At 44.0% G+C, this 93662-nt stretch carries 89 protein-coding genes and 1 pseudogene; 39 read left to right on the top strand and 51 right to left on the bottom strand.

The genetic code is table 11. The features are described 5' to 3' along the window. The first annotated feature begins 396 nt into the window (after positions 1-396). The 3 genes from AB4180_RS05850 to AB4180_RS05840 all read left to right on the top strand — a co-directional run bounded on the left by AB4180_RS05850 (position 397) and on the right by AB4180_RS05840 (position 1752). Positions 397-540, top strand: a complete 144-nt coding sequence (locus tag AB4180_RS05850) for a hypothetical protein (protein WP_153189405.1) — start codon at positions 397-399, stop codon at positions 538-540. A gap of 403 nt (positions 541-943) precedes the next feature. Next, on the top strand, positions 944-1297 hold the full coding sequence (locus AB4180_RS05845) for a hypothetical protein (protein ID WP_133151480.1): 354 nt from the start codon (positions 944-946) through the stop codon (positions 1295-1297). A 17-nt stretch (positions 1298-1314) separates the two neighbouring features. Beyond that, positions 1315-1752 carry a hypothetical protein gene (locus AB4180_RS05840; RefSeq protein ID WP_102249070.1) on the top strand — a complete coding sequence of 146 codons (438 nt, stop codon included), beginning with the start codon at positions 1315-1317 and terminating at the stop codon, positions 1750-1752. A 1141-nt stretch (positions 1753-2893) separates the two neighbouring features. On the opposite strand, the gene AB4180_RS05835 is transcribed toward AB4180_RS05840, so the two are convergent. Then, a complete protein-coding gene (locus AB4180_RS05835) occupies positions 2894-3112 on the bottom strand; it encodes a hypothetical protein (protein ID WP_102249071.1) in 219 nt (72 codons plus the stop codon). 230 nt (positions 3113-3342) lie between these two features. On the opposite strand from AB4180_RS05835, the gene AB4180_RS05830 reads away from it, so the two are divergent. Together AB4180_RS05830 and AB4180_RS05825 are read left to right on the top strand one after the other, a co-directional pair. After that, positions 3343-4017 carry a hypothetical protein gene (locus AB4180_RS05830; protein WP_102249072.1) on the top strand — a complete coding sequence of 225 codons (675 nt, stop codon included), beginning with the start codon at positions 3343-3345 and terminating at the stop codon, positions 4015-4017. 351 nt (positions 4018-4368) lie between these two features. Further along, positions 4369-4506 (top strand): annotated as a pseudogene (locus tag AB4180_RS05825) (hypothetical protein); the annotation flags it as partial. A 158-nt stretch (positions 4507-4664) separates the two neighbouring features. On the opposite strand, the gene AB4180_RS05820 reads toward AB4180_RS05825, so the two are convergent. Then, on the bottom strand, positions 4665-5741 hold the full coding sequence (locus AB4180_RS05820; protein ID WP_009847379.1) for an AI-2E family transporter: 1077 nt from the start codon (positions 5739-5741) through the stop codon (positions 4665-4667). Beyond that, a complete protein-coding gene (locus AB4180_RS05815) occupies positions 5734-5973 on the bottom strand; it encodes a sulfurtransferase TusA family protein (protein ID WP_012604576.1) in 240 nt (79 codons plus the stop codon). Before AB4180_RS05815 ends, AB4180_RS05820 begins: the two co-directional genes overlap by 8 nt. Before the next feature lie 178 nt (positions 5974-6151). Here AB4180_RS05815 and AB4180_RS05810 point away from each other — a divergent pair, with 178 nt between their 5' ends. From AB4180_RS05810 to AB4180_RS05795, 4 genes are all read left to right on the top strand, one after another. After that, entirely contained in the window at positions 6152-7606 is a 1455-nt protein-coding gene (locus AB4180_RS05810; RefSeq protein WP_009847382.1) for a M48 family metallopeptidase, read from the top strand. A 123-nt stretch (positions 7607-7729) separates the two neighbouring features. Beyond that, positions 7730-8080, top strand: a complete 351-nt coding sequence (gene arsC / locus AB4180_RS05805; RefSeq protein WP_009847383.1) for an arsenate reductase (glutaredoxin) — start codon at positions 7730-7732, stop codon at positions 8078-8080. Between the two features lie 6 nt (positions 8081-8086). Continuing rightward, positions 8087-8680 (top strand): NAD(P)H:quinone oxidoreductase, encoded by a 594-nt coding sequence (wrbA, locus tag AB4180_RS05800; protein ID WP_102249074.1) that lies wholly within the window; start codon positions 8087-8089, stop codon positions 8678-8680. Further along, complete coding sequence (locus AB4180_RS05795; protein ID WP_009847385.1) at positions 8677-9114, top strand: DUF2069 domain-containing protein; 438 nt, start codon at positions 8677-8679, stop codon at positions 9112-9114. Before wrbA ends, AB4180_RS05795 begins: the two co-directional genes overlap by 4 nt. Before the next feature lie 119 nt (positions 9115-9233). Here AB4180_RS05795 and AB4180_RS05790 read toward each other — a convergent pair whose 3' ends face one another. Next, complete coding sequence (locus AB4180_RS05790; protein ID WP_102249075.1) at positions 9234-10490, bottom strand: DUF2066 domain-containing protein; 1257 nt, start codon at positions 10488-10490, stop codon at positions 9234-9236. 277 nt (positions 10491-10767) lie between these two features. Here AB4180_RS05790 and AB4180_RS05785 point away from each other — a divergent pair, with 277 nt between their 5' ends. After that, on the top strand, positions 10768-12006 hold the full coding sequence (locus AB4180_RS05785; protein WP_017100802.1) for a uracil-xanthine permease family protein: 1239 nt from the start codon (positions 10768-10770) through the stop codon (positions 12004-12006). 160 nt (positions 12007-12166) lie between these two features. Here the strand turns inward: AB4180_RS05785 and upp are convergent, their stop codons facing one another. Then, entirely contained in the window at positions 12167-12793 is a 627-nt protein-coding gene (upp, locus tag AB4180_RS05780; protein WP_009847387.1) for a uracil phosphoribosyltransferase, read from the bottom strand. A 169-nt stretch (positions 12794-12962) separates the two neighbouring features. Between upp and purM the strand changes: the two genes are divergently transcribed. Continuing rightward, positions 12963-14003, top strand: a complete 1041-nt coding sequence (gene purM, locus AB4180_RS05775) for a phosphoribosylformylglycinamidine cyclo-ligase (RefSeq protein WP_008222945.1) — start codon at positions 12963-12965, stop codon at positions 14001-14003. 132 nt (positions 14004-14135) lie between these two features. Further along, the gene (purN, locus tag AB4180_RS05770) at positions 14136-14810 is read left to right on the top strand and encodes a phosphoribosylglycinamide formyltransferase (RefSeq protein ID WP_102249076.1); all 675 of its coding nucleotides are present in this window, start codon (positions 14136-14138) and stop codon (positions 14808-14810) included. 135 nt (positions 14811-14945) lie between these two features. Here purN and AB4180_RS05765 read toward each other — a convergent pair whose 3' ends face one another. Further along, positions 14946-15791 carry a class II glutamine amidotransferase gene (locus tag AB4180_RS05765; RefSeq protein ID WP_009847389.1) on the bottom strand — a complete coding sequence of 282 codons (846 nt, stop codon included), beginning with the start codon at positions 15789-15791 and terminating at the stop codon, positions 14946-14948. Positions 15792-15858: 67 nt separating this feature from the next. After that, positions 15859-16434, bottom strand: coding sequence for a D-sedoheptulose 7-phosphate isomerase (gene lpcA / locus AB4180_RS05760; RefSeq protein WP_009847390.1), 576 nt, complete (start codon positions 16432-16434; stop codon positions 15859-15861). A gap of 328 nt (positions 16435-16762) precedes the next feature. On the opposite strand from lpcA, the gene fadE reads away from it, so the two are divergent. Beyond that, positions 16763-19228, top strand: a complete 2466-nt coding sequence (gene fadE / locus AB4180_RS05755; protein ID WP_102249077.1) for an acyl-CoA dehydrogenase FadE — start codon at positions 16763-16765, stop codon at positions 19226-19228. A 190-nt stretch (positions 19229-19418) separates the two neighbouring features. On the opposite strand, the gene AB4180_RS05750 is transcribed toward fadE, so the two are convergent. Continuing rightward, entirely contained in the window at positions 19419-20666 is a 1248-nt protein-coding gene (locus AB4180_RS05750) for a TIGR03503 family protein (RefSeq protein ID WP_102249078.1), read from the bottom strand. Between the two features lie 9 nt (positions 20667-20675). Next, entirely contained in the window at positions 20676-21443 is a 768-nt protein-coding gene (gene dnaQ, locus AB4180_RS05745) for a DNA polymerase III subunit epsilon (protein ID WP_009847393.1), read from the bottom strand. Between the two features lie 56 nt (positions 21444-21499). Here dnaQ and rnhA point away from each other — a divergent pair, with 56 nt between their 5' ends. After that, on the top strand, positions 21500-21964 hold the full coding sequence (gene rnhA, locus AB4180_RS05740) for a ribonuclease HI (RefSeq protein WP_102249079.1): 465 nt from the start codon (positions 21500-21502) through the stop codon (positions 21962-21964). A gap of 56 nt (positions 21965-22020) precedes the next feature. Here rnhA and AB4180_RS05735 read toward each other — a convergent pair whose 3' ends face one another. Further along, entirely contained in the window at positions 22021-22806 is a 786-nt protein-coding gene (locus AB4180_RS05735) for a class I SAM-dependent methyltransferase (protein ID WP_009847395.1), read from the bottom strand. Between the two features lie 53 nt (positions 22807-22859). Here AB4180_RS05735 and gloB point away from each other — a divergent pair, with 53 nt between their 5' ends. The 3 genes from gloB (at position 22860) to AB4180_RS05720 (ending at position 25943) form a co-directional block, all read left to right on the top strand. Then, positions 22860-23618 (top strand): hydroxyacylglutathione hydrolase, encoded by a 759-nt coding sequence (gloB, locus tag AB4180_RS05730; protein WP_102249080.1) that lies wholly within the window; start codon positions 22860-22862, stop codon positions 23616-23618. A gap of 70 nt (positions 23619-23688) precedes the next feature. Further along, the gene (locus AB4180_RS05725; RefSeq protein WP_102249081.1) at positions 23689-25260 is read left to right on the top strand and encodes a LysM peptidoglycan-binding domain-containing protein; all 1572 of its coding nucleotides are present in this window, start codon (positions 23689-23691) and stop codon (positions 25258-25260) included. Next, a complete protein-coding gene (locus tag AB4180_RS05720) occupies positions 25257-25943 on the top strand; it encodes a YIP1 family protein (RefSeq protein WP_009847398.1) in 687 nt (228 codons plus the stop codon). The genes AB4180_RS05725 and AB4180_RS05720 overlap by 4 nt, the downstream gene beginning before the upstream one ends. Before the next feature lie 146 nt (positions 25944-26089). Here the strand turns inward: AB4180_RS05720 and AB4180_RS05715 are convergent, their stop codons facing one another. The 21 genes from AB4180_RS05715 to rpsB all read right to left on the bottom strand — a co-directional run bounded on the left by AB4180_RS05715 (position 26090) and on the right by rpsB (position 48889). After that, complete coding sequence (locus tag AB4180_RS05715; RefSeq protein WP_102249082.1) at positions 26090-26932, bottom strand: endonuclease/exonuclease/phosphatase family protein; 843 nt, start codon at positions 26930-26932, stop codon at positions 26090-26092. 61 nt (positions 26933-26993) lie between these two features. Then, positions 26994-27332 carry a nitrogen regulatory protein P-II gene (glnB, locus tag AB4180_RS05710; protein WP_017063373.1) on the bottom strand — a complete coding sequence of 113 codons (339 nt, stop codon included), beginning with the start codon at positions 27330-27332 and terminating at the stop codon, positions 26994-26996. A 130-nt stretch (positions 27333-27462) separates the two neighbouring features. Next, the gene (locus tag AB4180_RS05705; RefSeq protein WP_102249083.1) at positions 27463-27774 is read right to left on the bottom strand and encodes a cytochrome c; all 312 of its coding nucleotides are present in this window, start codon (positions 27772-27774) and stop codon (positions 27463-27465) included. A 58-nt stretch (positions 27775-27832) separates the two neighbouring features. Then, on the bottom strand, positions 27833-29179 hold the full coding sequence (gene tilS, locus AB4180_RS05700) for a tRNA lysidine(34) synthetase TilS (protein WP_102249084.1): 1347 nt from the start codon (positions 29177-29179) through the stop codon (positions 27833-27835). Positions 29180-29310: 131 nt separating this feature from the next. Further along, a complete protein-coding gene (gene accA, locus AB4180_RS05695; RefSeq protein WP_009847403.1) occupies positions 29311-30270 on the bottom strand; it encodes an acetyl-CoA carboxylase carboxyl transferase subunit alpha in 960 nt (319 codons plus the stop codon). 45 nt (positions 30271-30315) lie between these two features. After that, on the bottom strand, positions 30316-33795 hold the full coding sequence (dnaE, locus tag AB4180_RS05690; RefSeq protein ID WP_009847404.1) for a DNA polymerase III subunit alpha: 3480 nt from the start codon (positions 33793-33795) through the stop codon (positions 30316-30318). Positions 33796-33955: 160 nt separating this feature from the next. Continuing rightward, positions 33956-34576: a ribonuclease HII gene (rnhB, locus tag AB4180_RS05685; protein ID WP_102249085.1), complete on the bottom strand. Its 621-nt coding sequence runs from the start codon at positions 34574-34576 to the stop codon at positions 33956-33958. Positions 34577-34624: 48 nt separating this feature from the next. Next, complete coding sequence (lpxB, locus tag AB4180_RS05680) at positions 34625-35821, bottom strand: lipid-A-disaccharide synthase (protein WP_102249086.1); 1197 nt, start codon at positions 35819-35821, stop codon at positions 34625-34627. 129 nt (positions 35822-35950) lie between these two features. After that, positions 35951-36739 (bottom strand): acyl-ACP--UDP-N-acetylglucosamine O-acyltransferase, encoded by a 789-nt coding sequence (gene lpxA / locus AB4180_RS05675; protein WP_009847407.1) that lies wholly within the window; start codon positions 36737-36739, stop codon positions 35951-35953. A gap of 1 nt (position 36740) precedes the next feature. Further along, positions 36741-37193 (bottom strand): 3-hydroxyacyl-ACP dehydratase FabZ, encoded by a 453-nt coding sequence (gene fabZ, locus AB4180_RS05670; RefSeq protein ID WP_009847408.1) that lies wholly within the window; start codon positions 37191-37193, stop codon positions 36741-36743. 93 nt (positions 37194-37286) lie between these two features. Further along, positions 37287-38318, bottom strand: coding sequence for a UDP-3-O-(3-hydroxymyristoyl)glucosamine N-acyltransferase (gene lpxD / locus AB4180_RS05665; RefSeq protein WP_017096814.1), 1032 nt, complete (start codon positions 38316-38318; stop codon positions 37287-37289). Between the two features lie 5 nt (positions 38319-38323). Further along, entirely contained in the window at positions 38324-38824 is a 501-nt protein-coding gene (locus tag AB4180_RS05660; RefSeq protein WP_009847410.1) for an OmpH family outer membrane protein, read from the bottom strand. 27 nt (positions 38825-38851) lie between these two features. Beyond that, the gene (gene bamA / locus AB4180_RS05655) at positions 38852-41257 is read right to left on the bottom strand and encodes an outer membrane protein assembly factor BamA (RefSeq protein WP_017096813.1); all 2406 of its coding nucleotides are present in this window, start codon (positions 41255-41257) and stop codon (positions 38852-38854) included. Between the two features lie 48 nt (positions 41258-41305). Then, entirely contained in the window at positions 41306-42664 is a 1359-nt protein-coding gene (rseP, locus tag AB4180_RS05650) for a sigma E protease regulator RseP (RefSeq protein ID WP_102249087.1), read from the bottom strand. Beyond that, a complete protein-coding gene (ispC, locus tag AB4180_RS05645) occupies positions 42661-43869 on the bottom strand; it encodes a 1-deoxy-D-xylulose-5-phosphate reductoisomerase (RefSeq protein WP_102249088.1) in 1209 nt (402 codons plus the stop codon). Before ispC ends, rseP begins: the two co-directional genes overlap by 4 nt. A 51-nt stretch (positions 43870-43920) precedes the next feature. Continuing rightward, positions 43921-44763: a phosphatidate cytidylyltransferase gene (locus AB4180_RS05640; RefSeq protein ID WP_017096810.1), complete on the bottom strand. Its 843-nt coding sequence runs from the start codon at positions 44761-44763 to the stop codon at positions 43921-43923. A 16-nt stretch (positions 44764-44779) separates the two neighbouring features. Beyond that, a complete protein-coding gene (locus AB4180_RS05635; RefSeq protein ID WP_009847415.1) occupies positions 44780-45532 on the bottom strand; it encodes an isoprenyl transferase in 753 nt (250 codons plus the stop codon). Between the two features lie 98 nt (positions 45533-45630). Then, the gene (gene frr / locus AB4180_RS05630) at positions 45631-46188 is read right to left on the bottom strand and encodes a ribosome recycling factor (RefSeq protein WP_009847417.1); all 558 of its coding nucleotides are present in this window, start codon (positions 46186-46188) and stop codon (positions 45631-45633) included. Positions 46189-46286: 98 nt separating this feature from the next. Further along, positions 46287-47018: a UMP kinase gene (gene pyrH, locus AB4180_RS05625; protein ID WP_009847418.1), complete on the bottom strand. Its 732-nt coding sequence runs from the start codon at positions 47016-47018 to the stop codon at positions 46287-46289. Between the two features lie 156 nt (positions 47019-47174). Continuing rightward, positions 47175-48020 carry a translation elongation factor Ts gene (gene tsf, locus AB4180_RS05620; protein WP_102249089.1) on the bottom strand — a complete coding sequence of 282 codons (846 nt, stop codon included), beginning with the start codon at positions 48018-48020 and terminating at the stop codon, positions 47175-47177. 137 nt (positions 48021-48157) lie between these two features. Beyond that, on the bottom strand, positions 48158-48889 hold the full coding sequence (gene rpsB, locus AB4180_RS05615) for a 30S ribosomal protein S2 (RefSeq protein ID WP_009847420.1): 732 nt from the start codon (positions 48887-48889) through the stop codon (positions 48158-48160). 457 nt (positions 48890-49346) lie between these two features. On the opposite strand from rpsB, the gene map reads away from it, so the two are divergent. The 3 genes from map to AB4180_RS05600 all read left to right on the top strand — a co-directional run bounded on the left by map (position 49347) and on the right by AB4180_RS05600 (position 53588). Next, complete coding sequence (map, locus tag AB4180_RS05610; RefSeq protein WP_012604605.1) at positions 49347-50225, top strand: type I methionyl aminopeptidase; 879 nt, start codon at positions 49347-49349, stop codon at positions 50223-50225. A 139-nt stretch (positions 50226-50364) separates the two neighbouring features. After that, entirely contained in the window at positions 50365-52986 is a 2622-nt protein-coding gene (gene glnD, locus AB4180_RS05605) for a bifunctional uridylyltransferase/uridylyl-removing protein GlnD (protein ID WP_102249090.1), read from the top strand. Between the two features lie 218 nt (positions 52987-53204). Beyond that, positions 53205-53588, top strand: coding sequence for a DUF3461 family protein (locus AB4180_RS05600; protein ID WP_004734354.1), 384 nt, complete (start codon positions 53205-53207; stop codon positions 53586-53588). A gap of 154 nt (positions 53589-53742) precedes the next feature. On the opposite strand, the gene truC is transcribed toward AB4180_RS05600, so the two are convergent. Beyond that, on the bottom strand, positions 53743-54492 hold the full coding sequence (truC, locus tag AB4180_RS05595; protein WP_029223042.1) for a tRNA pseudouridine(65) synthase TruC: 750 nt from the start codon (positions 54490-54492) through the stop codon (positions 53743-53745). Continuing rightward, a complete protein-coding gene (locus tag AB4180_RS05590) occupies positions 54492-54806 on the bottom strand; it encodes a YqcC family protein (RefSeq protein WP_102249091.1) in 315 nt (104 codons plus the stop codon). The genes truC and AB4180_RS05590 overlap by 1 nt, the downstream gene beginning before the upstream one ends. 87 nt (positions 54807-54893) lie before the next feature. Between AB4180_RS05590 and AB4180_RS05585 the strand changes: the two genes are divergently transcribed. Together AB4180_RS05585 and AB4180_RS05580 are read left to right on the top strand one after the other, a co-directional pair. Beyond that, positions 54894-55934, top strand: coding sequence for a DUF3549 family protein (locus AB4180_RS05585; protein WP_102249092.1), 1041 nt, complete (start codon positions 54894-54896; stop codon positions 55932-55934). 100 nt (positions 55935-56034) lie between these two features. Further along, a complete protein-coding gene (locus AB4180_RS05580) occupies positions 56035-56343 on the top strand; it encodes a DUF3301 domain-containing protein (RefSeq protein ID WP_017100783.1) in 309 nt (102 codons plus the stop codon). Here the strand turns inward: AB4180_RS05580 and AB4180_RS05575 are convergent. Further along, entirely contained in the window at positions 56309-56827 is a 519-nt protein-coding gene (locus AB4180_RS05575) for a GNAT family N-acetyltransferase (protein ID WP_102249093.1), read from the bottom strand. The genes AB4180_RS05580 and AB4180_RS05575 overlap by 35 nt on opposite strands. 768 nt (positions 56828-57595) lie before the next feature. On the opposite strand from AB4180_RS05575, the gene AB4180_RS05570 reads away from it, so the two are divergent. After that, the gene (locus tag AB4180_RS05570; protein ID WP_009847428.1) at positions 57596-57883 is read left to right on the top strand and encodes a hypothetical protein; all 288 of its coding nucleotides are present in this window, start codon (positions 57596-57598) and stop codon (positions 57881-57883) included. A gap of 38 nt (positions 57884-57921) precedes the next feature. Continuing rightward, positions 57922-58365, top strand: a complete 444-nt coding sequence (locus AB4180_RS05565; RefSeq protein WP_009847429.1) for a YaiI/YqxD family protein — start codon at positions 57922-57924, stop codon at positions 58363-58365. Positions 58366-58642: 277 nt separating this feature from the next. Here AB4180_RS05565 and AB4180_RS05560 read toward each other — a convergent pair whose 3' ends face one another. From AB4180_RS05560 to AB4180_RS05550, 3 genes are all read right to left on the bottom strand, one after another. Beyond that, entirely contained in the window at positions 58643-60229 is a 1587-nt protein-coding gene (locus AB4180_RS05560) for an AbgT family transporter (protein ID WP_009847430.1), read from the bottom strand. Positions 60230-60616: 387 nt separating this feature from the next. Further along, a complete protein-coding gene (ykgO, locus tag AB4180_RS05555) occupies positions 60617-60742 on the bottom strand; it encodes a type B 50S ribosomal protein L36 (protein WP_009847431.1) in 126 nt (41 codons plus the stop codon). 1 nt (position 60743) lies between these two features. Further along, positions 60744-61004 (bottom strand): type B 50S ribosomal protein L31, encoded by a 261-nt coding sequence (locus tag AB4180_RS05550; protein WP_009847432.1) that lies wholly within the window; start codon positions 61002-61004, stop codon positions 60744-60746. Positions 61005-61128: 124 nt separating this feature from the next. Here AB4180_RS05550 and tsaA point away from each other — a divergent pair, with 124 nt between their 5' ends. The 6 genes from tsaA to AB4180_RS05520 all read left to right on the top strand — a co-directional run bounded on the left by tsaA (position 61129) and on the right by AB4180_RS05520 (position 65656). Beyond that, on the top strand, positions 61129-61824 hold the full coding sequence (gene tsaA / locus AB4180_RS05545) for a tRNA (N6-threonylcarbamoyladenosine(37)-N6)-methyltransferase TrmO (RefSeq protein WP_102249094.1): 696 nt from the start codon (positions 61129-61131) through the stop codon (positions 61822-61824). Positions 61825-61925: 101 nt separating this feature from the next. Beyond that, a complete protein-coding gene (locus tag AB4180_RS05540) occupies positions 61926-63641 on the top strand; it encodes a proline--tRNA ligase (protein WP_017096804.1) in 1716 nt (571 codons plus the stop codon). 188 nt (positions 63642-63829) lie between these two features. After that, entirely contained in the window at positions 63830-64519 is a 690-nt protein-coding gene (locus AB4180_RS05535) for a tellurite resistance TerB family protein (RefSeq protein ID WP_009847435.1), read from the top strand. 187 nt (positions 64520-64706) lie between these two features. After that, positions 64707-64910, top strand: coding sequence for a YaeP family protein (locus tag AB4180_RS05530; RefSeq protein WP_009847436.1), 204 nt, complete (start codon positions 64707-64709; stop codon positions 64908-64910). Between the two features lies 1 nt (position 64911). Next, entirely contained in the window at positions 64912-65103 is a 192-nt protein-coding gene (locus tag AB4180_RS05525) for a DUF4250 domain-containing protein (protein ID WP_009847437.1), read from the top strand. Between the two features lie 226 nt (positions 65104-65329). Further along, positions 65330-65656, top strand: coding sequence for a hypothetical protein (locus AB4180_RS05520; protein WP_009847438.1), 327 nt, complete (start codon positions 65330-65332; stop codon positions 65654-65656). Between the two features lie 346 nt (positions 65657-66002). Here the strand turns inward: AB4180_RS05520 and glyA are convergent, their stop codons facing one another. Continuing rightward, entirely contained in the window at positions 66003-67253 is a 1251-nt protein-coding gene (gene glyA / locus AB4180_RS05515) for a serine hydroxymethyltransferase (RefSeq protein ID WP_009847439.1), read from the bottom strand. Between the two features lie 347 nt (positions 67254-67600). Between glyA and AB4180_RS05510 the strand changes: the two genes are divergently transcribed. Further along, complete coding sequence (locus tag AB4180_RS05510; RefSeq protein ID WP_102249095.1) at positions 67601-68203, top strand: YitT family protein; 603 nt, start codon at positions 67601-67603, stop codon at positions 68201-68203. Positions 68204-68383: 180 nt separating this feature from the next. On the opposite strand, the gene treC is transcribed toward AB4180_RS05510, so the two are convergent. The 5 genes from treC to gmhB form a co-directional block, all read right to left on the bottom strand. Next, positions 68384-70069, bottom strand: a complete 1686-nt coding sequence (gene treC / locus AB4180_RS05505; protein WP_102249096.1) for an alpha,alpha-phosphotrehalase — start codon at positions 70067-70069, stop codon at positions 68384-68386. 139 nt (positions 70070-70208) lie between these two features. After that, complete coding sequence (gene treB, locus AB4180_RS05500; RefSeq protein WP_102249097.1) at positions 70209-71633, bottom strand: PTS trehalose transporter subunit IIBC; 1425 nt, start codon at positions 71631-71633, stop codon at positions 70209-70211. A 204-nt stretch (positions 71634-71837) separates the two neighbouring features. After that, positions 71838-72782: a trehalose operon repressor TreR gene (gene treR / locus AB4180_RS05495; RefSeq protein ID WP_009847445.1), complete on the bottom strand. Its 945-nt coding sequence runs from the start codon at positions 72780-72782 to the stop codon at positions 71838-71840. A 90-nt stretch (positions 72783-72872) separates the two neighbouring features. After that, positions 72873-73214 carry an MliC family protein gene (locus tag AB4180_RS05490; protein WP_102249098.1) on the bottom strand — a complete coding sequence of 114 codons (342 nt, stop codon included), beginning with the start codon at positions 73212-73214 and terminating at the stop codon, positions 72873-72875. A gap of 63 nt (positions 73215-73277) precedes the next feature. Then, on the bottom strand, positions 73278-73829 hold the full coding sequence (gene gmhB, locus AB4180_RS05485) for a D-glycero-beta-D-manno-heptose 1,7-bisphosphate 7-phosphatase (RefSeq protein ID WP_012604624.1): 552 nt from the start codon (positions 73827-73829) through the stop codon (positions 73278-73280). 240 nt (positions 73830-74069) lie between these two features. Here gmhB and metN point away from each other — a divergent pair, with 240 nt between their 5' ends. From metN to AB4180_RS05470, 3 genes are all read left to right on the top strand, one after another. Continuing rightward, the gene (gene metN, locus AB4180_RS05480; RefSeq protein ID WP_012604625.1) at positions 74070-75104 is read left to right on the top strand and encodes a methionine ABC transporter ATP-binding protein MetN; all 1035 of its coding nucleotides are present in this window, start codon (positions 74070-74072) and stop codon (positions 75102-75104) included. Further along, on the top strand, positions 75094-75777 hold the full coding sequence (locus AB4180_RS05475) for a methionine ABC transporter permease (RefSeq protein WP_009847449.1): 684 nt from the start codon (positions 75094-75096) through the stop codon (positions 75775-75777). Before metN ends, AB4180_RS05475 begins: the two co-directional genes overlap by 11 nt. Before the next feature lie 66 nt (positions 75778-75843). Then, positions 75844-76653 (top strand): MetQ/NlpA family lipoprotein, encoded by an 810-nt coding sequence (locus tag AB4180_RS05470; protein ID WP_102249099.1) that lies wholly within the window; start codon positions 75844-75846, stop codon positions 76651-76653. Positions 76654-76770: 117 nt separating this feature from the next. On the opposite strand, the gene AB4180_RS05465 is transcribed toward AB4180_RS05470, so the two are convergent. Together AB4180_RS05465 and syd are read right to left on the bottom strand one after the other, a co-directional pair. Continuing rightward, positions 76771-77547 carry a Zn-ribbon-containing protein gene (locus tag AB4180_RS05465; RefSeq protein WP_012604630.1) on the bottom strand — a complete coding sequence of 259 codons (777 nt, stop codon included), beginning with the start codon at positions 77545-77547 and terminating at the stop codon, positions 76771-76773. 4 nt (positions 77548-77551) lie between these two features. Next, positions 77552-78097 carry a SecY-interacting protein gene (gene syd / locus AB4180_RS05460; protein ID WP_012604631.1) on the bottom strand — a complete coding sequence of 182 codons (546 nt, stop codon included), beginning with the start codon at positions 78095-78097 and terminating at the stop codon, positions 77552-77554. A gap of 131 nt (positions 78098-78228) precedes the next feature. On the opposite strand from syd, the gene queF reads away from it, so the two are divergent. The 5 genes from queF to xni all read left to right on the top strand — a co-directional run bounded on the left by queF (position 78229) and on the right by xni (position 85619). Further along, positions 78229-79074 (top strand): NADPH-dependent 7-cyano-7-deazaguanine reductase QueF, encoded by an 846-nt coding sequence (gene queF, locus AB4180_RS05455; protein WP_009847454.1) that lies wholly within the window; start codon positions 78229-78231, stop codon positions 79072-79074. A gap of 57 nt (positions 79075-79131) precedes the next feature. Further along, positions 79132-81390, top strand: a complete 2259-nt coding sequence (locus AB4180_RS05450) for a lipopolysaccharide assembly protein LapB (protein WP_102249100.1) — start codon at positions 79132-79134, stop codon at positions 81388-81390. A gap of 118 nt (positions 81391-81508) precedes the next feature. Then, complete coding sequence (locus AB4180_RS05445) at positions 81509-83074, top strand: GGDEF domain-containing protein (RefSeq protein ID WP_012604633.1); 1566 nt, start codon at positions 81509-81511, stop codon at positions 83072-83074. A 262-nt stretch (positions 83075-83336) separates the two neighbouring features. Then, entirely contained in the window at positions 83337-84704 is a 1368-nt protein-coding gene (ppnN, locus tag AB4180_RS05440; RefSeq protein WP_102249101.1) for a nucleotide 5'-monophosphate nucleosidase PpnN, read from the top strand. Between the two features lie 141 nt (positions 84705-84845). Beyond that, the gene (xni, locus tag AB4180_RS05435; RefSeq protein ID WP_102249102.1) at positions 84846-85619 is read left to right on the top strand and encodes a flap endonuclease Xni; all 774 of its coding nucleotides are present in this window, start codon (positions 84846-84848) and stop codon (positions 85617-85619) included. Positions 85620-85818: 199 nt separating this feature from the next. Here xni and AB4180_RS05430 read toward each other — a convergent pair whose 3' ends face one another. The 6 genes from AB4180_RS05430 to thiI form a co-directional block, all read right to left on the bottom strand. Next, a complete protein-coding gene (locus AB4180_RS05430) occupies positions 85819-87849 on the bottom strand; it encodes a TonB-dependent receptor (protein WP_017096795.1) in 2031 nt (676 codons plus the stop codon). 450 nt (positions 87850-88299) lie between these two features. Continuing rightward, positions 88300-89391, bottom strand: a complete 1092-nt coding sequence (rlmM, locus tag AB4180_RS05425) for a 23S rRNA (cytidine(2498)-2'-O)-methyltransferase RlmM (protein WP_029223796.1) — start codon at positions 89389-89391, stop codon at positions 88300-88302. Further along, entirely contained in the window at positions 89388-89786 is a 399-nt protein-coding gene (locus AB4180_RS05420; RefSeq protein WP_017069500.1) for a DUF423 domain-containing protein, read from the bottom strand. The genes rlmM and AB4180_RS05420 overlap by 4 nt, the downstream gene beginning before the upstream one ends. Further along, positions 89776-90399, bottom strand: coding sequence for an alpha/beta fold hydrolase (locus AB4180_RS05415; RefSeq protein WP_029223795.1), 624 nt, complete (start codon positions 90397-90399; stop codon positions 89776-89778). Before AB4180_RS05415 ends, AB4180_RS05420 begins: the two co-directional genes overlap by 11 nt. Then, a complete protein-coding gene (locus AB4180_RS05410) occupies positions 90392-91300 on the bottom strand; it encodes a transcriptional regulator GcvA (protein WP_017063339.1) in 909 nt (302 codons plus the stop codon). The genes AB4180_RS05415 and AB4180_RS05410 overlap by 8 nt, the downstream gene beginning before the upstream one ends. A 668-nt stretch (positions 91301-91968) precedes the next feature. Beyond that, on the bottom strand, positions 91969-93417 hold the full coding sequence (gene thiI, locus AB4180_RS05405) for a tRNA uracil 4-sulfurtransferase ThiI (protein WP_009847462.1): 1449 nt from the start codon (positions 93415-93417) through the stop codon (positions 91969-91971). Between the last annotated feature and the right edge of the window lie 245 nt (positions 93418-93662).

The following is a 93662-nucleotide window of genomic DNA, read 5'->3' as shown; positions in this document are numbered from 1 at the left end:
GAATCGCTTGGTGATCACACCTTGCTGATTAGGCGGCGTAACACGAAGCTGCCCCTTTATGCGTTAGACCCTTTACTCATTCATATCTTGTTAATGCGACTTTGCCTTACTAAAAGTTATCTTAAGTTGTGAACCCGAAAGTACGTGTAGTAGTTTGCGCTACATGAAGAGCTTTATACCAGTTAACTCACTTTTTGTGATTCTTAGCTTTTTTGCTTTGCAAATCAGTTGCTATTCAATTAAGTTCACCTTCAAGTGTTGGCGCGTTGTAACGAGCTTAACCATTTGAGAACGTGCCACTTTCGTACAGTCCAACAAGGAGGTTTTCACCAACTTACTGAAATTCACCCTCTGGTGATTGTGTTGGCAGCTGCCATACAAGCATCAGGAGCTAATATGGTAGAAATGTCATTTCTGTTGAGTGTCGCTATTACGTTTGACCCAACATTGACGCTACAAACCGCAACCGCATTGGTTACGTTAGTAGGCAAGGGAGCATTCGCTTACTACTGGCTGAGAAAGATTATCAAGGACGCATAATCATTTTCACTCAAGAAAACTAAATTCGCCCTTAACGGGTTCCAGTAAACACAGTTTGTGAAACTGGCTATATAAAAAATATAAACAAATTAGTAGCGGCTTATCCTCCGTGATAGTGAGTTTGCCGCTCATCCAAGAAACTACCTTCCAGCATCGATCTAGCTGTCGTGTCTAGCTCAATTCTACTCCATTGTTTGATAACCCAATAAATCAACAACCATCTAATAATAAAAAATTGACCTAGATTTTCTTATGGATTAACTAATCTAACGTCTATGGGAGAGGCCAATTTTGATGACCCATTACATTGTAAAAGTATCAACATTAGAGTTGGCTTAGCTCAGCCCTTTATATTTGTGCTAAGGTATTGAACTAGTGGGATATTACTAAATGGGGAATGGCGATGCGAACGGACAGATACAATGCGACAACCAAACATGGCAAACAGACTGCCATGGATCTCAATGGTTTTCTTGATTCTCACAAGCCTTATTTTGAAAGGGGTTTGATTCCCGATTTGGATTTCATAAGTCATCAAGCCGAAAATCACACGGGCATTGAGGTTGTGAGCGTTGATCATCATATAAATAATGAATACACATTGACCTATAGGTTTGATTGGAGCGTTTATAATGGCTGCTCTGATATGGATGAGAGTGGCACTATTGAAGCGAATATCTCGTTCACGGTACATACCGATAGAATTGAGTTTGATTTATCCGCAGTCGCATCAAGATCCACAATGGACGAGCTTTAAATAGCTAGGAGATAATCTTGCAAAATATCGATATGTTCAATCTGACGGTCTCCGAGATATTAGGTCAGTGCTACAAAAATTTTCCAAGTGAAACGGACTTTGACTATAGAAAGGTTGCTCATCAAGTATCTCAATACTATGACAAATCGGACTATCAAGAAAATTGCGCCATGCTTGAGGGTATCTGCCGAGATACCATGAGTTGGCTGCATCAGGCTGACTATCTTTGGACTAGGTTTCCTGTTCGCTCTGAACGTGCCACCATGAACGCAACTGGGATCAGGCTGTCTCCTAAAGGTCTTGAAGCCTTGAGTTCAATGCCTGACTCTTTGACGCAGAAAAAGCCTGTTGGAGACATCTTGCAAGGGGGAGTAAAAGAGACGGGGAAGATGGCTGCATTGGAGGCGGTTAAATTTATTCTCAGTGAAGGTGTAAAAATATACAGTCAACCATGACCTCTGGTGACTTCGGCTAGCTTTTCGAAAGTCATTTGTTGTCGAGTTTAAGAGTTAACAAATGACTATGACCATCGACTAATTTGAATGACCATTTTGGGATGTTTTTTGAAACTCATCTATTTCCAGAACCTTGATGACTTGAATTTTTACCCTTGGCATCTTCTGGCTCGAAAGTGCCCCAAAGTGAGCCAGAGAGGGATTGAACTCAGTTTGAAACCCTGCAACTTGCCTTACTTTTCCTCATACCTAGAGTTCCAACAATGTAGCTAAATGTTCTAATCCACAACAGACTAACCTTCAATCACACTCACGCACGAATATGTTGTTCAACCACCTCTAAGCTATTGAATAATTGAGAACTAAAGGGAAGTTTTGATTGATAACATGCCTTGAATTGGAAGCAATATGTGCTTGCACGGTTTTCAACTAGAAATTAGATTTAAACTTAATTATATGCATAATTTTCAGTTGGTTAGATAGGGTTCTTGAGATATGCTGAATACATAAATTCGAGCTGGCACGATATTAAAATGTTAGTTTGCTAAGTGCAGAAATGAGTTTTAAGGTTAAAGCTTGGTTCTGCGCTCTAGCTAAACTCCTGTTCATTCTCCGAAATTTGTCATCGAAATTATCATCTCGCGTGGGCTGCTTTCCGGCTCAGTGATTATGCGTTTCCTGTGTTTTTATCGTTTACTCGGTTCTCTTTTGTAATGATCTTTTGCGCTTCTTCTTTGGTGTTGAAATTGTGGGGTAATCGCGCACTCGGTTTTCAAGTTTTTCGTATGAATCCTTTCTTATTTGAGGTGCGTTGAACCGTAGGTTTTTAACTCATGCTGCTTCTTAGCCAAGTGCGTTTTGTTGGTGGGGTTTGAGTTTTGAACTGTTCGGTTTACTTATGCGCTCGAATTCATTAGTTTGGTAACCAATTCAACACCTTGGCACTCAGCCTTTGGCTTGGTCACAGTAGGCAAACTAACAAATTGCTCAAATGGACTTCTAACGCTTGGCAGTTTTGGTTCCAATCGGTTTTGTGTTTAAGGTGCGTTGCTTTAGATTAGGTGTTCGTTATCAGCCACTTAGCAAGGCGTTATGTAAAAGCAGGGCTCGACTGAGAGTATATCTCAGCCGGGCTATCTAACTAGTCATCCTTCTCAGGGTGAGTCAGGATTAATTTATAGTCTTCATCGATTTCGACTTTTTTGTAATGTTCGAAATGTTCAGGAAGAACGTCCAGTACTTTTTCTATGCGTGCTTCTTCTGGCAAGCGGTAAGTGGTAACAGTTAGTCCTGCTCGATAGTCATCTGTAATTGCTAGCTTGATGCTATCTAGCATGTCTTTCAGGTCTTGGTTATCCATGATTTGGAGTACTCCTTTGAGTGTACAGTGTATGATTTTTTGAATGGTATAATGTTAGGCTATATTTAGCAATGTGCTGTTTTACATAACAAATTTTTCAAGAGAGATTCGCAATGCGTGGCATTTTTTCTATGCGTTGATTTAGGTGTCTAAGGTGGTATGCGGTGGCATTGGTATTGCGTTACTCACCCCTTAACAAGGTGTTATATGCTAGAAAGGAATCGGAGATTATGTCTAACAAAAAGAAGTATAGAAAACTGTTTGAAGCAGGAAACCCAGACTCACCTAAACTCAAAGCTGCATTTGAGCAAGTGTCAGACATACGTAAGTTTGAAATAGAATTATACTGGAAACGAGCAACGTATTTTTGGGCTTTAATTGCTGTCGCATTTGCTGGTTACTTTGCGGTACTAGGAGCTGAGTTTATAGAGCATAAATATTTTCTATCTATGGTTATTGCAAGTATAGGGATAGTATTCACATATGCGTGGCACCTTGCGAACAGAGGAAGTAAGTACTGGCAAGAGAACTGGGAAAATCATATGGATTTCCTTGAGGATGAAATTACAGGACCTTTATATAAAACGTTACTTGAAAGACCTGACCTCGACACGTTTGTTGAAAGGCATATATTGGGACCTAAGAGTATATCTGTCTCGAAAATTAACCAATGGGTTAGTGTTTACGTTTTAGCCTCTTGGTTTGTTCTCCAACTATTCTCAACCTATAAGTCACTAATGCCTTATGAACTATGCGACAACAAAATAATAGTTACGGTACACATCGTTATTTGGGTCATGACTTTCGTTGGTATGTATCTAGTTTGTGGAAAAGCAGATACTCACAAAGAAAAACAAACACCAAATATGAGGAGTAGAAAAGTAGGCATCAACGATCGCATATAACAAGCATTTAAGGTTTCAAGATACTTTTTCTAATCAGGCAGAAGCTTGTTAGTGCAATAGTTCTAGCACGTTTTTGTCCAAAAGTGAGTTACAGGTGTGATCACCAAGCGTGTGATCACCAAGCGATTCTGTCATATATACTAGTGGCTCCACGTCATAGCTTGCCTAAGATTTTTATGACAGGCTTCACTTGGAAAATCGGTAAATAGAGCCAAATTTACAAAAAATTATGACAACTGCTATATTTGTAGTTGAGCAAGAGAAATTTTTAACCTAACCCACTATTAAAGAAAGATTTTTAATAAAATTGTCAAAGTTGTCGTCTTAGATTATTTCCAAGGGTAATTCGATATGGGCAAAGTGTACGATGGTCTGCACCGTATTAGCTTTCTAATTGATGAAGAAGGTCAGATTGAACACGTCTTCAACAAGTTCAAAACCAAGACTCACCACGAAGTGGTTTTAGATTACTTCAACCCAGAAACTTAATGTCGATTTTAGTGAGTTGATTCTCTAAATTCGCACCTAGCGAATCTTAATACGCTACTCACTACTAAGCCAAATGCAAAAAGGCCGAATATCATGGATATTCGGCCTTTTTGTACTTATTAAAATTGATAGCGCGTTCAAATTGATAGCGCGTTCAATTACGATTGATGTTCGGGATCATCATCGAGAGCATGGCTCGGTAAGGCATTCCAAACCGCTTTCACCAACGTGGCTAGAGGGATCGCAAAGAACACGCCCCAGAACCCCCACAGTCCGCCAAACACCAACACCGCTACAATAATCGCTACTGGGTGTAGGTTCACTGCTTCAGAGAACAGAACAGGAACGAGCACGTTACCATCTAACGCTTGGATAATACCGTAAGCGAGAAGCAACCAATAAAACTGAGGTTCTAAGCCCCACTGGAACAGGCCAACAATCGCGACTGGAACGGTCACAGCCGCCGCGCCGATATAAGGAATCAATACCGAGAAGCCGACCGCGACAGCCAGCAGTGCTGAATAACGTAAATCCAGAATCGCAAAGGTTACGTAGCTGACACCACCGACGATCAAAATCTCAAGCACCTTACCGCGAATGTAATTTGAGATTTGTTGGTTCATCTCTACCCAAACCTTGGTCGCTAGACGACGGTTCTTAGGCAGAACACCACTAGCCATACTGATCATCTCTTCTTTGTCTTTCAAAAGGAAGAAAATCAGCAGCGGCACAAGAATCAGGTAAACCGCAAGCGTCGCCAAACTAACAAGAGAAGCTAAAGAGCCCTTCACAACGCTTTCGCCAAAGCCTAATGCTTTGTTTTTCGCATTAGACACAATCGATTCAACGATCTGCAGGTTTGCTAGTTCAGGGTAACGCTCAGGAATGGTTGCGATGAACTTCTGTAAGCCACCATACATGCTTGGAATATCATTGATAAGGTTACCTACCTGTTCCCAAATCGTTGGTACTAGACCAAACAGCGCAAGTAACATCACGCTAAAGAACATTAAAATCACCAACATCACTGATGGGGTTCTTGGAACACCGAGTCTTTGAAGTTGAGTAACCGGCCACTCAAGCAGATAAGCCAAAACAATAGCCACCAAAAGTGGGGCAATGAGGTGACCAAAGAAGTAGATCGTAATAAAGCCGAAGAGAATGATGGCAACCAAGCTGACAGCATGGGGATCAGAGAAACGTCGTTTATACCAACGATTGACCATTTCAAGCATTTGACTGCAATTCCTTTTTAGTGACGAGGAGATGATGGTAATTAGAGCAAACCTCTACGATGACGTCATAGGCTTGCTTTGACAAAAAAGTAACAATATCTTTCATCGAGCTGTTATCAGAGACATAAATTGACAATGATTGCCCTACTTCTAACTTTACACTGTGACGCTTGGCTAATAATAGTGCCATTGGACAGCGCTCTTGGCGTAAATCTAGAATATTAGGTGTCATTCTTTAGCTCGATGCTTATTATAAGGGTCGTATTGTAATCTGTTTTTGAAAACGCGCCATCATTCATTCATCTTCCTTCATGATAGCGCACGCACTTGGTAAAGGTTACATCAGATAGAGAACCAATTTGCATTGCACTTGTCTTACTGTCAGAAGAAACGGAGTATTACTGACTAATATGTTTAAACGCGCTCGCTCAATTGCTTGCTTATGCATCGCAGCTACATTAAGCACTCCAACGTTGGCAAATACCAATGGTTTGGAGCTACCCGATATCGGCACCGCGGCAGGCGGCACACTCACTATCGACCAAGAACTTATCTATGGTGATGCTTACATGCGCATCATCAGAAGCAGCCAGCCTATCGTAAACGACCCGGTTCTAAACCAATACATTGACACGCTTGGCCATCGCCTTGTCGCGAACGCGAATGATGTAAAGACACCTTTCCAGTTCTTTATGATCCGTGACCGAAATATCAACGCTTTTGCTTTTTTTGGTGGTTATGTTGCTTTGCACTCAGGTTTGTTCTTGCATGCACAGTCTGAAAGTGAACTCGCTTCCGTATTGGCGCACGAAATCGCGCACGTTACTCAGCGTCACTTAGCACGTAGTATGGAAGATCAAGCACGCCGCTCTCCTGCAACCATCGCAGCACTGGCCGCTTCTGTATTATTAGCGATTGCAGCACCAGAAGCCGGTATCGCAGCCATCACTGCAACAACTGCTGGTAACATGCAAAGCCAAATAAACTACACCCGAAGTAATGAAAAAGAAGCCGACCGCTTTGGCATCAACACGCTTGCAAAAGCAGGGTTCGATGTAAACGCTATGCCACGTTTCTTTGGCCGCTTAGCTGATGAATACCGCTATGCAAGCACACCGCCACCAATGCTATTAACTCACCCGTTGCCTGAAGACCGAATCACAGATTCACGCGCTCGTGCTCGTAGCTATACCCCACTAAAACTGGCTCCGTCATTGGATTACCATTTAGCAAGAGCCCGTATTGTTGCGCGCTATGCTGGTATCAATAATGATGCAGCTCTTGATTGGTTTGAGCGAAAGCTGAAGAAAGCCCCCAAAGCCTTGGTTCCATCATTAGAGTATGGACAAGCACTAGTTTACCTAGATTCAAAAAAACTAGATAAAGCAGAACCGATTCTGACCAAGCTGATGAATAGCGACCCAACCAACTTGTTCTATCTAGATGCTATTTCAGATCTGCACATTGAACAGAAAAAGCCTGAGATTGCGATTAAAGAACTTAAGTCAGCACTTGAGCGTCAACCAAACAACTCAGTTCTAACCATAAACTACGCCAATGCACTGATCGAAAATGAAGACCTACAGGAAGCCGTTCGCGTGTTGCAACGTTACACGCACGATAACCCGAACGACACCAATGGGTGGTACCTGCTTTCAAAGGCAAATACAAACCTTGGCAACAGCGATGAAGAACTGTCTGCTAGGGCAGAGATTTTGGCACTGCAAGCCAACTGGAACAAAGCGATTCAGTACTACACGCAGGCGAGCCAAATCGCAGAACTAGGCAGCCTAAAACAAGCACGTTATGACGCTCGAATTGATCAACTAATGATACAGCGCGAACGCTTCTTATCGTTGCAATAAGTATAATGACTGGTAGCGAAAATCGTTGCCAAAATACAAAGAAAGCTCAACGTTACACAATAAGAAGCCACTCAGTTGGCTTCGACTGAACGATTAAATCAAAAATAATAATGAGGAAGAACCATGTCTGTCGTGATTTATCATAACCCACGCTGCTCAAAGAGCCGTCAAACTCTCGAACTGCTTGAAGCAAACGGCGTACAACCAGAGGTGATCAAATACCTAGATGCGCCTTTGACTGTTGAACAGCTGAAAGTGCTTTTCACTCAGCTTGGTTTTGAGAGTGTTCGCGACATGATGCGTACCAAAGAAGCGGATTACAAAGAAGCGAACCTTGGTGACGCATCAGTGACTGATGAAGATCTTTTCGCTGCAATGGCAACGAATCCAAAACTGTTTGAACGTCCAGTGGTTGTCGCGAACAACAAAGCAAAAATTGGTCGTCCACCAGAACAAGTACTAGAGATTCTGTAATCCAATATGAGCATCAACATTCTTGTTCTCTACTATAGTCGACACGGCAACACCCAAGCGCTAGCAAGGCAAATCGCTCGAGGGGTGGAATCCATCCCGAACTGCGAAGCCATGCTAAGAACGGTGAACAACGTGTATACGGTAGAAGAGCAGCCGGATTCGCGCTATCAACCAACAGATCCTATTGCGACCTTACAAGATCTCCGTTCTTGCGATGGTTTAGCACTCGGCAGCCCAGTATGGTTTGGCAATATGGCTGGGCCAATGAAGCACTTTTGGGATAGCACTACATCGTTATGGATTAATGGCGATCTCATCGATAAACCAGCTTGTGTATTTACTTCCTCTTCATCACTACATGGTGGTCAAGAGACGACACAGCAAAGCATGATGCTGCCTCTACTTCATCATGGCATGTTAGTCGTGGGCATCCCCTATTCAGAACCTGCGCTGCACACCACTCAAACCGGTGGCACACCTTACGGTGCAAGCAGCACTGGAGAGAGCGCTTCATTAAGCAAAGAAGAAATTGAGTTGGCGAAAAGCCTAGGCAAACGCGTAGCGCGCATCGCTATTAACCAGAAGGGAATGCCTCAATGATGTATATGTCAGAGAGACCGATGTCTCCCAAAACCAAGCTATTTCGCTACCTTGCTTTAACGGGCAATTTGTCGCTTTTATTCTGGGTGGTTGCTTGGCAGATGACACTTTCACCGCACCCTCACCTCAGTAATGTAACACTGGCGATTGCTTGGGCTATACCGCTGTTACTACCATTACCGGGAATATTATCGGGCAAACCTTATACGCATGCTTGGGCGAATTTCGTCTTAATGCTCTACTTCCTACACGCGTTAACTATTATGTATGTAGACGGTGGAGAGCGCTTGTTAGCCGCTGTAGAACTGCTTTTGACGACTCTAGGCTTCGCAGGCAATATATTATTTACCCGTTTTAGAGCCAAAGAGTTAGGCATCAAGTTGAAGCGCCTTTCCGAAGTAGAAAAGAAAGAGAAAGCTAAGTTTGAACAATAATATTGGTTCGATGCTCTAGATCTGACATGACAACAGATAAACAAAAAGCCCTGCGAGATTTCTCTTGCAGGGCTTTTTTCATGATTTCATATCGATCTGTCTGTCATGTCGGTAGACGATTACGAGCGAACCCATTCGTATACCAAGCTTGGCTTAGCGTTTACTGGCGCTGTGACTGGTAGCGCTTCCTCATCAGATTCACCTAGCGTCACCTCAGCATTTGTTAGCTCAGCATCTGTAGATAACTCACTGCCTTTAATCACTTGAACGCTTGGCGTAGTTTCATTGCCCATCGCATCAGTAACAACAGCAGAGTCATCGCCTACAGACATAATGTTATCTTGCGCTTCAAATTCTGGGCTCACTTCAGGTTCGATATAAGACTCTTCAACCTTCGCGACTTGGCGAATGCTTTCAACTTCTTGTTCAAACTCTTGTTGGGTCGATAACAAATGAATTCGGAACGTCACTTCATTGTTTTGAATTTGTAGAATATCTAAGCTTGCCACCGAGTTTAGACGCTTCAGTGCATTCTCCAATTGGAAGAAGTCTTGAGCATTATTCAAACTGATAAACTGAGTTAAAATCGACTCTGATGATTCACTTGCTACAACAACAGCACTTTTGCCTGCGTAGTAGTTACTGATTTGATCAACCAATTTCTTAGAAGTCGTCGCACTGTTACCCGATACCGAACCACTTACCGGTGATGTTGGTGCGCTCGTCAGCTGGTTTGGTTTTTGATCATACAAAGTCCAGCGTAATCCAGAAGACTGTGCCTTAATCACCAAAACAGCATCAACAGGGTAACGTTGACTCGCGTTGCCAATCGGTGTGACAAAGCTGCCCCACAAATCCGAGGTGGCCACTCCCGTAACATCATCAAAATCACCAACAGGAAACATCAAAGGCAAACCGCGCTCTTTTGCATTGGCTTGTAAGCCTACAGCTAACAGTGAGTTGGAGTGTTCCCAGACAATGTTCTTGTCGTAGTTACTCTCTTCTACCAGCCAAACAAGAATATTTGAGCGAGTATCAGGCCAATACGGTAATTGCGCTTGAGTCAGTAGTGAACGAATTTGAGCACCGTTAAAACGCATACGCAATGTTGATTGGTCATTGCTTTCGCCAAAACTCATTTGAGACATGTACTGCGCACTCTTACGCATCGCCTTTTGAATCGTCTCATTCGACGCGACATCAGTTTGGCCAGTCGCACGTATCAATACCTGCTCCATGCCAGTATTTCTTGCCACTTGTTCTGGTTGTTTGTCTTCAGCGTTAATCGCAACTTCAGCACTAAAGATATCTACTTGAGTTAAGGCATAACTCGGAGAGGCTAATAGTCCCATCAACAACAATGCTATGTAGCGCATATTGATCCTAATATTCAAAGCTTGTGCCTTGATGATAAGCAACTATGGATTGAGGGGCAAGGTCGTTAGCACCCACTGTGTTTAATAACCACAAAATATCACCTGACCATGATAAATCGTTCACTTGTAAACTGAATTTTTCTTATTTTGATAGAGATAAACATAACTAATATAAATAAATTTGATCTATCTGACATAGCAACCGATTGCCAAGTGATAGAATCCCGCGAATTTTATTTTTCGCTTTTCATATAACGACCATTTTTAAGGACATAACATGAAAAATGCTCTGCAAGGTGCGCAAATGCTATTTGTCGCTTTTGGTGCACTTGTACTGGTGCCCCTGCTGACAGGCCTTGATCCCAACGTAGCGCTCTTTGGGGCAGGTATCGGTACCCTTTTATTCCAACTTATTACACGCCGTTCAGTACCTATTTTCCTTGCGTCTTCTTTTGCATTCATCGCACCTATCATGTTTGGCATTCAAACTTGGGGTGTAGGTGCAACCATGGGCGGCCTTATGGCAGCAGGTGTTGTGTATGTATTAATGGGTGCCTTAATTAAGGTACGTGGTGTAGCCTTTATCCACAAACTGCTTCCACCAGTCGTAGTTGGCCCTGTAATCATGGTGATCGGCTTAGGTCTTGCGCCTGTTGCGGTAAACATGGCGCTAGGTAAAACAGGCGATGGTGCGGTTCAGCTTATAGATGCAGACGCAGCATTATGGATTTCATCTATTTCATTGTTAGTAACGATTGTCATCAGTGTTTTCTCGAAAGGCTTTCTTAAACTGCTGCCGATCTTCGGCGGTATTGTTGCGGGTTATATTACGAGCTTAGTATATGGTGTCGTTGATTTTACCCCTGTCGCTCAGGCTGCTTGGTTAGCTCTACCTAACTTCACAGCGCCAGAGTTCAACATCAACGCTATCTTCTTTATGGTATTTGTAGCAATTGCACCTGCTGTTGAACACGTAGGCGACATGCTTGCTATTTCGAATGTAACCGGTAAAGACTACCTTAAGAAGCCAGGTTTACACCGCACAATAACTGGTGACGGCGTGGCAACGATTGCTGCTTCTATGTTGGGTGCTCCACCAAATACAACCTACAGTGAAGTAACGGGGGCTGTAATGCTGACCAAAGCATTCAATCCAGTGATCATGACTTGGGCAGCAGTAACAGCGATTGTTCTAGCATTAGTAGGTAAGCTAGGCGCACTACTTCAAACGATTCCAGTTCCTGTTATGGGCGGCATCATGATTCTTCTGTTTGGTTCTATCGCAACCGTAGGCTTGAATACTCTAATTCAGAACAAAGTCGACCTACACAAATCACGCAACCTTGTGATTGTCGGCATTACTTTGGTCTTCGGTATTGGCGGCATGGCATTTGGCATCGGCGACTTTAGCCTACAAGGCGTAAGCTTATGCGGTATCGTTGCTATTCTACTGAACCTAGTCCTTCCTGAAGAGCTAGGCGACAACACCGTAGTAGACAAAGCCCAAATCGACTAACTGCAAGTCAACAAACTGTAGAGACTTGTGATCCTCAATTAAGAGCATCACAAGCAAGCAAGATCAAAAAAGGGAGAGCATCGAATGCTCTCCCTTTTTATTAATACGGCTAATTCAGCGAGTTAAGAAACGGTTTAGCGTAACTTAAGCTGAAACCGAATTACTTAGTACCGAAGATCTTATCACCAGCATCACCAAGACCAGGAACAATGTAGCCCTTGTCGTTTAGCTTCTCATCGATTGCAGCAGTGTAAAGCTCAACATCTGGGTGCGCTTTTTCTAGTGCAGCGATACCTTCAGGGGCAGCAACAAGTACCAGTACTTTAAATACTTTACAGCCTTGCTCTTTTAGAAGGTCAAGAGTTGCAATCATAGAACCGCCAGTTGCTAACATTGGATCAACCACTAGAGCAATACGCTCATCAATGTTAGATGCTAGCTTGTTGAAGTATGGTACAGGCTCTAATGTTTCTTCGTCACGGTAGATACCCACGACACTGATTCGAGCACTTGGCATATGCTCTAAAACACCATCCATCATGCCTAGACCTGCACGTAGGATTGGCACTACTGTTACCTTTTTACCTTTAATTTGGTCAACTTCTACTGGGCCGTTCCAACCATCAATAGTTACACGTTCAGTTTCAAAGTCTGATGTCGCTTCGTATGTTAGAAGGCTACCCACTTCTGTCGCTAGCTCACGAAAACGCTTAGTACTAATGTCACCTTCACGCATCAGGCCAATTTTATGTTTTACTAGCGGGTGTTTCACTTCAACAACTTTCATTTCCAACTCCGGCAATATTTAAACAAACCTGTAGATTATACACGAACTGTGGGGTTATTTCAGAATCTTTATTCTAATAAAAAAAACCGCGCAAACGTTTGCTCTTCGTAATCAAGCCCTGTTAGAATAGCGCCGTTTTCACATCCAACTTAAGTTCGAGGACTATCCCGTGAGTGGTAATACTTCTTCTCTAAGCTACAAAGACGCTGGTGTTGATATCGATGCAGGTAATGCACTAGTAGACCGTATTAAAGGTGCTGTTAAACGCACTCGTCGCCCTGAAGTAATGGGCGGTATTGGTGGCTTTGGCGCCCTATGTGAACTTCCAACGAAATACAAAGAGCCGGTACTTGTTTCAGGTACTGATGGTGTTGGTACTAAACTTCGCCTTGCTTTGGATCTGAAAAAACACGACACCATTGGTATCGACCTAGTGGCAATGTGTGTGAACGACTTAATCGTTCAAGGTGGTGAGCCGCTATTCTTCCTAGACTACTACGCAACAGGTAAGCTAGATGTAGATACAGCAGCAGATGTTGTTTCTGGTATTGCTGAAGGCTGTGTTCAAGCAGGTTGTGCACTGATCGGCGGTGAAACGGCTGAAATGCCAGGTATGTACGAAGGCGACGACTACGATGTAGCCGGCTTCTGTGTTGGTGTCGTAGAAAAAGCTGACATCATCGACGGCACTAAAGTAGCTGCAGGCGACGCACTTATCGCTGTTGGCTCAAGTGGTCCACACTCAAATGGTTACTCTTTGATTCGTAAAGTTCTAGAAGTTTCTGGAGCTGATAAGAGTGAAGAGCTAGAAGGTCGCACTATCGGTGAACACCTACTAGAACCGACTAAGATTTACATCAAATCGGCACTTAAGATGATTGCAGAGCATGACATTCATGCTATCTCGCACATCACAGGTGGTGGTTTCTGGGAAAACATCCCACGCGTACTTCCTGAAGGTACTAAAGCAGTGATTGATGGCAAGAGCTGGGAATGGCCTGCTATCTTCAACTGGCTACAAGAGAAAGGTAACGTGGAGACATTTGAAATGTACCGCACTTTCAACTGTGGTGTAGGCCTAGTTGTTGCTCTACCTAAAGATCAAGCAGACGCAGCTGTTGAACTGCTGAAAGCCGAAGGCGAAAACGCTTGGGTTATCGGTGAGATCGCAAACGCTGAAGCTGGCGAAGAGCAAGTTGAAATCAAATAAGTGATACATTCGCTTATTTAGTTAATAGATGAGGACCTAATGGTCCTCATTTTGCTATTTAGCCCGCAGAAAACCTTAGTTTATGTAGGTAAATTGTAAGCACCCCTGTTAATCAATCGTATGACCCACTCTATGAAAAACAATCTCTCAAATAAAACCAGTATCTCTAGTAAAAACATCGTTGTGTTAGTTTCAGGAAGCGGAAGTAACTTGCAAGCAATTTTGGACGCCTGCGATAGCAATATGATTGATGCTTCAGTTAAAGCTGTCTTCTCAAACAAAGCAGAGGCTTTTGGTCTAGAGAGAGCAAAATCAGCAGGTGTTGACGCACATTCTGTGAACCCAAAAAACTATGGTTCACGTGAAGAGTTCGATCATGAATTGATGATTCAGATCGATGCTTACCAACCCGATTTAATCGTACTTGCGGGATACATGCGTATCTTGAGTTCAGAATTTGTTCGTCACTATGCCGGTAAAATGGTCAATATCCACCCTTCCCTGTTACCTAAATACCCAGGCCTACACACCCACCAGCGTGCCATTGATGCACAAGATAAAGAGCACGGCACAAGCGTCCACTTTGTTACCGAAGAACTTGATGGTGGCCCTGTAATCTTGCAAGCCAAGGTGCCGGTATTTGAAGATGATGATGCTGACATGTTAGCAAGCCGAGTACTGACTCAAGAGCACTGTATTTACCCGATGGTTTGTAAATGGTTTGCTGAAGATCGTTTATCGATGGTAAACGGGAAGGCTGTCTTAGACGGTGAAACATTAAGTACACACGGTTACGCAGAAGAGTAATTAATAAGGTTGTTCTCCCAGAGTAAATCACGGAAGAATAAGCCTTAAAAAACAGAAAACAAAAAGGCCGCTCACTGACTTATTAGTACAGTAAGCGGCCTTTTTTAATCAGGACAAATAATAGTATCGACTAGATTAGCTCAATGGTTCAGTAGGCGCTTGGCTTGCCACCTTCTTCGGAGCATAAGCGACATCTTCCAACGCTTGGTGGTTGTTGCCGATCAGCTCACCAAAATGAAACAGTGCGTACTCACCCGGTTTCATTCTAAACCACTCTTCATTATCTGTTAGAGGCTGAGTTGCGACGACGGTTACCACATCGTTGGGCGTAGTTTCTTCTTGGAAGTTAATCTCAACATCTTCATCAATCAGGCTCGCGTTACCAAAAGGAGCGCGTCTTGTTATCCAGTATAAATGGTTCGTACAATAGTTCATCACGTACTCACCGTCACTGAGCAACATATTGAAAACACCTTTCTCTCGTAACTGGTCACAGCACTCAGCGACAAAGCGAAACATACCTTCCATATCTTGAGGAGGTTCAGGAAAACGGTCTTCAAGTTGTTTCAACAACCAACAGAAAGAGAGTTCGCTGTCCGTCTCACCGACAGGTCTGAATCGACCACTAATCAGATCATCATAATCCGTTAGTTGACCATTGTGAGCAAAGGTCCAGTATCGTCCCCAAAGCTCACGAGTAAAAGGGTGAGTATTTTCTAGATTAACACCACCACGATTGGCTTGACGGATATGACTGACAACAGCTTGGCTCTTAATTGGGTAGTTTTGAACCAACTCAGCGATCTTTGATTCACAACTAGGATTAGGGTCTTTAAATGTACGAAAACCCTTTCCCTCATAGAAAGTAATACCCCAGCCATCACGATGTGGACCAGTGTTGCCTCCACGCTGCATAAGGCCAGTAAAGCTAAAACAAATATCAGTTGGCACATTCGCGCTCATACCGAGCAATTCACACATGGTTTAATCTACTCCCTATTTAAACCAATGGAGCCACAAACCTAGGCTCCAAATATCTGTAAAACTATTATTCCATTTCTTTTTCAACAAGCTGAATCACAATGTGGATGATCTTAATGTGAATCTCTTGGATGCGATCAGCGTAGCCAAAGTGCGGGACTCGGATTTCGATATCAGCACAACCTGCCATTTTACCGCCATCTTTACCGGTCAGCGCAATGGTTTTCATCCCTTTAGCTTGAGCAGCTTCAATCGCTTTTAGGATGTTGCCAGAGTTACCTGAAGTCGACAAACCAAACAACACATCGCCTTTACGACCCACGGCTTCTACATAACGAGAAAATACGTGGTCGTAGCCAAAGTCGTTACTCACGCAAGACAGATGACTCGGATCTGAAATCGCAATACCAGCAAAGCCTGGACGATTTTCACGGTATCGGCCTGTTAGCTCTTCCGCGAAATGCATTGCATCACAGTGTGAACCACCGTTACCACAAGAAAGCACTTTGCCTTCTTGCTTGAATGAATCTGCAATCATTTTTGCAGCAGCTTCAATTTGAGCAATGTTATGGTCATCACTCAAGAACTTGTTCAGAACGTCAGCAGCTTCGTTCAATTCACTTTTGATTAGGTCTTGGTACATTTGGCTTATCTCTTATGTTTTTTGACGCAACTTAAAGTGCGTGAAATGAGAATTGAGGGTTTTCCCCTCTTTATAACTGAGTTTACCCACAAACATGAAATAGTGTCGACACTTAAGCCCAAAGATTGCCACCTTAATTAACCTTTCACTGTCGATCCGTCCAAATATTCACCACCAACCTCTCACAATTAGAACTTTAACTCTATTGAGATCACTTTTTATTCACTTTGGAGTTTTACAAATATTTAATATTTTGTTTACACTTGACTGGTTAGACCTCTTACCTAAACTTAATAACAATAAGTGATCTCTGAAAAGGAAATCGATCATGAACATATTGCTCTCCCTACTCGGCATGACAGCCATCTTAGGCGTCTGTCTTTACCATAGAGTTAGTCTGGTCCGTGCGTTAATTGTGTTAACCGGCGCAATGGTAGCATTAACCCTGTTTGGCAGCGTGGCAGTCACTGGTTGGCTTTGTTATCTATTGGCCATAGCGACCTTTGCTGTACCAGCAATTCGTCAAACCCTGATTAGCCAAAAAGCACTTTCTTTGTTTAAGAAGGTTCTACCAGCAATGTCTCAGACGGAAAAAGAGGCATTGGAAGCAGGCACAGTATGGTGGGAAGCAGAGCTGTTCAAAGGCAAGCCTGAGTGGAAGAAGCTTCAAAATATTGCGGATCCGAAACTTTCTGAGGCGGAACAAGCGTTTTTAGATGGCCCAGTCAATACAGTATGTGAAATGGTCAATGATTATCAAGTAACACATGAGCTTGCTGATTTACCACCAGAAGTTTGGCAGTACCTAAAAGACCATAAATTCTTCGCCATGATCATCAAGAAAAAATACGGCGGTTTAGAATTCTCAGCTTACGCTCAGTCTTTAGTTCTACAGAAGCTAACGGGTGTTTCTAGCGTATTATCCTCAACCGTTGGCGTCCCTAATTCGTTAGGTCCCGGTGAGCTATTGCAACACTATGGTACAGAAGAACAAAGAAACCACTACCTACCTCGCCTAGCCGAAGGTAAAGAGATCCCTTGTTTTGCCTTAACTAGCCCAGAGGCCGGCTCAGATGCTGGCTCAATCCCAGATTACGGCGTGGTGTGTAAGGGTCAATGGCAAGGCGAAGAAGTATTGGGCATGCGCCTAACTTGGAACAAACGTTACATCACTCTAGCGCCTGTCGCGACCGTTTTAGGCTTAGCCTTTAAACTGAGAGACCCTGAAGGTCTGCTTGGTGACAAGCAAGACCTTGGCATCACCTGTGCCCTTATCCCTACCGATTTAAAAGGCGTAGAGATTGGTAACCGTCACTTCCCACTCAACGTGCCTTTCCAAAATGGTCCGACTCAAGGTGATGACATCTTCGTGCCTATCGATTTCATCATCGGCGGCCAGAAAATGGCAGGACAAGGCTGGCGTATGTTGGTTGAATGTCTGTCGGTTGGTCGTGGTATCACACTGCCTTCAAACTCAACCGGTGGTATTAAATCTGCAGCATTAGCAACCGGTGCTTACGCTCGTATTCGTCGTCAATTCAAACAACCCATTGGTCGCATGGAAGGGGTTGAAGAGCCACTGGCACGTCTAGCTGGTAACGCCTATGTAATGGATGCAGCAAGTAACCTGACGGTTGCGGGTATCGATCTTGGTGAAAAGCCTTCGGTTATCTCAGCAATCGTGAAGTACCACTGTACTCACCGTGGCCAACGCAGCATCATCGATGCGATGGATATCGTCGGAGGTAAAGGCATTTGCTTAGGCCCATCGAACTTCCTCGCTCGTGGTTACCAAGGCTCACCAATTGCAATTACGGTTGAAGGCGCAAACATCCTGACTCGTTCAATGATCATCTATGGTCAAGGCGCGATTCGCTGCCACCCTTATGTTCTGAACGAAATGGAAGCGGCTTATTCGGAAAGCAGCGATGCACTTGATAAGTTTGATTCAGCATTAGCAGGACACGTTAGTTTCACTATGAGTAACCTAGTCCGCAGCTTGTGGTTTGGTTTAACCGACGGTCGTGGTTCAGACGCTCCAACACCATCCAATAAAACGGATAAGCAGACACAGCGTTACTACCAACAGCTGAACCGCTACAGTGCTAACCTAGCGCTACTGTCTGATATTTCAATGGCTGTATTAGGCGGTTCACTGAAACGCAGAGAGCGCCTATCAGCAAGACTGGGGGATATCCTGAGTCAACTCTATCTAGGTTCAGCAACACTTAAGCGCTTTGAAAGCGAAGGTAGCCATGCTGAAGATCTCCCATTAGTCCATTGGGGTATGCAAGACAGCTTGCGTCAAACTGAAGTCGCGATTGATGAGTTCTTGGCGAACTTCCCTAACCCTGTGATTGGTCGACTACTTCGCGTTGTGTTAATGCCATTTGGCCGTATCCGTCGTGCACCAAACGACAAGTTGGATAGCCAAGTCGCGCACATCCTACAAACACCTAGTGAAACACGCTCTCGTATCGGCCGTGGCCAATACTTGGAAGCAACGGAATACAACCCTGTAGGCAAGATTGAAAAAGCGCTAGAGGTGATTCTTCAAGCTGAACCTCTGTTCGATAAGGTTTGTAAAGAAACACATCAAAAACGTGCTTTCTTACGACTCGACCTTGTCGCTCAGTTGGGACTTGAGAAAGGTATTTTAACGCAAGAAGAAGCAAATCTTCTGATTAGCGCTGAGGAACACAGACTGTACACAATTAACGTTGATGATTTCTCACCAGAGGAGCTTGCAGCAAAGACTCAGTACCCAGACCAATCGATTGATAACGTCGCTTAAGGTCAGAGACAGAAACAAAAACGGGACTCCTATGAGTCCCGTTTTTTTATTCATCACTTCATTGTCACAAATTTTAATGCTTGCTCTATCGAGGCTTGTTCTATCTAAGTTTAGTCTCTCGAGGTTTGTTGTCCCGACGTTTACTCACTCAAGACAACAATCTCAAGACAACTCTAGGGATGCAGACGAGTTACTTAGGCGCCTTGAGCTGCATCTCAGGTAGCGCTCTCTTCTTCTCTGTGATTTTACGTATTACAAACCAAATCAGTAAGCCCAATAAAATCGCAGCCACATTCCCTACCGCTATAATCATTATGCTGCGCTGCCTGTCATCTTCTCTTTTTTGAAGAATCATTAATTTTTCAGCAATACGTTTCTGCTCAGCAAGAGCTTCCTCTTGAAGACGTCGAGATTCTGCTAGGTCTATCTCTTGAACAACGCTGTACGACTGCTCGGTAATCGGGAAAATCAGTGGACGCTGGCTTGACGCATCGGTGGCATAAACCATCCCCGACCAAGTGTAAATTCCCAAATCATCATTATAAGGCAACGTTAAAGACACTTTCATCGCATCAGCTTCGGCTTGGCCTTGCTTATACATCACATACCCATCAGGGGCTTTATACTCAACGTGAGCTGCTAACGAGCTCGGTGCAATCATACCTGGCTCGCCAGAAGCCACTACAGTATGAGATAAACCTTCTTTGCGAGACTGAATGAAGGTGGTTGTGATTGGCGTTGGGTAGACCAAGACTTCTTGCTCTTGTGCTCGCAGGAACACACCATTACCAGAAGTAATTCGAGCTCGATATTTACCAGGCTCAATGTCCATTGGTAACGACACGGTGAACACACCATCTCCAGCTTTTTCGTCAAGATCAACGCCATCATCGGCAAATTCCCCCATGACAACCGGAATTGGCCGCGCTTCTCTCACTAAGGACTCTTCGTTTTCGACGAACTTAGTGAATGTTACTTTAAGCTTCACACGGTCAAGAAAATCACGCAGCACAAGCGGCTTGCCATCGGATGTCAAACGAGCGGTAAATTTAATGTGTTCAGTTTGGTACAACTTGTCTGGAAATTCATTGGCGTCTAAAACCAGATGAGATAAAAGTTTGATATTATTTTTAGGTGAGACTTTACCTACCGCTTGCCAAGGACCCGGCATCGGATTGTCGATAGAGATAATATCCATTGACGATTCTTGGTACCAACGGACATTATCAGCATGACGCAAAGCGTGATACTTCTTGCCATCAGGACGAACCAAGACGACGGGTTTAGAATTATCGGCTCGATAGATTACAAAAGTAACTTGCTCGATACTGGGATCAACTCGAAAGCGATTATCCAATAAACTCATTACAGATTCTGTTGCTGCGTGTAAGCCAAAGCTCAACAGCAAAAAACAACCGGTAGCCAATACCCTTAACATACTTTCTCCCTACTGACGCCAGAGGCAGCTTCCGCTTTTCTCGACGAGGTCTAAACGACTTTGATGCGCTTCTACTTCATCGGCCGTAGCTCGCAAAACCTTTAGGGATTTTCGACCACTTTCTGCTCTTCGTATGCTTTCGCCTTCGCCTTCTTGTTGGCCAGCGTTAAATTGCAGCGAAGTTTGCCCACCTGTCATCAATAAGTAGACGTCAGCTAGAATCTCCGCATCGAGCAATGCGCCGTGAAGAGTACGGTGTGAGTTATCAATACCATAACGGTCACATAAGATATCTAGATTGTTTCTTTTCCCTGGGAAAATCTTCTTCGCCATCGCCAAGGTATCGGTAACTTTACAGTAGTCATCCGTTTTACCTATAGCAGGGTTAAGTTTCTCAAACTCATAGTCCATAAAGCCCGTATCGAAGGGCGCGTTATGAGCCACCAGCTCCGCACCTTTAATAAAGTCGAGAAACTCTTTATGTATGTCTTGGTATTCTGGTTTATCAATCAAAAATTCATCGGTAATACCGTGAACGCCAATTGCCTCTTCTTGAATCGCACGATCGGGCTTGATATAGACGTGAAAGTGACGCCCAGTCAGCCTACGGTTGATGATCTCTACTGCACCAATTTCAACGATGCGATGTCCCATATAGTGGGGGCCACCCTCTGTATTCATACCGGTGGTTTCGGTATCGAGTACAACGATGCGTTTGTTTTCATTCGAACTGTTTTTTTCGTTCGTGCTTTGTTCTGGAGTGCTACTGGTATTCATAAGGATAACTGTGTCAGACTATGCCGATAATGTGCTTGAGGTAATAGTATCAAATCATGACGAAACAAGTTGAAATTTTCACTGATGGTTCTTGTTTAGGCAACCCAGGTCCTGGCGGCTACGGCATCGTACTTCGCTACAAAAAAGTCGAGAAGACGTTAGCCGAAGGTTTCACCTTAACCACCAATAACCGCATGGAAATGCTCGCCGCTGTTGTGGCTCTCCAAGCCCTCAAAGAGCCTTGCTCTGTCATTCTGACCACAGATAGCCAATACGTGCGTCAAGGTATCACCCAGTGGATTCACAACTGGAAAAAGCGTGATTGGAAAACAGCCGATAAAAAGCCCGTTAAAAACGCAGACCTGTGGCAAAGACTCGACAAAGAGACGGCGCCCCATAGCGTTGATTGGCGCTGGGTTAAGGGGCACGCGGGGCACCGAGAAAATGAAATGTGTGATGATTTAGCTCGAAGTGCAGCTGAAAACCCGACCCAAGAAGATACGGGCTATCAGCCAAGCTGATCATTTTCTTAAAGGAAATGTCAGTATCTAAAACAGATATAGCAATGGAAAGCCGACTATGAGTCGGCTTTTTCTGCTTTTAACGGATACGAAGTTTTAGCGGAGTCCAAGGTGCGACGCGTATTGGTTCTAAAACTGGCTCCTACAGGAGAGAAGCGTCGCTTAAGGTGCCAATGTGGCTTGATAGGCTTAAGTGGATAAGTACGTTTACGAGCAACAATAAAGTATTGGCTACCAGCGAACGATGCACAGCTGCCTAAGCTGTTCTCCAACCACGTCCACATCGCTTGGTATTTACTCATAGGGAACAACGCGTAGGTGTCACAATGAATCACTTCATAATTAAGTACGCCTAGCCAATCTTTAATTCGGTTTGGCGTGTACATACGTCCACTCCATGGCAAGCTGTTCTTTCGCCAAGGCATCAAACTGGCAAGCCCAGTCACACTAAAAGGGTTAAAGCCGGTGATAATAATATAGCCATCGTCCATCATTACTCGGTCGACTTCCCTCAATAGCCGGTGTGGGTCGTTGCTATAATCTAACTGATGACTCAGCACCACAACATCAAAGCTTTTCTCTAAAAAGGGTAAATTATAACCATCTGCTATCACATTATGTAATGGGTTCTGGATATCTAGGTTTACTTGATGTTGAATGTTGCATGTGCAGCTAGAAATCTCACTGCTGAGGCCACCAAGTTTGAGCATATGGTAACCAAATAGTTTTGGGCACCACTCATCAAGTCGAGTTTGAATAGATTCTCTCAACCAGTCCCCATTGTGCAATTGTGCCCAAGTATAAGGACGCTCAAACTTCTTTCTGCTACGTGCTGGCTTCATCAATAATCTGTCTCACTTATTCTGTCTCACTAAAAGTGACTGGAGAACCAATAATGTTACATATCAAAAGCATACCTGCATTTAACGACAATTACATCTGGCTGATTCAAAATAGCGATCGCCGTTGTGCTGTCGTCGACCCTGGTGATGCAGCTCCAGTATTAGAGTACTTAGCACACCATGAGCTAACTTTAGATGCAATCTTGATTACGCACCACCACCACGATCACATTGGTGGCGTGCCAGAGTTGGTAAGACAATTCCCTGGCGTGGATGTCGTTGGCCCCAAAAATGAACCTATCCCGACCTTAACGCATCCCGTTGATGACGGTGACCAATTAGAGCTGTTTGACGAAGTATTCCTCGTGCTAGGGCTCAGTGGGCACACCGCTGGGCACATTGGTTATGTGGGTGATGCCAAACTGTTTTGTGGCGATGTACTGTTTTCAGCTGGTTGTGGGCGAATCATGGAAGGCACACCACAGCAGATGTTTGATGCATTGAACAAGATCACAGCACTCCCACAAGAAACCGAGGTTTACTGTGCTCATGAATACACGGCAGCCAATATCGCTTTTGCACTGGCTGTTGAGCCTGACAACCAACATTTGCAACAATACCGCGACCAAGTGAATCGGCTTCGAGCCCAAAATAAGTCGACCATCCCCACAAATTTAAGACAAGAAAAGTTTATTAACCCCTTCTTACGCTACACAGAACCAAGTGTAGTGAAATCAGTATCTAATCGTACTGAGCAGACCGATCCTTTATCGGTTTTTACCGCTTTACGTGCGTGGAAGAACGAATTTTAACAAATACAGGCTTGTCACTCATAGGGAGTGGCAAGTATTATCATCGGCCGTTTATTAAAAAGGCTGTAACATGCGAGTTAAGTACAGCTGGGCTTTGGTACTACTACTTTCTGGTTGCCAATTAACTCAGTCAGAGAATCCAGACCAAGCTTCCGAGCAAACCAACACCTCCCCTACTAAAGAAGTTTCTCAAGCGAACGTTTCATCGAGAGCGATCCAAGAACAACCAAAAGTTGAAACACCCGTCGTTACTCCACAAACACAGCAAGATGTTTGGAAACGTATTGCGATGCAACTTGAAATGGAAGTGCCGGACCAAAAGAAAGTCGACTACTACCGCACTTGGTACCTCAAGCACCCTGGTCATCTAAAAACTGTATCAAAACGCGCTGAACCTTTCCTTTACTTGATCACAACTAAGATTGAAGAAAGAGACTTGCCTTTAGAGCTGGCCCTGTTGCCCGTCGTTGAAAGCTCGTTTGATGCATTTGCTTATTCTCACGGTAGCGCTGCTGGACTATGGCAGTTCATATCGGGTACTGGCAAAGCTTACGGACTAGAACAAAACTTCTGGTACGATGGCCGCCGTGACGTAGCCGCTTCAACCGACGCTGCATTGGATTTCTTAACCGACCTGAACAAACGTTTTGATGGGAACTGGCAACACGCAATCGCTGCCTACAACAGTGGCGGTGGTCGTGTGAACAGCGCAATCCGTAAAAACAAGAAGCTGGGTAAGCCAATCGACTTCTTCTCTCTAGACTTACCAAAAGAGACCAGCAGCTATGTACCTAAACTACTTGCACTGGCCGACGTGATTGCCAACCAAGAAAAGTATGGTATCGATATCCCTGCGATCCCGAACAAGCCAGTACTGACTCTGGTTAACCCAAATGAACAACTTGATTTAGCCATTGCTGCAAGCTACGCCGGCATTCCTGTCAAAGAGCTGCAAGGCTACAACCCGGCTTATAACCAGTGGGCAACGGCACCAGAGAAACACCAACAATTATTGCTTCCTCTAAGCTCTGTTGAGAAGTTCAACAAAGAAGTGGCAGCCAATAAAGGCAAAGGCATGAAGTTGGTGCGCTATAAAGTGCAATCTGGCGATAGCATCAGCGTACTGGCGAGTAAATACAACACCACCAGCAAAGTGATCCGCTCTGCAAACGGTTTGAGCAACAATAATATTCGTGTTGGTCAGCACCTATTTATTCCAACATCAACCAAAGACGATAAGACATACGCACTAAGCGCTTCAAATCGCCTAGCAAGCACACAGTCAAAGAGTCGTGGTCAATATAAGCTTAGCCATACCGTAAAAAGTGGTGATAGCCTATGGACGATTGCGCGCGCAAATAAGGTATCTCACCAATCACTGGCTAAGTGGAATGGCATGGGACCACGTGACACACTTAGAATTGGTCAAGAACTGGTCATTTGGAAGAATAGTTCAGACGGTGCCATCATCCGTACTGTCTTTTATAACGTAAGATCAGGTGACACAGTCAGCGGTATTGCATCAAAGTTCAAAGTAAAAAGCGCAGATGTTGTAAAATGGAACGCTTTGCAGAACAAGAAATACCTACAGCCAGGACAAAAACTGAAGCTGTATGTTGATGTAACTAAGGTAAGTGTATGAACCCGTCAAGTAACCCACTCGTCATGCTGTTGGATATATTCCGTTCACCAACAGCTTGTTTCTTAGCGCTTTATCAAAGAAGTGCTTGGGGATGGCAACCCTACGTCGTATTAATGCTCAGCCCATTCTTATTTTGGGGAGCCTATTTTTCGAATGTAGATTTTGCATGGTTAAGCGCTGAGTTGTCACAGCAACTGGCTCAAACAAACCCTGACCAATTGGCGTTACTTGACAGTAATACTCTACTCGCGAGTGAAATCATCAGTGATGTATTCGGCCGTACGTTAACCATCATTCTGTTGGCATTTTGGTTTAACTTGGCAACAAAGCCAAGCCAACACCAACATAGCTTTTGGCGATGGTTTGCAGCCGCATCGGTAGTGATATTCCCTGCCGTTCTAGGCGATGTAGCAAGCTACGCAAGCCTGATACTCAAGCACGGGCATGTGATGAGCTACGCGGCTGACTTGAACAGCTTAAACGGCTTAATCAAGTTGCCACTAACCAATGATTGGTCGCAATTTGCCAGCTCATTACCACTCTTGCTGCCTTGGTACATTGTATTGGGTTATGCAGCGGTATTAACTTGGACGGAGTTTGAGCGTGGTCAGGCACTGGTCATCTCTGGTTTGCCATGGGTTGGCTATTACCTAATCTGGGCTCTCTACATTTTAATCTTTTAAGCTGAATAGATAAAAACAAGGCTAGCGAAAATTCACTAGCCTATTTATTCCCCTGCTTATTACCCAAAGTAACCACAGTGTGAATGGTGAATAGCTAAGATCCAATGACTAATAGGCTAATAGGCTAATAGGCTAGATAGCTTCTTCTATTTAGCCTTAAAGGTCACTCGCATAGGGTTATGATCAGAGGCGTCCGTAATGGGCGCCTTTGCTTTGTCTACTTCTAACCCTCGATAGAACACATGATCGAGCACCAACCCTGTCATAAACTGTGTACGGTTATCTGGTTCAAAAGCAACTTCCGTCAAACCTACCTGTTCCAACGCATCTTTCAATACAGCAAAGCGAGCTTCACTCCAACTGTTAAAATCCCCAGCAAAAATAACAGGCCCACGATACTTTTGGAGATTGTCGGTTAAGCTCTTGAGCTGAGCCTCGTAATCTTCCGTACCAAAAGTAAAGTTCACCGCATGGATATTAATCACAGCCAGCTCTTCGCCATTACTTAGCAGGTAGCGAGACCAAAGTGCAGATTTAGGTAATTGAAGCCAAGGTTCTTCATGAGTATAAGCACAAGCTTCAATCGGTAGATGCGTCGCTAGGTTGAGTACACCTGCACTTTGTTCAAAAGCTTCAAATGCATTCACTCGAGTACTTCCCCATTGGCCACTCGTTACCCATTGGCGAAGCCCTTCTGTCATACTCGCTTCTTGCAGCAAAACTAAATCGCTACCGGCTGACAGCTTATTTAACTCACTTTGCCAATTATTTCGGTTTTGCTTATAGATATTCCACACGGTAATGTCTAGGCCATCAGACACATCAATCGCTTTCGGGGCTGAGTTTTGGTAGCAGCTATAGATATCGTTGCTGGTATTTTGAGAAGAAGTGATCAAGTTGGGTTTATTCGGGATCACGAAGATAAGATGAAAACTAGCAACAGCGAGTGTTATCAAGACTGCGATAACAATGATGGTTTTCTTAAACATACAGCACCCTACCAGAAATGAAAAAGGAGCGATAAACGCTCCTTTTAAGGTAATAGTTTTTTTATACGGCGTCTTCGTCTTCTTCGCCAGTACGAATACGTACCACACGTTCAACTTCAGTAATGAAGATCTTACCGTCGCCAATTTTACCTGTTTGAGCCGTTTCGATAATGGTATCAACACATTGGTCAGCCACTTCGTCGGTCACAACAATTTCCAATTTCACTTTAGGTAAAAAATCGACCATGTACTCTGCGCCACGGTATAGCTCAGTATGACCTTTTTGACGTCCAAAGCCTTTAACTTCAGATACTGTCATACCCGTAATACCCACTTCTGCAAGTGCTTCACGTACATCATCAAGTTTGAATGGCTTGATAATGGCTTCAATCTTTTTCATGTTCATCCCTTAAACTGTGCGAATAGCTCATTATCGGTTAGCTATAGTAAACATTCAATGAAAAAAGCCAGAGCATTAAAGCTCTGGCTCGAAATTTATCATCTTGTTTAATCAGCGCTTTAAGAAGGTTTTACTTAAGGCTTGAGTAGTAAGCAGCTAGATTAGCAATATCTTCATCACTCAGCATTGAAGCCTGAGCCTGCATTACAGCCGCCAAACCGCCGGTGCGCTGGCCGTTCTTATATGCATTAATTGATGAAGCGATGTATTGCTCGTTTTGGCCTTTAAGATTTGGATATCCTGGGATCATTGCGATACCGTCTGCGCCATGACAAGCCGCACAGATTGCCGCTTTAGCTTGACCCGCAGCAACATCACCCGCCAGAGCGTTACCACTCAATAGTCCAAATCCAAGAACTAATCCTAGTGTAATTTTCTTCATTGCATATTCCATTAATTATTTTTATTAAAGTGACGGTGAATTGTGACACAAACTTTTTCTACTTGCTCCAAAGCGCTTCACAATCTTGACCTTCGTAGTTTTTATCTACGAATAAGCCTAAAACAGCGATCACTCGATCGCCATCCATTAATATCGGCGTTCGACGTCTTAACCAGCTGGGTACTTGGTATTCCTGAAAAAGCTTCTTGAGTTTTCGACTATGACCACGACCAACTGGGTGAGCCGACACTCCTTCAGGGTTAAAGATCACTCGCAAGGTTCCGTTGGCTTTAGTAAGGGAAAAACTTTGTACCTCTCGGTTATGAGATGCACTAGCACTCGACACCGCTTTCAAATGGATCTCACCTAAACCATCAGGCAATAATAAATTCTCATCAATCAAGATTTCACTTTCCCAGCTCGACAAATCTTTGGTGTCTTGTATCAAATAGAGCTGATTATTAAAACGCCTAATCTCAACATCATTCAACACCAGCTTAGGATTGGCATCTGCCTGAGCACAAGCCACTTCATCCCAAATAAGTTTTAGCTGCTTTTGGCTTGGCATCGGTTGATTGCAATGGCTGAGCCACATTCTGATCAAACGTGCTCGTAACAAATCAGAATGCTGAGATAACGAATCAATGCTTAAGCTCTGGCTCTTACTGTTACAGCCCCCCAAAGCTTGTTGTAAGTGAGACTCAAGCAGTTCGTCGAGCAGCGACTCTTGTTCTGCACATAATTGAGCACTGCGACAGACCGATTCTCGAAAGCTAGGCCAACGCTCTGTCAACGTCGGAGTGACTTGATGACGAATGAAGTTTCGATCAAAGCGCAGATCCTGATTACTCTCATCTTCGACCCAAGTTAACCCCATGTCGTGAGCCGACGCTTCGATGTCTAATCGAGTCACTGACAGCAGAGGTCTCACAATAAACGCTTCGCCAAACGACATCACTTTCGCCATTGAAGAGAGTCCTTTCGGACCACTGCCACGTTTTAATGCCAGCAAGAAAGTTTCAAGTTGGTCATCAATATGTTGGCCTGTAATTAGAACATCACCAAAACTAAGGTGCTTCTGAAGCGAATCATAACGAGCATCTCGAGCCAGCTTTTCAACGCTCTCACCACAGTTGATATCCAACGAGACCCTTTCTACTGCTAACGAAACCGACAAAGCATCACACCATGTTTGGCATTGCTCAGCCCAAAGATCAGCATTCTTACTGAGACCGTGATGAACGTGCACCGCACAGCACTCAATGTGATGGGACTTAGCGTATTTCGCGGCCAATTCCAATAACACTCGAGAATCGACACCACCACTGAAAGCAACGACTAACCGACGAGGTTTGAGATCGCTTTGTTGAAATGCAGAGGTAAAAGTTTCGATTAAGTGAGTCATGGGGTTAAGTGAGCCGTGTGTACTAATGAGAAAGGAGAATGTTTTAATAATAAAAAAGGGTTGGCACTGAGTCCAACCCTTTCATCAACTTGTTACGGAAAGCAGGTCTTATACCTTGCTAAGGTCCCTTATCAGCAGTAACCGTAGCTCATTAGACGCTGGTAACGACGCTCTAGAAGTGCTTCGTTGTCAAATTGCTCTAGCTCTTCTAACTGCTTAACTAACATGTCTTTCATGTTCTGAGCTGTCTGTATTGGATCGCGGTGCGCGCCACCTAGAGGCTCAGGGATGATTTCATCGATAAGCTCAAGCTCTTTAAGTCGAGGAGCTACTAGGCCCATCGCTTCAGCAGCTTGTGGTGCTTTATCTGAATCACGCCACAGGATTGAAGCACAACCTTCTGGAGAGATTACTGAGTATGTAGAGTACTGAAGCATGTTCACGTAATCACCAACACCGATTGCTAGTGCACCACCAGAACCGCCTTCACCAACAACGTTACAGATAACTGGAACTGAAAGACCAGCCATTACTTTAAGGTTCTTAGCGATCGCTTCAGATTGGCCACGCTCTTCAGCACCAACACCTGGGTAAGCACCCGCTGTGTCGATGAAAGTAATGATTGGCATGTTGAAACGCTCAGCCGTTTCCATTAGGCGAAGTGCCTTACGGTAACCTTCTGGCTTTGGCATACCAAAGTTACGGATCACTTTCTCTTTAGTCTCACGACCTTTCTGGTGACCAATAACCATAACAGGACGACCATTTAGACGAGCCATACCACCCACTATTGCTTTGTCGTCAGCGTAAGCGCGATCGCCCGCCATCTCTTCAAACTCTGTGAAGGCATGCTCCAGGTAATCTTTGGTGTAAGGACGTTGAGGGTGACGAGCAAGTTGAGCTACCTGCCATGCACCTAAGTCACTAAAGATTTTCTGTTTAAGCTCTAAGCTTTTTTTCTCTAGTTGTTCAATTTCTTTGTCTAGATCTACCGCTGTGTCACCACCGTGACGCGAAACGTCACGTAGCGCTTCGATTTTTGCTTCAAGTTCAGCGATAGGCTTTTCAAATTCTAGAAAGTTCAGGCTCATCTATGAATCCTTGTTGATTCAGCTCCGCAGTTACGGAGCTAAATTTTAGTTAAATTCGAGTTCTACTTGGCTATTTCCAAGCAGCTGTTTTAATTCGTCTAGTAATGTATCACTTGGCGTCACACGCCATTCTGTGCCCAATGTTAACCGCGCTCTAGCGTCGGCACGTTGGTAGTATACATTGACTGGGACCGTTCCGGCTCTATAAGGTTCTAAGATTTGACCAAAGCGTTCAAAAAATTGACCGTTAATTTGGGATTGCTCGATAGATATCGACACCCCACGAGCATATTTCTCACGGGCGCTTCCTAAGTCCATGACCTCGCGCGCGGACATTTTAAGCCCACCATTGAAATCATCAAAGCTGACCTGTCCAGAAACAACCACAATTTTGTCTTTTTCGAGCAATTCTGCGTAGCGATCGAGCGCATCCGAGAACAACATCACTTCCATCCGACCCGATCGGTCGTCGAGGGTCATCAAACCAATTCGAGTTCCGCGCTTCGTGGTCATTACCCTAGCAGCAATTACTAAGCCTGCAATCGTTAATGACTGGTCACGACGTGTCGGCGTGGCATCTTTCAAGCGACAGCTGGTGTATTTCGCGAGCTCTTTAATGTACGCATTAACCGGGTGACCCGTTAAATACAAACCTAACGTCTCACGCTCACCTTCAAGCCAAACCTTTTCAGGCCACTTCGGTACTTGGGTATACTTGTGTTCTACTTCTTCCGGAGCGTCGGTCAACACGCCAAACATATCCGATTGACCAAAAGACTCAGCGTGGTGATGTTGGCTTGCCGCCTTAACCGCATCTTTCAATGAGGCCATCATCGCCGCTCGGTGAGGACCTAATCTATCTAAGGCGCCTGACAGAATCAACTTTTCGATAACACGCTTGTTCACTTTTTTCAGATCAAGTCGTGCACAGAAGTCGAACAAGTCTTTAAAGTAACCGCCTTTATTACGCGCTTCGATAATAGCTTCAATTGGGCCTTCACCAACCCCTTTAATCGCACCAATGCCATAAACAATCGCGCCATCTTCATCGACATTAAAGCGGTATAGACCCGAGTTGATGTCAGGTGGAAGGAGCTTGAGCTTCATGCGGAAACACTCATCGACAAGGCCAATAACCTTTTCGGTGTTATCCATATCCGCGGTCATTACTGCCGCCATGAATTCCGCAGGATAGTGCGTTTTCAACCACAGTGTTTGATAAGAAACCAGTGCGTATGCGGCCGAGTGAGATTTGTTAAAACCGTAGCCCGCAAACTTCTCTACCAAGTCAAAGATCTTCATGGACAGTTCGCCATCAACACCATTGGCTTCAGCACCTTCTTTAAAGGTACCGCGCTGTTTTGCCATCTCTTCAGGCTTTTTCTTACCCATCGCACGACGCAGCATATCGGCTCCACCAAGCGTATAACCCGCAAGGATCTGAGCGATTTGCATTACCTGTTCTTGATACAGGATGATGCCGTACGTAGGTTCTAGTGTCTCTTTAAGCGATTCGTGTTGCCACGTTTCATCAGGGTAAGAGACCGCCTCTCGTCCGTGTTTACGGTCGATAAAGTTATCTACCATGCCTGATTGCAGAGGGCCCGGACGGAACAAGGCCACCAATGCGATGATATCTTCAAAACAGTCGGGTTGCAGACGCTTGATCAGATCTTTCATACCGCGAGATTCCAGTTGGAATACCGCAGTCGTTTCTGAATTCTGTAATAGGTTAAATGACGCTTGATCATCCAAAGGAATCGACTCGATACGAACCGGATCTTTCCCCTCTTTCGCTAAGCGAGGGTTTACTAGGCCTAGTGCCCAGTCAATGATCGTCAGTGTACGCAGCCCCAAGAAGTCAAACTTAACCAAGCCAGCAGTTTCTACGTCATTCTTATCGAATTGCGTTACTGGGAAGTTACCTTCAGCATCGGCATAGATAGGTGCAAAATCAGTAATCGTGGTCGGTGAGATTACAACACCACCTGCGTGTTTACCTGCGTTTCGCGTACAACCTTCTAAAATTCGACATTTATCAATCAGCTCACGAACTTCTTCATCGCCGTCGTAGAGTTCTGGCAAGGCAGGTTCAGCTAGGAATGCTTTCTCTAGCGTCATGCCCGGATCAGGCGGAACCAGCTTAGAAATTCGGTCAACAAAACCAAATGGGTGGCCTAATACACGGCCAACGTCACGGATTACCGCTTTTGCCGCCATAGTACCGAAGGTGATGATCTGAGAAACGGCATCACGGCCGTACATTTCAGCCACGTGATCAATAACTTGGTCACGCTTATCCATACAGAAGTCGATATCGAAATCGGGCATGGATACACGTTCTGGGTTCAAGAAACGTTCGAACAGCAAGTCATATTCAAGTGGATCAAGATCCGTGATATCAAGCGCGTAAGCCACCAAAGACCCGGCACCAGAACCACGACCTGGGCCTACTGGTACATCATTATCTTTTGACCACTGGATGAACTCCATTACGATCAAGAAGTAACCTGGGAAACCCATGTTATTAACTACTTCTAGCTCGATTTTAAGTCGCTCATCGTATTCAGGCCTGCGTTCAGCTCTGACTTTTTCATCAGGAAACAGGAATGCTAAACGTCGCTCAAGACCTTCTTCTGATTTTTTGATCAGGAAGTCTTCAATCGCTAAACCTTCCGTTGGGAAGTTAGGTAGGAAGTACTCCCCTAAACGTACAGTCACGTTACAACGCTTGGCGATCTCAACGCTGTTCTCTAATGCTTCAGGGATATCTGAGAACAACTCACACATCTCTTCTTCGCTACGGAGGTACTGTTGTGGACTGTAGTTTTTCGGTCGACGTGGATCAACCATGGTAAAGCCGTCGTGAATCGCCACACGGATTTCATGAGCGTCAAACAAGTCTTCGGAAATGAAGACCACTTCATTAGTCGCGACAACAGGCAGGTCTTCTTGCTCGGCTAATTCCAGCGCAAAGTGCAGATAAGACTCTTCGTCCGTACGTCCAGTTCGAATGAGCTCCAGATAAAAACGGTCTGCGAAATGTGTTTTGTAAAACTCAACGCTGCTTGCAACCAACTCTCTATTGCCTTTCAGCAACGCTTTACCAATCTCACCTTCTTTTGCACCCGATAAAAGAATCAGGCCTTCCGCATGTTCAATCAGCCACTCTTTATCAATAACAGGCTGATGCTGCACATGGCCACGAAGGTAAGCTTTTGATATTAATAACGTTAGGTTGTTGTAGCCTTTATTACTCGTTGCAATAACGGTGAGTTTTGTCAATTCATCGCCAAAATCCGGAGACTGCATCAAGAAGTCAGCACCAATAATTGGTTTAACCCCACACCCATGAGCAGTACCGTAGAATTTCACCAAACCGCACAGGTTGGTAAAGTCGGTCAATGCTAGAGCAGGCATACCCATTTCAGCGACTTTTTTAACTAATGGTGGAACCTTGGATAGGCCATCCACCATCGAAAAGTCACTGTGTACGCGTAGGTGAACAAATTTTGGATCTGACATTATTTTTCCTGAGTTCTAGGTTTGAGCCTAGGATTACAACTGTGTGTATTCTATTTTTTTCTAGCGTCACTAAGCAACTTTATTCGATGCCAAGATCCAATCAATTGGAAGCGCTAATCAACGTAAAGCTCTAATCTATATAGAGCTTATTCAATTTGCTCTAATCTATGCCAAGAATACGTTTTACTGGCTTAAAGCTTTTACGGTAATGCTCGGTTACGCCATGTTTTTCAATCGCTTCAAAATGCGCTTTTGTCGGGTAACCTTTATGTTTAGCAAAACCAAACTCTGGATGAAGCTTATCAAGTTCTTCCATCTCTTGGTCACGAACCACTTTAGCGATGATAGACGCTGCGCTGATTTCAGCCACCCGTAAATCCCCTTTCACAATAGCCAGACCGGCCATCGGTAGCTCAGGGACTCGGTTTCCATCTATTAGCGCCATATCAGGTTGAACACTCAGCCCGGCAATAGCACGCTGCATAGCTACCATAGTCGCTTGTAAGATATTCAACTCATCAATTTCTGGTGGGGAACAACGACCCACAGACCATGCCAAGGCTTTCTCTTTAATTTCAGGAAGCAGAGCAAGGCGCTTTTTCTCAGACAGTTTTTTGGAATCGTTCAAGCCTTCGATTGGGTTATTCGGATCGAGGATAACCGCGGCGGTAACTACATCACCAACTAACGGCCCACGCCCCACTTCATCAACACCAGCGAATAACTGGTAGCCTTGAGGATACTCAAAAGGAGGAAATTCTTTTTTCTCTTTTACTGCCATGACAATTCTCTTTGTAACTTTTAAGCAAATGCTTTTGAAAGAAGCACTTTATGATTCAACACACTCTCGACCGATCAATTTCAGAACTGCGTTAGCTGCCTGTTTATCAGCATCTTTACGAATCCAGTGATGCATTTCAGTAAAGCGTTCAATAAGTGGCGCGTTGTCAGTTGAAAGCATCTTATCGACCGATGGGAAAAGGTAATCTGGGTGACACTCCTCAAGAATGTGTTCTTTTACGATTTCTTCACCCGCTAGGATATTCGGTAACGAGACAAATTCTGTGATCGACAATTTCTTAACGATATAGCCAGTGAGCTTGTTGACCTTGTAGCCAACGACCATTGGGCGTTTCAGCAACATACACTCAAGAGCAACAGTACCAGAAGCTAACAAAACAGAATCAGCAGCAGTAATCACATTGGTAGCCGTATCTTCTACCAAGGTAAATTCAAGTTCAGGTGCCGTCGATTGCCAGATCTCTGTAAACTGTTTCTTGCGCTGTTCATTAACCAATGCAACAACAAAATTGATATCAGAGTACTTTTGCTTAATGCGCTGACAAGTTTCGATAAATGGTTGAGCAATCAAACTCATTTCACCACCACGGCTACCTGGCAATACCGCTAACCACGTCTTATCTTGATCTAAACCTAAAAGATCGCGAGCCTCTTTCTTATTCGGCTCCAGTGGAATGGTATCAGCCAACGTGTGGCCAACGAATTCACAAGCAACGTTATATTTATCATAAAACGCTTTTTCGAATGGTAAGAAAGCCAGTACCAAATCGGTTGCTTTGTCGATTTTAAAGATACGCTTTGGACGCCATGCCCAGACTGAAGGGCTGACATAATGAACAGTCTTAATGCCCGCGTTCTTAAGATCTAATTCAAGTCTTAGATTAAAGTCTGGCGCATCGATACCGACGAAGACATCTGGCGGGTTTTGAGTAAAGTACTTAACTAGCTCCGCTTTCACTTTTAGCAAGCGAGGTAAACGACCAAGCACTTCTACAAGCCCCATCACGGCAAGCTCTTCCATTTCGAAAAGAGACTCACAACCAAGCGCCTTCATTTTTGGTCCGCCAATACCCACGAATTCAGCATTCGGATATTGTGATTTGATCGCTTTAATAAAGCCTTCGCCAAGCGTGTCACCAGAGAGTTCTCCAACAACGATACCTACACGCAGAGGTTCATTCGAAACAAAGTCCAAGCTATTGGTTGCTGCTTCTTGCTGTGCCATAGTTTTCTAATTCCCTTCTTGCCTAAAACAAAAAAGATCGCCTAACGAGTAGCGATCTTTTTGTTATACCAATCTAACGAGGTAACTATTGTCATACTCATATTGATTGGTACATAACCACATCAAGTATTAACGAATAATACCGCGCTCAGAGCTCTCTAGCATTTCTAACATAGGAGTTACCGAAGCAAACTCTTTCGCCATTTCAACTAAAGCGGCTTTCGCTTCTTCAAGTGTTTTGCCTGAACGGTATAACTCTTTGTACGCTTTCTGTAATGCTCGAATTTCTGGTTTCTCAAACCCGTTACGCTTCAAGCCCACTAGGTTGAGGCCGAATGGCGCTGCGTGGTTACCTTGAGCAAGTACGTAAGGAAGTACATCTTGAACAACCGCAGAACAGCCGCCAATGTAAGCGTAAGCACCAATAGAACAAAATGGGTGAATAGCAGACAATGCCATAACACCAGCATAATCACCAACGGTTACGTGGCCACCAAGAATAGCATTGTTACCAATGTGAGTATGGTTACCAACAATAACATCGTGCGCTACGTGAGCATTTACACAAAGTAAGTTGTCATCGCCAATCACAGTGGTAGCTTTGTCTTGAGTTGTACCACGGTGGATCTGAACTGCTTCACGAATCACATTACGGTCACCGATCACAACAGTCGTATCTTCACCACCGTATTTCTTATCTTGGTTTTCTTCTCCAATCACTGCGTGTGGGAAGATTCGGTTTTGCTTACCAATTGTCGTGTGACCTTTGATCACAACATGCGACATCACTTCAGTGTCGTCACCAATTGTCACGTTACCAGCAATGTAAGTGAAAGGACCAACCGTCACGTTAGCACCGATAGTTACATCACCTTCGATTACTGCTGCCGGGTGAATTTTCGCTGTTTCATGAATCATATTAAAACTCTCTACGAGCACATTTAAGTTCAGCTGAACATACAACTACGCCGTCAACTTTCGCTACACCGTTAAACGATGCAATGCCACGACGTTCTTTTAAGAACTCAACTTCGATAACCAATTGGTCACCTGGCACTACTGGCTTGCGGAACTTCGCTTTATCTACGCTAGCAAAGTAGTAAAGCTCATTACCAGAAGGAGCACCAAAAGATTTAAATGCTAGAAGACCTGTTGCTTGCGCCATTGCTTCTAAGATCAACACACCTGGGAATACAGGAAGTTGTGGGAAGTGGCCTGTGAACTGAGGTTCGTTAACAGAAACATTCTTAATCGCAGTCAGTGTCTTTTCTTTTTCAAAGCTAGTCACACGATCAACCATTAAGAATGGGTAGCGATGAGGTAATAGTTCCTGAATTTCAGTAATGTTCATCGTTGTCTGTTCAGTAGTCAAAGTCGTATTCCTATGTATATTCTTTATTTAATGAGAAGGATTATAAACGAAAAAGACTCGCTGTACGCGAGCCTTTTATTAGAAATGCTGGAATTATGATTCCGCGCTGTTCTCGATAAGTTTTTCAACGGTTTTCAAACGCTTGTTCATTTCATCAATACGATGAACTCGCGTTGCTGTTTTACGCCAATCTTTATTTGGCTGCAAAGGAATACCTGAAGAGTACATGCCTTTTTCGGTGATACTGCGCATTACCATCCCCATACCGGTGATTGTAACGCCGTCAACGATTTCTATATGACCATTAATCACACAACCGCCACCAATAATACAGTACTTACCTATCGTTGTGCTGCCGGCGATGATAGTACCACCTGCAATAGCAGAACCATATCCGATGTGAACATTATGAGCTATCTGAAGTTGGTTATCTAAGATAACGTTATCTTCAATAATAGTGTCATCTAATGCGCCACGGTCAACGGTAGTACACGCGCCGATTTCTACGCGGTTACCAACACGAACTGAACCGACTTGCGGGATCTTAACCCACTCGCCTTTCTCATTCGCATAACCAAAACCATCGGATCCAATCACTGTACTAGATTGAATCAAACATGCTTCGCCAATCACCACTTCATGGTAAACACTTACGTTAGCCCAAAGCTTAGTACCTGCGCCAATTTTTGCATTTTGACCAATAAAGCAACCAGCACCGATAACGACGTCATCACCAAGCACTACGCCAGTTTCAATCACAGCATTGGCACCAATAGACACATTTTGTCCAATGGTCGCGTCGCCTGAAATTGAAGCAGAATCAGCAATACCCGTAGCTGGCGCTGGCGTGGAATCAAGCGCTTGAGCAACCTTAGCAAAAGCAACATAAGGGTCGCTGACCACAATAATGTTGGTCTTACACAGTTCACGCTCGCTCTCTTTAACCATAATAGCGGATGCTTTACAGTCACCAAGGTGCTTGCTGTACTTCACGTTCGAAAGGAACGTAATATTTCCTTCTTGCGCTTTATCCATAGGAGCGACTGCTGAAACGGTAACTGTACCGTCTCCGTGTAGCTCTCCACCGGTAATCGTTGCCAATTCGGCTAAGGTCAGATTCTTCATAAAACTTATTTCAGTGATTTAATTACTTTTTCAGAGATGTTGTATTCTGGCTTGCCGTACTGCAGAGCTTGAATATCAACGATCATGTCGTAGCCTTCTTTCTCTGCAACTTTAGTTACAGCATCTTGAATTACTTTGAATAGCTTCTGCTTCTCTTGTGCTTCACGACGTTGGCTTGCTTTTTCTAGTGCTTGAGCTTTGATTTTGTATTTGCTATCTAGTTGGCCGACTTCAATACGAAGTTTCTCTACTTCATCAGGCCCTAATAGCTCACCATCACGCTTAAGCTTTTCAATCTTAGTCTTAGCTTCAGCTTGGATACTTTGAAGCTCAGCAGCTTTATCTTTGAACTCTTCCTGCATTTTTTGAAGAACAACTTCACGCTGAGGTAGAGCCTGGAATACTTGTGCAGTATTTACATAGCCCACTTTTTGCGCAGCTTCAGCCGCTGTTGCAAAGAAAGAAGAGCTAAGAACTACAAGGCCTAAACCTGCTGCTTTAATCATATTTTTCAAAATATTGTCCTTTAAAGATTAGAAAGTTCTACCAATGGTGAATGTGAAGAATTCTTCGTCATCACCTTCGTAGATTTTGATTGGTTTCGCTAGAGAGAAAACCAATGGTCCCATCGGTGACATCCACTGAAGAGCGGCACCATAAGATGAACGGTAATTTGTTGGGTCAGAGTAATCGTAGTAGTACTGTTGACCGCTATTCGGTGCGCCACGGTCTACGAATTCGGTATCCCATACACTTGCCATATCGAAGAACACGCTAGTTCGAATCTGACTGCGCGCTTCATCAGAAGCAAACGGTGTTGGTACGATTAACTCTACGCTAGCCAAAGCAACCGCATTACCACCAACCGAATCATCGGTTGCAGAATTGTACGTCGGGTTGTTGCCCGTGCTATTTCCGTAAACAGCTTTTGGACCAGCTGAGTTAGAACCAAAACCACGTAGTGTTGTAAAACCACCCGCGTAGTAGTTTTCGTAGAATGGGAACAAGTTATCATTACCATCCGTTTGACCATAACCGTTACCATAGCCTAATCGACCACGCATCAATAGTGTGAACTCATGCTTTTTAGTCAACGGAATGTAATGTTTTACATCGTATTGCGCTTTGAAGTATTTCGCATCCGAGCCTGGTACGGTTATTTTCGCGAAAGCACGTTGGTGGTTACCTTCAGTAGGGAAGAAGCCACGGTTAAGGTTGTTGCGCGTCCAAGAGATATTGATATCGAAGTCATCGGTTAAGATATGCTCATCACCGTATTGGTCAATACTTCTCGCAAACTGTTCAACTTGAATATAGGTAGGAACGTTACCGATTTTGTTGTGCGTATAACCAAAACCAAACTCGAGACGGTTCAGCTCATCCATAGGGAAACCCCATGTTAAGCTCGTACCATAACTTTGGTTGGTATAATCGACAATACCCGCTTCAGAGGCTTCAAATTCGTTGTAGAAGATTTTCCCTCCCATACTCACACCATCAAGGTTCCAGTATGGGTCGCGGTAGTCTAAGCTCACATTCTTTTGGTAATCGTTCATCATGGCGCTTACGCCAACACGGTTACCAGAACCTGCAAAGTTATCTTGCTGTAAACCAACCTGGAAGCTGACACCCGATTCAGTACCGTAGCCAACACCGAAGTTGACGCTACCCGAGTTCGCTTCCTTAACGTTGTAAACCAGATCCACTTGGTCTTCACTGCCAGGAACACGTACCGTTTGCACATCGACCGTTTCAAAAAAGCCTAAACGGTTAAGACGGTTCTTACCTGTATCAATCGACTTGGAGTTCAGCCAGCTGCCTTCCATTTGACGCATTTCACGACGCAGTACTTCATCTTTCGTTGAGTTGTTACCCGTGAATCGAATATCACGAACGTAGATACGGCTGCCCGCTTCTACATTGATAACCAACGACACTTCTTTGGTCTCATCGTCAAATTCAGGAATCGTACGAACTTGTGGGTACGCATAGCCAGCTTCGCCTAGAATTCGTTTCACGCCCTCTTCTAAAGACGTTACAGAAGAACCGTTATATGTATCGCCATCTTCGAATGGCACTAACGCTTCGAAGTCAGCCTCGCGGCCGATAAGCTCACCACGGAAAGAGACATCTTTAACGGTATAAGCTTCGCCTTCATCTAGGCCTAGCGTGATGTAAACACCTTTCTTATCAGGAGAGATCGCAACCTGAGTCGAATCCACCTTAAATTTAAGGTAACCACGGTCAAGGTAGTAAGATTTCAACGCTTCGATATCACCAGCCAGTACTTGCTTCTGGTATTTTTCATCCGCAAGGAAATTCCACCATGCAACATCAACGTTCAAGTTGAAACGACTAAGTAGATCAGCGTCAGAGAAAACTTCGTTACCGATAAAGTTAATTTGCTGAATCTTAGCGGACACGCCCTCAGTAAACACAAACTTAAGGTCAGAACGGTTACGAGGCAGAGGCGTCACTACGGCTTTTACTGTCGCGTTGTATTTACCAACACTGTAGTAGAAATCTTCAAGGCCCTTCTCAATGTTACTCAGTGTAGTACGGTCAAGGGCTTCACCTTCACGAACACCAGATGCATCTAGGTTCTGCTGAAGTTGTTCTTCTTTGATCGCCTTGTTACCTGAGAATGAGATACTTGCGATGGTCGGTCGTTCTTTGACTTGAACAACTAAAACATCATCATCGCGAAGAACTTTAACGTCCTCAAAGTTGCCTGAAGCATACAGTGCACGAATGATCTCAGACACATCGCCGTCATCCACTTCATCGCCAATACGTACTGGCATTTTCAGTAGAGCTGCACCAAGTGCAACACGCTGTAAACCTTCGATCTTGATATCTTGAACTACAAAGTTTTGTGCTCCGTTCGCAGCCACACTAGTGGCCAATAGACTTGCGAACAGAATTTGCTTAATCGCCATACTTATTCTAATTATTCCTTGCTACTACCAATGCCTGTGAGAAACCATTCACAGACGAGTAAAATCATTAAATATTGCCAGAGCCATCAAAGAGAAGAGGATTGCGCCTCCCACTCTGTATCCCATTTCTTGAACTTTTTCAGGTACAGGTTTACGAGTAACGGCCTCAATAGCGAAAAAGAGCAAATGTCCGCCATCAAGCATAGGCAGCGGAACTAAATTAATAATACCCAAGTTAACACTAATCAGAGCTAAAAAACCTAAGAAGTAAACCAAACCGTAATCGGCGGTTGCCCCTGCGCCTTTAGCAATTGAAATTGGGCCACTCAAGTTATTTAAGCCAACATCACCAACGATAAGCTTCTTAAGCATTGTCAGTGTCAAACCTATGATTTGACCTGTTTTATCAAATGCTTTTCCTACAGACTCAATTACACCAAATTGTAACTCAAAGCGATAATCTTCTGGCCATTCTGCGACTTCGGGAGCAATACCCGCATAGCCGATTGTAGAACCATCAGAAAATTCGCGACTATTCGGCGTCATAACCAATGACCGCTCAACACCATTTCGTAATACGACAAGGTCCAAGGGCATCATTGGGTGTGAACGGATTAATTCAACAACCGACTTCCACTGTTCAATAGGCTGACCATTAATTTCGACAATTTTATCGCCAGATTCTAGCCCTGCAGAATAGGCAGCACCGTCATCAATAACTTGAGCGAGCACTGTCGATATCTCTGGAGAATAGGGTCTAAAACCAAGCGTTGTCATTGCTGACTCAGTTTCTGGGTTGAACGACCAGTCAGAAATATCCAATGTTATCTGTTGTTCAAAGCCGATGTCGTCTTGAGAAGAAACCGTTACAGTCATGGACTCATCACCAATATGTGATATCAAACCCAAGTTTACTGATTCCCAATCTGCGGTTTTGATTCCTGAAATAGATTTAAGTTCCATTCCACTTTCAATTCCGGCTTGTGCCACGATAGATTGAGGTGTTACCTCTCCAATCACAGGCTTAACCGCTGGTACACCAATCAAAAAAACCAGCCAATATGCGAACACGGCAAATATAAAGTTGAATGCTGGACCTGCACCCACAATTGCTGTTCGTTTCCACAACGGTTTCTTATCAAAAGCGTATTGCTGTTCGTCTTCAGAAAGATCATCAACACGACCATCAAGCATCTTAACGTAGCCGCCCAATGGAATGACAGACAAGCTGTACTCTGTGCCATCGCGGCCAACTTTACTCCAGATCGATTTACCAAAACCAATCGAGAATTTTTCTACTTTCACACCGCAACGACGAGCAACCCAGAAGTGTCCAAATTCATGAACAGCGACCAGAATACCAAGCGCTACAATAAAGGATGCGAAGTTCCACAGAATTCCACTCATGCTAGCTGCTCTTTTATAAATTGAATGGCTATTTGACGAGACATATTATCGAGCTCGAGAAGGCTTTCCAAGCTATCTAAGCCCTCAGAGTTATGTTGTTCACATACTTTGTTCATAACATGCTCGTTAATGATAGCAATATCGGTAAACTTCACTTGATTGTTCAAGAAAGCATCGACTGCAATTTCGTTTGCCGCATTAATCGCTGTTGTTGCATGCTGACCCAAATAGCACGCCTCAATGGCTAATCTCAAACATGGGTAACGAGTTAAATCAGGCTCTAAGAAGGTAAGCTCGCCCACTTTTGTGAAATCCAGTGGCTTAACACCCGCTTCTGTGCGTTCAGGATAAGACATCGTCAAAGCGATTGGCGTTGCCATATCGGGTTCGCCCATTTGAGCGAGCACCGAGCCATCCTTGTACTGAACCATAGAATGAATCACAGACTGAGGGTGGATAATAACTTTGAGTTGCTCTTGAGAGGCATTAAATAGCCATTTCGCCTCAATGTACTCTAAGCCTTTATTCATCATAGTTGCTGAATCGACAGAGATTTTAGGGCCCATTGACCAGTTAGGGTGTGCAATAGCACGCTCAGGAGTAACGGATTCAAGCTCTGCGACATCGGTATAGCGGAAAGGGCCGCCAGAACCCGTCAAGAGAATATGGTTGATACCGTTCTCTTCCAGATTACAACGACCTAGATTGGTTTGTACATTTTGCGGTAAGCATTGAAAGATAGCATTGTGTTCACTATCGACAGGAAGTAGCTCAGCGCCATATTTTTCGACTGCGTCGATGAACAACTGCCCTGACATCACTAAGGCTTCTTTATTAGCAAGTAAGATACGCTTGCCCGCTTTAACTGCTGACATCGTAGGAAGCAAACCTGCCGCACCCACAATAGCAGCCATTACCGTGTCCACTTCATCTAGAGAAGCGACCTGACACATGCCTTCAGAACCAGAAAGAACTTTGATGTTTGGGTAATTTGTAGACAACACTTCAGTCAGCTTAGATGCTGCATCAGGGCAAGCCATAGCAACATAGCTTGGTTGCCACTTTTCAACTAACGCCAGCATCTTTTCAACATTCGAGCCTGCAGCCATTGCTACAACCGAATAGAGTTCTGGGTTTTGTTCAACGACTTTTAGTGTACTTGCACCAATTGAGCCGGTAGCGCCAAGGATAGTTAGATTTCGCATCACATATGACCGTAGAAATGTAATAAAGGGCAGAATCACTGCCCTTTTTTATTAGAATGCTAAATAAAGCAGAGCAAAGACAGGGAACGCAGCCGTTAAGCTATCTATTCTATCAAGTATACCACCATGACCAGGAATCAGATTACTGCTGTCTTTCACCCCAGAAACACGTTTAAACATGCTTTCAACAAGATCACCAAGAACAGAAATAACGACGGTCACAAGAGTAATAACAATCATGTGGAGAGGGCTTGTAAATTGGATATCAAACAAGTCAGCAAAGATCCAGGCCACGATCACTGCTGTAATGATGCCACCAATAAGACCTTCAATCGTTTTATTAGGACTCACCGCAGGGGCCATTTTGCGCTTGCCAAAGCTCTTTCCTGAAAAGTAAGCACCACTGTCCGCAGCCCAAACAAGCAAGCAAACGAACATCACCAATTTTGCGCCGTGGTAAGGATCAACATCGATACCGTTAGCACGCAGGATAACCACACTCCAGAAGAATGGTAGCAAAGTCAGCACGCCAAATGCGTGACGAAGAATGGATGAGTCTTTCCATGCTGGCATAGACTTAGGATAAGTCACTGCCATACCACTCGCGATTACCCACCAAATTGAACCAATCGTTAGAATGGCGTAGTGAGCACCCGATAAGTTATTAAGGCTAAATGCATCAAAAGGTATAAAAGCAAAACTTGCAGCACTTACCACAACTGTTGGAATCAACGCTAAATAACGTGATTTGCTTTCAACAAACTGAGTCCACTCCCAAAAACCCAATAGCGAGATTACTGCTAGTGAAAGAATAAACGTGGGAAGTGATAACTCGAAAATACCTAGAATAACTAGGGGAGCTAAAATCAACGCCGTAATAATTCGTTGTTTCAAACCAAAAAAATCCTTATTAACTGTCCATCAGAGCTTTAATTTGCTCACCGGTGCATCCAAAACGACGCTCGCGGTTTACAAACCAAGTCACAGCTTCTACTAAGCTGTCTTCATTAAAGTCTGGCCAGAATTGTTCAGTGAAATACATTTCGGCGTAAGCTAATTGCCAAAGCATAAAGTTACTAATGCGGCACTCGCCACTGGTGCGGATAAGTAGATCGACTTCTGGAATATCTGCCATCGTCAGGTGTTGTGTAATCATAGCTTCATCAATGTCTTCTACATTAATATCGCCAGACTTAACCTGTTGAGCAATCGAAGTCATCGCTTGCTGGATATCCCACTTACCGCCGTAGTTAGCCGCAATATTAATAACCATACCCGTATTGGTGCTAGTCAAAGCTTCCGCTTCTTCTATTTTCTTTTGTAGTCGCTCATTAAAACGACTTTTATCACCAATAACACGAAGTTGTAGATTATTTTTATGAAGCTTTTTTACTTCACTCGATAGCACTGAAATAAACAGTTCCATCAAGAGACCCACTTCTTCTTCAGGACGACGCCAATTTTCACTACTAAAAGCAAAAAGAGTTACGGCTTTAATGCCAAGTCTGGCTGCTGAAGATATGGTTTTTCGAACAGCTTGAACGCCATTTTTATGACCAAAGACACGAGGCTTACCCTGAGCTTTTGCCCAGCGACCATTACCATCCATAATGATAGCAATGTGTTTAGGAAGAGAGTCTGTGAACGCTTGAGAATTATGCATAAAAGAGTGAATCAAATTCTAATAGTCGAACAGAATAGCATAAAAAAACGCTGCACCGTGAGTACAGCGTTTTTCCTGAAAGAAAAGAATATGGAAAATTAAACTTCCATCAACTCTTTTTCTTTAACTGCTAGAACTTCGTCTACGTTCTTAACCGCAGCGTCAGTTAGCTTTTGAATTTCGTCTTGTGCTTTACGATCTTCGTCTTCTGAAATTTCTTTGTCTTTAAGAAGCGCTTTTAGATCGCCATTCGCGTCACGACGGATGTTACGAATAGCAACACGGCCACCTTCAGCTTCGCCACGAACGATTTTAACTAGGTCTTTACGACGCTCTTCCGTAAGCGGTGGAAGTGGAACGCGAATAACCGTACCTGCAGACATAGGGTTTAAGCCTAGGTCAGAAGTCATGATTGCTTTTTCAACAAGAGGAGTCAGTGTTTTATCAAACACTGTAATTGCTAGTGTACGTGCGTCTTCAGCAATAACGTTAGCTACTTGAGTCAAAGGCGTTGGTGCACCGTAGTACTCAACAGTAAGACCAGAAAGTAGGCTCGGGTGAGCACGGCCTGTACGGATTTTTTGTAGGCTGTTTTTTAGTGCATCAACACTTTTTACCATGCGCTCTTGAGCGTCTTTTTTGATTTCGTTAATCACAATTTCACCTTGATTATGTTCTTTCTTCAAGAAAGCTTTTTATTTGGAGTGATAAGGATAAGCTTACCGAAGCATTATACTTCAGTAAGCCCGAAAAATTAGTCAGCGTCGCTGATTAATGTACCTTCAGTTTCACCCATAACCACGCGACGTAGTGCGCCTGGCTTATTCATGTTAAATACACGGATTGGCATTTTGTGGTCACGTGCTAGCGTAAATGCGGCCAAGTCCATTACTTTCAATTCTTTCTCAAGAATTGTGTTGTAAGACAACGTATCATACAACTCTGCGTCTGGGTTTGCTACTGGGTCAGCAGTAAATACACCATCTACTTTTGTTGCTTTTAGAACTACGTCAGCTTCGATTTCGATACCGCGTAAACATGCAGCAGAGTCTGTAGTAAAGAATGGGTTACCAGTACCAGCAGAGAAGATCACAACACGACCTTGACGTAGTTGGCTGATTGCATCTGCCCAGTTGTAGTCGTCACATACACCTTTAAGAGGAATTGCTGACATTACACGTGCGTTTACGTAAGCACGGTGTAGTGCGTCACGCATAGCAAGGCCGTTCATTACCGTTGCAAGCATCCCCATATGGTCACCAACAACACGGTTCATACCCGCTTCTGCTAGGCCTGCGCCACGGAAAAGGTTACCACCACCGATAACAACACCAACTTGAACGCCTAGTTCAACCAATTCTTTTACTTCTTGAGCCATACGATCAAGGATCGTTGGGTCAATACCAAAACCTTCTTCGCCTTGTAGCGCTTCACCGCTAAGTTTTAACAGAATACGTTGATACGCTGGTTTAGGGTTCGTAGTCATGGAGCTTACCTTCCAAAGAGTTGATGATTAACAGTCATGGATAAAAACTGAAGAGCTCAGTTTGCATTCATAACAGCTAAAAGCCGGAAATAATTCATTATTCATAAAAAGACCGCAGCATTTGCCACGGTCTCTTTTCAAACAATACGCTAAGGATTAACCTTTTTGTACCGCTGCAACTTCGTCTGCGAAGCTCATTTCAGCTGCTTTCTCGATACCTTCACCGACTTCTAAACGAACGAAGGTAGTAACTGATGCGCCTTTCTCTTTAAGAATGTCAGCAACAGTTTTCTTAGGTTCCATGATGAAAGCTTGACCAGTAAGAGATACTTCGCCCGTGAATTTCTTCATACGGCCGATAACCATTTTCTCAGCGATCTCTTGTGGTTTGCCTTCGTTCATAGCGATTTCAACTTGAACAGCTTTTTCTTTTTCTACTACGTCAGCAGGTACGTCAGATGGGTTAACGTACTCAGGCTTAGAAGCAGCAACGTGCATAGCGATGTGCTTAAGCGTTTCAGCTTCGCCTTCACCGCCAACAACAACACCGATTTTCTCGCCGTGACGGTAAGAAGCTAGTGCAACACCTTCAACAAGCTCAACACGACGGATGCTGATGTTCTCACCGATCTTAGTTACTAGAGCGATACGTGCGTCTTCAAACTTAGCTTGAAGTGCAACGATGTCTAGACGTTCAGCTAGAGCAACTTCAGCAACTTCGTTAGCGAATGCAAGGAAACCTGCATCTTTAGCTACGAAATCAGTTTGGCAGTTCACTTCAAGAAGAGCAGCAACGCCAGCTTCTTCTTTAATGATGATTGCGCCTTCAGCAGCAACGTTACCAGCTTTTTTAGCTGCTTTCGCTGCGCCAGATTTACGCATGTTTTCAATTGCTAGCTCGATGTCGCCTTCAGCAGCAACAAGCGCTTTTTTACATTCCATCATGCCCGCAGCTGTGCGTTCACGAAGTTCTTTAACTAGAGCTGCAGTTACAGTTGCCATTCTCTATTCCTCAGTAAATTCTAAAAAAGATAAAAAACAGGGGCCTAATTAATTGGCCCCTGATATTGACTGTATTCAGTTCTTAAGCCATCGATTATGACCGCTTAATATGAACTAAATATGGCTCAGAGCCGCTATTATTCAGCTTCTACAAAACCGTCTTTTTCAGCAGCTACAGCAGCAACATCTTTGTTACGACCTTCTTTAACCGCGTCTGCAGCAGCGTTTAGGTAAAGCTGTACTGCACGGATTGCATCATCGTTACCAGGGATAACGAAGTCAACACCGTCTGGGTTAGAGTTAGTATCAACTACAGCGTAAACTGGGATACCTAGGTTGTTTGCTTCTTTAACTGCGATGTGTTCGTGATCAGCATCGATAACGAATAGAGCGTCTGGAAGGCCGCCCATGTTCTTGATACCACCAAGAGACTTCTCTAGCTTCTCCATTTCACGAGTGCGCATTAGAGCTTCTTTCTTAGTAAGCTTGTCGAAAGTACCGTCTTGAGCTTGCGCTTCAAGTTCTTTCAGACGCTTGATAGACTGACGAACAGTTTTGTAGTTCGTTAGCATACCGCCTAACCAGCGGTTGTTAACGTAGAACTGGTTGCTGTTGATAGCAGCTTCTTTAACAGCTTCAGATGCAGCGCGCTTAGTACCAACAAAAAGAACTTTACCTTTCTTCTCGCCAACTTTAGCGATTTCAGCTAGAGCGTCGTTGAACATTGGTACAGTTTTTTCTAGGTTGATGATATGTACTTTGTTACGAGCACCAAAGATGAATGGCTTCATTTTTGGGTTCCAGTAACGAGTTTGGTGACCGAAGTGAACACCAGCTTTAAGCATATCGCGCATTGATACAGTTGCCATTTTAAAATCCTCTATGGGGTTAGGCCTCCACATCCCCCATGAATCCGACCCCTAACAACTAACCACTTTTCAGCCGTTATCTGTGTTGTTGAGGCACCCCGGAACATGTGTCGGAATGTGTGTGATTTAAAGAAATAAGTTAGTGGACACAAAGCTTGTTTCGCCAATTGGAGAAAACAGTCCTGATGTCCGGCGCGCTTTATACCATATTTTGTCTATCTATGGCTAGAAAAAAATCCAAAAATGGCGACTGCTATACTCTAGCCTATTAGCGGATTTCACCGATAAATCGCGGCCTAATCAAATCGATTCAGCATCGTCTTACAGAGCAATATCGGCTTAAGTTAAGTAGTATCCACCAGCATTGTATGGATATGGGAATGTTGCGCTAAAATGCTGCACTGATAGAATAGCCCCAATATGCACACTTAGGTGCTACCAAATTAAGAGATATGCAATGGCTGTAAAAATTAAAACTGCTGAAGAAATTGAAAAAATGCGCGTCGCCGGCAAGCTGGCTTCTGAAATTTTAGAGATGATTGAACCTCACATCCAAGTGGGTACAACGACAGAAGAGCTTAACCAAATCTGTCACGAGTACGCTCTAGAGAGAGGCGCATACTCAGCACCACTTGATTACCACGGTTTCCCTAAGTCTATCTGTACGTCTATCAACCACATCGTGTGTCATGGTATTCCAGCATCACAAGATGAGACTGGTAGCACAGGTCAATTCAAACCTGCAGTATTGAAAGATGGCGATATTCTAAACGTTGACATCACTGTGATTGTTCCTGATGACGAAAATGCAGACCTAAGCACTCGTCCGCAGGGTTACCATGGTGACACATCTAAAATGTTCCTTGTGGGTGAAGTTTCACCAGCAAACAAACGTCTATGCATGGTTGCTCAAGAAGCACTTTATGAAGGCATGCGTCAGGTTAAACCAGGCGTTCAACTTGGCCAAGTTGGTACTGCTATCGAGAAGTACATCAAGACAAACAACAAGAATAACCCACGCGCTAAGTTCTCTATTGTAAAAGATTACTGTGGTCACGGCATTGGTTCTGAGTTCCACGAAGATCCACAAGTCGTTCACTACAAAAACAGCGATCGCACAGTGCTAAAAGCAGGCATGTGTTTCACAATCGAGCCAATGATCAATGCTGGTAAATTTGGTTGCCGTCTAGATGACGAAGATAGCTGGACAGTATACACAGCTGACAGCAAGAACTCGGCTCAGTGGGAACACACATTAGTTGTGACTGATACAGGTTGTGAAGTACTAACACTACGCAGCGATGATACGATTCCACGTATTATGAAGAACGCTTAGTTCAACAAACTGAACACCTCAGACTTTTGAAAATATCCTCGCATTGCCGAGGATATTTTTTTATCCGCTCAATTTCGATTTTGCATCAGCTTCTGTTAAATTGTTTACTATTCTCATTTGCTTGCACGGATAGCAGACTATGCCTTATCAATGCCCTATTACGTTCAATGACGAACAACTTGAAATCTGCGAATTAAAAAATCAGCTCGAAATCTTCACGCAGTATCAAAAGAGCGAATTTCTAAATCATCATCCAGTTACCGATTTGGTTCTGCTGCGCTCCGAATACATGGATTTGCTTCTCAATCGTTTATGGGAACATTTCGGATTTAGCAAACTGCCACATATCGCACTGGTCGCAGTAGGCGGCTATGGCCGTAGTGAACTACACCCTTTATCCGACATTGATATTCTCATCGTCTCGCAAAAAACTCTGCCACCAGCACTAGGTGAGAAAGTCAGTCAATTCATCACCCTATTGTGGGATTTGAAGCTAGAAGTCGGCCACGCAGTGCGTACCATTGCCGAGTGTCTTGAGATTGGCATCGATGATTTAACCGTTGCGACCAACTTACAAGAGTCACGTTTACTATGCGGAAGCGAAGACACCTTTCAAGAGTTAAAGCTAAAGATTCATTCCGATTCATTTTGGCCAAGTGAGACCTTCTACAAGGCGAAGATTCAAGAACAGAGAGAGCGTCACGCTCGTTATCACGACACGACTTACAATCTAGAGCCGGATATCAAATCAACTCCGGGCGGGCTCAGAGACATCCACACTCTGAGTTGGGTAGCACGTCGCCACTTCGGTGCGACTTCTTTGTTAGAAATGAGCAAGTATGGCTTTCTTACCGATGCTGAATATCGTGAACTCGTGGAGTGCCAAGACTTCTTATGGCGCGTTCGCTTTGCATTGCATATTGAACTGCGCCGCTACGACAATCGTCTTACCTTTGCGCATCAGGCTCAAGTAGCCGAACACCTTGGTTACACTGGTGAGGGCAATCGCGGCGTAGAAATGATGATGAAGGAGTTCTACCGAACACTTCGTCGTGTAGCAGAGCTCAACAAAATGCTGCTTAAGCTGTTTGACCAAGCAATCATTAACGGTGGTCAAACACAAGAAGCCGAGATTCTCGACAATGACTTCCAACGTCGAGGTTCATTAATCGAAGCGCGTAAGCCAGCCCTATTCCAAGCACGACCAGAAACGATTCTCGATATGTTTATCCATATCGCGAATGACTCGACGATCGAAGGGGTAAGCCCCCCAACATTACGACAACTGCGAACGGCGCGTCGCCGATTGAACCGCTTCCTGCATACCATTCCTGAAGCTCGTGACAAGTTCATGGATTTAGTTCGCCACCCCAACGCACTGCACAAAGCTTTTAGCTTGATGCATAAACTGGGCGTGCTATCGGCGTACTTACCGCAATGGAGCCAAATTGTCGGCCAAATGCAGTTTGATCTGTTCCACGTTTACACCGTGGATGAACACAGTATTCGCCTGCTCAAGCACATCAACCGCTTTAGCCAAGTAGAGAACCACGACAAACACCCAATTTGTTGTGAAGTGTACCCTCGAGTTCAGAAAAAAGAACTCCTGATCCTCGCCGCTATCTTCCACGACATCGGAAAAGGCCGTGGTGGAGACCACTCCGAGATCGGTGCTGTTGAAGCTTACTCTTTCTGTATTGAGCATGGGCTATCGAAGCCTGAAGCCAAACAAGTTGCGTGGCTAGTACAAAACCACCTGTTAATGTCAGTGACCGCTCAGCGCCGTGATATCTACGATCCGGATGTGATTACCGAATTCGCCAAAAAAGTTCGCGATGAAGAGTCACTTGAGCTGCTGGTTTGCTTAACTGTCGCTGATATCTGTGCAACCAATCCAGAGCTGTGGAACAGCTGGAAACGTACCCTACTCGCAGAGCTATTCCATTCTACGCAGCGAGCACTGCGTCGCGGCTTGGAAAACCCAGTCGATGTCAGAGACCGTATTCGTCACAATCAACAAATGGCATCTGCACTGCTGCGTAAAGAAGGTTTCTCCGCTCGTGAAATTGAAGTGTTGTGGCAGCGTTTTAAAGCTGACTATTTTTTGCGTCATACACACACTCAAATTGCTTGGCACTGTGAGCACCTACTTCGCTTAGAAGATCCGAGCCAACCTTTAGTACTTATCAGCAAAAAAGCAACACGAGGTGGTACAGAGGTATTCGTATACTGTAAAGACCAAGCGGCACTTTTCGCAACCGTTGTTGCCGAGCTCGACAGACGTAACTTTAACGTTCACGACGCACAGGTCATGGTCAGTAAAGATGGTCACGTTTTGGATACCTTTATCGTACTTGATCAGCATGGTGAAGCGATTGATGAAGCAAGACACAAAGCCGTTGCGAAACATCTAACTCATGTTCTAGCTGATGGCCGTCCAACTAAGATTAAGACACGTCGCACGCCTCGAAACCTGCAGCATTTCAAGGTAAAAACTCGGGTTGAGTTCCTACCAACTAAGAGCAAGAAGCGCACTTTGATGGAGTTGAGAGCTCTTGATACACCGGGGTTGTTGGCTCAAGTCGGCGCAACCTTTGCTGAGTTAGACATCAATTTGCACGGCGCTAAAATTACCACCATCGGCGAACGTGCAGAAGATTTGTTTATTCTGACCAGTGACGCGGGAGGAAGGTTGTCTGAAGAACAAGAACAAGCCTTAAGAGAAAGATTAACCGAACACGTTTCAGAACTCGCACCTTAGAAAGCTAATTTAGAGCTAGAAGTAAGTTGTGACTAGGAAACAAGTTTAGCTCTTGGAGCTGCTTTAATAGCCAAATAAGTGTGGGCAAAGATAGAGAGCGATCTTGTCCACAACTTACAATCAATTCACAGATATCAACTATCTAGCTCGTCGTTAGGCTGCTACATTGATCAAGTCAATTACATAAAAGTATTACATTCATAACCTAGAGGTCGCTTATGTATCCAAACCTCACTGGCTTAGGTATCCACGAACCTAAACAGATTGAACGTTACTCCCTTCGCCAAGAAGCGCACAAAGATATCCTGAAGATTTACTTTCGTAAGCAGAAAGGTGAACTGTTCGCGAAAAGCGTTAAGTTTAAGTACCCGCGACAAGTAAAAAGTGTGCTTGTTAGCGGCGGCAATAATCAATACAAAGAAGTGACCGAGATTAACCGCAACCTCACTCTTGTGATTGATGAACTCAACAAGATCACCAAACCGACGCCAACGGCTGAGGTGGATGTGAAGCAGAAGATCCTTACTGACTTGCGCCATCTAGAAAAAGTGGTATCAAGCAAGATCGCAGAGATCGAAGCCGATCTAGAAAAACTTAAATGATCCCGCGATTAACTGTTAGCTAATAACTAACCTACATTAGTTATGTCGTTAAGGTCGCACAGACATCAAAAAGGGCTGATATCACTATCATCCCTTTGTTTTTATTCTATTTTCTCTATTCAATTAGACTCGTGATTGCTTAAACACGCGTGACTTACTTCGACAAGCAAGTTTGAGCATCGATTAAGTGGGCATCCCACTCAAAAGTTTCAAACAACCTTAACCACGTTTCATCTAAGTTCGCCTTCATCACCAATTCTTCTTTAGTGAAAGGATGAATGAAGCGCAATTCAGAAGCATGCAGCAACAGACGGTGTGAGTCTAAATCATCACGGAACAGTCGGTTATGCTTACCATCACCATGTGAAGTATCGCCCACGATTGGGTGTCTTAAATGAGCCATGTGACGACGCAGCTGATGTTTACGTCCTGTCTTTGGCATCATCTCAACTAAGCAATAACGACTGGTAGGAAAACGGCCTGTTGAATACGGCACTTCGACTTTCGCTAACGGCTCGTAAACAGTGACGGCTTCTTGTGGTTCTTTATCTTCTTTCGCGAACTTGTCGGCGATCTTATCCAACTCGACCTTGAGTGCGTAATCGAGCGTATCGCCCTCTTCTATCCACCCACGCACAATCGCATGATAGGTTTTTTGCATCTCGTGGTTGGCGAACATCGGCATCACCTCAGAGGCAACTTCACTCGACAGAGCAAACACCAATACGCCAGACGTTGGACGGTCTAAGCGATGCAGAGGAAATACGTGCTGACCAATTTGGTCGCGCAGAGTCTGCATCACAAACTGAGTCTCGTGTTTATCCAACCATGAGCGATGCACTAGCATACCCGCAGGCTTATTCACCGCGACAAAATACTCATCTTGATAAATGATCTCTAACATTACGCGCATACCTCATCAATGCTCTGAATCGTCACTAGCAGTTCAGCTTTGTCTGCCTCATTTTTCCACACTTCACCAAAATAAGGATGAATCGCAAAGCCTTTCGGTAGGCTCATTTGGGCATCCATCATTGCGTTGATCTTTACGATAAAGATCCACTGCAACCACTCTTCTGGCTGTAGCGAGTCAATCGCAAAAGGCTCAACGCTCGCCAAAGCTTCATTCGAAGGCGGAAGTTCACTCCATAGCGAACATTGGCGCATTTGTTGTTCTAATTGTTGAAGTAAAAGAGGTAACTTTGTGGCTGCTGTCATTTTTCACCAAGTTATTTATCTAGTGACCTTGAAATTGGGGCATAGAGTACCATCTATTTAGGAAAGAAAGTTAGGAGCTTTATTACTATGGAAACCATTCACACGCTCACTCAGTTGCTAAAGAATAGCGGTTGCCAATACGATATCTACGACCTAGGTCGTCGTATCCAGAAGATCGACAATACCCTATTCTCTGACGTTGAGCAGGGGAAACAGCCATACCCGTTTCCACTTCAGAAACAAGCTCACTTAGCGATCAGCTACTGGAACGAACACAAGCAACCTTGGATCTGGTTCCTAAAATTCAAACTCGATGAAAGAGGCTTACTGCATCGAGGGGATGTGGGTAATTTTCTTAAGTTTGTTATCGAAGCGATGGGCACACGTTTGAACGGTGATATCAGCGAAGAGCAACAACAAAAGCTGTCAAACAACCCATATACCTTCAAGCCTTCTGAAGACAAAATGGCCGTATTCCATAGCCAAGTAAGAGCAGGTTTAGACCTCGCGACGAGCCAATATTACGAACACGCTCAACACTACTTCACTGGCGATCTAGGTTGGGACAACTGGAAAACCGTTGGTCTTCAAGGCATCACCGATATGTGTGCTCGCTTAGGCAGTCAGCAAAACGGTGTCGCTATTCGCAAAGCATTGAATAAACTGCCATCAGAGCCGCTATACGCGACGTTAGGTGCGCTTGAGCATACACAAATCAATGATAAGCTCGCTCAACGCTTACAAGAAATGGCAGACAATGAGATTAACAGTCAAGAGCCGGATCTGTTCTTACTGTCAGCTTTGGTTCGTGCCCTTTCCGGTGCAGAACAAGGAATCGCGAATAACATCATTAACCAAGTTCTCGCTAGTCCACGCTTAAGCCACCAAGAGGTGTTAATTGGTTTAGCGGGTCGCAGCTGGCACGCACTACAAGATCCAGCGATTGCCGAGCAATTCTTGTTACGTCTCGCACAAACAGGCAACCAAAACCTGTTCAATCAGTTATTTGCAGATTTAGTGATGATTCCGACACTAAGAATGGTATTTTTGCCGTTGTTGAATTCGAACCCATCACCAGAACTCGCAAATGCATTGATTGAGTTACAACAAGCGGCTAAGTCTCAATAATTGACTGACGACTAACTCAAAAGCGAGCTAGATCTGTAGCTCGTTAACACAAGCTCAAATTACGATTGGAATAGAGTGATTAAAAGGAAGTATGGATTAAATGATAGATAACTTATTGGCTATTTTGATGCTGTGCTTCTTTTGTTTTCTGTTTTGGCAGCAGCGCAGGCAATCCGAGCTTGCGAAAGCTGCCATTGCGAGAAAGTGTAAAGAGCTCGACTTGCAGCTATTAAGCGTTGCCTTCAACGGTCATAAACTTAAGATGCGCCATGAACTCACGACCATTTGGCGCTGGCATACTGTGTACCATTTTGAATTTTCGGCATTAGGTGATGACCTGTACCAAGGAAAACTGACCATGGTCGGCTTCCGCTCTATGCGGTTCGAGCTACAGCCTCATAGAATGTAACGTCGCAGTGCGCGTTATAGCTATATTCATGATAAGGGCCAAACGAATCTTGTTTGGTTTCCTTAAATTCAAATCCTAGTTTTTCTAATAACTTAATCGATGGGTTGTGGCCGACATTCACAGTCGCAACAACATTCGTTAGGCGCTCTTCAAAACACACCAAACTTAAAAATGGTTTTAGCACCTCACTAGCAAAGCCGCGATTCCAATACTCTTTATCCAAAATAAAGCCAAGCTCATGCCTACCCTCTTCTGATGAAATAAAGACATGCCCAAGATATTCACGGGTTTGGTTGTGGATGATAGCGCGGCAGAAGCCGACGTTGTCTTGCAGTATCTCTTGAAATAAGAACTTCGCAGAGGCAATAGAGTGCGGCCCATTCATTTCAGAACGATTAACGGGGCAGCAATTCAACTTGATAAAGTCGTGTTGTAGCTGTTCGGTATAAGGTACCAACAGCGTTCTTGAGGTTGCTATCGTCATAAAACACTCCTTGTGTTGACCATTAGCAGAAAAGCAGATGTCGCGATCTTAGATAAAAGCTCCTGAATTAAAGAGCCCCCTAGATAGAAGAAAAGTCTCAGATAAAGAAAAGCCCCGACACCGAAGTGTCAGGGCTAGGGTCTTACTCGCAGCAGTCCGGCTACTAATAAATGCTCCATGCATCATCCATAATAGTGGCTGTAATCCTTCAGCTCTTTCCTTTACTTCGCCGTCCTAGCGGTGTCCAATCATCCTGAAAGCTAACAATCCTAGTTAGCGCACATCACTTGTTCCGTGAGCGGTGTCCTTTACATCGTCCTGATGCTAATCCAACCCTTTAAATCCTAAAGGTGTCCATTGTCATTCCGTTGCAGCTAACTTCCTGTTAACTGACTGTATCCCTACAATGTCCTTACGCTCCATGCTTGACTACTCAATCCTAAGTAACCAAATCTTCATCCTGAAGATAACCAAATCCTTGGTGCTTTCCTGTTCCGTGTCAGAATCCTTCCGACAAGGCTTAATTTACGCGATTTACGATTTGGGACAATAGATTTGCATCACACTTTGAATTCATAAAAGTTGTTAATTATATAAAACAACAAAAAATCAACCACTTAATCATATGCACCTCAATCTCTCTAGCGATGTATTCGTGTTATCTCACAACCTTTGTAAGAGATCTCTCACAAGCTATGGGCGGTTTTATGATTCGCTATCACTCACCAGAGCGAGTAAAATGGCTGGAGACTAAAAATGGAGGTCAACATGCTGACAAAAGATGTGTCTGAAGAGTTGAAATCAGTGCTTGAAGGACTGCAAGCACAAGGGAAAGAGCCTACAGTTGCTTTAGTTAAAGCTCGTATGAGTACATCGGTTCCGATGCCCGCTTTAATCACAACCATCAAGAGCTGGAAAAGCGCGAATCGCGTTCCTAAAGTTGAAGTCGCGACACAAGAAGAGCCAGCACTCGATCGTGTTAGCCAACTGGAAAAGCAAATCCTTGAACTTACCACCCGCGTTGCCACGCTAGAAGCCAAGTTAACGGAACAATAAGTTAACTGAGCAATAAGCTAACAGAGAAATAGAACACTATGAAAATATGGGTTGATGCGGACGCTTGTCCCAAGGTTATCCGAGAAACAATCGTACGCGCAGCTGAGCGCACAGGGGTCGAATGTACCTTTGTCGCGAACCATTTGGTTCCCGTTCCCAAGCGTAATAACATTCACTCAATTCAAGTCCCAAGCGGATTTGATATTGCAGATGATGAAATCGTAAAACGCACTGAACCCGGTGATCTCGTGATTACATCCGATATCCCTCTCGCCGATGAAGTGATCACCAAAGGTGGTCAAGCACTTAGCTCTCGTGGCGAGCTCTACACCAAAGAAACCATCAAAGCGCGCCTGAACATTCGTGACTTTATGGATACCATGCGTTCAAGCGGCATCCAAACGGGTGGACCAAGCGCCCTCTCACAGACCGATCGTCGTGAGTTCGCGAATCACCTTGATCGCCTGCTAGCAAAGCGCTAATCATTAAGAAACATTGATATTCGTTCATAGCCATAACCGTGAACCTGTAGATATGTTTGTCGACATACTCCGTTCTTGTTACTTAACACTTGATACTAAGTGTTACTTTAACGGAGTATTGATGATCCATCTTGCCACCATCTCTTCTTTTTAAATCATCCCAATTTTCTACACTCTTTCAGATCACTTTCCGTGATTGGTACACCATAATTTCGATCAAAAAAAACCTGCACAAGGCAGGCTTTAAAATCTAACAATATGACTTGTACTAACGTTACTACGGCGTGTAGAACGTTGCTGCACCTGGGCCTACTGGAAGACCAAATACGAACACCCATAGGTAGAACAAGATGCTCCAACCGAACATAAAGCAGATTGAGTATGGAAGCATTGTAGCAATCAGAGTACCGATACCAAGGTTCTTCATGTAACGCGTCGCTACAGCAAGAATAAGACCGAAGTAGCTCATCATTGGTGTAATGATGTTCGTCGTTGAATCACCGATACGGTAAGCTGCTTGAATCGTTTCTGGTGCGTAACCAACAAGCATTAGCATAGGTACAAAGATAGGTGCTGTTACTGCCCACTGAGCAGAAGCCGAACCGATCATTAGGTTAATGAAGCCACACATTAGGATAAATGCAAAGAACAACATTGGGCCAGTAAGACCGATATCTTGTAAGAAGCTAGCGCCACCAACAGCGATTACTTGACCAAAGTTAGTCCACTTAAAGAAAGCAACAAACTGTGCAGCAAAGAATACAAGAACAATGTACATGCCCATTGAAGACATAGACGTTGCCATCGCATTGATCACGTCACGATCGTTCTTCATTGAACCGGTAACTTTACCGTAAACAAAACCAGGAATAGCGAAGAATACAAAGATAAACGCAACAATACTCTTCAGGAATGGAGAACCCGAAACCGTACCAGACGCTGAACGTAGAACACCGTCAGCTGGAACGATAGTCCACGCTAGAAGTGCAGAAACAGCCAATACAGCAATACCTGCTAGTTTTAGACCTTTCTTCTCAACATCCGTCAGTCTGCCCATCGAATCATTTGATAAATCTTCAGAAGCTTCTTCGTCGTTGTATTTACCCAACTTAGGTTCAACAATCTTCTCAGTTACAAATGCACCTGTAATCGCGATGAAGAAAGTAGAAACAAACATGAAGTACCAGTTTGACTCAGGACCAACCGTGTAAGACGGGTCAATCATCTGTGCCGCTGTTTCTGTAATACCAGAAAGCAGTGGGTCAACCGTACCGATAAGTAGGTTTGCAGAGTAACCACCTGACACACCAGCGAATGCCGCAGCAAGACCAGCAAGAGGGTGACGACCTAAAGAATGGAAAAGCATTGCTGCTAGTGGAATAAGTACCACATAGCCAAGCTCTGATGCTGTGTTAGAGATAATACCTGCAAACACAACCGTTACTGTAACCATGCGCTTAGAAGCACCCATTACCATGCCACGCATTGCAGCAGATAGTAGACCTGAGTGTTCAGCAATCGCTACACCAAGCATAGCAACAAGTACAGTACCTAGTGGAGCAAAACCAACAAAGTTCTTAACTAAGTTAGTCACAATAAGTTGTAGACCTTCTGCGTTAAGCAGACTTACAACGTGGATCATGCCGTCAGCAGCACGACCTTTAGCACCTTCTGGTCGAGGGTCCATAACAGACACTTCGAAGTAACCAGCAATACCTGAAGTAACGAGGATTGCTAAGCAGAAGATTGCGAAAAGAGTGATTGGGTGGGGTAATAGGTTCCCCAAATATTCAACGCCATCTAAAAAGCGAGTAAAAATAGGTTTTTTAGGCGAATTGTTTTTTATTGAAGCTGATGAACTCATCAGTTCCCTCCTTGTAGTGATTCCTGTGCAATTGTGACAAAGATGTTTAAATTGCCCGCGCAGATTACTCGACAAAAGGGTCAATTAGAAATCGTAAATGTTACAAAGTGTGTAACAAACCATTCTTTTTAACTTAATAAAAACAAAAAATCAGCAAATAACTCCGATTAAAGTATAAAAGTTAGGTTTATAATTGGTATTGATTCATTCATTCGGTTTATGCTTGCGCTTGTAAGCTATTGATAAAGTGACAAATAAGAAACAACGTACGCTAAGTGAGCACATACTCTCCTGCAAAGTTCCTCTCGAAGGAAAAGCAAAACAGACAAATGAATGAAGTTTGACTTTCCCCTCGTTTTTACACTCATGTCACATCAAATTGACTGACTATTTTTGAACCGCTTTGAATCTCGGGTTGGATTTACAGATGACATAGAGACGACCTCTACGCTTTACTATTTGGCAATCTGGGTGACGGCTTTTCGCACTTTTCAGTGATTTCACAACTTTCATTCTATTTCGCTCCCTTACCTAATTGACCAAAACGACGAGTGAAGTTCGCAACGCGTCCCTCTTTATGTAGCACTCGCTGTTTACCCGTATAGAAAGGATGCGACTTTGACGACACCTCAATCGTGAAGTAAGGATAAGTATTTCCGTCTTCCCATTCGATAGTGCGATCTGTTTTCAATGTTGATCCGATTAAGAAGTACTCATCGACACTGGTGTCATGAAAAACCACGGGGCGGTAATCAGGGTGGATATTCGGTTTCATTGTATTTCCCTTAAATAACTAACTTGATATGTTATAACATATCAAATGATAATTATTATCAAAAGAAAAACAAGTGATTTTATGATATTTTTCCGTCTTAACTGAAACCAGAGAACACCTTGCTATGTACACCATTGAACCTGTTGGCTTTATTGAGTCTCCTTATAAAGAGAAGTTAGCTGTGCCAAGACAGCCTAGGTTAGTACCCACTTCTACCTCAAGAGTCAGGCTAGTTGAAGCAGCGAACTGCCTTGAGTCTGTTCGTGATATTGAACAATTTAGTCATGTGTGGTTGTTGTTTTTGTTCGATAAGAACCTTGAAGCAGGATGGAAACCAACCGTGAGGCCACCTCGCCTTGGCGGGAACGAACGTATTGGTGTATTCGCGTCTCGTGCCACATTCAGACCGAATGGAGTGGGTATGTCCGCGGTTGAGCTCAAAGGTGTATCTCAAGAAAAGGGACAAACTTGGTTGGACTTGGGCAGTGTTGATCTCGTTGACGGCACACCGATCATCGACATCAAACCTTATATCCCCTACTCGGATTCAATTCCCGATGCACTAGGAGGGTTTGCCGCCGATGAACCTGAAGTGCTAGATGTGAACTTCTCGCAGCAAGCCCAAAGTAAGCTCGCAAACCACCCACAAGCACGCCATATCATTCAGGTGATCAAAGAAGTATTAGGCCAAGATCCTCGCCCTGCCTATAAGAAAGGTAAGCCTGACAATAAGGAATATGCGGTAAATTTGTTCGATCTTAACGTGAAATTCGTGGTTGAAACGCTTTTCATCAATGTAACTGACATTGAACGCTTTTGAGATCCCAAATAGGCTGATATTATATGCGGCTATATCAGATTTGCTGTGGTCACGAACGACAGCAAGTTTTCTTTTATCAATGATGAAACGGATACCATAGAATGCGTACCAGTAACTACCTTCTTTCTACTCTGAAAGAGACTCCAAACGACGCAGAAGTTATCAGCCACCAGCTGATGCTACGTGCAGGTATGATCCGTAAGCTAGCTTCAGGTTTATATACTTGGCTACCTACTGGTCTACGTGTACTGCGTAAAGTCGAAAATATCGTTCGCCAAGAGATCGATAATGCAGGTGCCGTTGAAATCTTGATGCCCGTAGTTCAACCGTTTGAGCTTTGGGAAGAGACTGGCCGTTCTGAAAAGATGGGTCCTGAGCTACTTCGTTTCACAGACCGTCATTCTCGTCCATTTGTTCTTAGCCCAACAGCAGAAGAAGTGGTAACGAGCCTAGTACGTAACGAGATCAGCTCTTACAAACAGCTACCTCTAAACCTGTACCAAATCCAGACTAAATTCCGTGATGAACGCCGCCCTCGTTTTGGCGTAATGCGTGCTCGTGAATTCTCTATGATGGATGCGTACAGCTTTGATATCGATAAAGAAGGCTTAGAAAAGTCTTACCAAGCGATGCACGATGCTTACTGTAAAGCATTCGACCGCATGGGTCTTGAGTACCGTCCAGTATTGGCAGACTCTGGCGCAATCGGTGGCAGCGGCTCTCAAGAATTCCACGTTCTTGCTGAAAGCGGCGAAGACCTAATCGCATTCTCTTCAGAATCTGATTACGCAGCGAACATCGAGAAAGCAGAAGCACTTGCTCCAACGACTGAAGCGGCAGCGCCAACTCAAGAGATGGAACTGGTTGATACGCCAAACGCAAAAACAATCGCAGAACTTGTAGAGCAACACGGTCTAGCAATCGAGAAGACCGTTAAGACTCTATTCGTTAAAGCTTCTGATGAAGTAAATGCAGACATCATCGCGCTAATCATCCGTGGCGACCACGAGCTTAACGAAGTGAAAGCAGAGAACCTTCCACAGGTTGCTGCTCCACTAGAGATGGCTTCTGAAGAAGAAATCCGTGCACTTGTTGGTGCAGGTCCTGGTTCACTTGGCCCTGTTGGTCTAGAGCTACCATTCATCGTTGACCGCTCTGTTGCTGTAATGAGCGACTTCGGTGCTGGTGCAAACGTAGACGGTAAGCACTACTTCGGTATTAACTGGGGTCGTGACGTTGAGCTTGCTCAAGTTGAAGACCTACGTAACGTAGTTGAAGGCGACCTAAGCCCATGTGGTCAAGGTACCATCCAACTTAAGCGCGGTATCGAAGTTGGTCACATCTTCCAACTAGGTAATACTTACTCTAAAGCAATGAACTGTAACGTGCTTGGTCCTGATGGTAAGAGCGTAATCCTAGAAATGGGTTGTTACGGTATCGGTGTTTCACGTGTTGTTGCATCTGCTATCGAGCAAAACCACGATAAATTCGGTATCACTTGGCCAGACGCACTAGCACCATTCCAAGTTGCTATCGTACCAATGAACATGCACAAATCTGAGCGCGTTAAAGAAGCCGCTGAGAAGCTATACGCTGAATTAACGGCTATGGGAATCGAAGTACTATTTGATGACCGTAAAGAGCGCCCAGGTGTTATGTTTAAAGATATCGAGCTAGTGGGTATCCCTCACACTATCGTTATCGGTGATCGCAGCATGGACGAAGGTAACTTCGAATACAAAAACCGTCGTACTGGTGATAAAGAAGCAATCGCTATGGACACGGTTATCGAGCACCTTACAGCTCAACTAGCTTAGTAATCCGATTACTCGCTAGATATACATTGAAAGGCTGCCATTAGGTGGCCTTTTTTGTGCCTGTCGTTTCTCTTCAAACTCCCTTCTATTTATCACCAGAGTAAATAACGTAAGTTAATCCCCTGTTCATCTTTAAATCCGTATATTGGTTCATCAACTCTTTAGACACGATTACATTGGAGGTATCGATGGATATCAAAAGCTTACTTAACCAAGCACTTAAGTCAGATCTCGTAAAACAAGGTACTCAGAAGCTTTCCCAAGGCTCTTCAAGTTTAAGTGGCCTAACTCAAGGCGGCAGTGGTAAGAATATCAACAAAAGCACGCTCGGAGCCTTCGGCGCTGGCGCAGTGGGCGGCGGACTCTTAGGTGCGTTAATGGGCTCTAAGAAAACCAATAAAATGGGTAAGAAAGCCGCTGGTATTGGTGGCGCTGCGGCACTTGGCGCACTCGCTTACAAGGTCTATAACGACTATCAGTCTAAACAAGGCCAAGCACCGAATTCCGAACAAGCTCAATTTGATGAGACCGATTCAAACCATAGCGTACTGATTCTAAGATCAATGATTGCTGCGTCCAAAGCTGACGGGCATGTTGATGAAGAAGAGATGGCTAAGATTGAACAAGCCGTCGAGAACATGGGCGCCGATTATCAGCTGACTAAATTGGTGTCTGAAGAATTGCACAAGCCACTCGATCCAAGCGAAATTGCTCAATTAGCAACGTCACCTCAACAAGCGAGTGAGATCTACTTAGCCTCTTTGATTGTAGCGGATGAGCAGAACTTTATGGAGAAGGCTTACCTCAAAGAGTTAGCAAAGCAGCTCAACTTAGCTGATGAGGTCACTTATCAGCTTGAACAGCAGATCTCTAGTTAAGCGGTAATTATCAGGCGAATCAGTAAATATCACGCTAAGTAACAAGTTAGCAAAGTGATACATTGAGCATCAACAGAATGAGATATTGAGCAAGAACAAACTAACTCGGAACTTAGTCAGATCCACTTTGTTTTTGCTTATCTCTATGTGTATATTGAGATCAGTTATCATTTGGTTAGGTATAAAAATGAAAGTATACGATTGTTGTGATTTGGTGCGTGAACTGTATTCTCAAATTGGCAGTGGCGACCAAGGCTATATCCCTAAAGCGATCACCTGCGCGGTAAAAACATTGAACGACCTTGCTGCAGATGAATCTCTTCCTAAAGAAGCAAGAGATCGTGCTGCATTTGCCGCAGCGAATCTACTGATCTCAGATTTCGAGGACTAATATGAACCTCGCTAACTTTGAAAAGATGGATCCTGTGATGTTGATGAGCATCGTCAACATGAAACTGCGTGACGATTTCGGCGGTGACTTGGATCGAGTAGTCAACTTCTATGAAATCGACAAAGCGGCATTGACTGCAAAACTTGCGTCTGCCGGTTTTGAGTTTCTTCCTGAAGCAAAACAGTTTCGATAATCATTTAGAACAAACTTAAATTTTAAAGACCAACCTCTGTGTTGGTCTTTTTGTTTCTAGGGCAGGCTAAACACGAATAAACTTATTATAAATTATCTGTTTGTACCTATACTTTTATATCCTAGAGTCAGCCAACACTCCTTGAATCAAAGCGTGTTGTTGTATAGGCTACTCCAAACAGCATATAAAACTCATCACCAAATTCGATGATATCGAAGGACTAACAATGAAAAGACTCGGACTTTTAGCCGTTATCGCAGCCGTATTTACCGCAGGTTGTGCTTCAAATACTCAACAAGACAACTTCCGTGAAGCCTCTTTTGAGCTGTGTAATACTGAAGTCGATATCTACTCTGTAAGCCATGATGAAAGAGTACGTATCGTCTGCTCTGACGGCTCTAAATTTGCCTTAAACAGTGAAGATACGCTAGAAATTATGCGCGATATCAACATCGACTATTGTGATGGCGAAGGCTTAGGTAAATTCAACGAAAGCCGTCACTACTACTCTTTCAAGTGTAAGTCAGGCACCCTACTTAGCATTAAAAAGTAGAAGCTACACAAGAAAGCGATAAAGCAATAAAGGGTTGATGTGAAAGCATTAACCCTTTTTAGTACCTGCCTTTCTGTATTCTCAGATAACCTAAATCTCATACCTACAGATACAAAAAAGGCCCCAATACAGGAGCCCTTCAAATCGTATGTTTCAATCAAATAGATTTAGTTCAAGGAAAAGGCACGGAGTTTTCAGCACCTTTCCCTAAAACAAAAAGGGACTCAATGAGCCCCTTTAAAAGTACTTTTCAAAGTAGTCGTTTGAAATTCTAGGAGAGCACGCGGAGCTTACGGATGTAAGTGAGCATGCTCGACAACGAAGTTCAAATTACTACGCAGAAAAATTATGCGTAAACAGGTAGACGCTTACAGATATTTAGTACTTTCGCTTTAGTTGCTTCGATAACAGACTCATCACCCATGTTATCTAGGATGTCACACATCCAACCTGCTAGCTCTTTCGCGTCTGCTTCTGAGAAACCGCGACGAGTGATAGAAGGAGAACCGATACGGATACCAGAAGTAACGAACGGGCTACGTGGATCGTTTGGTACTGAGTTCTTGTTAACTGTGATGTTAGCTGAACCTAGTGCTGCATCTGCTTCTTTACCTGTGATGTCTTTGTCGATTAGATCAACTAGGAACAGGTGGTTCTCTGTAGAACCTGAAACGATGTTGTAACCGCGAGCTAGGAATTCAGCAACCATTGCTTTTGCGTTAGCCACTACGCGAGCTTGGTATTCTTTAAACTCTGGTTCTAGAGCTTCTTTGAACGCTACTGCTTTACCAGCGATAACGTGCATTAGAGGGCCACCTTGGCCACCTGGGAATACTGCTGAGTTTAGTTTCTTGTAAAGATCTTCGCCTTCGTTAGAAAGGATAAGACCACCACGAGGACCAGCAAGCGTTTTGTGCGTTGTTGTTGTAACAACGTGAGCGTGTGGAACTGGGTTAGGGTAAACACCTGCAGCGATAAGGCCAGCAACGTGCGCCATATCTACGAAGAAGTAAGCACCTACTTTGTCAGCGATTTCACGCATGCGCGCCCAATCACAAACTTGAGAGTAAGCTGAGAAACCACCGATGATCATCTTAGGTTTGTGCTCGATAGCTAGCGCTTCCATCTCTTCGTAATCGATTTGACCTGCTTCATCGATACCGTAAGGGATGATGTTGTAAAGCTTACCAGAGAAGTTTACTGGAGAACCGTGAGTTAGGTGACCACCGTGCGCTAGGCTCATACCTAGAACAGTATCGCCAGCATTCAGTAGTGCCATGTATACAGCGTTGTTTGCTTGAGAACCTGAGTGAGGTTGTACGTTCGCGTATTGAGCGCCAAACAGTTCACATGCACGTTCGATTGCTAGAGTTTCAACTTTATCTACGAACTCACAACCACCGTAGTAACGCTTACCAGGGTAGCCTTCAGCGTATTTGTTTGTAAGTTGAGAACCTTGAGCTTCCATTACACGTGGGCTTGTGTAGTTTTCTGAAGCGATAAGTTCGATGTGCTCTTCCTGACGAAGAGTTTCTTCTTGGATAGCTGCGAATAGGTCCGCATCGTAATCAGCAATGTTCATGTCACGCTTAAGCATCTGTATCTCCTGACTCAGATTGTACTGAAAGTTTCAAAAAAACCACACAACGACCGAAAGCAAACGTTTCCGTCACCGTTTTGATGTGACGCATTCTACATAATTTGATCTAGGTCATAAAGAGCTAATTGCAATTTTATCATGCAGTTTTTTCATAATCACAAATAAGATTCATCATGGTTATTGAGCTTATCCAACCAAAGATGACGCTTACTGTCAATTTTACGCTTTACACCCTGTAAAACGCAGATTACATAGGTTTACCTTAATTTTGCACCTCAAGCTACCGAAAGCTAAGGTTTTTCTCTACTATGCACGCCTTTATTGGTTAGGTAATTATAAAAACGATGGAAAAACACTCACGTAAAGAAGATTGGGTAGCCATTCTTACTGGCACGTTTTTAGTGGCGTTAGGCGTCTTCTTTTTACAGTCAGCAAATCTGCTTACCGGTGGTACTACTGGCTTGGCTCTGCTTTTGAGTCAATTCTTACCTGTAACCTTTGGTATTTTGTACTTTGTTGCCAACTGTCCATTCTATTTATTAGCTTGGAAACGATTTGGTCGTAGCTTTGCCATTAGCAGTGCAATTGCTGGCGCTTTAGTGTCTGTTTTTGCCGATCATTTATACCTAGTTATCTCACTAGAAGTTCATAACGAAATCTACTGTGCTGTTGCTGGTGGCTTACTAATGGGCTTAGGTATGCTAATCCTATTCCGTCATCGCTCAAGCTTGGGTGGCTTCAACGTATTGTGTCTGTTCATTCAAGATCGCTACGGTATCTCAGTAGGCAAAACCCAAATGGCCATTGATGCCTGTATTCTGTTTGCATCCTTCTTCTTTGTATCACCTTGGGTGATTGCCGTATCTGTATTAGGCACCGCAGTATTGAACATCGTATTGGCAATGAACCACAAACCAACTCGCTACTCGGTGAATTACGCGTCTTAGCGTTCATTACCTGCTCTGTCGTTACTGGCACTCGATACGCAAGTTTTTCGCAAGCAAACTCGAGGCACGATTAATCCATACATCAGTAAAACAAAAAGGCCTTGGGAAGCACTCCAAAGCCTTTGTAGAGGCCTAATTCTTAAGGGGAATAGAACTAGGCTTATAGAAATAGAAACAAGGTTAATCTTCAATCAAGAGAATACGAGTCTCGTAAGGTCGTAGTACTTGGTGATGAGACGCCACTAAACTCTCGCTCACTTGATAATTAGACAACAAGCTCTTAGCCTTCGCCATCTCAAAACGTTCAGGTAAAACGCATTCAGCCTCTTTACCATAATAGTTGTTAATACACAGTAGAGTTTGCCCTTCACTCTCACGAACATACGCAAAAATGGATGGGTGCTCAGGCATAAGGTCTTGATAGCTACCATGAGTAATCACCGGTACTTGTTTACGTAACTCAATCAAAGCCTTGTAGAAATAGAAAACAGAGTCTTTATCTTCGAGCGCTTGTTCAGCGTTGATCTCAGTGTAGTTATTCGCAACATCTAGCCATGGTTGAGCTTGTGAGAATCCGGCGTAAGGCTCACTGTTCCATTGCATTGGTGTACGAGAGTTATCACGAGATTTCTGCGCTAAGATCGCCATCATATCTTGATGAGCCACACCATCACGGTTAACCATGATGTCGTACATGTTGGTACTCTCTACATCACGATACTGACTAATGTCGGTGTAACCTGGGTTGGTCATGCCAATCTCTTCACCTTGATAGATATAAGGTGTACCTTGCATCATGTGCACAGAAGCAGCCAACATTTTAGCCGACTCAACGCGATATTGCTGGTCGTTACCTAAGCGGCTCACGACTCTTGGTTGGTCGTGGTTACACCAGAATAGTGCACCCCAACCTTTTCCGTTCAAGCCAGTTTGCCAGTGGTTAAAGATTGACTTGAGCTGTAAGAAATCGAAGGGCGCATTGGTCCACTTCTCACCATTAGTGTAATCAACCTTAAGGTGGTGGAAGTTAAACACCATCGATAACTCGCTATTATCAATGTTTGAGTACTGCTGACAATGTTCCAACGTAGTTGAAGACATCTCACCAACCGTCACACTACCGTATTTCTGGAATACTGCTTCGCTGATTTCTTTCAGGTATTCGTGCACTCGTGGGCCATCGGTATAGAAACAGCGACCATCACCGATATCATCATTAGGGAAATCTTGCTGCTTTGAAATCAGGTTGATTACATCTAGACGGAAACCATCGACACCCTTCTCAGCCCAGAAGCTAATAACATCTTTCACTTCTTCACGTACAACCGGATTCTCCCAGTTAAGGTCGGCCTGTTCTTTTGCAAATAAGTGCAGGAAATATTGCCCAGTGGCCTCATCTATCTCCCATGCATTACCACCAAACTTCGACTGCCAGTTGGTTGGTGCTTGGCCGTTCACAGGGTCTTTCCAGATGTAGTAATCGCGGTACGGACTGTTTTTGTCGCCCAATGCAGACTGAAACCATGCATGCTCGGTTGAAGTATGGTTGACTACGATATCCATCACGATACGGATGCCACGTTGGTGGGCTTCAGACAGTAACAGGTCGAAGTCTTCCATGGTGCCGAATTGAGGGTTAATCGCGTAGTAGTCGGAGATATCGTAACCATTGTCGATCATAGGTGACGCGTAAACTGGGGTTAGCCAAATCGCATCGACACTCAAATGTTTAAGGTAATCCAGTTTCGAAATGATCCCTTTGATATCGCCAGTACCTTTGCTGCCACTGTCACAAAAGCTCTTTGGGTAGATTTGATAGATGGTCGCGGTTTTCCACCAGCTTTCATCATGTTCAGTCATCGCCATCTCTAACACTCACTTACCAGAAAATATAAAATAAAAAATCACCATGCTTACATGGTCGAATAGCCGTTATAACTAAAAGAAAAAGCTATAACTAAGGGAAAAAGCGATGACTCACTTGAGTCATCGCTTGTTAAATGCATTACGCGTTGGCGGTTTCTAGTTCGTCTTTCATCTGTGCTCGTTTATAGAAGAACAATGTCAGCGTTATCGGCAGTACAACCGCCACCAGCATCGCGACTAAGTAAATCGACCAATATTGAGGTTGAATCGATAAGATGCCCGGCAAGCCACCAACACCGATACCATTCGCCATCACACCTGCACTACCACAGATTGCAGCCGCTGCGGCACTGCCGATCATTGCGCTCAGCATTGGGAATTTGTATTTAAGGTTGATGCCGTACATCGCTGGTTCCGTCACACCTAAGTACGCAGAGATTGCCGCAGGTACCGAGATGTCTCGTTCGCCTTCGCGCTTACTCAAAATGATGATGCCGACAACCGCTGAAGCTTGTGCAATGTTTGATAGCGCAATCAAAGGCCAGATTGGTGTGCCACCTAAGTCTTGCATCAGTTGTAAGTCCACAGCGTTGGTTGTGTGGTGAATACCCGTAATAACCAAAGGTGCGTATAGGAAGCCAAAGACCACTGAACCAAGAACCGCGAAGTCACCTGTCATTGCCACTTTGGCAGCGAATGCCACACCATCACCCAACATACGACCGAATGGGCCAATAAAGGCGTGAGCCAGAATCACAGACAAGATGATCGAGACAAATGGCACGACAACTAGGTACAGATAAGAGGGTACAATGCGCTTAAGGTTGGTCTCAATGAAAGCCAGAGCCACGCCCGCTAACATCGCAGGGATCACCTGAGCTTGATAACCGACTTTCTCAATCACGAACAAACCAAAGTCCCACACCTCAGGTACCGATTTACCTATCATGTAAGCGTTCATCAATTGTGGGGAAACCAAGGTCACACCGAGCGTGATACCCAAAATAGGGGTTCCGCCGAGTTTCTTAACCGTTGCCCAACACACACCAACCGGTAGGAAGAAGAAGATCGCTTCGCCAATCAACCACAAGAAAGAATGAACGGTAGCCCAGAATTGGCTTATCTCAACCAAGGTTTTGCCGTCGAACATGCGAATGTCGCCAATCACATTACGGAAACCAAGAATCAAACCACCCGTAATAATGGCAGGTAGCAGTGGTACGAAAATTTCGGCTAAATGGGAGATACCACGCTCAAGGAAGTTCATGTTCTGGCGAGCCGCTAGTTTCGCCTCATCTTTTGATGATGCATCTTTACCGGTTTGCTCAATAAGAAGGGCGTACACCTCATCAACCTCGGTGCCAATAACCACTTGAAATTGACCTGCGTTAGTAAAGCAGCCTTTTACCAGCTTAAGCTTCTCCAATTCTGCTTTGTTCGCTTGTTCCGTATCATTCAATACAAAACGCAGTCGAGTCAGACAATGGCTGACACTCGCAATATTCTCTTTGCCACCGACTAACTCGATAAGACGCGCAACGTCTTGCTTCGCTATCTTACTCATACTACCCCACCCTGGTTTCATTCAATTACTCATCTAAACCATGCAGCGATAACCACTCGGATTTAGACTTATGGGAACATTCCCAATCACGATTACTATAATGCCCACATGAATGATAAATTAAAATGGGAACAGTCCCATTAATTGAAAGAGATCACACTCTAATTTTAATCTAAGCGGTTCAATTTCGCTTGATTGAGTGGATTATAGAATAGGTGATTGAGTGTGATGAGAGATCTCTGCATTACCTAAAAGCTGAGAGATCAATAAATTAGCGGCCAACTTACCCGCAGATTGATACCCAGGATCAATACTAAATACTCGCGGGAACAAGAAAGAGAGAAGATCATTGCCACCAACACCGGTCACCACCACATCTTCACGTTGTAGTTCTTGCAGACGTTTGATTACACCAAGAGCCAATGTGTCACTGGCACACACAATCGCTTGAGTTGTAGGAGTCAGTACCTCATCCACCAGCTGATAAGCACTTTCATGATGAAGTTGACCAGTACGATAGTTGGCAATCACTCCAGCGCTTTCACACCAATCTAGATAGGCCTTAAGACGCAGTTCACCGGTTGATTTGTCGCTAGGATCAACGCCAATGAAACCAACCTCAGAGATTTCCTGCTCTGCTAGATGCGTTAACGCACTATTGATCACCTGTTGGTTATCATAGTTAATCGACGTCACGTTCTCGGTATCCAGAGCAATCACCACCGCTTTGTGTTCCCAAGCTTCGATTGCAGGAATATCACAGTCAGTAAAGCCAAACACAATGATGCCATCTACATTGCGACGCTTGAGAACCTGAAGGTGCTCATTGGCTTTTTCTCTATCTAGCTGGCTTTCCATGATCACGACATCATAATCCGCTCGATACAACTCGGCCAGCATCGTACTTACCGCTTTGTTTTCAGAAGGAGAGTCCAGACGAGAGATGATGACACCGATGACTTTTTGACTGCCACCACGCATCGACTGCGCAGACTTCGAAGGCGTGTACCCAGATTCTTGAATTACTCTTTCCACCCTTTCACGGGTTTCAGGTTTTACTTTGGGATCATTGGTCAGAACGCGAGATACGGTAGACTTACCAACACCGGACAGCTTAGCAATATCGAGAATAGTGAGTTTTTTGCTCATAAAAAGTCTGACGTTAAAGGGAAGAGAAAGAAAAAGTGAGGGCGAACTCCCTCACTTAACTGTTTGTAAATCCTAGTAGATAACTATGACCTACTTTCGGCAGTTTTTATAGATAACACGGCCAAGTTCTAGGCGTGCATTGTCACCTTTAGTACGTAAAGTTACGCTATTGATCAGTTCAGAGGTTCCATCATCTAGGATGTACTTCGTTCCTGAACCTGCCGCTATTTGAGTGAGGCGATATTCATTCTCTGGCAAACGTAATACCGCTTTTTCATCACTAAGGTAAGCGACCTTAAATGAAGCGTCAGACTCACATTGATAAGTCACGAATTGATCGTCCGATACTGCGCTCTCAGTCTCAGGAGCTGCTGATTTAGAGCATCCGAATAACGCTACCGTACATAGAGATGCTATCAACAATGCTTTCATACTGCGTTCCTCATCTTTATATAGTGAATAACACTTATATCTAAGTGAAAAAGACTTAGTGTCTTAACCTTTTAAGAATGCTGGTACATCTTTAATACTGTCAAGCACGACACTTGCAAGCGCTTCACCTTTTTCAGTGATTGGCTTACCGGTTCTTACCAGTACTTTAGTGCCAACACCCGCCGCTTCTGCAGCCATCATGTCTTCAGCTTTATCGCCGATCATGACCGAGTTAGCCATATCAATCTTCAGAAAGTCACGCGCAGAAATGAACATGCCTGGCTTTGGCTTACGACATTCACAATCTTGTTTGTAGTCACCAACACCGTGCTCAGCGTGGTGCGGGCAGTAATAAATACCATCTAGCTCAACGCCGTTATCAACAAAGTTCCAATCCATCCACTGCGTTAGAGAAAGAAAACGGTCTTCACTAAACATGCCGCGAGCAATACCAGATTGGTTGGTCACTAACACCAATAAATAACCCATATCTTTAAACGCTTTCGCCGCTTCAAACACACCATCGATGTATTCAAAGTCATGTTCATCATGTACGTAGCCGTGATCAACGTTAATCACACCATCACGATCTAAAAAAACAGCAGGTTTAGACAAAATTCAGTTCTCTATCAACTCTCTATTAATCATTAATTATTACACGCTTTATTTGCTTCATCACTATCTATTTAGTTTTGCGTTCGTTAACGATTTGTTTCTAGTTTAACTTCGCAACTCGTGTTTAGCCGTCTAGACGTAAAAATATCTATTGACTTAGATCATAGAACACCATAGCATCATCTGTAAATCGAGTGAGTCATCAATATATTATTCTGTTCTACCTGCACGGGTTTCTCTATGATTAAAGTGAATCAAGTCAATAAGGTTTTTTATCAAGGCACTAAAGAAATCAATGCCTTAATTGATATCAACCTCCACATACCTCAAGGTCAAATCTTTGGAGTCATCGGCTCTTCAGGTGCAGGCAAAAGTACCCTTATCCGTTGTGTAAACATGTTGGAAGCTCCAACATCAGGTGAAGTGATTGTTGACGGTATCGACCTGACAAAACTCAGCAAATCAGAACTTAGCGAAGCACGCCGTAACATCGGCATGATATTCCAACACTTCAATCTGCTGTCTTCTCGTACTGTATTTAACAATGTAGCACTGCCTTTAGAGCTTGCTGGTAAAGATAAAGCTGCGATTGAAGCGAAAGTGAGTGAACTACTTGAGCTTGTCGGCCTATCGGATAAGCGTGATACCTACCCTGCGAACTTAAGTGGTGGTCAAAAGCAGCGTGTCGCGATTGCTCGTGCGCTAGCTTCAGACCCGAAAGTACTACTGTGTGATGAAGCGACCAGTGCTCTGGATCCAGCAACGACTCAATCTATTCTTGAGCTGCTACGTGAAATCAACCGCAAGCTACACATCACGATCCTACTTATTACGCACGAGATGGACGTAGTTAAGAGCATTTGTCACGAAGTCGCGATCATTGGCGGTGGCGAGCTAGTAGAGAAAGGTACAGTTGGCGACATATTCGCACACCCTAAGACAGAGCTAGCACATCAGTTTATTCGCTCAACGCTAGACCTATCTATCCCTGAAGATTATCAAGCGCGTTTGCAAGAAACTCGTGTTAACAGTAGCTACCCATTAGTACGTCTTGAGTTTACTGGTGCAACGGTTGATGCTCCGCTGATGACGCAAATTGCTCGTAAATTCAATATCGATGTCAGCATCTTAAGCTCTGACCTCGATTACGCCGGCGGCGTGAAGTTCGGCATGATGGTCGCTGAGCTGTTCGGTAACGAAGCCGATGATAATGCTGCTATCCAATTCCTACGCGACAACAATGTAAAAGTAGAGGTGCTTGGTTATGTCCTTTAGTTTCAACGAGATTGCTGACTGGATCAGCCTTAACGGCAACCTTCTATTGGAAGCAACAGGCGAGACACTTTACATGGTTGCTGTTGCTGGCATCGTTGGTTTCGCTGTCGGTATTCCATTAGGCGTTATTCTACACACGACTAAAAAAGGTGGCCTGTTAGAGAACACCAAGCTAAACAAAATTCTTGGTGCGGTTGTGAACGTGGGCCGTTCTGTGCCTTTCTTAGTACTGATGGTAGCGATCATCCCTCTCACTAAGATGCTGATTGGTACCTTCATCGGTACAACCGCAGCGATTGTTCCGCTGACGATTGGTGCTATCCCATTCGTAGCTCGACTTATCGAGAGTGCACTACTTGAAGTACCAACAGGTCTAGTGGAAGCAGCTCAGTCAATGGGCGCAACACCCACACAAATCATCAATAAGGTTCTGCTTCCTGAAGCACTGCCGACTATCATCAACTCAGTGACGATTACGCTAGTGACTCTTGTGAGTTACTCGGCAATGGCTGGAACTGTGGGTGGTGGTGGCCTAGGTGATGTCGCGATTCGTTACGGATTTCACCGCTACGATGTGACCATTATGGCAGTAACAGTCGTCATGTTGATTGTGCTAGTACAAATTATTCAATCAATCGGTGATTCATTAGTTCGCCGCGTTGACCACAGATAACGACTTACAGACCAAAATCAAAGTCGTCTGAACCAAATTAAATAGATTTATTAAAAGGAGATTATTATGAAATTTAACCTTAAAGGTTTACTTACTATTGCAGCAGTAGCTTCAGCGCTAGTACTAGCAGGTTGTGGTGATAAAGAAGTCGATACTTCTAAGATCAAAGTTGGCGTAATGGCAGGTGCAGAAGCACAAGTTGCTGAAGTAGCAGCTAAAGTCGCGAAAGAGCAATACGGCCTGGATGTTGAACTGGTCACTTTTACGGATTATGTAACACCTAACGCAGCGCTAGATGATGGTTCTATCGACATCAATGCATTCCAACACACGCCGTACCTAGATCAGCAAGTTGCTGACCGTGGTTACAAGCTAACGGTTGCAGGTAACACTTTTGTTTACCCTATTGCAGGTTACTCTAAAGAAGTTAAATCGGTAGACGAAATCCAAAATGGTGCTCGTATCGCTGTACCAAACGATCCAACAAACCTAGGTCGTTCTCTACTGCTTCTTGAGCAGCAAGGTTTACTTGAACTTCGTGAAGGTGCAGGTCTTCTAGCTACCGTTCGTGACATCGTTGGTAACCCTAAGAACCTAACGATTGTTGAACTAGACGCAGCTCAACTGCCACGTTCTCTTGATGATGTAACTTTATCTATCATCAACACTACTTACGCGAGCTCTATCAACCTGACTCCACAAAAAGACGGCGTATTCGTTGAAGACAAAGATTCTCCATACGTGAACCTAATCGTTTCTCGTGAAGACAACCTAAATGCAGAAAACGTACAAAACTTCGTTAAAGCATATCAAACTGAAGAAGTGTACAACGCAGCTTCTGACATCTTCCAAGGTGGCGTAGTTAAAGGTTGGTAATCAGCTTAAATAGACACTTATAGATACCGAAAGGGGCTGACTCAATGTCAGCCCCTTTTTTAATGATGAAGGTTTGCTAGAAAGTAAAGCTTCTCAGAGTGAATCAAACGAAGTCGATTACTTGAGGTGATCCCAAGAAATGTTGGATACCAGACGGCAATCATCACACTTGAAATAGAAAATATCGTGGATTGGTGCATCAAGCAGCCATTCACCACCACATTGCGGACATTTGCGCTCTTTTTCATCTTTCAGGCTGATCCCACCGACACGATATAAGTAGTAGTAAGTTGGAATCTTAGTCAGAAATTCAATGCGCCCTCTTAGACCCCAACCGCGTTTAAACAGCACACTTTTAGTATCACTGATCTCGGTTAGCGTTGCATGTTCAGCACGGCAACCACCACCCATTTGCACTTCATCACAGGCTTGCCATTCGGTCTGCCATTTCAGTACGGCTTTATGATCGCCATTAAATGTCGGCGGGTTGCGATATAGTGGGATAGGTAACAAGCTATCGCCACTGCGCAGCGGTGAACAGGTATGCACGAACGTCGTGTACAACACTTGCCAGCTCGGCGTTTCATCTTCGGCTACTTCTTCGGAGTTAAGATCTCGGCCAAGCAGACGCATCTTAGGCGCTAATAAACTCGCCGCAGATAAGCGCTCGAAACAGACTTTGACGAAGTCTGAATGATTACGTGGGTGTAAGCTATCTTGCTCCGGACACACAACGCGAACATAGAATTCACCGTCGCCCATCACGATTGGAAACTCACGACCTAACACTTGTCCGTTATAACGAAGTGCATCCATTAAGCCATTAACCGCCTTATCGACAGCGCTTACCGTTGTGTTATCAAAACACTCAAATTGAAGTTCTAGTACGTACATCTATTTATACCGCTGGTTGTAGCTTTTCTAAAAACTCTGCCAATGTCTCGGCTAGTACATCACGATTTTTGGTGCCTAAGCGCTCTAGGATTACGTTACCCGTTAGGTTACAGATAGAGATAACATCCAGTTCAGCATCAGTCGCAGCAATGAAAACCGTTGGTTTTAGCTTCAAACGACGCTGAGTCACTAGGTGACCTAAGATGTTTTCTTGTAGGCATTCGAAATCGTCATCACTCCAAATCTGTAACAAAGTCAGTTCGTTACCATCAAAAGTCGCGTTCATATCCGCACTAAATTGTGCGCCGTAGAAAGTCTTAACGTCTTCATGCAGAGTCAGTTCAATACCCGTTTCAACATTGGTGAAATCTGCGAATTGCTCACGTGGATAGTGTTTCCACAACACGGCATCACCACTCTTTTCTTCTACGCATGGCGATACAATGTCCACCAACTCCTCATTACGAGGTAAGCTTTGGTGTTGCTGCTGCCACGCGTCAACGTATCGCTGACTGAAAGAAAGTAGTGCGTCTTGAGCGCGTTGAGTCATGAAAATCTCCTAAACACAAAATAATAAATAGAATCCGAGCCCTTTCCGTGCCGATTAAGCGATGACTTAATGACAGGGTAATGGGGATTCAGTAAAATCGACCCCATTCTAATCGAATTTGAAACGAAAGTATGAGCAAATATTCTGACGCAAAAGAGCTAGCGGGTTTAACCCTAGGCCAAAAAACTGAGTACTCTAACCAATACGATGCAAGTTTATTGCAACCAGTACCTCGTAGCCTCAATCGTAATGATCTTGCGCTAAACGGAGAGTTACCTTTTGTCGGTCATGATATTTGGACGATGTACGAGCTTTCGTGGCTAAACACCAATGGCTTACCACAAGTGGCTGTTGGTGAAGTGTTCATTCCGGCAACTAGCCAAAATTTGATTGAGTCAAAATCTTTCAAGCTGTACCTAAACAGCTACAACCAAACTCAGTTTGAAAACTGGGATCAAGTCACTGAGCGTCTAACTCAAGATTTGTCAGCATGTGCAGGCGAATCTGTGATTGTGAATGTAAATTCAGTAACCGATTACACCAACCAACCTATCGTGACGATGGAAGGTGACTGTATCGACAATCAAGACATCCAAATCACGAGCTATGATTTTGAAGCGTCACTGCTTGAAGGGGCTGCTGGCGAGCAAGAAGTAGAAGAAACTCTACATAGTCACTTATTGAAGTCAAACTGCTTAATTACCAATCAACCGGATTGGGGCAGCGTAGAGATCGCATATTCCGGAAAGCAAATTGACCGTGAAGCTCTGCTACGCTATTTAGTTTCTTTCCGCGAGCATAACGAATTCCACGAACAATGTGTTGAGCGTATCTTCACTGACATCATGAAATACTGTGCACCATCGAAGCTAACCGTATTTGCACGTTACACGCGTCGTGGCGGTCTGGATATCAATCCATACCGTTCAACTGAGCAAGATAGACCAAGCCACAATAAGCGTATGGCTCGCCAATAATCGGCGTGAACCGCCCAAACTTATTTGAACCTACAAAATCTTTAAAGGGACATTGAAATGCGTTGGTTATACGTTGTTAGTCTATTCATTTTAAGCTTAAGCACATCGGTTAATGCGTCGGTCTATTCGTCGGCGCTCCTCAATGAAGCCAATAACTTGGTTGAGATAGAACCGAGTCAAGCAAAACGAATAGCCAACAGCTACCTAACGCTACGTATCCTTTCAGATCAACGCGAGAAGAGCCCGTCAGCTATTTCTCGTGAAGAGGCCGACTCTTCGATTAGAACCCCGAACAGCAGTATCGATGCGTATAAGATCTTAGCGAAAGCAGAGTTTAATCTAGGCAACATTCGTATTGCGATTCAGCACATCGACAAAGCCTCTGAGCTAGCAAAAACCTATAAGCTTGAGTATCTAAAGTTAGATCTGGAAATACTTAAAGTTAGGTTACTTTGGCTTACGGACAGAAAATCTGCCCAAGCAGAATCAGAGCTAAAAAAAATAGAAACAAGCTTAGAGTCGGTTAATAAGACCTTACGCCTGACGGAAGGGATTACCTATCGCTTAATCATGTTGAAAGCCGACATTTCCTCTTATAACAACAACGTAGGGGAAGCAGAAAAACTCTATCAAGAAGCAAAAACTTACCTAGAACAGCGTCACTCGGAAAAAGTCGTCATTGATTATCACATCACCGTCGGCGAGTTTTATCTTACCCATAAAGAGTACAACCATGCACTATCTGAGTTATTGTACGGCTACTGGAAATCAGTAGAAGGTAACCTGAGTTCGCGCTTGGCTAAAGTAAACCGCCTACTTGCACAGCTTTTCTTTGAACGTCAAGTATTAGATAAAGCTCTAGAGCACCTGTCTCAAGCTGCTGACTTTTATGATAATTTTGAAAGCTCTCCCATATTAGCGCAAGTACTAAAAAAGATGGGTGATGTGTACTTCAATCAAGGCAAATATAACCTTGCCCTCGTGCACTTTTTCAATGTCCTTGATCATGAGAGTACAGACCGAGACATCTACCAAGTCATTGACATTCGTCTAAGTTTATCTGCGACTTACTTACGACTTTATAACTACCCTCTAGCCGAGCAATACCTAGCACGAGCTCTTGAACTGCTGGAGTATTCCGACATTCCTAAATTGGAAGGCCGCGCTGCACTCTTATCCGCAGGTTTGGCATACCACCTACAAGAAAGCGAAGATGTAATTAAGCATGCGACACGTGCGCTCAAGATTTCGCGTCAGGTAGAAAACATGCGCCTGTCGCAACACTCCTACCACTTGCTCTCTTTAGGTTATGAGCAAGCAGGGCGTCCACAACAAGCGCTAGCAAATCTCAAACAATACAATATCCTTGTCTCTTTGGAACAACAAAAACTCAACCGTGTTGGTGAAGACGCATTCCGCCAACAAAAAGAGTTTGCCGAGCAAACGCTCCACTATGCAGGTCAAGAACAAGAATTAGAGAAATACAAACTTGAGCACCATAAGTTCCAGAAAATATCGTTCGCCTTATTTTTGTTCAGCATTGTCTTGTTCTTCTTTGTGCTACGCCGAGGCTACATCATTCAAACCTTAGTCACGGAAATGGATTCACTGCGTACCGACCTATTTACACACTCACGCTCAAAGCTTCCAAATCTAAGAATGCTGAACGCGAAGCTATCAAATTCTCTAGAACAAACCAGCCAAAACTTCGAACAATGGCAACTTGGTGAGTTGATTCATGAACCACTCAACGACCGTTTACGCTTTGTGATGATAGATTTACCGTTCCTACGCAATATGTACACTCAGAACGGTTATAAAGCAGGTTTAGAGCTCGAAGATGCTTTCGGCGAGTTCCTTAAATCTAAGCTTGAAGGTCCTGCGCGCGTCTACCACTTCTCGGATGCGAACTTGCTTTACATCGAACCAAATGCTGACCGTGATACATCGCCTGAGGCTATGTTCAGAAAGATTCAATCTTGGATTAATCACTTCGAACCAGAGCGAAACATTAATCGAACCGTCCGCATGGGCATCGCTGACTACCCGTTCTTGCCACGCGCTTATACCGCGATTAACGACCAAGAACTCCTCGATGTACTATTAATGTCGACCAACCTGGCACGTGAAATCAGCCTCAAAGAACGCAGTAGCCAATGGGTTTACCTTAAAGCCATCGACAATGCCCCCGCAGCGAGCCTTGCAACGAGTAACATAAGAGAGGCTTGTAAACATGCGATTAATCAAGGGTTAATAAAGATACAATCCTCACACCAGAATGAGGACAATATCAAAAAAATGCTAAAAGATGACTGATTTGCGAGCGGTTAAACGTCGTAGGTCGTGACCTTATTTTTAGTTTTGTTATTATCAAGGTCACGGAATTTCATCTATACGATCGAGTACGATCTACGCGGCGCTAATTAATACATCTATGGGCATTCTTGAAAAAGACATTCAGGCGCAACTCCACCAGCTGAAATATCAGTTGGATCAAGTCCGCTTGACGCAAAGAGATACCTCGTTCAAATTTATTCGAGAACAAAAAGTTCTCAAGCGTATCGTTACGTCTTTAAGTGATGCATGTGTTGGCAGCAACACTCATTTAGATGAAAATCTCATTGCCCTTAGGGAAGAGCTCGAAAAGCAAAAAGACATTAGCTCAATGATCCCCAAGTTGGCAGTATTAGAAAGGATGCTCAAGCAAAAAACGTTGGCTATGGATAAACAGAACGGATATCTGGATGATAGTATTAAGCACAGTGGGGAAACGCTGCAGCGTATAACTGGCCTTCCGGCACAGCTAAAGCGCGATCTAAGAAACTTACTTAGCTTCTCCGAGTGTCATGGCAGTCAAAAAGTCGACCATGCGATGAAGCTTCTCAGTATTTATGAGCGTGCCATTAAGATTATGGCAAACAACTCACGCACTCATTTTGCCGACGTAGATCAATCAACTGAACAAGAACTCCTTTCCGAACTATCAAACGAATTACAACACCTGATCACTGAACTCGACTTCGAGGGTGAATCGGGGGATCTACTGACCGATATTCGAGCGAAGCTACTACTTGGTGTTTCAACACAAAACCTACTTGAGCTAGCACTTCAGATCCTCAAACTGGTGATTGATGGCACGAGCCTAGAGCGTAAGCAGTCTGAACAATTTATAGAACAACTCAATTCCTCGCTCGCTTCTAGTATCAAAACAGCAGATCAAAACTCCGACCAGAGCCAAAGCTATTTTGAACATCGCCAAGGTCTTAATTCTGAGTTGAATGAACTTGTTACTAAGAGCCAAAGCTCTGTTGATAAAGCAACGGATATTGATAACTTAAAACTTTCGATAAACCCGCTACTCAGTGAAATTGCCTCTCTTTCAGAAAGACTGAATCACGCAGAACAGAAAGAACAAGCTCTAATAGAAAGAATGAGCTACGGAAAAAACCAATTAGATTCGCTCTATGAAGTCACCCAAGATTACCGCAAGCGTCTAGAAGATCAGGCTCAGCGTATGCTGCTTGACCCTCTGACTAAGATCTACAACCGTACCGCCTTCACCGATCGTTTAGAGTTAGAATATCGTCGCTGGATTCGCGCACAACACTCACTAAGAGTCGTGCTGCTAGATATCGATAACTTCAAAGCAATTAACGATAGCTTTGGCTATACCGCTGGTGACAAAGCACTCAAGATCATCGCAAGAGCGATCACCAAAGAAATTGGTACTACCGATACTGTCGCTCGCTTTTCTGGTGAAGAGTTCATCTTGCTACTTCCCGAGCAAAGCGATGAATATTGCCATCAAGTGACTCAAAGCATCCAGAATCAAGTCAGCCGCTTACCTTTCAAATTCCGTGACCAACAAATCACAATTACCTTGTGCGCGGCAAGTACTCCGTTTAAAGAGTCAGACACACCTGAAGAAGTATTAGAGCGACTCAATAAAACACTAAACAAAGCCAAACAGCGCGGTAACAACCAACTTGTTTGGGACTAAGACAGCCCTAGATTTAATTTATTTCATTTTTTCAAATACTTATCACATACCATATCCCTCAATGTTTGCTAAGCTAATGATTAACATTCGCTTAACAAGCATTCTTGGCAAGCAATGCTGTATTTAAAAGAGCAACGCTGTCGTAATCGTTTCGTCTGGTTAATTCTCTCGCCTTTAACCAAACACTTTCAACGTTAGCTTCTCATCTCGAACTAAAGGGCTACTTCCAACGTCCCCTAGTTCCTTTCAACAAGGAGGCACTATGATCACTCATATCAGCCCTGCCGGTAGCATGGATTTACTCTCTCAACTTGAAGTTGAGCGTCTTAAAAAAACCGCATCTAGTGATCTGTACCAGCTTTATCGTAACTGTACGTTAGCGGTACTCAACTCGGGTAGCCACACCGACAACTCCAAAGAGCTGCTCGATAAATATCAATCGTTTGATGTTGAGGTCGTCCGTCGTGAGCGCGGGATCAAACTCGAACTGAGCAACCCTCCAGAACATGCCTTTGTCGATGGTGAAATCATCAAGGGTATCCAAGAACACTTATTCTCAGTGTTGCGCGACATTGTCTATGTCAACATGCACCTTGCAGATAACCAAAGACTCAACCTAACCAATGCCACTCATATTACCAACCTTGTATTTGGCATTTTGAGAAATGCAGGCGCACTTACGCCAGGTATCGAACCTAACCTGATCGTGTGTTGGGGTGGTCATTCAATTAATGCCACTGAATACCAGTACACTCGCGAAGTGGGCAATGAACTTGGCCTGCGTGAGCTGAATATCTGTACCGGTTGTGGACCGGGGGCAATGGAAGGGCCAATGAAAGGGGCTGCCATTGGTCACGCTAAACAGCGCTATACAGACCACCGTTACTTAGGGCTAACTGAACCATCAATCATTGCGGCTGAGCCACCAAACCCGATAGTGAACGAACTGGTGATCATGCCAGATATCGAGAAGCGTCTTGAGGCATTCGTTCGTATGGCGCATGGCATCATTATTTTCCCCGGTGGCCCAGGTACGGCTGAAGAGCTGCTGTATATCTTAGGGATCATGATGCACCCAAATAACGTCGACCAACCAATGCCAATTGTTTTAACGGGCTCAAAAGAGAGTGAAGCTTACTTCCGCTCAATCGATAAATTCATCGGCGAAACCTTAGGGCCTGATGCGCAAAAACACTATGAGATCGTAATTGATGACCCAGCACGCGCTGCGAAAATCATGAAGCAGGCAATGCCAGATGTACGCTCTCACCGTAAAGAGACTGGCGATGCTTACAGCTACAACTGGTCACTGCATATTGAACCTGAGTTCCAACTGCCATTCGACCCTACGCATGAATCTATGGCGGCGCTTGATCTGCATATGAATCAGAAAACAGAAAGCCTTGCAGCTAATCTGCGTAAAGCCTTCTCAGGAATTGTGGCAGGTAACGTCAAAGCTGAAGGTATTTTGGAGATAGAGAAACATGGCCCCTTCCTCATTGATGGCGACAAAGAGCTGATGACAAAAATGGACCAGCTGCTGAATGACTTTGTTGAACAGCATCGAATGAAACTGCCGGGCGGCACTGACTATGTTCCTTGCTATAAAATTATGCCTAGCAGCGAATAACGGCAAGTAACTGATAACAAGCCACAAGCATAAAATTAAACAAGTCATGACGTTTACGTCACCAAAGTTTCAACTCACCAAGTGATACGTTACTATAAGGGGCTAGCAGCCCCTTATTTATTGCCTATTTAGTGGAAACTTATGTCTATCCATCTTGTTATTATCGATGCCTTGAACCTCATCCGACGCGTGCACTCTGTTCAGCCGGACCCAACCGATATTGCAAGAACCATCACCACGACAGCTCGCACTCTTAATCGCATCCTAAACGAATCAAAGCCCACTCATATCATTGCGGTATTTGATCATCATTTACAAGATCGAGGTTGGCGCGCGGAAGTCCTTCCCGCTTATAAGCAAAACCGTAAGCCGATGCCAGAACCATTGATGAAAGGTCTCGATGCGATTCAACAAGCTTGGTGGGAATTAGGGATTGATTCACTGCTCTCTGACGGCGATGAAGCGGATGATCTAGTTGCAACATTGGCAAAGAAAGTTGCTGACCACGGAGAAACTGTCACTATCATTTCGACAGATAAGGGCTACTGCCAACTGTTGTCTCCAACGCTACAAATCCGTGATTATTTCCAACACCGTTGGTTAGATAAGCCCTTTATCGAAGCGGAATTTGGCGTAAAGCCAAAGCAACTGGCAGATTACTGGGGATTAACGGGCGTCAGCTCAAGCCAAGTCCCCGGAATTCCAGGTATAGGGCCAAAAGCAGCCAAAGAGATATTAACGACATACCCTGATATCGAAACAGCATTCCTAGCTGAAGACTTACCGAAAAAGTATCGTAAGAAATTCGATGAGCATATCGAGTCGGCTCGCGTATGTAAGCTCGTTTCTGCACTCAAAACAGACATCGATTTGGGTTTTAATCTGCAAGATATTCGCTACGAAGCTGTGTCTTAATCTGACGTCACAAATTCAGTCATTAAAGCTAACCGTTAGAAATAAATCCGCTTATAAATCAACAAATAGAAAATAAATCATTAGAAAGCAGAAAGCCTTAGTCTGAACTAAGGCTTTTTTGTTGTTTCATTTTAAGACGAAACATTGCACTTATACTGATAACTCTCTATTTCTAGAATAACTTTCAGCTAAGAGCAGATTAGAAGCTATAAGCGATAGAAGCTTTAAAGTTACGACCCGCTTCATAGCTGGTGTACTTTTCTGAACCCCAAGAGATACCAAAACCAGTATGCTCAGCGTACTTCTTATCAAGCAGGTTATCGATACCAAGGTTCATCTCTAGGTCTTTAGCAAACGTAGGTGTGTAAGCCGCCCAAATGTTGTGCGTTGCGAAGCCTGAGCGTTTGATCTCTTTGCCTTTTTCGTTCTCGTAATCGTTCCCCGGAACAAAGCGTGAATCCCAACCAAACACAAATTCATTGTTTAGGCTGTAGTTAAAACCGGCCTTAAAGTTATGAATACCGGTTTTATTCATGTGACTTGTCTTGCCGTTTTTCAGGCTCTTTTGCTCACCATCAGAGTAAGAGTGGTTAGCGTAAACACTTAATGCATCTAACTGATAGCTCAATACTGTCTCTACACCCCAAACTTCAACATCATACTTATTAGATAATGTTGCGTTGTTCTTAGTTGGGTGCATTTGGTTATCAAGGTCATAGGTATAAGCCGTGAAACCTAGAATCGCGTAATCAGCCGCAAGCAAACGTGTTAGCTCGTAATCAAAGCCAGCTTCGTAGTTATTACCCGTCATCGCCTTAGTATCAGACTGCTTAACTTTGCTTGGTGCTTTCATCGTTAGCGTTTCTGGTAGTGACGCGCCTTTAAACAGACGACCGTAACCTACACGAAGTTTTAGGTTTTCCGTTGTTTGGTATTCACCTTTGAACTTTGGAGATAGCTGATCAAACTCACCCTTATACACGCCACCCAGTTTATGAACGTCGTAACGAAGACCTGTTGTCAGACGGAAATCGCTGAATTCGTACATATCTTGTAGATACAGACCGTAAGCCGTCACCGTACCACCATCCATGCTGTAGTTCTCGGTTTGACCTTGCTTAGTACCGCTTAGATATACGCCTTGACCAGCATCAATCCATTGCTTGGCTTTGTAGCCCTCAAGACCATAAGTAAGCTCATGCTCACCAACCCAAGAAACGTTACGAATGTCACCACCAATGGTTGTTACATTGTATTCACGCTTAGGGTAAGACATTTTGCCATCTTTGAACCATTTACCTGCCGGTGTTTTGCCCCAAGCGGTACCTTCAAGAGCATCACGATCCATGTATTGACGGTTGTAGTAAACATTACTTTTCAGATGAACTAGATCACTACCTGCATCGTATTCGTGCTGTAGCGTCACTGTATCGCGATTAAGCGAATGATAGTCGTGTTTATCGTCAGCATACAGAGCACCCGCCTTTTCGCCAGAAAGCTGACGCGTACCACCATCACTGTATCGGTTGAAAGTCAGTTTAAATTCATTGGCATCATTAGGAATGAAAACAACTTTAGCCAAACCCGACTTAAGCTCACCCTGCTTAGAGGTTACCGCTTCTTGATCAGGAATGTGCAGATCGCCATCTTCTGAATAGTTCGCAATACCCATGAACTCTAGCTTGTCGTTCACTTTTGCATACACAGCAACGTTGGTTGCAAAACGCTCATAAGCTGTTTGATAGCTTGTTTTTACTCGAGCACCAACGCTTTCACCCGGCTTAAGAAGATCGCTTGGGTCTTTCGTTTCGTAGCTAAATGAACCATTGATAGCACCAGAACCTGACAGTGCAGAGTTACCACCTAATTCAATTTCAGCTCTTTTTAGCATTGCAGGATCAATCGCTTGGTCACCAGAGTGGTGGAAAAGCTGACCTTCTTGTCGCGCACCATCAATAGTCACTACGGCAAATTTGTCTTCCATACCACGTACAAATACTTTGCGAGAGTAACGTGCGTTCCCGTCAACCGTAACGCTAGGCATAGTATTCAAAACATCTTTGATGTCTGATGCTTGCTTCTTTTCCAGTGTGTCAGAGTTGATTTCAGTCTGAATCAATTGGTCAAGGGCAGAACCGATAACGACTACGGTTTCTGGTTCGTCGGCAGCAAATGCTGTAAATGAGGTTAAGGCAACCGTAACGGCTACTGATAGTGCTTTAAGTTTCATAATGCGACTTATATTTTATAGATTTAAGTGAAAGTGCACGAATGGTACACGACACTAATTACAATGTTAATAGTAATAGTTATCATTTACATTCTTTACTTACATTTACTTACTTATAATAAAATACAATTTGATTAGGATGTTCTTGCTGTAATTTACTGCTGAATTTTAAATAAACCCTTCTTCGTTTCATCGCTGAACTAGGTAGCCGTAAGTATCGATAGCTTACGGCTTTTTTGTCTCATATCGACACTAATAGTCGACAATTCGACGACTATCAACCAAGTTGAATTAGTCATATTTACACTTAAATATGACTAAAAAACGCACATAGACCAACCTTTCTAAACTATCAGTACGAAGCGATAATCAAGCTCATAAACAAACTTAAGATATAAAAAATGCCCCTAAAGGAGCATTTTATTTATCACTGACACACTAACGTAAATATTAGTACGGTGAGATATTCGAAAGCGACTGAATATGAACCGTGATCTCTTCGCGATCGTGGTAAAGGTGCTTCGCCTGCATCTTGAACTTCACTTTGTTATCAATCAGGAACTGTTTTAGGTTTTCGATATCCTGCAGAACTTCATCGTAACGGCCTTTCATTGGCAGTTTAAGGTTGAACAGTGCTTCTTTCGCCCAGCCTTTGATGATCCACTCCCCCATTAAATGAGCAACACGAGCCGGCTTCTCAACCATGTCACAGATAATCCAAGTGACGTTCTTACGGTCAGGTTCGAATTTAAAACCATCCACCATGTGGTGCTTAATTTGACCCGTTTCCATTAGGCTGTCTGCCATCATGCCGTTATCAACACAGTGAACAAACATAGAGCGCTTAACCAATTGGTAAGTCCAACCACCTGGACACGCGCCTAAATCTACGCCCCACATACCCGGAGCCAGACGTTCGTCCCACTCATCACGAGGGATGAATACGTGGAATGCTTCTTCTAGCTTCAATGTAGAACGGCTTGGCGCATCTGATGGGAATTTCAAACGAGGAATACCCATGAAGAACTGTGAGTTGTTAGTTGGGTAAGAGTAACCAACAAAACAGTGACCCGGCGCGATAAAGCATAAATGAAGCACTGGCTTCTTAGCGTTGTCTTTCGCTGTCATCAGCCCTTTACCGCGCATTGCCTGACGCATTGGCACAGTAAACTTACGGCAGAACTTCAAAAGCTCTTTCGCTTCATTAGTGTCTGGTGTTTCAATACGGATATCGCCACAACGTGGGAAACCTTCTTTCTCAGAAAGCGCCTCAAGAATTGGAGAAATACGATCATCAGTCGGCAGATCTTTGATTTCAACCGCTACCGCGATCATTTGACGAGCAAAGATCAACGATTGGAAGTCGATCTCTTTTACCAGTTTATCGGCTTCGCCTGCTTGATAACATTCAAACAATACAAAGCCTGTATTGTTCTTTAAGCGAGGAAAACCAAACACTTCCAGTTGTGTTGCCTTGTCTTGAATTTCGCCAGCACATTCTTTTTCAAAACCAGAGCGACAATAAAGTAGTACGTGTTTCACTGAGTTACCTCTTTTATATTCAAAGCAGCGAAGGAGAAGACTCCCCAACCAATGATAAATAGTAGACCACCAAACGGTGTTATAGGGCCAAACCATTTTATTCCTGTCAGTGCTAAGCCATAAAGGCTGCCACTAAAACAAAGGATGCCGATGATAAAGCAAATTGCCGCAATGAAAAAATATTTTTGTGATTTAGCACCAAGTTTCATCTGTAGCAGAGCACCACACGCCAATATTGCTAGTGTATGGATAAACTGGTACTGAACACCTGTCTCAAACACGCCTAGCAGATACTCTGGCAAGACAGCTTTTAACCCGTGAGCGGCGAAGGCACCTAGCATTACGGCTATTGCGCCAGAGATACCTGCAAAAGTGAGTAAATACTTACTTCTCATTAAGCACCTCTTTGATAAACGCCGATAGTTTCTCAACGGTTAACGCTATGTTCTGCTGTTCGGTGTAGCCAGAGCTCTTACGAGGCTTAAAGCTGTGATCGCCATCAGGAATAAACTCAACACGAATCGAATCCGACAGGTCGAAATCAGCAAACTCTTCTCGCTTACCAAAGGTATCACGTTCACCTTGTAGAATAAGACACGGCTTTGCTAACTCAGCCAAGTGCTCACCTTTGTATTTCTCTGGTTTGCCTGGTGGATGGAAAGGAAAGCCTAAACAGGCCATTGCAGCCACCTTATCCACTTCAGACAAATGACTCGCCATACGTCCTCCCATCGACTTACCGCCAATAACAAGCTTATCGGCATCTACCTGTCCGATAATCTCTTGGTAAGCTTCGAGCAGTTTAGGGGCTCGATCAGGTGGACGACGCTTACCATCTTCAGCACGCTTGATCATGTAAGGGAAATTAAAACGAATCACTCGTATCCCTTTAAACGCCAGCCCTTTTGCTACCGACTGCATGAATTCATGATCCATGCCTGCGCCAGCACCATGTGCAAAGATAAAAGTTATTGGGTTGTCTTCACCATCAATGATGAGGTTATTCATCAAGTAAGTCCTCTTGTTCACTTTGCGCTTTCGCCAACATCCAATCACGGAAAGTCGCAATACGCCCCATGTCAGCTTGTTTCTCATGACACACCACATAGAAGGCGTTCTTACTTACCAACACTTCATCAAAAGGTGCAATCAAACGACCTGCTTCGATTTCAGGTTGCGCCAACACATTATTACCCAAAGCAATACCTTGCCCGTGAGCGGCCGCCTGCAACACCATGGTTGAGTGACTGAAGATAGGACCATGGTTAACGTTAACCCCATCGATGCCATTTTGCTTGGCAAACTGTTTCCAATCCTTTCGAGATGTATCATGTAATAGCGTATGGCATGCCAAATCACTGAGAGATTCTAAAGGTTTAGCTCCTAGCAGCACGGAAGGTGAGCAAAGAGGGATCAAATATTCTTGGTAAAGCTTATCGGCTCTGAGCCCCGACCAGTTCCCTCGGCCATAGTAAATAGCCACGTCTACATCATCGGTCAGCGAGCCTTCATCCATATCAACGGCTTTGATTCTTACATCAATATCAGGTTCTTGCTGATTAAAGTCAGCGAGTCTTGGTACCAACCATTGAATAGCAAAACTCGGCGGCAAACTGATGGTCAATGCGCCCTTCTCACTTCGCTCAAGAACTTTGTCTGTCGCTTCTGCCAGTGATGTAAAAATATCTTTGATATCCAAGAAGTAGCTTTGGCCTTCTTCCGTCAGCAACAAAGAGCGGTTTCTTCGACGAAACAGCTTCAAAGATAAGAATTCTTCAAGCGCTTTAATCTGATGACTGACCGCGGCTTGAGTAACAAACAACTCTTCTGCGGCACGCGTAAAACTCAAGTGTCGAGCAGCAGCTTCAAACACTCTTAGCGAGTTTAATGGGGGTAATCGACGAGACATAGTTACTCTCTAAATAAGCATTAGTTTTTTTTATCTGAAACATTATAATTTGTCCATTGCCTAGCGGCCAGAGAAATTCTATATTTCATCCCGCAGCAGCTAGCCTGAACGGCTTGATTCTCTCTAGAATCAATTGGTTTAGCTCCTGCGATGTTGTGTTTGCAAACTCGTTCTTTTCGAGTTGGGTAGAGTTCTACCAAATGTTTTGTTGCAGTTCTATACTGAAACGAGGCATGTACTTCCTGTATTTATTTTGACCTGTCTGTCAAATTTGTTTACACCGCCTTATGGGCGGTGTTTTTTTATGTCCAAAGAAAAGTAACAATAAGTTTATCAATAGCTGTGCTAATTAATCTTTATTATTTTTCATCGCTAATCACAGAATCAGACACCCACTCAAATAAACAACTGAACACATACAAATAGCACCATTGAGTTGCACTAAAAAGTAACAGAATACTTCAAGATACTCACACTTCTTCAGTACTTATAGACCCGTTTAGATCTCACCAGTTCTATCAATCCAAAATTTCAAAGCTGAGCATGACGATAGCACGTCCAAACGCATGCCTCTGTCTACTGTCAATCCTTCATCATAGACAATAAAAAAGCCGCTTACTTTTCAGTATGCGGCTTTGCAAAATTATTAACGGTTGGTCAACACACCACTATGGGCGGTAAACCTTAACGTTGTGGAAGCCTTGTTCTTGCAAGTAAAGCGCTTGCAGACGGCTCATGACACCACGGTCACAGTACAACAAGTACTCTTTCGATTGGTCTAGGTCACCAAACTGAGTTGAAAGCTTGAAGAACGGGATGTGTTTGATTTCAACACCATCGATCTCTAGCGGGCTTTCATCTTCTTCGTCTGGGCTACGGATATCAAGAACGACAGCGTGCTCAGCAACGGCTTGAACTTGCTCCACTTCTGGTGCCTGTTCTTGGCTCTCTTTCTCGATATCACGGATATCCATAATACGAGCGTTCTCGATCACTTGCTCCAGCACTTCGAAGTTAAACTTAGCTTCTTCCGCTTCTAGTTTGCCTTTCTTCGCTTTCACGGTTGGCTTCTTAGAGATAACACCACAATACTCAGGCATTACTTTAGCGAAGTCTTCAGTACCAATCTTACGAGACAGGTCGATGATGTCTTCTTTGTCCCAGTTGATAAGTGGACGAAGGATCAAAGTGTCCGTCACGTTGTCGATATGACGCAGGTTAGTTAGCGTTTGGCTAGAAACCTGACCAAGAGCTTCACCCGTTACTAGTGCTTCGATACCAAAACGCTCTGCAACCATACCACCAGCACGCATGAACATACGCTTAAGAACAACGCCCATTTGACCGTCTTCAACGTTCTCAAGGATCTCTGCAACTACAGGTTCAAAATCAATAGAGATGAACTTCACCTTTGCAGATGAACCGTATTTATCCCATAGATAATGAGAAACCTGCTTAACACCAATCTCGTGAGCAGGGCCACCAAGATTGAAGAAGCAGTAATGCACTTTAGAACCACGTTTGATGTGTAAGTAGCTTGAAACACCAGAATCAAAGCCACCAGAGATCAAGCTAAGCAGATCTTCTTGAGTACCAAGAGGGAAACCACCTAGGCCTTTATGACGTTCAATAACTTGGTTTAGCTTATCGTTCTCGACTTCAACTTTAACGGTAATATCTGGATTTTTCAGTTTTACTTTTGCTGATTCAACCGCTTGATTTAGACCGCCGCCTACGTAGCGTTCTAGCTCGATAGAAGTAAAATCATGCTTACCACGACGCTTAGCACGTACAGAGAAAGTCTTACCTTCAATAAGAGCACCGCTACGCTCGAGAACTTGCTCGTAAATGTTGTGCAGGTCTTTAAATTCTGATTGCTGAACTTCAAGGGAGTGATGAATACCCGGAGTTTGCGTCAATACTTCAAGTGTTTCTTTAAAGTATTTGTCGCTCTCAGACGTCACTTCGATATGGTCACGGCGGTTGAAGACAGCCACAGACTCAGTACGACGCTGAAGAATAGTACGAATATTACGTTCTAGAATCTTTGTGAAGCGCTTACGCACCGATTCACTTTTTACAAAAATTTCCGGGTGGGGCTTAACAATAAATTTCATAGTACTTTCACGCCAATAAGGTTCACAATTTTAATAGGTTCATCACCACGTAAAAGGTCATTTCACATAGTTATTGAAGCAATAATAGATCAATATTAAATCTAAGGGCGCGAATTATACATGAGAAAATCAAACAAGGAAAAGAGTGCGTGCTTTGGTGCCATTAATAAACTCACCTTAGTGACAAACTATCGTCTCGATTTCATCCAAGCTCATTTATCCATATCTTCTCTTCTCTTCTCTTC

Origin of the sequence: Vibrio sp. 10N.286.49.C3 (genome assembly GCF_041469545.1) — a bacterium.
Lineage (GTDB): Bacteria > Pseudomonadota > Gammaproteobacteria > Enterobacterales > Vibrionaceae > Vibrio > Vibrio tasmaniensis_A.
The sequence above is the reverse complement of the archived record's forward strand: the minus strand, read 5'-3'. Positions and strand labels throughout refer to the sequence as shown.

Coding starts and splice junctions, on each gene's coding strand:
- AB4180_RS05850 (WP_153189405.1), top strand. CDS start 397: ATGGTAGAAATGTCATTTCTGTTGAGTGTCGCTATTACGTTTGACCCA.
- AB4180_RS05845 (WP_133151480.1), top strand. CDS start 944: ATGCGAACGGACAGATACAATGCGACAACCAAACATGGCAAACAGACT.
- AB4180_RS05835 (WP_102249071.1), bottom strand. CDS start 3,112: ATGGATAACCAAGACCTGAAAGACATGCTAGATAGCATCAAGCTAGCA.
- AB4180_RS05830 (WP_102249072.1), top strand. CDS start 3,343: ATGTCTAACAAAAAGAAGTATAGAAAACTGTTTGAAGCAGGAAACCCA.
- AB4180_RS05820 (WP_009847379.1), bottom strand. CDS start 5,741: ATGCTTGAAATGGTCAATCGTTGGTATAAACGACGTTTCTCTGATCCC.
- AB4180_RS05815 (WP_012604576.1), bottom strand. CDS start 5,973: ATGACACCTAATATTCTAGATTTACGCCAAGAGCGCTGTCCAATGGCA.
- AB4180_RS05810 (WP_009847382.1), top strand. CDS start 6,152: ATGTTTAAACGCGCTCGCTCAATTGCTTGCTTATGCATCGCAGCTACA.
- arsC (WP_009847383.1), top strand. CDS start 7,730: ATGTCTGTCGTGATTTATCATAACCCACGCTGCTCAAAGAGCCGTCAA.
- wrbA (WP_102249074.1), top strand. CDS start 8,087: ATGAGCATCAACATTCTTGTTCTCTACTATAGTCGACACGGCAACACC.
- AB4180_RS05795 (WP_009847385.1), top strand. CDS start 8,677: ATGATGTATATGTCAGAGAGACCGATGTCTCCCAAAACCAAGCTATTT.
- AB4180_RS05790 (WP_102249075.1), bottom strand. CDS start 10,490: ATGCGCTACATAGCATTGTTGTTGATGGGACTATTAGCCTCTCCGAGT.
- AB4180_RS05785 (WP_017100802.1), top strand. CDS start 10,768: ATGAAAAATGCTCTGCAAGGTGCGCAAATGCTATTTGTCGCTTTTGGT.
- upp (WP_009847387.1), bottom strand. CDS start 12,793: ATGAAAGTTGTTGAAGTGAAACACCCGCTAGTAAAACATAAAATTGGC.
- purN (WP_102249076.1), top strand. CDS start 14,136: ATGAAAAACAATCTCTCAAATAAAACCAGTATCTCTAGTAAAAACATC.
- AB4180_RS05765 (WP_009847389.1), bottom strand. CDS start 15,791: ATGTGTGAATTGCTCGGTATGAGCGCGAATGTGCCAACTGATATTTGT.
- lpcA (WP_009847390.1), bottom strand. CDS start 16,434: ATGTACCAAGACCTAATCAAAAGTGAATTGAACGAAGCTGCTGACGTT.
- fadE (WP_102249077.1), top strand. CDS start 16,763: ATGAACATATTGCTCTCCCTACTCGGCATGACAGCCATCTTAGGCGTC.
- AB4180_RS05750 (WP_102249078.1), bottom strand. CDS start 20,666: ATGTTAAGGGTATTGGCTACCGGTTGTTTTTTGCTGTTGAGCTTTGGC.
- dnaQ (WP_009847393.1), bottom strand. CDS start 21,443: ATGAATACCAGTAGCACTCCAGAACAAAGCACGAACGAAAAAAACAGT.
- rnhA (WP_102249079.1), top strand. CDS start 21,500: ATGACGAAACAAGTTGAAATTTTCACTGATGGTTCTTGTTTAGGCAAC.
- AB4180_RS05735 (WP_009847395.1), bottom strand. CDS start 22,806: ATGAAGCCAGCACGTAGCAGAAAGAAGTTTGAGCGTCCTTATACTTGG.
- gloB (WP_102249080.1), top strand. CDS start 22,860: ATGTTACATATCAAAAGCATACCTGCATTTAACGACAATTACATCTGG.
- AB4180_RS05725 (WP_102249081.1), top strand. CDS start 23,689: ATGCGAGTTAAGTACAGCTGGGCTTTGGTACTACTACTTTCTGGTTGC.
- AB4180_RS05720 (WP_009847398.1), top strand. CDS start 25,257: ATGAACCCGTCAAGTAACCCACTCGTCATGCTGTTGGATATATTCCGT.
- AB4180_RS05715 (WP_102249082.1), bottom strand. CDS start 26,932: ATGTTTAAGAAAACCATCATTGTTATCGCAGTCTTGATAACACTCGCT.
- glnB (WP_017063373.1), bottom strand. CDS start 27,332: ATGAAAAAGATTGAAGCCATTATCAAGCCATTCAAACTTGATGATGTA.
- AB4180_RS05705 (WP_102249083.1), bottom strand. CDS start 27,774: ATGAAGAAAATTACACTAGGATTAGTTCTTGGATTTGGACTATTGAGT.
- tilS (WP_102249084.1), bottom strand. CDS start 29,179: ATGACTCACTTAATCGAAACTTTTACCTCTGCATTTCAACAAAGCGAT.
- accA (WP_009847403.1), bottom strand. CDS start 30,270: ATGAGCCTGAACTTTCTAGAATTTGAAAAGCCTATCGCTGAACTTGAA.
- dnaE (WP_009847404.1), bottom strand. CDS start 33,795: ATGTCAGATCCAAAATTTGTTCACCTACGCGTACACAGTGACTTTTCG.
- rnhB (WP_102249085.1), bottom strand. CDS start 34,576: ATGGCAGTAAAAGAGAAAAAAGAATTTCCTCCTTTTGAGTATCCTCAA.
- lpxB (WP_102249086.1), bottom strand. CDS start 35,821: ATGGCACAGCAAGAAGCAGCAACCAATAGCTTGGACTTTGTTTCGAAT.
- lpxA (WP_009847407.1), bottom strand. CDS start 36,739: ATGATTCATGAAACAGCGAAAATTCACCCGGCAGCAGTAATCGAAGGT.
- lpxD (WP_017096814.1), bottom strand. CDS start 38,318: ATGAAGAATCTGACCTTAGCCGAATTGGCAACGATTACCGGTGGAGAG.
- AB4180_RS05660 (WP_009847410.1), bottom strand. CDS start 38,824: ATGATTAAAGCAGCAGGTTTAGGCCTTGTAGTTCTTAGCTCTTCTTTC.
- bamA (WP_017096813.1), bottom strand. CDS start 41,257: ATGGCGATTAAGCAAATTCTGTTCGCAAGTCTATTGGCCACTAGTGTG.
- rseP (WP_102249087.1), bottom strand. CDS start 42,664: ATGAGTGGAATTCTGTGGAACTTCGCATCCTTTATTGTAGCGCTTGGT.
- ispC (WP_102249088.1), bottom strand. CDS start 43,869: ATGCGAAATCTAACTATCCTTGGCGCTACCGGCTCAATTGGTGCAAGT.
- AB4180_RS05635 (WP_009847415.1), bottom strand. CDS start 45,532: ATGCATAATTCTCAAGCGTTCACAGACTCTCTTCCTAAACACATTGCT.
- pyrH (WP_009847418.1), bottom strand. CDS start 47,018: ATGACTACGAACCCTAAACCAGCGTATCAACGTATTCTGTTAAAACTT.
- tsf (WP_102249089.1), bottom strand. CDS start 48,020: ATGGCAACTGTAACTGCAGCTCTAGTTAAAGAACTTCGTGAACGCACA.
- rpsB (WP_009847420.1), bottom strand. CDS start 48,889: ATGGCAACTGTATCAATGCGCGATATGCTTAAAGCTGGTGTTCACTTC.
- map (WP_012604605.1), top strand. CDS start 49,347: ATGGCTGTAAAAATTAAAACTGCTGAAGAAATTGAAAAAATGCGCGTC.
- glnD (WP_102249090.1), top strand. CDS start 50,365: ATGCCTTATCAATGCCCTATTACGTTCAATGACGAACAACTTGAAATC.
- AB4180_RS05600 (WP_004734354.1), top strand. CDS start 53,205: ATGTATCCAAACCTCACTGGCTTAGGTATCCACGAACCTAAACAGATT.
- truC (WP_029223042.1), bottom strand. CDS start 54,492: ATGTTAGAGATCATTTATCAAGATGAGTATTTTGTCGCGGTGAATAAG.
- AB4180_RS05590 (WP_102249091.1), bottom strand. CDS start 54,806: ATGACAGCAGCCACAAAGTTACCTCTTTTACTTCAACAATTAGAACAA.
- AB4180_RS05585 (WP_102249092.1), top strand. CDS start 54,894: ATGGAAACCATTCACACGCTCACTCAGTTGCTAAAGAATAGCGGTTGC.
- AB4180_RS05580 (WP_017100783.1), top strand. CDS start 56,035: ATGATAGATAACTTATTGGCTATTTTGATGCTGTGCTTCTTTTGTTTT.
- AB4180_RS05575 (WP_102249093.1), bottom strand. CDS start 56,827: ATGACGATAGCAACCTCAAGAACGCTGTTGGTACCTTATACCGAACAG.
- AB4180_RS05570 (WP_009847428.1), top strand. CDS start 57,596: ATGCTGACAAAAGATGTGTCTGAAGAGTTGAAATCAGTGCTTGAAGGA.
- AB4180_RS05565 (WP_009847429.1), top strand. CDS start 57,922: ATGAAAATATGGGTTGATGCGGACGCTTGTCCCAAGGTTATCCGAGAA.
- AB4180_RS05560 (WP_009847430.1), bottom strand. CDS start 60,229: ATGAGTTCATCAGCTTCAATAAAAAACAATTCGCCTAAAAAACCTATT.
- ykgO (WP_009847431.1), bottom strand. CDS start 60,742: ATGAAAGTTGTGAAATCACTGAAAAGTGCGAAAAGCCGTCACCCAGAT.
- AB4180_RS05550 (WP_009847432.1), bottom strand. CDS start 61,004: ATGAAACCGAATATCCACCCTGATTACCGCCCCGTGGTTTTTCATGAC.
- tsaA (WP_102249094.1), top strand. CDS start 61,129: ATGTACACCATTGAACCTGTTGGCTTTATTGAGTCTCCTTATAAAGAG.
- AB4180_RS05540 (WP_017096804.1), top strand. CDS start 61,926: ATGCGTACCAGTAACTACCTTCTTTCTACTCTGAAAGAGACTCCAAAC.
- AB4180_RS05535 (WP_009847435.1), top strand. CDS start 63,830: ATGGATATCAAAAGCTTACTTAACCAAGCACTTAAGTCAGATCTCGTA.
- AB4180_RS05530 (WP_009847436.1), top strand. CDS start 64,707: ATGAAAGTATACGATTGTTGTGATTTGGTGCGTGAACTGTATTCTCAA.
- AB4180_RS05525 (WP_009847437.1), top strand. CDS start 64,912: ATGAACCTCGCTAACTTTGAAAAGATGGATCCTGTGATGTTGATGAGC.
- AB4180_RS05520 (WP_009847438.1), top strand. CDS start 65,330: ATGAAAAGACTCGGACTTTTAGCCGTTATCGCAGCCGTATTTACCGCA.
- glyA (WP_009847439.1), bottom strand. CDS start 67,253: ATGCTTAAGCGTGACATGAACATTGCTGATTACGATGCGGACCTATTC.
- AB4180_RS05510 (WP_102249095.1), top strand. CDS start 67,601: ATGGAAAAACACTCACGTAAAGAAGATTGGGTAGCCATTCTTACTGGC.
- treC (WP_102249096.1), bottom strand. CDS start 70,069: ATGGCGATGACTGAACATGATGAAAGCTGGTGGAAAACCGCGACCATC.
- treB (WP_102249097.1), bottom strand. CDS start 71,633: ATGAGTAAGATAGCGAAGCAAGACGTTGCGCGTCTTATCGAGTTAGTC.
- treR (WP_009847445.1), bottom strand. CDS start 72,782: ATGAGCAAAAAACTCACTATTCTCGATATTGCTAAGCTGTCCGGTGTT.
- AB4180_RS05490 (WP_102249098.1), bottom strand. CDS start 73,214: ATGAAAGCATTGTTGATAGCATCTCTATGTACGGTAGCGTTATTCGGA.
- metN (WP_012604625.1), top strand. CDS start 74,070: ATGATTAAAGTGAATCAAGTCAATAAGGTTTTTTATCAAGGCACTAAA.
- AB4180_RS05475 (WP_009847449.1), top strand. CDS start 75,094: ATGTCCTTTAGTTTCAACGAGATTGCTGACTGGATCAGCCTTAACGGC.
- AB4180_RS05470 (WP_102249099.1), top strand. CDS start 75,844: ATGAAATTTAACCTTAAAGGTTTACTTACTATTGCAGCAGTAGCTTCA.
- AB4180_RS05465 (WP_012604630.1), bottom strand. CDS start 77,547: ATGTACGTACTAGAACTTCAATTTGAGTGTTTTGATAACACAACGGTA.
- syd (WP_012604631.1), bottom strand. CDS start 78,097: ATGACTCAACGCGCTCAAGACGCACTACTTTCTTTCAGTCAGCGATAC.
- queF (WP_009847454.1), top strand. CDS start 78,229: ATGAGCAAATATTCTGACGCAAAAGAGCTAGCGGGTTTAACCCTAGGC.
- AB4180_RS05450 (WP_102249100.1), top strand. CDS start 79,132: ATGCGTTGGTTATACGTTGTTAGTCTATTCATTTTAAGCTTAAGCACA.
- AB4180_RS05445 (WP_012604633.1), top strand. CDS start 81,509: ATGGGCATTCTTGAAAAAGACATTCAGGCGCAACTCCACCAGCTGAAA.
- ppnN (WP_102249101.1), top strand. CDS start 83,337: ATGATCACTCATATCAGCCCTGCCGGTAGCATGGATTTACTCTCTCAA.
- xni (WP_102249102.1), top strand. CDS start 84,846: ATGTCTATCCATCTTGTTATTATCGATGCCTTGAACCTCATCCGACGC.
- AB4180_RS05430 (WP_017096795.1), bottom strand. CDS start 87,849: ATGAAACTTAAAGCACTATCAGTAGCCGTTACGGTTGCCTTAACCTCA.
- AB4180_RS05420 (WP_017069500.1), bottom strand. CDS start 89,786: ATGAGAAGTAAGTATTTACTCACTTTTGCAGGTATCTCTGGCGCAATA.
- AB4180_RS05415 (WP_029223795.1), bottom strand. CDS start 90,399: ATGAATAACCTCATCATTGATGGTGAAGACAACCCAATAACTTTTATC.
- AB4180_RS05410 (WP_017063339.1), bottom strand. CDS start 91,300: ATGTCTCGTCGATTACCCCCATTAAACTCGCTAAGAGTGTTTGAAGCT.
- thiI (WP_009847462.1), bottom strand. CDS start 93,417: ATGAAATTTATTGTTAAGCCCCACCCGGAAATTTTTGTAAAAAGTGAA.